Annotated in this window: 108 protein-coding genes and 2 tRNA genes (2 of these 110 cut by a window edge); 46 read left to right on the plus strand and 64 right to left on the minus strand. The window is 35.5% G+C overall.

Going from position 1 to position 115,343, the window contains the following annotated elements; translation table 11 throughout:
- From RTX21_RS03105 to RTX21_RS03130, 6 genes are all read right to left on the minus strand, one after another.
- Nucleotides 1–1,667: the 5' portion of an ABC transporter permease gene (locus RTX21_RS03105; RefSeq protein WP_312765240.1), read on the minus strand. 748 nt of this gene lie to the left of the window's left edge; 1,667 of the gene's 2,415 nt are visible here — the first part of the coding sequence; the start codon lies at nt 1,665–1,667; its stop codon lies beyond the left edge, outside the window.
- A gap of 116 nt (nt 1,668–1,783) precedes the next feature.
- Nucleotides 1,784–2,506 (minus strand): ABC transporter ATP-binding protein, encoded by a 723-nt coding sequence (locus RTX21_RS03110; RefSeq protein WP_312765241.1) that lies wholly within the window; start codon nt 2,504–2,506, stop codon nt 1,784–1,786.
- 14 nt (nt 2,507–2,520) lie between these two features.
- Nucleotides 2,521–3,387, minus strand: a complete 867-nt coding sequence (locus RTX21_RS03115) for a hypothetical protein (protein ID WP_312765242.1) — start codon at nt 3,385–3,387, stop codon at nt 2,521–2,523.
- A 21-nt stretch (nt 3,388–3,408) separates the two neighbouring features.
- A complete protein-coding gene (locus RTX21_RS03120) occupies nt 3,409–4,866 on the minus strand; it encodes a DUF4932 domain-containing protein (protein ID WP_312765243.1) in 1,458 nt (485 codons plus the stop codon).
- 36 nt (nt 4,867–4,902) lie between these two features.
- The gene (locus RTX21_RS03125; RefSeq protein WP_312765244.1) at nt 4,903–5,676 is read right to left on the minus strand and encodes a GIN domain-containing protein; all 774 of its coding nucleotides are present in this window, start codon (nt 5,674–5,676) and stop codon (nt 4,903–4,905) included.
- A gap of 38 nt (nt 5,677–5,714) precedes the next feature.
- Nucleotides 5,715–6,956, minus strand: coding sequence for an efflux RND transporter periplasmic adaptor subunit (locus RTX21_RS03130; protein WP_312765245.1), 1,242 nt, complete (start codon nt 6,954–6,956; stop codon nt 5,715–5,717).
- 330 nt (nt 6,957–7,286) lie between these two features.
- Here RTX21_RS03130 and RTX21_RS03135 point away from each other — a divergent pair, with 330 nt between their 5' ends.
- From RTX21_RS03135 to RTX21_RS03145, 3 genes are all read left to right on the plus strand, one after another.
- Nucleotides 7,287–8,630 carry a sigma-54 dependent transcriptional regulator gene (locus RTX21_RS03135; protein WP_312765246.1) on the plus strand — a complete coding sequence of 448 codons (1,344 nt, stop codon included), beginning with the start codon at nt 7,287–7,289 and terminating at the stop codon, nt 8,628–8,630.
- A 127-nt stretch (nt 8,631–8,757) separates the two neighbouring features.
- Nucleotides 8,758–10,074 (plus strand): ATP-binding protein, encoded by a 1,317-nt coding sequence (locus RTX21_RS03140; RefSeq protein ID WP_312765247.1) that lies wholly within the window; start codon nt 8,758–8,760, stop codon nt 10,072–10,074.
- Nucleotides 10,075–10,282: 208 nt separating this feature from the next.
- Complete coding sequence (locus RTX21_RS03145; protein ID WP_312765248.1) at nt 10,283–11,122, plus strand: restriction endonuclease; 840 nt, start codon at nt 10,283–10,285, stop codon at nt 11,120–11,122.
- Nucleotides 11,123–11,188: 66 nt separating this feature from the next.
- Here the strand turns inward: RTX21_RS03145 and RTX21_RS03150 are convergent, their stop codons facing one another.
- Together RTX21_RS03150 and RTX21_RS03155 are read right to left on the minus strand one after the other, a co-directional pair.
- A complete protein-coding gene (locus RTX21_RS03150) occupies nt 11,189–11,722 on the minus strand; it encodes a DUF4136 domain-containing protein (protein ID WP_312765249.1) in 534 nt (177 codons plus the stop codon).
- 7 nt (nt 11,723–11,729) lie between these two features.
- A complete protein-coding gene (locus tag RTX21_RS03155; protein WP_312765250.1) occupies nt 11,730–11,906 on the minus strand; it encodes a DUF5522 domain-containing protein in 177 nt (58 codons plus the stop codon).
- A gap of 41 nt (nt 11,907–11,947) precedes the next feature.
- Here RTX21_RS03155 and RTX21_RS03160 point away from each other — a divergent pair, with 41 nt between their 5' ends.
- The 4 genes from RTX21_RS03160 (at nt 11,948) to RTX21_RS03175 (ending at nt 16,645) form a co-directional block, all read left to right on the plus strand.
- Nucleotides 11,948–12,274: a hypothetical protein gene (locus RTX21_RS03160; protein ID WP_312765452.1), complete on the plus strand. Its 327-nt coding sequence runs from the start codon at nt 11,948–11,950 to the stop codon at nt 12,272–12,274.
- 136 nt (nt 12,275–12,410) lie between these two features.
- Nucleotides 12,411–14,390 (plus strand): KUP/HAK/KT family potassium transporter, encoded by a 1,980-nt coding sequence (locus tag RTX21_RS03165; protein ID WP_312765251.1) that lies wholly within the window; start codon nt 12,411–12,413, stop codon nt 14,388–14,390.
- Nucleotides 14,391–14,417: 27 nt separating this feature from the next.
- Nucleotides 14,418–14,897 (plus strand): Fur family transcriptional regulator, encoded by a 480-nt coding sequence (locus RTX21_RS03170; protein ID WP_027384794.1) that lies wholly within the window; start codon nt 14,418–14,420, stop codon nt 14,895–14,897.
- Complete coding sequence (locus tag RTX21_RS03175) at nt 14,897–16,645, plus strand: OstA-like protein (protein ID WP_312765252.1); 1,749 nt, start codon at nt 14,897–14,899, stop codon at nt 16,643–16,645. The genes RTX21_RS03170 and RTX21_RS03175 overlap by 1 nt, the downstream gene beginning before the upstream one ends.
- Here RTX21_RS03175 and RTX21_RS03180 read toward each other — a convergent pair.
- Nucleotides 16,635–16,805, minus strand: coding sequence for a hypothetical protein (locus RTX21_RS03180; protein ID WP_312765253.1), 171 nt, complete (start codon nt 16,803–16,805; stop codon nt 16,635–16,637). The two genes, RTX21_RS03175 and RTX21_RS03180, sit on opposite strands and share 11 nt — an antisense overlap.
- A gap of 228 nt (nt 16,806–17,033) precedes the next feature.
- On the opposite strand from RTX21_RS03180, the gene RTX21_RS03185 reads away from it, so the two are divergent.
- The 11 genes from RTX21_RS03185 to hisIE all read left to right on the plus strand — a co-directional run bounded on the left by RTX21_RS03185 (nt 17,034) and on the right by hisIE (nt 27,162).
- A complete protein-coding gene (locus RTX21_RS03185) occupies nt 17,034–18,212 on the plus strand; it encodes an aspartate aminotransferase family protein (RefSeq protein ID WP_312765254.1) in 1,179 nt (392 codons plus the stop codon).
- Nucleotides 18,213–18,655: 443 nt separating this feature from the next.
- Nucleotides 18,656–19,042: an START-like domain-containing protein gene (locus RTX21_RS03190; RefSeq protein ID WP_074236789.1), complete on the plus strand. Its 387-nt coding sequence runs from the start codon at nt 18,656–18,658 to the stop codon at nt 19,040–19,042.
- A gap of 51 nt (nt 19,043–19,093) precedes the next feature.
- Entirely contained in the window at nt 19,094–19,900 is an 807-nt protein-coding gene (locus RTX21_RS03195; protein ID WP_312765255.1) for an aminotransferase class IV, read from the plus strand.
- 229 nt (nt 19,901–20,129) lie between these two features.
- Nucleotides 20,130–20,987, plus strand: coding sequence for an ATP phosphoribosyltransferase (gene hisG / locus RTX21_RS03200; protein WP_312765256.1), 858 nt, complete (start codon nt 20,130–20,132; stop codon nt 20,985–20,987).
- A complete protein-coding gene (gene hisD / locus RTX21_RS03205; protein ID WP_312765454.1) occupies nt 20,987–22,279 on the plus strand; it encodes a histidinol dehydrogenase in 1,293 nt (430 codons plus the stop codon). Before hisG ends, hisD begins: the two co-directional genes overlap by 1 nt.
- The gene (gene hisC / locus RTX21_RS03210; protein ID WP_312765257.1) at nt 22,269–23,303 is read left to right on the plus strand and encodes a histidinol-phosphate transaminase; all 1,035 of its coding nucleotides are present in this window, start codon (nt 22,269–22,271) and stop codon (nt 23,301–23,303) included. The genes hisD and hisC overlap by 11 nt, the downstream gene beginning before the upstream one ends.
- Nucleotides 23,304–23,401: 98 nt before the next feature.
- Entirely contained in the window at nt 23,402–24,535 is a 1,134-nt protein-coding gene (gene hisB / locus RTX21_RS03215) for a bifunctional histidinol-phosphatase/imidazoleglycerol-phosphate dehydratase HisB (protein WP_312765258.1), read from the plus strand.
- Nucleotides 24,532–25,113, plus strand: coding sequence for an imidazole glycerol phosphate synthase subunit HisH (gene hisH / locus RTX21_RS03220; protein ID WP_312765259.1), 582 nt, complete (start codon nt 24,532–24,534; stop codon nt 25,111–25,113). Before hisB ends, hisH begins: the two co-directional genes overlap by 4 nt.
- On the plus strand, nt 25,110–25,826 hold the full coding sequence (gene hisA / locus RTX21_RS03225) for a 1-(5-phosphoribosyl)-5-[(5-phosphoribosylamino)methylideneamino]imidazole-4-carboxamide isomerase (protein ID WP_312765260.1): 717 nt from the start codon (nt 25,110–25,112) through the stop codon (nt 25,824–25,826). Before hisH ends, hisA begins: the two co-directional genes overlap by 4 nt.
- On the plus strand, nt 25,826–26,578 hold the full coding sequence (gene hisF, locus RTX21_RS03230) for an imidazole glycerol phosphate synthase subunit HisF (RefSeq protein ID WP_312765261.1): 753 nt from the start codon (nt 25,826–25,828) through the stop codon (nt 26,576–26,578). The genes hisA and hisF overlap by 1 nt, the downstream gene beginning before the upstream one ends.
- Nucleotides 26,575–27,162 carry a bifunctional phosphoribosyl-AMP cyclohydrolase/phosphoribosyl-ATP diphosphatase HisIE gene (gene hisIE / locus RTX21_RS03235; RefSeq protein WP_312765262.1) on the plus strand — a complete coding sequence of 196 codons (588 nt, stop codon included), beginning with the start codon at nt 26,575–26,577 and terminating at the stop codon, nt 27,160–27,162. Before hisF ends, hisIE begins: the two co-directional genes overlap by 4 nt.
- A 148-nt stretch (nt 27,163–27,310) precedes the next feature.
- On the opposite strand, the gene pdxH is transcribed toward hisIE, so the two are convergent.
- Nucleotides 27,311–27,961, minus strand: coding sequence for a pyridoxamine 5'-phosphate oxidase (gene pdxH, locus RTX21_RS03240; RefSeq protein WP_312765263.1), 651 nt, complete (start codon nt 27,959–27,961; stop codon nt 27,311–27,313).
- Between the two features lie 358 nt (nt 27,962–28,319).
- Here pdxH and RTX21_RS03245 point away from each other — a divergent pair, with 358 nt between their 5' ends.
- Nucleotides 28,320–28,868 carry a YqgE/AlgH family protein gene (locus RTX21_RS03245; RefSeq protein ID WP_312765264.1) on the plus strand — a complete coding sequence of 183 codons (549 nt, stop codon included), beginning with the start codon at nt 28,320–28,322 and terminating at the stop codon, nt 28,866–28,868.
- 28 nt (nt 28,869–28,896) lie between these two features.
- Here RTX21_RS03245 and RTX21_RS03250 read toward each other — a convergent pair whose 3' ends face one another.
- The 8 genes from RTX21_RS03250 to RTX21_RS03285 all read right to left on the minus strand — a co-directional run bounded on the left by RTX21_RS03250 (nt 28,897) and on the right by RTX21_RS03285 (nt 36,762).
- Nucleotides 28,897–29,571: a hypothetical protein gene (locus RTX21_RS03250; protein WP_312765265.1), complete on the minus strand. Its 675-nt coding sequence runs from the start codon at nt 29,569–29,571 to the stop codon at nt 28,897–28,899.
- Between the two features lie 80 nt (nt 29,572–29,651).
- The gene (locus RTX21_RS03255) at nt 29,652–31,049 is read right to left on the minus strand and encodes a RagB/SusD family nutrient uptake outer membrane protein (protein ID WP_312765266.1); all 1,398 of its coding nucleotides are present in this window, start codon (nt 31,047–31,049) and stop codon (nt 29,652–29,654) included.
- A 19-nt stretch (nt 31,050–31,068) separates the two neighbouring features.
- Nucleotides 31,069–33,909, minus strand: a complete 2,841-nt coding sequence (locus tag RTX21_RS03260) for a SusC/RagA family TonB-linked outer membrane protein (protein WP_312765267.1) — start codon at nt 33,907–33,909, stop codon at nt 31,069–31,071.
- A gap of 129 nt (nt 33,910–34,038) precedes the next feature.
- Nucleotides 34,039–34,428: a DUF1398 family protein gene (locus RTX21_RS03265; protein WP_312765268.1), complete on the minus strand. Its 390-nt coding sequence runs from the start codon at nt 34,426–34,428 to the stop codon at nt 34,039–34,041.
- Nucleotides 34,428–35,267: an alpha/beta hydrolase fold domain-containing protein gene (locus RTX21_RS03270; RefSeq protein WP_312765269.1), complete on the minus strand. Its 840-nt coding sequence runs from the start codon at nt 35,265–35,267 to the stop codon at nt 34,428–34,430. The genes RTX21_RS03265 and RTX21_RS03270 overlap by 1 nt, the downstream gene beginning before the upstream one ends.
- 117 nt (nt 35,268–35,384) lie before the next feature.
- Nucleotides 35,385–35,879, minus strand: coding sequence for a Smr/MutS family protein (locus RTX21_RS03275; protein WP_312765270.1), 495 nt, complete (start codon nt 35,877–35,879; stop codon nt 35,385–35,387).
- 66 nt (nt 35,880–35,945) lie between these two features.
- The gene (locus tag RTX21_RS03280) at nt 35,946–36,440 is read right to left on the minus strand and encodes a metallophosphoesterase family protein (protein WP_312765271.1); all 495 of its coding nucleotides are present in this window, start codon (nt 36,438–36,440) and stop codon (nt 35,946–35,948) included.
- Nucleotides 36,441–36,459: 19 nt separating this feature from the next.
- On the minus strand, nt 36,460–36,762 hold the full coding sequence (locus RTX21_RS03285) for a hypothetical protein (RefSeq protein ID WP_312765272.1): 303 nt from the start codon (nt 36,760–36,762) through the stop codon (nt 36,460–36,462).
- 82 nt (nt 36,763–36,844) lie between these two features.
- On the opposite strand from RTX21_RS03285, the gene truA reads away from it, so the two are divergent.
- The 6 genes from truA (at nt 36,845) to RTX21_RS03315 (ending at nt 42,021) form a co-directional block, all read left to right on the plus strand.
- A complete protein-coding gene (truA, locus tag RTX21_RS03290) occupies nt 36,845–37,579 on the plus strand; it encodes a tRNA pseudouridine(38-40) synthase TruA (protein ID WP_312765456.1) in 735 nt (244 codons plus the stop codon).
- A 107-nt stretch (nt 37,580–37,686) separates the two neighbouring features.
- On the plus strand, nt 37,687–38,274 hold the full coding sequence (locus tag RTX21_RS03295) for a Crp/Fnr family transcriptional regulator (protein ID WP_312765273.1): 588 nt from the start codon (nt 37,687–37,689) through the stop codon (nt 38,272–38,274).
- A 423-nt stretch (nt 38,275–38,697) separates the two neighbouring features.
- Nucleotides 38,698–39,465, plus strand: coding sequence for an alpha/beta hydrolase (locus tag RTX21_RS03300; protein WP_312765274.1), 768 nt, complete (start codon nt 38,698–38,700; stop codon nt 39,463–39,465).
- A 209-nt stretch (nt 39,466–39,674) separates the two neighbouring features.
- Entirely contained in the window at nt 39,675–41,423 is a 1,749-nt protein-coding gene (locus tag RTX21_RS03305) for an ABC transporter ATP-binding protein (RefSeq protein ID WP_312765275.1), read from the plus strand.
- Nucleotides 41,424–41,479: 56 nt separating this feature from the next.
- Nucleotides 41,480–41,713 (plus strand): hypothetical protein, encoded by a 234-nt coding sequence (locus RTX21_RS03310; protein WP_312765276.1) that lies wholly within the window; start codon nt 41,480–41,482, stop codon nt 41,711–41,713.
- Nucleotides 41,714–41,715: 2 nt separating this feature from the next.
- Nucleotides 41,716–42,021 (plus strand): type II toxin-antitoxin system RelE/ParE family toxin, encoded by a 306-nt coding sequence (locus RTX21_RS03315; protein WP_312765277.1) that lies wholly within the window; start codon nt 41,716–41,718, stop codon nt 42,019–42,021.
- A gap of 3 nt (nt 42,022–42,024) precedes the next feature.
- On the opposite strand, the gene RTX21_RS03320 is transcribed toward RTX21_RS03315, so the two are convergent.
- From RTX21_RS03320 to RTX21_RS03350, 7 genes are all read right to left on the minus strand, one after another.
- Nucleotides 42,025–42,270: a hypothetical protein gene (locus tag RTX21_RS03320; RefSeq protein WP_312765278.1), complete on the minus strand. Its 246-nt coding sequence runs from the start codon at nt 42,268–42,270 to the stop codon at nt 42,025–42,027.
- 49 nt (nt 42,271–42,319) lie between these two features.
- Nucleotides 42,320–43,141 (minus strand): flavin reductase family protein, encoded by an 822-nt coding sequence (locus RTX21_RS03325; RefSeq protein WP_312765279.1) that lies wholly within the window; start codon nt 43,139–43,141, stop codon nt 42,320–42,322.
- 169 nt (nt 43,142–43,310) lie between these two features.
- Nucleotides 43,311–43,862 (minus strand): class I SAM-dependent methyltransferase, encoded by a 552-nt coding sequence (locus RTX21_RS03330; protein ID WP_312765280.1) that lies wholly within the window; start codon nt 43,860–43,862, stop codon nt 43,311–43,313.
- 19 nt (nt 43,863–43,881) lie between these two features.
- Nucleotides 43,882–45,135, minus strand: a complete 1,254-nt coding sequence (gene fahA, locus RTX21_RS03335) for a fumarylacetoacetase (protein ID WP_312765281.1) — start codon at nt 45,133–45,135, stop codon at nt 43,882–43,884.
- Between the two features lie 83 nt (nt 45,136–45,218).
- A complete protein-coding gene (gene hppD, locus RTX21_RS03340) occupies nt 45,219–46,349 on the minus strand; it encodes a 4-hydroxyphenylpyruvate dioxygenase (RefSeq protein WP_312765282.1) in 1,131 nt (376 codons plus the stop codon).
- A 379-nt stretch (nt 46,350–46,728) separates the two neighbouring features.
- Nucleotides 46,729–47,382 (minus strand): hypothetical protein, encoded by a 654-nt coding sequence (locus RTX21_RS03345; protein ID WP_312765283.1) that lies wholly within the window; start codon nt 47,380–47,382, stop codon nt 46,729–46,731.
- A 214-nt stretch (nt 47,383–47,596) separates the two neighbouring features.
- Nucleotides 47,597–48,868, minus strand: coding sequence for an acetyl-CoA hydrolase/transferase C-terminal domain-containing protein (locus RTX21_RS03350; RefSeq protein WP_312765284.1), 1,272 nt, complete (start codon nt 48,866–48,868; stop codon nt 47,597–47,599).
- A gap of 284 nt (nt 48,869–49,152) precedes the next feature.
- On the opposite strand from RTX21_RS03350, the gene RTX21_RS03355 reads away from it, so the two are divergent.
- On the plus strand, nt 49,153–49,368 hold the full coding sequence (locus tag RTX21_RS03355) for a hypothetical protein (RefSeq protein ID WP_312765285.1): 216 nt from the start codon (nt 49,153–49,155) through the stop codon (nt 49,366–49,368).
- Nucleotides 49,369–49,432: 64 nt separating this feature from the next.
- Here RTX21_RS03355 and RTX21_RS03360 read toward each other — a convergent pair whose 3' ends face one another.
- Complete coding sequence (locus RTX21_RS03360) at nt 49,433–50,584, minus strand: homogentisate 1,2-dioxygenase (protein WP_312765286.1); 1,152 nt, start codon at nt 50,582–50,584, stop codon at nt 49,433–49,435.
- Nucleotides 50,585–50,989: 405 nt separating this feature from the next.
- Here RTX21_RS03360 and RTX21_RS03365 point away from each other — a divergent pair, with 405 nt between their 5' ends.
- Nucleotides 50,990–51,673, plus strand: a complete 684-nt coding sequence (locus tag RTX21_RS03365; protein WP_248875902.1) for a Bax inhibitor-1 family protein — start codon at nt 50,990–50,992, stop codon at nt 51,671–51,673.
- 53 nt (nt 51,674–51,726) lie between these two features.
- On the opposite strand, the gene RTX21_RS03370 is transcribed toward RTX21_RS03365, so the two are convergent.
- From RTX21_RS03370 to RTX21_RS03385, 4 genes are all read right to left on the minus strand, one after another.
- A complete protein-coding gene (locus tag RTX21_RS03370) occupies nt 51,727–52,200 on the minus strand; it encodes a thioredoxin family protein (protein ID WP_312765287.1) in 474 nt (157 codons plus the stop codon).
- A gap of 1 nt (nt 52,201) precedes the next feature.
- Complete coding sequence (locus RTX21_RS03375) at nt 52,202–54,304, minus strand: TonB-dependent receptor domain-containing protein (RefSeq protein ID WP_312765288.1); 2,103 nt, start codon at nt 54,302–54,304, stop codon at nt 52,202–52,204.
- 117 nt (nt 54,305–54,421) lie between these two features.
- Nucleotides 54,422–55,759, minus strand: a complete 1,338-nt coding sequence (murC, locus tag RTX21_RS03380; RefSeq protein WP_312765289.1) for a Mur ligase family protein — start codon at nt 55,757–55,759, stop codon at nt 54,422–54,424.
- 133 nt (nt 55,760–55,892) lie between these two features.
- On the minus strand, nt 55,893–56,300 hold the full coding sequence (locus RTX21_RS03385; protein ID WP_312765290.1) for a hypothetical protein: 408 nt from the start codon (nt 56,298–56,300) through the stop codon (nt 55,893–55,895).
- Between the two features lie 285 nt (nt 56,301–56,585).
- Here RTX21_RS03385 and RTX21_RS03390 point away from each other — a divergent pair, with 285 nt between their 5' ends.
- The 3 genes from RTX21_RS03390 to RTX21_RS03400 all read left to right on the plus strand — a co-directional run bounded on the left by RTX21_RS03390 (nt 56,586) and on the right by RTX21_RS03400 (nt 59,605).
- Complete coding sequence (locus RTX21_RS03390) at nt 56,586–57,560, plus strand: SDR family oxidoreductase (protein ID WP_312765291.1); 975 nt, start codon at nt 56,586–56,588, stop codon at nt 57,558–57,560.
- A gap of 217 nt (nt 57,561–57,777) precedes the next feature.
- The gene (locus RTX21_RS03395) at nt 57,778–58,800 is read left to right on the plus strand and encodes a sulfite exporter TauE/SafE family protein (protein WP_312765292.1); all 1,023 of its coding nucleotides are present in this window, start codon (nt 57,778–57,780) and stop codon (nt 58,798–58,800) included.
- A gap of 19 nt (nt 58,801–58,819) precedes the next feature.
- Nucleotides 58,820–59,605, plus strand: coding sequence for a phosphatase PAP2 family protein (locus RTX21_RS03400; protein ID WP_312765293.1), 786 nt, complete (start codon nt 58,820–58,822; stop codon nt 59,603–59,605).
- A 137-nt stretch (nt 59,606–59,742) separates the two neighbouring features.
- Here RTX21_RS03400 and RTX21_RS03405 read toward each other — a convergent pair.
- The 9 genes from RTX21_RS03405 to RTX21_RS03445 form a co-directional block, all read right to left on the minus strand.
- A tRNA-Cys gene (locus RTX21_RS03405) sits at nt 59,743–59,813 on the minus strand.
- Nucleotides 59,814–59,991: 178 nt separating this feature from the next.
- Nucleotides 59,992–60,360, minus strand: a complete 369-nt coding sequence (locus RTX21_RS03410; RefSeq protein ID WP_312765294.1) for a VanZ family protein — start codon at nt 60,358–60,360, stop codon at nt 59,992–59,994.
- Nucleotides 60,353–60,730 (minus strand): glycine cleavage system protein GcvH, encoded by a 378-nt coding sequence (gene gcvH, locus RTX21_RS03415; RefSeq protein WP_312765295.1) that lies wholly within the window; start codon nt 60,728–60,730, stop codon nt 60,353–60,355. The genes RTX21_RS03410 and gcvH overlap by 8 nt, the downstream gene beginning before the upstream one ends.
- Before the next feature lie 129 nt (nt 60,731–60,859).
- Nucleotides 60,860–67,990 carry a cell surface protein SprA gene (sprA, locus tag RTX21_RS03420; protein WP_312765296.1) on the minus strand — a complete coding sequence of 2,377 codons (7,131 nt, stop codon included), beginning with the start codon at nt 67,988–67,990 and terminating at the stop codon, nt 60,860–60,862.
- Between the two features lie 43 nt (nt 67,991–68,033).
- Nucleotides 68,034–68,618: a Holliday junction branch migration protein RuvA gene (ruvA, locus tag RTX21_RS03425; RefSeq protein WP_312765297.1), complete on the minus strand. Its 585-nt coding sequence runs from the start codon at nt 68,616–68,618 to the stop codon at nt 68,034–68,036.
- 160 nt (nt 68,619–68,778) lie between these two features.
- Nucleotides 68,779–69,156, minus strand: a complete 378-nt coding sequence (locus RTX21_RS03430) for a hypothetical protein (RefSeq protein ID WP_312765298.1) — start codon at nt 69,154–69,156, stop codon at nt 68,779–68,781.
- Between the two features lie 111 nt (nt 69,157–69,267).
- The gene (locus RTX21_RS03435) at nt 69,268–71,550 is read right to left on the minus strand and encodes an NADP-dependent malic enzyme (RefSeq protein WP_312765299.1); all 2,283 of its coding nucleotides are present in this window, start codon (nt 71,548–71,550) and stop codon (nt 69,268–69,270) included.
- Between the two features lie 138 nt (nt 71,551–71,688).
- Nucleotides 71,689–72,549 (minus strand): BadF/BadG/BcrA/BcrD ATPase family protein, encoded by an 861-nt coding sequence (locus RTX21_RS03440; RefSeq protein ID WP_312765300.1) that lies wholly within the window; start codon nt 72,547–72,549, stop codon nt 71,689–71,691.
- Between the two features lie 60 nt (nt 72,550–72,609).
- Nucleotides 72,610–72,858, minus strand: a complete 249-nt coding sequence (locus RTX21_RS03445; RefSeq protein ID WP_312765301.1) for a hypothetical protein — start codon at nt 72,856–72,858, stop codon at nt 72,610–72,612.
- 256 nt (nt 72,859–73,114) lie between these two features.
- On the opposite strand from RTX21_RS03445, the gene RTX21_RS03450 reads away from it, so the two are divergent.
- The 4 genes from RTX21_RS03450 to RTX21_RS03465 all read left to right on the plus strand — a co-directional run bounded on the left by RTX21_RS03450 (nt 73,115) and on the right by RTX21_RS03465 (nt 76,908).
- Nucleotides 73,115–73,573, plus strand: a complete 459-nt coding sequence (locus RTX21_RS03450; RefSeq protein WP_312765302.1) for a GtrA family protein — start codon at nt 73,115–73,117, stop codon at nt 73,571–73,573.
- A gap of 41 nt (nt 73,574–73,614) precedes the next feature.
- A complete protein-coding gene (locus RTX21_RS03455) occupies nt 73,615–74,334 on the plus strand; it encodes a lysophospholipid acyltransferase family protein (protein ID WP_312765303.1) in 720 nt (239 codons plus the stop codon).
- Nucleotides 74,335–74,417: 83 nt separating this feature from the next.
- Nucleotides 74,418–75,866, plus strand: a complete 1,449-nt coding sequence (locus RTX21_RS03460) for an MFS transporter (RefSeq protein ID WP_312765304.1) — start codon at nt 74,418–74,420, stop codon at nt 75,864–75,866.
- The gene (locus tag RTX21_RS03465) at nt 75,856–76,908 is read left to right on the plus strand and encodes a DUF3810 domain-containing protein (RefSeq protein ID WP_312765305.1); all 1,053 of its coding nucleotides are present in this window, start codon (nt 75,856–75,858) and stop codon (nt 76,906–76,908) included. Before RTX21_RS03460 ends, RTX21_RS03465 begins: the two co-directional genes overlap by 11 nt.
- 808 nt (nt 76,909–77,716) lie before the next feature.
- Here the strand turns inward: RTX21_RS03465 and RTX21_RS03470 are convergent.
- The 8 genes from RTX21_RS03470 to RTX21_RS03505 all read right to left on the minus strand — a co-directional run bounded on the left by RTX21_RS03470 (nt 77,717) and on the right by RTX21_RS03505 (nt 91,024).
- The gene (locus tag RTX21_RS03470) at nt 77,717–78,100 is read right to left on the minus strand and encodes a helix-turn-helix domain-containing protein (RefSeq protein WP_312765306.1); all 384 of its coding nucleotides are present in this window, start codon (nt 78,098–78,100) and stop codon (nt 77,717–77,719) included.
- Nucleotides 78,101–78,113: 13 nt separating this feature from the next.
- The gene (locus tag RTX21_RS03475; RefSeq protein WP_312765307.1) at nt 78,114–78,338 is read right to left on the minus strand and encodes a hypothetical protein; all 225 of its coding nucleotides are present in this window, start codon (nt 78,336–78,338) and stop codon (nt 78,114–78,116) included.
- An 84-nt stretch (nt 78,339–78,422) separates the two neighbouring features.
- Nucleotides 78,423–78,653: a hypothetical protein gene (locus tag RTX21_RS03480; protein ID WP_312765308.1), complete on the minus strand. Its 231-nt coding sequence runs from the start codon at nt 78,651–78,653 to the stop codon at nt 78,423–78,425.
- A 102-nt stretch (nt 78,654–78,755) separates the two neighbouring features.
- Nucleotides 78,756–79,196, minus strand: a complete 441-nt coding sequence (locus RTX21_RS03485) for a transposase (RefSeq protein ID WP_312765309.1) — start codon at nt 79,194–79,196, stop codon at nt 78,756–78,758.
- Between the two features lie 134 nt (nt 79,197–79,330).
- The gene (locus RTX21_RS03490; protein ID WP_312765310.1) at nt 79,331–79,789 is read right to left on the minus strand and encodes a hypothetical protein; all 459 of its coding nucleotides are present in this window, start codon (nt 79,787–79,789) and stop codon (nt 79,331–79,333) included.
- Between the two features lie 81 nt (nt 79,790–79,870).
- Nucleotides 79,871–80,398: a hypothetical protein gene (locus tag RTX21_RS03495; RefSeq protein ID WP_312765311.1), complete on the minus strand. Its 528-nt coding sequence runs from the start codon at nt 80,396–80,398 to the stop codon at nt 79,871–79,873.
- A gap of 80 nt (nt 80,399–80,478) precedes the next feature.
- Complete coding sequence (locus RTX21_RS03500; RefSeq protein ID WP_312765312.1) at nt 80,479–89,457, minus strand: GEVED domain-containing protein; 8,979 nt, start codon at nt 89,455–89,457, stop codon at nt 80,479–80,481.
- Nucleotides 89,458–90,532: 1,075 nt separating this feature from the next.
- A complete protein-coding gene (locus tag RTX21_RS03505) occupies nt 90,533–91,024 on the minus strand; it encodes a hypothetical protein (RefSeq protein WP_312765313.1) in 492 nt (163 codons plus the stop codon).
- Nucleotides 91,025–91,091: 67 nt separating this feature from the next.
- On the opposite strand from RTX21_RS03505, the gene RTX21_RS03510 reads away from it, so the two are divergent.
- The 6 genes from RTX21_RS03510 to RTX21_RS03535 all read left to right on the plus strand — a co-directional run bounded on the left by RTX21_RS03510 (nt 91,092) and on the right by RTX21_RS03535 (nt 95,944).
- Complete coding sequence (locus tag RTX21_RS03510; RefSeq protein ID WP_312765314.1) at nt 91,092–91,244, plus strand: hypothetical protein; 153 nt, start codon at nt 91,092–91,094, stop codon at nt 91,242–91,244.
- Between the two features lie 123 nt (nt 91,245–91,367).
- The gene (locus RTX21_RS03515; protein WP_312765315.1) at nt 91,368–92,948 is read left to right on the plus strand and encodes a helix-turn-helix domain-containing protein; all 1,581 of its coding nucleotides are present in this window, start codon (nt 91,368–91,370) and stop codon (nt 92,946–92,948) included.
- Nucleotides 92,949–93,388: 440 nt separating this feature from the next.
- Nucleotides 93,389–94,690 carry a phage integrase SAM-like domain-containing protein gene (locus tag RTX21_RS03520; protein WP_312765316.1) on the plus strand — a complete coding sequence of 434 codons (1,302 nt, stop codon included), beginning with the start codon at nt 93,389–93,391 and terminating at the stop codon, nt 94,688–94,690.
- Nucleotides 94,691–94,759: 69 nt separating this feature from the next.
- Entirely contained in the window at nt 94,760–95,125 is a 366-nt protein-coding gene (locus RTX21_RS03525) for a helix-turn-helix domain-containing protein (RefSeq protein WP_312765317.1), read from the plus strand.
- Nucleotides 95,122–95,532 carry a hypothetical protein gene (locus tag RTX21_RS03530; RefSeq protein WP_312765318.1) on the plus strand — a complete coding sequence of 137 codons (411 nt, stop codon included), beginning with the start codon at nt 95,122–95,124 and terminating at the stop codon, nt 95,530–95,532. Before RTX21_RS03525 ends, RTX21_RS03530 begins: the two co-directional genes overlap by 4 nt.
- Before the next feature lie 10 nt (nt 95,533–95,542).
- Nucleotides 95,543–95,944 (plus strand): hypothetical protein, encoded by a 402-nt coding sequence (locus RTX21_RS03535; RefSeq protein WP_312765319.1) that lies wholly within the window; start codon nt 95,543–95,545, stop codon nt 95,942–95,944.
- A gap of 331 nt (nt 95,945–96,275) precedes the next feature.
- On the opposite strand, the gene RTX21_RS03540 is transcribed toward RTX21_RS03535, so the two are convergent.
- Together RTX21_RS03540 and RTX21_RS03545 are read right to left on the minus strand one after the other, a co-directional pair.
- Nucleotides 96,276–96,680: a hypothetical protein gene (locus RTX21_RS03540; protein ID WP_312765320.1), complete on the minus strand. Its 405-nt coding sequence runs from the start codon at nt 96,678–96,680 to the stop codon at nt 96,276–96,278.
- Nucleotides 96,681–96,699: 19 nt separating this feature from the next.
- Complete coding sequence (locus RTX21_RS03545) at nt 96,700–97,692, minus strand: hypothetical protein (protein ID WP_312765321.1); 993 nt, start codon at nt 97,690–97,692, stop codon at nt 96,700–96,702.
- 541 nt (nt 97,693–98,233) lie between these two features.
- On the opposite strand from RTX21_RS03545, the gene RTX21_RS03550 reads away from it, so the two are divergent.
- The 4 genes from RTX21_RS03550 to RTX21_RS03565 are packed head-to-tail and all read left to right on the plus strand — an operon-like array spanning nt 98,234 to nt 103,583.
- Complete coding sequence (locus tag RTX21_RS03550; RefSeq protein ID WP_312765322.1) at nt 98,234–98,545, plus strand: DUF6150 family protein; 312 nt, start codon at nt 98,234–98,236, stop codon at nt 98,543–98,545.
- A 33-nt stretch (nt 98,546–98,578) separates the two neighbouring features.
- A complete protein-coding gene (locus RTX21_RS03555; RefSeq protein WP_312765323.1) occupies nt 98,579–100,243 on the plus strand; it encodes a hypothetical protein in 1,665 nt (554 codons plus the stop codon).
- Between the two features lie 53 nt (nt 100,244–100,296).
- On the plus strand, nt 100,297–102,147 hold the full coding sequence (locus RTX21_RS03560) for a hypothetical protein (protein ID WP_312765324.1): 1,851 nt from the start codon (nt 100,297–100,299) through the stop codon (nt 102,145–102,147).
- A complete protein-coding gene (locus tag RTX21_RS03565) occupies nt 102,147–103,583 on the plus strand; it encodes a hypothetical protein (RefSeq protein ID WP_312765325.1) in 1,437 nt (478 codons plus the stop codon). Before RTX21_RS03560 ends, RTX21_RS03565 begins: the two co-directional genes overlap by 1 nt.
- A 56-nt stretch (nt 103,584–103,639) precedes the next feature.
- Here the strand turns inward: RTX21_RS03565 and RTX21_RS03570 are convergent, their stop codons facing one another.
- The 8 genes from RTX21_RS03570 to greA all read right to left on the minus strand — a co-directional run bounded on the left by RTX21_RS03570 (nt 103,640) and on the right by greA (nt 110,139).
- Entirely contained in the window at nt 103,640–103,966 is a 327-nt protein-coding gene (locus tag RTX21_RS03570; protein ID WP_312765326.1) for a DUF3892 domain-containing protein, read from the minus strand.
- 257 nt (nt 103,967–104,223) lie between these two features.
- Nucleotides 104,224–104,297, minus strand: a tRNA-Met gene (locus tag RTX21_RS03575).
- 45 nt (nt 104,298–104,342) lie between these two features.
- Nucleotides 104,343–105,623, minus strand: coding sequence for a TlpA disulfide reductase family protein (locus RTX21_RS03580; protein WP_312765327.1), 1,281 nt, complete (start codon nt 105,621–105,623; stop codon nt 104,343–104,345).
- A gap of 56 nt (nt 105,624–105,679) precedes the next feature.
- Nucleotides 105,680–105,904 (minus strand): hypothetical protein, encoded by a 225-nt coding sequence (locus RTX21_RS03585; RefSeq protein ID WP_312765328.1) that lies wholly within the window; start codon nt 105,902–105,904, stop codon nt 105,680–105,682.
- A 12-nt stretch (nt 105,905–105,916) separates the two neighbouring features.
- The gene (locus RTX21_RS03590; protein ID WP_312765329.1) at nt 105,917–107,905 is read right to left on the minus strand and encodes a hypothetical protein; all 1,989 of its coding nucleotides are present in this window, start codon (nt 107,903–107,905) and stop codon (nt 105,917–105,919) included.
- An 85-nt stretch (nt 107,906–107,990) separates the two neighbouring features.
- Nucleotides 107,991–109,169: an ATP-dependent Clp protease ATP-binding subunit ClpX gene (gene clpX / locus RTX21_RS03595; protein WP_312765330.1), complete on the minus strand. Its 1,179-nt coding sequence runs from the start codon at nt 109,167–109,169 to the stop codon at nt 107,991–107,993.
- A gap of 45 nt (nt 109,170–109,214) precedes the next feature.
- On the minus strand, nt 109,215–109,604 hold the full coding sequence (locus RTX21_RS03600) for an HIT family protein (protein WP_312765332.1): 390 nt from the start codon (nt 109,602–109,604) through the stop codon (nt 109,215–109,217).
- Between the two features lie 67 nt (nt 109,605–109,671).
- Nucleotides 109,672–110,139, minus strand: a complete 468-nt coding sequence (gene greA, locus RTX21_RS03605) for a transcription elongation factor GreA (RefSeq protein ID WP_312765333.1) — start codon at nt 110,137–110,139, stop codon at nt 109,672–109,674.
- Between the two features lie 98 nt (nt 110,140–110,237).
- On the opposite strand from greA, the gene RTX21_RS03610 reads away from it, so the two are divergent.
- Nucleotides 110,238–110,684 carry a hypothetical protein gene (locus tag RTX21_RS03610; RefSeq protein ID WP_312765334.1) on the plus strand — a complete coding sequence of 149 codons (447 nt, stop codon included), beginning with the start codon at nt 110,238–110,240 and terminating at the stop codon, nt 110,682–110,684.
- Between the two features lie 3 nt (nt 110,685–110,687).
- The gene (gene dtd / locus RTX21_RS03615) at nt 110,688–111,137 is read left to right on the plus strand and encodes a D-aminoacyl-tRNA deacylase (protein ID WP_312765335.1); all 450 of its coding nucleotides are present in this window, start codon (nt 110,688–110,690) and stop codon (nt 111,135–111,137) included.
- 26 nt (nt 111,138–111,163) lie between these two features.
- Here dtd and RTX21_RS03620 read toward each other — a convergent pair whose 3' ends face one another.
- The 7 genes from RTX21_RS03620 to RTX21_RS03650 all read right to left on the minus strand — a co-directional run.
- Nucleotides 111,164–111,895, minus strand: coding sequence for an SIMPL domain-containing protein (locus tag RTX21_RS03620; RefSeq protein ID WP_312765336.1), 732 nt, complete (start codon nt 111,893–111,895; stop codon nt 111,164–111,166).
- Nucleotides 111,896–111,962: 67 nt separating this feature from the next.
- Entirely contained in the window at nt 111,963–112,469 is a 507-nt protein-coding gene (locus RTX21_RS03625; protein WP_312765338.1) for an RDD family protein, read from the minus strand.
- Nucleotides 112,470–112,494: 25 nt separating this feature from the next.
- Nucleotides 112,495–112,857 carry a dihydroneopterin aldolase gene (gene folB / locus RTX21_RS03630; protein ID WP_312765340.1) on the minus strand — a complete coding sequence of 121 codons (363 nt, stop codon included), beginning with the start codon at nt 112,855–112,857 and terminating at the stop codon, nt 112,495–112,497.
- A 430-nt stretch (nt 112,858–113,287) separates the two neighbouring features.
- On the minus strand, nt 113,288–114,304 hold the full coding sequence (nadA, locus tag RTX21_RS03635) for a quinolinate synthase NadA (RefSeq protein WP_312765342.1): 1,017 nt from the start codon (nt 114,302–114,304) through the stop codon (nt 113,288–113,290).
- Nucleotides 114,305–114,322: 18 nt separating this feature from the next.
- Nucleotides 114,323–114,889 (minus strand): guanylate kinase, encoded by a 567-nt coding sequence (gene gmk, locus RTX21_RS03640; protein WP_312765343.1) that lies wholly within the window; start codon nt 114,887–114,889, stop codon nt 114,323–114,325.
- A gap of 10 nt (nt 114,890–114,899) precedes the next feature.
- On the minus strand, nt 114,900–115,073 hold the full coding sequence (locus tag RTX21_RS03645) for a hypothetical protein (RefSeq protein WP_312765344.1): 174 nt from the start codon (nt 115,071–115,073) through the stop codon (nt 114,900–114,902).
- Between the two features lie 70 nt (nt 115,074–115,143).
- Nucleotides 115,144–115,343 carry the 3' portion of a hypothetical protein gene (locus RTX21_RS03650; protein WP_312765345.1) on the minus strand. Its footprint extends 67 nt past the window's final position, so only the last 200 of its 267 coding nucleotides appear in the window; its start codon lies off the right edge, out of view; the stop codon is at nt 115,144–115,146.

The following is a 115,343-nucleotide window of genomic DNA, read 5'->3' on the forward strand; positions in this document are numbered from 1 at the left end:
ATAGTATCAGAGGCAAGATTGGGGTTCAGCCAACGTCCTTTTTTAAGTTTCACATCCATAAACTGGAGGTAATTATAATCCATAGAACCGTGCTGCGCGAAGATGCTTTTGTCCATATAATCCATATTGGAATTACTGAATCTCCCGCTTCCCGGAACGGCTTCTCCATAAGAGACCTCGGCAACACCTTCGATTTTTATCATCTCATTTTTGATACGCTCATATTTCAGCCAGGGTTTGTCGCTGTTTTCACTGAAATTAATCAGGAAAACTTGCTTTCCGTTGTAACCAAGGTCTTTGTCCATCATATATTTCACCTGATTGTTCACGATCAATCCACCGATGATGAAGAATGATGAGATGATCAGTTGCAAAGTCAAAATCCCGTTTCGTAGCCAAATGCCGTGTTTGCTTCTGGCAAAGTTTCCTTTCAAGGTTTCTATCGCTTTGAAGTTCGCCAGATAAGTTGCCGGAATCAATCCTGAAATCAATGTAACTGCCATAACCATCAAGAATGAATAAAAGTAAATATGCCAGTCATTCATCACGATTTCCTTGTTGTAGAACTTGTTGAAGCTTGGTAAAAGAATTTCCGTTAAAGCCAAAGCCAGAATATATGACGCAAAACAAATCACAAAAGTTTCCAATAAAAATTGAGCGACCAAACTCGATTTCGTACTTCCAATCGCTTTTCTGACTCCAATTTCTTTAGCTCGCTGAGACGCCTGCGCAGTTTTAAGGTTAATGAAATTAATGGCTGATAAAATAACAATCAAAACAGAAAGCGTGAACAGAATCATCATCGTCTTGAAATCTCCAACCCCGAACCAAGAAGCTTTGGCGTGCAGTTTTATCGCATCAATTGGCGTAAACAAACTACCCGTTGGCCCGTACAATTCCAGATATTTTTGAGGTGTAACGCCTGCACCTTGCGCATCCTTTTTTGCTCTGAAAAGAAAAATATCGTTATAAAATTTTTGTTGCAAAGCTTCTGTATCTGTTCCGGGTTTCAGCAAAAAGAAACAGCCGTAATTGAAATTGCCCCACTGGTCTTTATCACCTTTCATCTGTTCATACGGCGAAATGATAAAATCCGGTTTTATCTGGCTGTTCGCTTCCGGCAATTCATAAACAGCGGTAACAACAAAACTTTTATTGTTGATTTTCACAGTTTCTCCTGCAACGTTAGTTTTCCCAAAGAGATTTTTGGCCGCTTTTATGGAAAGTGCCATTACTTTATCACCTTTCAAAGCATCTTTATAACTTCCGGAAACCAATTTGAACGGGAAAAAATTAAAAAAACTTTCTGAAACCGACATTCCTTCTCCCTGATAAACGGTTTTGACTTTCGTGGTCATTTTATAACCCATCCCGGAACCGCTGAACAAAACATAATCCTTAACCTCGGGAATCACTTTCACAGCACGTTCTGCCATTGGATAAGAAATATTGTTTCCGTAGGTATTTTCTGCTTTGTTATGCGTTTGGAAAGCGTAGATGTTGTCCTTTTTCGGGTTCCATCTTTCGTAGGATTCTTCGTCATTCCAATGCATCAGGATGAGCATAAATCCTGTCAATCCAATTGTCAAACCAAACAAATTAATGATGGTCGAAAGCCAGTTCTTTTTATAATTGATGAAGGCAATTTTGAGCCAGTTATGTAACATAATATATAGTTGATAAATGATGAATGATAAATGTTGGAAGTCGGTTGCGGGAAGATGGAAGAACTCTGCAGTGCAAAAACACCCAGCTTCCATCATCCAGCGTCCTTATTTAACAATTATTCGAAGTTTTTTGCGTCTGCTTTTTCAAAGACATCTTTTCTCTGGGAAGAATGTTCTTCGGAGAAAATCTCGCCATCTTTCATATTGACGATTCTGGAAGCGTAACCTGCATCGTAAGAAGAGTGCGTTACCATTGCGATCGTGGAGCCTTCCCTGTGAAGCTCTGCGAGAAGATTCATTACCTCGTTTCCGTTGGAACTGTCCAGATTTCCTGTTGGTTCATCGGCAAGAATTAATTTTGGTCTTGTCACCAAAGCTCTTGCAACCGCTGCTCTTTGTTGCTGACCTCCGGAAAGTTGCTGCGGATAATGTTTTGCTCTGTGGGCGATGTTGATTTTCTCCATTATTTCTTCCACGCGTCTCTTTCTTTCTGAGGAAGGAACGCCGTTGTAAATTAATGGTAATTCGATGTTTTCATAAACCGTGAGTTCATCAATCAGATTAAAATTCTGGAAAATGAAACCGATATTTTTCTTTCTGATGTCTGATTTTTTCTTCTCAGAAGTTCCGATGGTTTCAACCGATTCAAATTGATAAGAACCAGAAGAAGCGCTGTCCAACAATCCCAGAATATTAAGAAAAGTCGATTTTCCACAACCTGAAGGTCCCATTATCGCAACAAATTCGCCTTCTTTGATTTGCAGGCTTACATTGTTAAGCGCATTAGTTTGAACATCTTCAGTTTTATAGACTTTTGAAAGGTTTTGAATGTTTATCATTGTTGTATATTTTTTTAAATTATGATTCCGAATTTTTTATTTTTAAAGTCAATGACTATTGTTTTATCGAGGAAAAAAACATTTCCCATTACTCCGTCGATTCCCTGTTGTTCAAAGGAAAAGTAATCTTCGTCTGTAAACCAAAATTCTTCGGTACTGAATGATGATTTCCCGATGACAACTTCCTTATTGGTTTCTATTGCTTTTACAACTAGGGGATTGTTAAAATTTCTGATATTAAAGTTTTCGATAATTTTAGATGAATCAATTAGGTTTTGAAAATTCTTTTTATAAGACACAATTGGAAAAATACTTGCACCAGTATCATATTGAAAATGATAAACTTTACCATCAATCTCTAAAGGAAGAATGGGTTTGTTATTGATAATTTTGATATCAACAAAATCAATTTTTTTAGTGGTTTTTAATTTTTCGCTTACAGTTATTTTCTTGTTAGGAAAATCGATAATCAGATATTTATTTTGAAATAAATCTGCTCCCACAACGCCGCAAGCTTCTTCCTGCTCAAAGTTCAAAAGTCCATTAAGTTTATAATTTTTTATTTTTAATCCTCCAATACTGAAATTCTGCTTCTCAACAGTGAAAACTTTGTGTCCAGCTGCTTCCATTGCTTCATCTACTTTCTTATTTTTAATAAATTCTGTTTTTTCAAAACATTTATCATAGATCAAAGTTGTATTAGCACCTAAATCAAATTGAAACCTATAAGTTTTGTTCTCAATCGTAAAAGGCACACTCATTGCGATTTTATCAACCAACTTCCCGTTAATAGAGTCTTTTTCCCATTTAAAATCAATACTTTGTCCTTTAACTAAAAGACCTATAATGATTGTGATTAAAAACAATAATCGATTTTGCATTTTAGTTTATTGATTGTTTAATTATTGTTTCCAGTTTTCTATTGTGTAGTTCAGAATTGAATTTTTATCGATAGACAAAGAAACATCTTTACCTTCGTCGATTCCATCAATTTTCGCTTCAGTTTGCCAGCTTCCTTTCGTCAATTTGAATTTCAAATCCGGATATGTTGTGAAAGTAATCTGTCTGGTTGTTTCATTAATTTTGTTAAGTTTAATTTTCTGAGGATCCCAGTTTCCAATGCTTGATTGATTCCCTACGATATAAACATCTCCACTGTTTTCGGGAACATTTACCGTTAAATTCACTTCATATTTTACATTAGATAAACCCAATTTTGTTCTCACTTTTTCGACACTCGTTTCATCCAAAACAGTTAGCAATTCAGGAACGAATTCTTTAAACGATTGATATTTTTTTCTGTTGTTTTCATATACTTCCATTTTCTTTTCAAATTCAGGAATGAGAACAAATGAATAGTCATTCATATGTTGTTTTCGTAAGTTTTCAGCCAGTTTCTGATTGCCATCAGCCAGAGCAATCCGGATTTCACCTGTTCTCACGATATGCTCAGCTACACAAGATGGCCAATAAGAATAACCGTGCATCGCCATCTTGTCAACAAGAGCCTCGGACATCAGATTACTGCTCTTATTAATCCTGTCTTCATATTGCCCCAAATGCTGATTGACAAACGAATGACCGAACTCGTGCGTGATAAGAAAGTTGAGCGTTTCCGGATGATTGAAACCAAATGCTTTATACTCCGTGATATTATTTTTCTTTTCCAACGGAAGATATGGACTGCTTATCATATTGGCAATCTGTCCTTTATCGGACTTAATCATTGGTCCGTTGCCGTGCCAGAAGACCGGAATATTAGGCATAATATCCAATGGATTAATCCAAAATCTGTATGCCAGAAATTTTTCGCCATAATATTGCTCCATTTTAGCCATATAGCCAGCCGGAATATTTTTTCTGACTTCGTTTTTTGCACCTTCTAAAAAACGGTTTTGGTCTTTGAAGAATTTTCCCAGATGTCTTTCAATGTAAAATTCTCTCAACTGCTCTGCGAATTTCTCCACAGCTTCTTTTTTGGCTTTATCATTTTCCTCAACTGGAAAAGCGTAACCTTTTGAAGGAAAAACATTGTGCTTCAATAAAGCCTGATAAGTCAAATCCTGTTGCTGACCGGCAACCTGCAGATAATCCTGCATCGCTTTGATGATTTTCGAATTATCATATTTTTCCATTTCCCTGTTCGCCAAATTGGCCAAAGGCAAATGACCAATATCTGCTTTTCCGTCGATGTAGAAAAGTCTTCCCTGATGCTTCGCTACAAGATATTCAACAATAGAATAAGTCGCAATATTCGGATTGAATTCCACATCCACTTTTGATTGAGATTTCAGATTCACCGCCAATAAAAACATCATCAAAGTCAATATGCTTTTATTAATCATCTTCAATATCTTCATTTTAATCTGAGTTTTCTAAGTTTATAGTTTATTATTTTAAATTGAATCGATTTTCCCACCAGATTTTCTAATCGCCGAAAATTTGATTCCTGACAAGGTTTTGTATTTGATTTTAGCTAAAGAAGTTGCTTCAGCTGTCAATTCCTGAGAAACGCTCAAAGTTACGCTTGATGTTGCAGTTGCATAGACTTTTGCCGTTTTAATCACCACATTTTTCGCATCCAAATTACTTGCGCTGTCTGCGCTTATTTCGGCATTATCAGCAGATCCACTCAGTTTTGCAGTACTTGCTGAACTGATATTAACATAAAGTTTTTTCGAATCAACTTTTCCTGAAAATTCGCCAGCGTTTGTAAGATTGATATAAATATTGTCTGCTTTGGAGTCTACGAAAATTTTCCCAGCAGCTCTGGTTTCGAAAGTTTGAGTGGCATTATTGAAAACACTTTTTACTCTGATATGCGAAGCATTTTCCGCCTCAGCTTTTATCAAATCTTTCATATACACAACCACTTTTGTATCGGCATTCTGAAGCGAAACATTCGGTTTGTATTGGATGTAAAGCGTTTTATTTTTCACTTCAATATTAAGTTCAGAAATATAATTACTCGTCGCAACCGCTTTTTCTTCGTTAGACTTAACAATTTCCACTTCAATCGCCTGAGAAGATTTTACTGCGTTGAAAGAACCCAGATTGAAAGTCTTTGTTTCCACAGAATTTTTATTCGAAAGATCTTGTCCTTTCAAAACCGTCGTCGAGATGAAAAGTCCGATAATCATTGTTATAATTAATAAAAGTAGTTTTTGCATTGTTATAATTGTTTTTTGTTTAATTATCACTCTGGATATTATTTTTGAATATCAAGCATTTCGTACTTCTTAAGTTCAGAATAATCTGATGTAATAACCGATTCGCCTTGTTTCAATCCGGAAACCACTTCATAATACAAAGGATTTTCTCTTCCCAGACTGATGCTTCTTTTCTCAGCTTTGTTATTTTTCACTACGAAAATCCATTTCCCGTTCGTGTCTTTGTAGAAATTCCCTTTCGGAATCATCATACTTTGGGTGTCTGCGGATAATTTCAATTTTACGCCGAACGTCATCCCGATTTTTAAGTTTTCAATTTTCGTATCGATGAAATTCAGTTCTACAGAAAACTGTCCGTCTTTAACTTCCGGAAGAATTTTTGTGATAATCACTTCGTATTCTTTTCCATTGTTGTCAAGCGTTCCTTTGATTCCGTTCGTTAATTTATTGATATAATATTCATCAACTTTCGCAACTAATTTGTATCCACCCATCAGATCGATTTTCCCGATGCTTTCCCCACTTGTCAGATTCTGACCAAGCGAAATATTGAATGACGACAATCTTCCCGAAGCCGGTGACATTATGAGGAAATTATTCTTGTTGGAACGAAGGATATTCAAACTTTTCTCCATTTGATTAATGGAATTATTAATCGCTGCAAACTGAGAATTTCTTGAAACTTTCTCATTAGAAGCTCCTTTTTCTACGATTTGCTTTCTGTCTTTTTGATAATTCAAATTTTGAAGTGCAATATCATAATCGGTTTTCTTTCCGATTTCCGCATCGTACAATCTCTTCTGAAGATTGAAACTTTGCAACGCTGTATTATAATCATTCTGAGACTGCAACAACTCCTTGTCCTGGCTGAATTCCTGATTTTTCAATTCCAGAAGCGAACTTCTCATCTGGCTGATTTGTTGCATAATTCCCGTTTCCTGATTCAGGTAATTGAATTCTGTATTCGGATTGTAAACTCTTGCGATAGGTTGTCCTTTCGTCAACATTTGTCCGTCTTCCGCATAAATTTCTTTCACCGCACCGCCTTCCAAAACGTTTACGAGAGAAGAATTAAGCGATTGCGTCTGGGCAGTTACCATCAACATATCCTCGAATTTTCCGTTCGTCACTTCATCAATCGTGATATCTTCCAATTTTACATTATATGTTTTTTTCTGGTTTAAGAAATACCAACCGAAAAGTGAAACTGCAACAGCTGATGCAATGATGATTAATATTAATTTCAGTTTAGATTTCTTTTTTACTATTTTCGTATCCATAATTGACGATAAGTTATTTATCTACAGACTATTACACAATGCAGATGCCAGAAATTTATAATCTTGTAACGCTCTGTAAATGTGATTAAACATTAATTTATTAATTTTAAAACTGTTCATTATCGGACACTTTTTGTGCGGAAACGGACAGATAAATTATAAATGACGAATTATAATTGATAAATGATTTTTATTTTAATAAATAAAATATAACACAACGTTTGTCATTCCGTAGGAATCTCTACAAAACCATTATGAAAATGTAGATTTAGATTCCTACGGAATGACAAAAAGAATGTAAAACTGAAAATAAAATTTACATCGAAAAAAATGCGAAAAAAAGAAGCTCATATTTTAATTGTGGATGATGACGAGGATATTTTGTTTTCGGCGAGAGTCTGGCTCAAAAAGTTTTTTACGGAAGTTAGTTGTCTCAGTCAGCCCAAAAATATTCTGAAATTTTTATCCGAACAGCAAGTGGACACGGTTCTTTTGGATATGAATTTTCGGAAAGGTTTTGAAAACGGACAGGACGGTTTGTATTGGATGCAAGAAATCAAAACTTTGGAACCACAACTTCCGATTATTCTGATGACCGCTTATGGCGAAGTGGAATTGGCTGTTGAAGCGTTGAAAAATGGTGCATCCGATTTTATTTTAAAACCCTGGAATAACGAAAAACTGTACGCTTCTGTGAATCTCGCTGTCGATATTTCCCGTAAAAACAAAAAACTGAACCAGTGGGAAAATGTCAGCGTAAAAACCAATCAATACCAATTGGAAACTAAATCTCCTTCGATGCAGGAAGTGATGGATCAGATTGAAAGGGTTTCTGCAACCGATGCGAATGTTTTGCTCTTAGGAGAAAACGGAACCGGAAAATATGTCTTGGCAGAACATATTCACGAGTTATCGCAACGGAAACATCAACCTTTTGTTCATATCGATTTGGGAAGTCTTTCGGAAAATCTTTTTGAGTCTGAATTATTTGGTTACAAAAAAGGTGCTTTTACAGATGCACATCAGGATTATGCTGGAAAAATCGAGAATGCTGAAAATGGAACAGTTTTCCTTGACGAGATCGGGAATCTTCCGCTTCATCTTCAGACCAAATTATTAAGTTTAATTCAAAATAGAAAATTATCAAGGATTGGAGAAAGTAAAGAACGATTATTGGATGTGAGATTCATTTTTGCAACCAATGAAAATCTTAAGAAAGCCGTTGCAGAAAACCGTTTCCGAAAAGATTTATATTACAGAATCAATACGGTTGAGTTGAATATTCCAAGTCTGAGAGAACGTTTAGAAGATATTCCGACTTTGGCGGATTATTTTTTGGATAAATACAAGCAGAAGTATCACAAACCGGATTTAGTTTTAAATGACGCTTTAATTTCCGAATTAACGCATTATTCTTGGCCCGGAAACATTCGTGAACTCGATCATTGCATCGAAAGAAGCGTTATTCTTTCCAACGAGAAAAACCTTAAATTGCTGATGCCTCAAGATGAAGAATCGGAAAACGTCATCGTGAATCTGAACATCGAAGAAATGGAAGAAATCCTGATAAAAAAAGCCTTGAAAAAACATCGTGGAAATATTTCTTTAGCAGCGGAAGATTTGGGATTATCGAGAGCAGCATTGTACAGAAGAATGGAGAAATTTGAATTGTGATTTGATTTTTGGTTGATAGGTTTTGAACACTTCGACTTCGCTCAGTGTGACAATTCTAATACAAAACGCTTAATTTTTAACAATTTCAGTCTAAGAGGATTCGAAGACTATATTTTGAAAAACAAAAATGAATAAACAACAAATATTCTTGATTATATTTATTCTGTTGGCGATTGTCAGCGGAATTTTTGCATTCGATTTTTATTCTCAAAACAAATGGATTAATTGCACTTTGTTTTCGTTGGTAAGTTTGGTCTGCATTATTTTGGCGCAGACTTCGGCGTTGTCATATATTCAGAAAACTGAAAAATTGCTTTTGGCAATTCAGAAAAAAGATTTTTCATTGTTTCCAAAAATGGAAGAAAATAGTTTGGTCGATAATACAGTGAAATTGTATTATCAAAGCAAAGAAGAACATTTGTCATTATCATCTTACAAACTTTTGTATGAGGAAATTCTGAATCAACTGGAAATAGGTTTGATGATTTTGTCAATGAAAAATGATGATTGGGAAGTTTTTTATGTGAATCCTGTTTTTCTGGAAATTCTTGAAATTCCGAAATATAATTCTTGGGGATTGTACGAATCCAAAGCATCGGAATTTTATAAAATTATAGAGCAAACGAATTACGAAAATTCGCAGGAATTTTTTGACATTTCAATTAATGAAAACACGAAACAATCATTTTCATTAAGAACAAAAAAAGTTCAGAATGTGAAAAACCGGTTTTGCATCATCAGTCTGGAATCGGTTCAGAAAATCATCGAGCAAAAGGAAAAACTGGCTTGGAACAACCTGATGAAAGTGATTTCGCACGAACTTCTGAATACGTTGACGCCTGTCAACAGCTTAATTCAAAACTTAGAGTATATTGCCAATCAGGAAATTATTGAAAAAGAAGACCAACAAGATATGAAGGAAAGTCTGATGATTATCAATTCAAAATCAAAACAATTATTGAATTTTGTCGATGATTACCGACAAGTTGCTGAACTTCCGAAACCGGTTTTCAAAACAATTTCACTAAAGAATATTGTAGAATCAGCTCTCAATTTCCTGAAACCGGAATTTGAAAAAAATCATATTAAGATTAGCAATTCATTAGAAAATCAAACCATTTTGGCTGACCAAAAAATGATTGAAAGATGTCTGATCAATCTTTATCTCAACGCAATTTACGCTGTTTCTGATAATGTTGAAAGAACGATTAAAACAGAAATCAAAACTCAAAACAAACGAATTATTTTAAGTGTGGAAGATAATGGAATTGGAATCTCGAAAGAAATTCAGGATAAGATTTTTCTTCCGTTTTTCACGACGAGAAGCAACGGTTCCGGAATTGGTTTAACGCTCAGCAAAAGCGTTATCGAAGCACATAAAGGATATCTGAATTATAAACCTTTGGAACAGGGAAGCCGGTTTGAGATTTGGTTTTTGGAATAAAGAATACATAAGAATAAAGAGCAAAGAAAAAAGACTTTCGATTCGAAAAATATTTTATCGCAAAGGCACAAAAATTATTAGATTCAAAGTTTAGAAGTCGCAAAGTTATTATCTTCGATGAAAAAGTAGAATTGGAAACTTTGCGACTTTTATTAATCATTAAAATAAAAAAAACTAGCGCCTTTGCGATAAAAAAATTGACACAATTATGAAAATCAAAAACAACGCTGGCGAAACGGTAGAATTTGAAATCTCAAAACTGGAAAACTCACTTCGGAATTCGGGAGCAGGCGAACAATCTGTGAAAAGGGTTTTGGAAACAGTTTTACCAAAATGTTTTGAAGGAATCACAACCGGCGAACTTTACAAAATGGCGTTTGAAGAACTGAAAAAAATCTCGAATTCAGTCGCTGCAAGATACAGTTTGAAAAAAGCTTTGCTAGAATTGGGACCTGCGGGATTTTATTTCGAGCAATGGATTGCCAGAGTGTTTCAAAATATAGGCTACGAAACTGAAACTGGACAATTGATAAAAGGCCATTCGGTGACACACGAAGCGGATGTCATTGCCAAAAAAGACGATAAAACTTATTGGGTAGAATGCAAATTCCGGAATGCGGAAGACACGAAAATCTCTGTCACAACGCCAATGTATGTTTTGTCGAGAATCAAAGATATTTCTGACATTCAGTACAATCTTTTCGGAACCAAAACCGAATTCACCGACGGTTGGCTCATTACGAATACTTATTTCACGAAGGATTCGATTGCTTTTTCGGAATATTATGGATTGAGATTGTTGTCTTGGGATTTCCCGAAAAATAAATCGATTAAAAACTTGGTCGACCAAAATGCACTTTATCCAATCACTTGCCTCACAACATTGGACGGAAAACAAAAGCAGAAATTGCTGGAGAAAAAATGTGTTTTGGTAAAAGAATTATTCAATAATCAGAATCTATTGAATGTTTTAGAACTTAATCAAGAAAGAAAATCAGAGGTCTTGAAAGAAGCGAAAGAATTGATGAAAACGAAAATATCAGAATAAAAAAACCGCAGAATATTCTGCGGTTTTATCTTTTGTCTATCAGTCTAGTATCTATTTAACCAAAAACTATTTTCCTTTTTGTGGCGGATAATTAGCCATTATTTCAGCCACAACTTGTGGAATTTGTTTTTGCTTTGATTTTGGCGAATCTACAGAAATCCCACTTCCAGCACCTTGCCAAACCAATTTTTGAGTTTTAGCATCGATGATGTCAATCACAATCGTTCCGCTGTTATAGTTGTTGGTCCAGGTATTTCCCATACCAAAGCCGCCACCCCAGCCCCAAGGTCTTCCCCAGCCGAAACCACCTCCATAAGAAGTCGTAATGTCCTGAACTTTTTTGTGAGACGCCTTTACATTAATAATCAAATCCGGATTCTGAGCAGATGTCAGCCCTTTTGACTGGACTTGCTTTGATAATTCGTTCAAAACTCTGTCTTTATCAAGGTCGTTCATTTTCAAGTCATCTGTTCTTAGCAAATAAGTCTTGTAATTAGCAAAATTTGCAGTTGCAGAATAATCAGATTTTACTTGGAAAGGGCTACAAGAAGTGATTCCTAAAGAAACTGCTGCTAGTAATATGAAGAAATATTTTTTCATTTTATTTTTAATTTTTAGGTTTTTTAATAAAAGTATCCGTTTTTTTATCATAACCATAAGGACAATGTTTGCATCCGCTTTTACAGCAATAGCCACGTTTCAAATGGAATTTTTCTGTAAAAACCTTATAACCTTGCTCGTTATAATAAAAGTCTTCATTCTCTTTGATGTCGTTTAGTTTCATAAGTTAAAAAACTATACCAAAATTTTTATCTTTGAGTGATGATAATTATTAACTGTCAAAGATTACTCAAAAATACTAAAATTTCGGGGATTACATTGTTTCCGTTCATATTGCTGAGAAAAAAAGAATACAGGCAAAACACAACCCTTATCAATCATGAGAAGATCCATATCCGTCAACAATTGGAATTGTTGATTATTCCATTTTATATTTGGTACCTGTCAGAATATTACATCAAATATTTGAAGTATAAAAATCCACATCTTGCTTACCGGAACATCAGCTTTGAAAGAGAGGCTTATGACAACGATCAAAACCTAAACTATCTCAAAAAAAGAAAACTCTGGAGCTTTTTAAAATACCTCTAAGTTCAATGTCATAAACGATTGGGAATACTAATTCCTTAGGTCTTCTTTCATCCAATATTACATTTTCGTGAAAAAAATTTCTAAGAATAGAAAATAATCTAAATTTGCAGAATTATTTTTTCAACATATCGCAATTATGTCGCAAGATAGCAGTGGTCATTTTGACCTCAAAAAACTTTCCTGGGTTGGCGTTCTGGTCTCTTTGGGAATCGTTTTCGGAGATATCGGAACTTCTCCGCTTTACGTGATGAAAGCCATTATCAATGCAGGAAAGGCCGGCGGGATCATCTCCGAGGAATATATAGAAGGTGCGCTGTCTTGCATCATCTGGACACTGACTTTACAAACGACAATCAAATATGTTATTATTGCGCTAAGAGCTGATAACAAAGGCGAAGGTGGTATTCTATCACTTTATTCACTTGTCAAAAGGTTCAAGAAAAAGTGGCTCTACATTATTGCCATCATCGGAGCCGCTGCTTTGGTGGCGGACAGCATTATCACGCCGTCCCTTACAGTGATGTCCGCCATTGAAGGTCTGGAACTCGTTATGCATAAGCCACCTGTTGTTCCTATCACATTGGCAATTTTGGTAATTATTTTTGTGGTTCAGCAATTTGGAACCAGCTTTATCGGGAAATTTTTCGGGCCGGTAATGGTACTTTGGTTCTTGGTTTTGGGAGGTTTTGGCCTTGTTCATTTAGTTGAGCATCCAATGATCCTAAAAGCTTTTAATCCTTATTATGCCATAAAATTGATCTACAACTCTCCTAGTGCCATTGTAATCCTTGGCGCGGTATTTCTTTGTACAACAGGAGCAGAAGCATTATATTCCGATCTTGGGCATTGTGGTATCAAGAATATCCGAGTGAGCTGGATTTTCGTGAAAGCTATGTTGATACTCAATTATCTTGGCCAGGGTGCATGGCTGTTGAGCAACTATCACGAAGTATTCCGTGGTAAAAATCCGTTCTTCGGAATTATGCCGGAATGGTTTATTATTCCGGGTGTTGTAATTGCGACAGCGGCGGCTATCATTGCGAGCCAGGCGGTAATAACAGGAGCGTTCACGATGTTTTCCGAAGCAATGTCCCTCAATTTCTGGCCTAATCAGGAAATCGAATATCCTTCCGGAATAAAAGGCCAAATGTACATCCCGAAAATCAATTGGGGAATTCTTCTTTTGTGTTTTGTTGTTGTGATCTATTTTAAAGAATCCGGAAGAATGGAAGCGGCCTATGGACTTTCCATTACCGTGACAATGTTGATGACCACCATCCTTCTGGTGTTCTGGTTTTTGAAAACGAGAACAAACAAACTCTGGATCGCACTTTTTGCATTGGTTTATATAGTGATAGAAGGTGGATTTTTCAGTGCCAATATTATTAAATTTTTCGAAGGTGGCTGGATGTCCGTTCTCTTGGCAGGATTTATCGGAATCTGTATGTACGCCTGGTATAATGGGCGACTTATCAAAACAACGTTCATCAAATTTGTAAAGCTTCAAAAGTATGTTTCTACAATAAAAGATATGAAGCTGGATGAAACGATTCCTAAATATGCGACAAACCTTGCCTTCATAAGTCGAGCAAAACGCGATGATGAAGTAGAATCGAAGATCATCTATTCGATCATCCGTGCACAGCCCAAAAGAGCGGATCATTATTTTATTTTGAATATTGTCAACCAGGAAGACCCATACAGTTTCAAATATCACGTAGAGGAGATCCTGCCGGGAACGATTTACAAAATAAGTTTCTTGCTGGGATTCAAAAGAGACAGGAGGATCAATGATTATTTCCAACAGATCCTGAACGAAATGATGGAAGAAGGAACAATCCCGTCAAGAAGTTCACATCCGTCTTTGAGGGCGCATAACATTCCGCCAGATCTGAAATTCGTAATTATTGATAATGTTTACATCAACGACTTTTTGTTAACTATCCGAGACAAGATCATTCTTAATATTTATAATTTTGTTAAAAAACTAGGAAGCAACGACTTCACGGCTTATGGTGTTGCAAGTCACAATGTTGTTGTAGAATCTGCTCCATTGCTGGACCAAAAAATTAAAATAGAGAAAATAGAAAAAGTGGAAAATCATCATCACGACTAATCCCAAAAAAATCGCTATTTTTGTATTATGGATACGAAACAAAAAGAGTTGAATATCGCAACTATAAAAGACGTCCTTAGACAATATCTGATGGATAAAGGCTTCCGTAATACGCCTGAGAGATACACTATTCTTGAGGAGATCTACAACATGGAGCATCACTTCAATGTGGATGACCTTTATCTGCTGATGATGCAGAAAAAATATCATGTAAGCAAGGCGACGATCTATAATACCATCGAGATCTTCCTGGATGCAGGCTTGATCAGAAAGCACCAATTCGGAGAGAAAACATTGAGCACATCTTCTTACGAAAAGTCATATTTTGATAAGCAGCATGACCATTTGGTCATTTACAAAGCAGATTCTGACAAAGAAATCGAGGAAATTATTGAGTTTTGTGACCCAAGGATCCAGGGAATCAAAGACTCTATTGAAAAAGCATTTGGCGTAAGTATTGATACGCACTCTTTGTACTTTTACGGACACAAGAAGTCTGAAAATTAATGAAGAAATCTTTTTTTGTAGTTCTACTCCTAATTATTGTTAGAATATTTTCGCAGGTCACACCACCAACCACAGATCAAGGTTTGGTAAAAGACCCTTTTTTCAAAAATCAAAATACTCAAACACAACCTTCTAAAAAAGTAAAACACATACATTCGGATACTTTCGGTGTAAAAGCCGATGAATATGAAGGTAACAAAGTTTTTTCAGGAAATGTTCAATTTGAACATCAAGGTTCCGTTTTATCGGCAGATAAAGTCATTTACTATGAGAAAGAAAATTTTCTGAAGGCCATCGGAAATGTAGTTCTTACAACTGCCGACGGAAACCGGATCACTGCTGAAGAAATGGAATACGATGGCAATACGGAACGTGGAATTGCCCGTAGAAATGTAGTTCTTACAGACCCGAAACAAACCATCAAAACCGAAACGCTCTATTACGATAAAATCCCTAATACAGCTTATTTCAATACTGGTGGAACGATTTATAGTAATGATGGAAGTGTGATGTACACTAAATCGGCGACCTATTATCTCAATACAAAAATGATTGATTTCATTGGGCGTTCTAATATTGAGACTGATAAATACACTATCGTAAGCGATAATATCAAGACCAATCAAAACACAGGCGTTTCAGATTTTACTGGACCAACAACCATTAGAAGTAAGGAGAATTACGCCAACTATGTCTATACAGAACTTGGAACTCATAATTCCAAAACAGGCGAATCTTTCCTTAACAAAAATTCCAGAATCCATAATAATGGAAAAATCCTGACAGGGGACAAATTATACTTCAACAGAAATACGGGTTTCGGAAAAGGCACAGGCAATGTAATGCTGGACGACCCTCAGCAAAAACGCTATATCAAAGGTGGTTACGGAGAAATCTATGAAAAGAAAGATTCCGCAATGGTTACGGATAAACCTTATGCTGTTAAGATTCTCAGTAAAGATTCTGCCTATTTTTCTGCAGAGAAATTCATCACCTTTCAAAGACCAGATTCCGCCAATTCTTTGAAGAAAAAAAGCTATATGCGTGCATTCAGGAAAGTAAGAATTTTCAAGACCGATATGCAAGGGCGAGCAGATTCTTTAAGTTTTAACGAGACTGATGGCGAGATGCATCTGATGAGAAAACCAATACTCTGGATGGGCGTTAAACAAGTTACAGGAGACGAAATACGTGTTTATAGCAATCCTGAGAAAGAAATCACAGATTCCATCAGGGTTTTGGGCAATGCCTTCGCCATCAGCAAAGCAGACTCATTAAATATGAAAGATGAGTTCAATCAGATCAAAAGCAAGAACATGATCGTCTATCTTAAAGATAATGCAATTGATGTAGCAAAAGCTGTTGGTAACGCACAAGCTATTACATATGCCGATGATGAGAATAAAAAAACACACGAGATCACAAGAATTGGGGTTGCCCTTTCCACCTGTGGCGAGATCGTGGCAGAGTTTTTAGAACGTCGCTTGGAAGTTGTTGATTGTAATATCGGAGCAAATACCGACACTTATCCGATGAGCAAAATTGCAAAATCTGAGCGTTTCTTCAAAGATTTCAATTGGAATACCAAAGACCGACCGCAGAAATGGCGTGATATCTTTCTCGATACTCCGGATTACCCGGAAATTGTTTACGAATCGGACAACTCTTTATTTGATAGAGCTGAAGCAGAACGTAAAAAGCTCGAAGAGAAAAACAAGCCGAAAACGCCGATCAGAGTCAAGAAATAGTTTTCCAATACAAATCCTCGAGTTTATAATAGGATTTGCCATTTCCATTATTGAATTCAGTGTTTCCATCAATGGATTTATCATTTCCACTATTGGATTTGCCACCTCCATCATAGGATTCGCCGTTTCCTTTATTGTTTTTGGCATTTCCATTAATCATTTTAGCATAATTTAAATTGTTTTTGCCATCATCAACATCATTTATGGTAAAATGACTATTGTTTTCGCTATCATGAATATACTTTTTGGCGAAATGAATATTGTTTTCATCATCGCAATACTTGTTTTCTTAAAATTGCCGAACTTTGCAAGAGTTTAGAAGCTCAAATAGCATCAAACAAATAATTGTTTTTTTTCTAAAATCTAATTTCTAACATTTACTTAAAATATGAAACAAGATTTCTTTAAATACCAAGCTCAGACAACACCTTATGCAGCAGGTTTCGAAGTGGAAAAAGCAGAAGGAAGCTATATCTACGGAAAAGACGGAAGAGCTTATCTGGATTTTGTAGCAGGAGTTTCCGCCAATACTTTGGGACATTCTCATCCAAAAGTGGTGAATGCTATCAAAGAACAAGCGGACAAATATCTTCATGTGATGGTTTACGGCGAATATGCCCAGGAAAAACCAGTGGAACTCTGCAAACTTTTAGCAGAAGCCACACCTGAACCTTTGGAAGTGACATATCTTGTTAATTCCGGCGCAGAAGCAATCGACGGAAGTTTGAAATTAGCCAAACGATATACAGGAAGAGAAGAAATCATCGCATTCAAAGAGGCGTATCACGGCAATACACACGGTGCGCTGTCTGTAGCTGGGAATGAATTTCATAAAAGAGAATTTCGTCCGCTATTGCCGATGGTCAGTTTCATTGAGTTTAATAACGAAAGTAATTTTGATAAAATCACAGAGAAAACCGCTTGTGTGATTGTAGAAACCATTCAAGGTGCTGCGGGCTTTATAATGCCAAAAGACAATTATTTCATCAATCTGAAAAAACGATGCGAGGAAGTTGGCGCATTGCTGATTCTTGATGAGATTCAGCCGGGGTTTGGAAGAACCGGAAAATTGTTTGCATTTGAACATTTTGGGATTGTCCCTGATATTCTCGTTATGGGAAAAGGAATGGGCGGCGGTGTTCCTGTTGGTGCTTTTATGAGTTCGAAAGAAATTATGACAAGTCTCTCACATTCGCCGAAGTTGGGACATATTACAACTTTTGGGGGAAATCCTTTGATTGCAGCTGCTTCTCACGCTACTTTGAAAGAAGTTCTGGAAAGCGGACTGATGAATGAAACGGATAAGAAAGAAAAACTTTTCAGAGAACTACTCGTTCATCCAAAAATCAGGAATGTGAACGGAAAAGGATTAATGCTGGCTGTGAATCTAGGTTCTCCAGAATATACTTTGAAAGTCGCTTCAAAATGTATGGAAAAAGGTCTGATTGTTTTCTGGCAACTGTACAGAAACGAATATCTCAGAATCTCTCCTCCACTCACACTTTCGGAAGACGAAGTCCGAAAAGGCTGCGCGATTATTCTGGAAGCTTTGAATGAAATGGAATAATTTTTTTGAACACGAAGAGCACAAAGATTTTTTGACAGCTAAATGTTTTAAATTCACAAAGGCGCCTCGCTTATAGAAGATTTAATATACACTTTGTCATTCCATAGTAATCTAAATAGCTGAGATTCCTACGGAATGACAAATTTCATTTTTAGGATAACTTTTGTTTCAATGTCAAATCTGCAGCCCGACTTGAGCGGAAATCCTTTTTACGCAACGTAGTGGAGTGAAAAGATTGACTACGTCGAACCACTTCGTTAGGTTTGGGAGCGGAAGGCGGATTAAGCTGCCCTAATAATTATAAAAATTAGTATTCATCAACTGTATCCAATCAGCTAATAAAAATCATACATTATTTCTATAAAAAATTTGTATTTCCATAGACATTTTGATTTGGAAATAAGAAATTAATTTATATATTGCGCCACAATTAGAATTAGAATATGGCGAAAACGAAAGTGCAGTATGAATACAATATGCATTGTCTCTCGGAGATATTGTATGAGTATTTGGCAAGTGCAGAAGGATTATCAGAATGGTTTGCAGACGACGTTGTAGAGCGTGGTGACGATTTCTTTTTCAGTTGGGGCGGTGGTCCTGCTGAGAGAGCGACGCTCATCCGTTATAAGCCAGAAAGTTTTGTGAGATTCCGTTGGGAAGAGGACGAAGGAACGAAATATTTCTTCGAGCTTTCTATCGTTATTGATGAGATTACAGACGACCTTTCTCTTAACATCACAGATTTTTGCGAAGATGGCGACGAAGAGGAAAACAAACTCTATTGGGAAAACCTGATAGAAAATCTACAGATAAAATTAGGCGCCGCTTAATATAAATGGATGAACGATTTTTTATCGTTCATTATTTTTTTGTACACAACAATGCAGAAGATAGTTTATACACAAGACAATTTACAATTGCTGAACCGTTCTTTTCTTTTTGGAGATTCGGTTTGGGTTTCATTTTTCATACGAAACGGAAATCTCATCATGTCAGAAGAATCTTATTTTTTCCTGATGGCATCGATGAGAAAAATGAGGTTGAATATCCCTTTAACTTATACATTAGAATTCTTTCAGGAACTTTTCCAGAGAGAAGTTTTGGACAAAGGCATCCAGAACGGAATTGTCCAACTGATGACCTACAGAATCCAAGACGAAAAACCTTTATCAAAATCGGAAACTGCTTTCTTTTTTGAAATTGAGGAGTCTGAAGATATCCTGAATATCAAAGGCAATATCGAATTGGATTTGATTAAGGAAATCAATGTGAATGCTAATCTTTTGAGCAATATTCGAGTTCATTCTGCTGAGAATATTTACGCCGAAATCTATGCGAAAGAAAATGATTTGGATGATGTTATTCTGCTGAATCCGAACAAGAAAATCGCCAGAAGTATCTTCGGAAATCTTTTATTTCTTCAAGACAACGTGATTAAAATTCCAAAGCAGACAGAAGGTGCATACATTTCGCCTTTGATGGAAAACTTTGTCACTTTTGTTCACAAAAATAAATTGACAGAAATAGAAGAAGCAGAAATCATTGCTTTCGAATCTCAAAAAGCCGAAGAAATCTTGAGAATCTCCGACGAAAAAGGTGTTCATTCGGTTTCAAAAATTAGAAATAAAACTTTTGAAAACACGAGATTTTCAGAAATGATTACTCAATGGAAAGATAGTTTTCAGTAATTTTTTCCATAACATCAGAATTATTTAAAAATAATTTCTACATTTGTCCCAACAAAAAACAAAAAATGTCTATACAATTTATGCATCATCACCATCATTTTCACGTTCAGGCGGGAAGGTAATGGTATGTCATAACTTCTAAATATTATTAACCGTCTGAGTAATCAGACGGTTTTTTGTTTCTCAATTTTCCTTGTTGTTTACTCAGACTTTATCTATAAAATCAAAAATGAGTAAACTAAAATTAGCCATTCAAAAAAATGGAAGACTAAGCGAAAAGTCTCTGAAACTTCTGGAAGAATGTGGCATCAAAATCTCCAACGGAACCAGAAAACTGAAAGCTGTTTCTTCTAACTTTCCTTTAGAAATTTTATTTCTTCGTGATGATGATATTCCGCAATATGTTGAGCAAGGCGTTGCTGATATTGGAATGATCGGACTTAATGAAGTTTTAGAACAAAAGAAAAATATTGACCTTGTTCAGAAATTAGGATTTGCTCAGTGCAGATTGTCTTTAGCAATTCCGAAAGAAGAAAATTATAACGGAATCCAATATTTCGAAAATAAAAAAGTAGCAACTTCTTATCCTGAGATTCTTTCAAATTATTTTCAAGAAAATAACATCAATGCTCAAATCGAAAAAATCGGAGGAAGCGTAGAAATCGCACCTGGAATCGGACTTTCTGATGGAATTTTCGACATCATCAGCACTGGCTCTACTCTACTCACGAATGGTTTGAAGGAAGTAGAAACGGTTTTGGAAAGCGAAGCAGTTTTGATTTCTAATAACAATTTGTCTAATGAAAATCAAGAAATTCTAAAGAAACTATTATTCAGAATTAATGCGGTAAAAGAAGCTTCTGAAAGCAAATATATTCTATTGAATGCACCAAATGAAAATCTCGAAAAAATCATCAATCTTTTACCTGGAATGAAATCGCCAACTGTACTTCCTCTCGCAGAAAATGGATGGTCATCCATTCATTCAGTCATCAAAGAAGATAAATTTTGGGATGTGATTGAGAATTTGAAAAATGAAGGAGCACAAGGAATTTTAGTATTAGAAATTGAAAAAATGATATTATGATGAAGCAGTACAAATATCCACAATTTTCCGAATGGAAATCGCTTTGTGAAAGACCTTTGCAAAATCAAAAAAATCTTGAAAGTCAAGTTAAACAAGTTTTTTCTGAAGTTGAAAAAAACGGAGATAAAGCTTTGAAATTCTACACAGAAAAATTTGATGGCGTTGTTTTAGATGATTTCAAAGTTTCAGAATCTGAAATACTTGAAGCCAAAAAATTAGTTTCTGACGAATTAAAATCAGCTATCAAAATGGCGTCCGAAAACATCAGAAAATTTCACAGTTCTCAAGCAGAGGAGAAAAAAATAATCGAGACAATCGAAGGTGTTTTCTGCTGGCGAGAAAGCCGCGCAATTGAGAATATCGGGATTTATATTCCCGGAGGAACTGCGCCATTGTTTTCTACGGTTTTGATGTTGGGAATTCCTGCCAATATTGCAGGTTGTCAAAACATTGCACTTTGTTCGCCTCCTGATATAAATGGAAAAATCAATCCCGCAATTTTGTTTACTGCAAACCTAATTGGAATTAAAAATATTTTCAAAATTGGAGGAAGTCAAGCGATTGGAGGTTTGACTTTTGGAACAGAAACGATTCCAAAAGTTGACAAGATTTTTGGTCCAGGAAATCAATATGTGACTTTTGCAAAACAATTGGCTCTTAATTACAATGTTGCCATCGATATTCCCGCTGGTCCAAGTGAAGTTTTAGTAATTGCTGATGAAACTTCCGTTCCTGAATTTGTTGCATCAGATTTACTTTCACAAGCCGAACATGGAACCGATTCTCAAGTAATTCTATTGAGTAATTCAGAAAAAAACATTGATGGAATTAATATCGAAATTGAGAAACAACTTGCAGAATTACCTCGAAAAGAAATTGCCAAAATTGCTTTACAAAACAGCAAATCCATTTTGTTAAGTTCTATCGATGAAGCGATTGAGTTCTCAAATTATTATGCGCCGGAACATTTGATTTTGGCGATTGAAGATGCAGAAAGTTTCACGAGTCAAATTACCAATGCAGGTTCCGTTTTCTTAGGAAATTACAGTCCGGAAAGTGCAGGTGATTATGCTTCCGGAACCAATCATACTTTGCCGACAAACGGTTTTGCAAAAAATTGCAGCGGTGTTTCTCTGGATAGTTTTGTGAAGAAAATCACGTTTCAGAATATCACAAAAACTGGAATTAAAAACTTAGGAAAAACTATTGAGTTAATGGCGGAAGCTGAAGAATTAATCGCTCACAAAAACGCTGTTTCAATCCGATTAAAATCTTTAGAAAATGACAATTGATATACAAAACTTAGTCAGAAAAAATATTCTGAATCTCAAACCCTATTCTTCCGCAAGAGACGAGTTCAAAGGTAAGAACGGAATTTTTCTGGATGCGAACGAAAATCCTTTCGGAGAACTGAACCGTTATCCAGACCCTTACCAAAGAAAAATAAAAGAAAAACTAAGTGAGCTCAATCAAATTCCTACAGAAAATATTTTCTTGGGAAATGGAAGCGATGAAGTGATTGACTTGGCTTTCAGGATATTCTGCGAACCAAAAAAGGATAAAGTTTTGACATTTTCGCCGACTTATGGAATGTATGAAGTTTCTGCGAATATCAACGATGTGGAATTAACAACTCTTGATCTGGACAGGAATTTTCAAATTGATTTGGAAACTTTAAAACATTATTTTGAAGATGAAAATCTTAAAATCATCTTCATTTGTTCGCCAAATAACCCGACAGGAAACTCCATTAAGAATATAGAATATATTCTTGAAAATTTCAACGGAATTGTCTTTGTTGATGAAGCTTACATCGATTTCAGTCCGGCAGAAAGTTTCAGAAATCAAATCAAAAACTATCCGAATCTCATCGTAAGTCAAACATTCAGCAAAGCTTGGGGAATGGCTTCTGTGAGAGTTGGAATTGCTTACGCTTCCGAGGAAATCATCAAATTCTATAATAAAGTAAAACCGCCTTATAACATCAGTCAGCTTAATCAAGATGCGATTCTAAACACACTTAATGATGAAAATATCAATCTGGTTTCAGAAAATATCAAAATCATTCTGGAAGAGAAAAAACGCTTAATTCAAAACTTGGAAAAACTGGATTTGGTAAAAAAAATTTTTCCCTCTGATACCAATTTTATTTTGATTGAAGTAGATAACGCTGATGAAATTTATCAAAAATTAGTGGAAGAAAATGTTATTGTTAGAAACCGAAATCCAGTCATCAAAAACTGTCTGAGAATAACAATCGGTTCTCCTGATGAAAATGAAAAATTAATACAAGCTCTTCAAAATATTGATAATTAAAACAGACACTTCGACTACGCTCAGTGTGACACCGCTCATCAAACGTTGTCAGGCTGAGGCTCTCGAAGCCAAATAAAATAAAAAGTCCATTAAAAAAAATGAAAAAATTACTATTTATAGACCGCGATGGAACTCTGGTTCTTGAGCCAGAAGATTATCAGGTTGATTCGTTTCAAAAGCTGAAATTTTATCCAAAAATTTTCACTTACCTTTCAAAAATCGCCAACGAGTTGGATTATGAATTGGTGATGGTTACGAATCAGGACGGTTTGGGGACAGATTCTCATCCGGAAGAAAATTTTTGGAAGATTCAGAATTTTATTATCGAAACTTTTGAAAGTGAGGGTGTGAAATTCGAAGACATTTTCATTGATAAAACCTTCGCCAGAGACAATGCGCCAACCAGAAAACCGAATACAGTATTGCTGACAAAATATTTTGATAAAGATATTTACGATTTAGAAAATTCTTTCGTGATTGGTGACCGAATGACGGATGTAAAATTGGGAAAGAACCTTAATTCAAAAGCTATTTTCATTAATAATGATGAGAATTTGGGAGCTGATGAGATTTTAGAAAATGATGATTTGGAAAACGTTATTGTACTGAAAACAACTTCGTGGAAAGCGATTTATGAATTCCTGAAACTCGAAAACAGAACTTCGGAAATCATCAGAAATACCAACGAAACGAAAATCAACATCAATCTGAATCTTGACGGAACAGGGAAATCGAACATCGATACGGGAATTGCGTTCTTCGACCATATGCTTGACCAGATTGCGAAACACGGACAAATGGATTTGGAAATCAAGGTCGATGGCGATTTGGAAGTGGATGAGCATCACACGATTGAAGACACCGGAATTGCACTTGGTGAAGCTTTTCATCAAGCTTTAGGAAATAAATTGGGAATCGAACGTTACGCTTTTGTTTTACCGATGGACGATTGTCTGGCTCAAGTCGCTCTGGATTTTGGCGGCCGTAATTGGATGGTTTGGAATGCAGATTTCAAGCGTGAAATGATTGGAAAAATGCCGACCGAAATGTTCTTTCATTTCTTCAAATCATTTTCAGATGCAGCAAAAGCGAACTTAAATATCAAAGCGGAAGGCGACAACGAGCATCACAAAATTGAATCGATTTTTAAAGCTTTTGCAAAGTGTTTGAAATCTGCCGTAAAACGAGATTCGGAAAAAATGATTTTACCATCAACAAAAGGAATGTTATGAAAACAGTGATTATAGATTACAAAGCCGGAAACGTTCAAAGCCTTCTGTTTGCAATAGAAAGATTGGGATTTTTAGCAAAACTCACAAATAATCCGGATGAGATTTTCAAAGCTGACAAAGTGATTTTCCCGGGTGTTGGCGAAGCGTCTTTCGCAATGAATTCTTTAAAAGAAACTGGTTTGGATTTGCTAATTCCAGAACTCAAACAACCAATTTTGGGAATCTGTCTCGGGATGCAATTACTCTGCAAAGATTCGGTAGAAAGTAACACAAAAGCATTAGGAATTTTCGATGTTTCGGTGAAGAAATTCCCAGATTCAGTTTTGGTTCCGCAGATTGGATGGAATCAGATTTATGATTTGAAATCGGATTTGTTCAAAAATGTTCCTGAGCAGAGTTATATGTATCTCGTTCACAGTTATTATGCTGAGAAAAATGAAAATACAATTGCAATAACGGATTACTCCGAAGCTTATAGCACGGCTTTGCAAAAAGATAATTTTTTTGGAGTGCAGTTTCATCCAGAAAAAAGCGGTGTTTTCGGAAGTAAAATATTAGAAAATTTTTTAAAATTATGAGAATTATTCCAGCAATAGATATTATCAACGGAGAATGTGTCCGGCTTTCCAAAGGCGATTACAATCAGAAAACAATTTATAATTCTAATGTTTTAGAAGTTGCTAAAAACTTTGAAGACAACGGAATCCAATTTCTTCATTTAGTTGATTTGGACGGCGCCAAACAAAACCGAATCATTAATTATAAAATCTTAGAGGAAATTTCTTCAAAGACATCTTTAATTATAGATTTTGGAGGCGGTTTAAAATCCGAAGAAGATATTAAAATCGCTTTTGAAAGTGGCGCAAAACAAGTGACCTTAGGAAGTATTGCTGTCAAAAATCCTGAATTATTTTTAGAAACTTTAGGAAAATATGGTTCAGAAAAAATTATTTTAGGGGCTGATGCTAAAAAAGAAAAAATCGCAGTTTCAGGCTGGTTGGAAGAAAGTGAAATGAATATTTATGATTTCATCAAAGAAAAAACACAAACTGGAATCCAATATGTGATTTCAACTGACATCAATAAAGACGGAATGCTGGAAGGTCCATCTTTTGAACGTTACAAAAAAATAACTGATGAGAATCCAACTATAAAACTGATTGCTTCAGGCGGAATTACTTCTACTAACGATTTAGTTCAGCTAAAATCTTTGGGCTGTGAAGGCGCAATTATCGGCAAAGCCTTGTACGAAAACAGGATTTCTCTTAACGATTTAAAACCATTTTTATAATGTTGGCAAAAAGAATCATCCCTTGTCTCGATATCAAAAACGGTAAAACGATAAAAGGAGTCAATTTTCTGGATTTGAAAGAAGTTGGAAATCCTGTGGAAATGGCAATCAAATATTCTAACCAAGGCACAGACGAATTGGTTTTTCTTGATATTTCTGCAACCGAAGAAAGACGAAAAACTTTGATTCCATTGGTGAGAGAAATTGCAAAACATATTAATATTCCGTTTACCGTTGGCGGTGGAATCAATGCTTTGGAAAATGTGGAAGAACTTCTAAAAAACGGAGCCGACAAAATCACGATTAATTCGGCTGCGATTTCCAATCCCAATCTGATAACCGAAGTTGCCAAACGTTTTGGTTCGCAATGTATAGTTGTGGCAATTGATACCAAATTAGTTGAAAATCAAAATAAAGTTTTTAGTAACGGTGGAAAAATCGAAACCGAAAAAAAATTATTTCCCTGGGCAAAAGAAGTCGAAAATCTTGGAGCTGGCGAAATTCTTTTAACATCAATGAATACCGACGGAACGAAATCTGGATTTGCGATTGACATTACGAAACAACTTTCGGAACTTGTGAATATTCCAGTAATTGCTTCAGGTGGTGCAGGAACAATGGAGCATTTTGAAGACGTTTTTACAGAAACTAAGGCAACCGGAGCTTTGGCAGCAAGTATTTTTCACTTTAATGAAATCGAAATTCCAGAACTTAAAAATTATCTCAAATCCAAAAACTTACCAATAAGATGACCATACAATTTGATAAAAATACAGGCTTAGTTCCCGTGATTATTCAGGATTATCTCAATCTGAAAGTTCTGATGCTGGGTTATATGAATCAGGACGCTTTTGACAAAACTTTGCAGGAAAAACGCATAACTTTCTTTTCTCGTTCCAAAAGCAGACTATGGACAAAAGGTGAAACATCGGGTAATTTTCTGGAGTTAATGGATTGGAAATTGGATTGCGACAATGATACGATTCTAATCAAAGCAAAACCTCTCGGACCAACGTGTCATAAAGGAACGACAACTTGTTTTGCAGAAGAAAATGAGAAAGGATTTTTGTATGAATTACAGCAAACCATTTCTGATAAGATTGACACTAATGATGAAAATTCTTACACTAATATTTTGTATAAAAAAGGTATCAACAAAGTAACGCAAAAAGTCGGCGAAGAAGCTGTAGAATTAGTCATCGAAGCGAAAGATAACAACGATGAATTATTTTTAAATGAATCTGCAGATTTGCTTTATCATTATTTGATTTTGCTAAAAGCGAAAGGTTTTACGATTGAAGATGTTGAAAGAATTTTGAAATTCAGAAGTAAATAGAATCTCTATAAAAATTCAAATTGAAAACAATCCAATAACAATAAAATTTGTCATTCCGTAAGAATCATAACGAAGTGATTCGACAAAGTCAATCTTACAGCTTAGATTCCTTCGGAATCACAAAAATGTGTTTTTAGTTTTTTTGAAATCAAGGTGCTAATCTGGAAATTTTCCAATCAAAATCTTCTGTCAAAGTATATAAAATCCTATCGTGCAGACGGTTGGGTCTGCCTTGCCAAAACTCGATTTCGTAGGGTTTTGCGATGTAACCGCCCCAATTTTCCGGTCTTGGGATTTGTTTGTTTTCATATTCGGTTTCTAAATCTTTGAGTTTGTTCTCTAGGAAATTCCGGTCTGGAATCTCTTGACTTTGTGGGGAAACCACTGCTCCAAGCTGACTTCCTTTTGGACGGGAATGAAAATAGCCGTCGCTCAGATTTTCTGCAATTCTCTCAACATTGGCTTTGATAATAATTTGTCTTTCCAGACTTGCCCAGAAAAAATGAAGACAGGCTTTCTGAGTTTTCTCCAGCGATTGTCCTTTTCGGCTTTCATAATTGGTATAAAAAATAAAACCCTCCCAGTTGTATGACTTCAGCAAAACCATTCTTGTTCTTGGACATCCATCGTCTTCGACCGTAGAAATTGCCATTGCGTTGGCTTCGGAGACTTGTGGATTTTCTTCGGCTTCCAGAAACCAATTGCGGAATTGCTCGATTGGATTTTCTTTGATTTCGGCTTCGATGAGTTGAGATTTTTCGTAAACTTTTCTTTTATCGTGGAGGTTTTCGTTGTTCATTTTATGATTGAGATATTTTAATATTGAATCTTAAACGCAAAGTTCGCAAAGATTTTTTTGATTTTAGGAGCCGCAAAGACGCTTCGCTCATCAATGAAAAACTAAATTAAATGTTAACGTTGGATTCTTTGACAAATTTTTCTTTTTTGCGAAGCGTGCCCGACCTGAGTGGAGCTCTTTTTCTGTTATTGCGAGGATTGAAATGTTCTATTGATGACAAAAGGTTTTTCGCAATGACAGAAAAAAGCGGGAACGGAGGGCGGAAATAGTAGCCCAAAATATTCAATCCAACATAATTTTAACTTAATTTTCGCTTTAATTACTTTTTCAAAAAAATATTTTTTTATAGATTTGATAGATGAATTACTCTTACAAAGGTAAAATTTTAATCTCAACGCCTGATATTTCGGGGGACATTTTTTCGCGCTCGGTGGTGCTGATTATTGAGCATAATGAGAACGGCGCTTTTGGGTTGATTTTGAATAAAAAGAACCGAAATATGAGTTCCCGATTGCTGAATATTTTCAGATTTCCTGTGGATTTGTATGAAGGCGGACCGGTGGAAAATGATAAGGTTTATTTCATTCTGAAAGGTCAAAAAATCACGGAACAATTTTCGGAAATCAATGATGAATTCTACATTACGGAGGATATTGACTCTGTGGTTTCGTCGATTTTGGATGGTTCTACAAGTATCAATGACATCAAGGTTTTTTCAGGATATTCGGGTTGGTCGGCGATGCAGTTGGAAAGTGAAATCCAGCGGAAAATGTGGACGATTGTGGATGTTTACAATCTGGATTACACGCTTCCGAATGACCAGAATCTTTGGAAAAATATTATGCAAAATCTTGGTGGCGAGTTTCTTCTTTGGGCCAATGCGCCGGAGGATGTTTCTTTGAATTAAAAACAGGTTGTTGAGCATGTTTTTTTTATTAATTATTGAGATAACCAATAATCTTTTTAAGGTCTTCTTCTTTAGAGAAAGAAAGTTTGTTATATTTTATAAACTTGTCAAATTCAGTTTTATTTAGAGAAAAATCATTTGTAAATTCTTTCTGATTTTTTGGCAATTTAGAAAAAGTGTTATCTTTTTTAATCAAGTACACATCTTTTTGTTTTGCATAATAATCATTGGCGTCTTTGCTGTATGCATTGGGGCTTTTTTCACCTTTTAAAAGTTCAATTTTTTCTTTTTTAAACAAGGAATATTTTGGATTTTCAACCAATAGAACTAAATATCCAAATCTATTTTTGTTATCATAAGAGTAATTGAGACACTGATAAGTTTTTTTAAGCGTAGGAAAATCGATTTTTAATCCTTCTTCCTTATTAGTGAAATAAACATCTTCTCCCTCTTTGAATTCCATCTCATCGTCGTAGGCATTATATCTTAGGTTTTGTACATTTTTGCTATAACCCTCTATGATTACTTTAGTAAAATCTTTGCCATTAATATATGGTGTCCCATCTATTGTATGCTCTTTTGTAGAAGGCCTGTTCCCTCTCATAAAAAAATTACCTGTTGAAAAAGAGATATTTTCATTTCCAACTTGAGCAAATATTGCATCTGCCACTAGTAAAAAAGCGATTAAAATAATTTTATTCATTGTTTTAAAGTTTTTAAAAACTAAAAAAATTAGAAAGCCACTAATAGTGGCTTTCTTTTTGAAAAATTTGATTTGATATGTTAATTGTCATATCCTGGGTTAGGTAGAACTAGCGTTCCAGCAATATCCGTTTCCGTTCTTGGGATTGGAAATGCATTGAGATTTTGGTCTGTAGACGCAACAGTTGGCCTTGGAACAGCATCTCCCCATCTTCTCAAATCCCACTGACGAAGACCTTCTCCAAGTAATTCTTTCATTCTTTCCATTTTAAGTAAAGGCATATTTACTACAGTAGCAGCCTCTAAACCTCTATTAGTAAGAATTTGGTTGTAATAGGCAAGAGCTTTTTCAGGGTCTCCTCCATTTAATTCAGCTTCAATACCATTTAACAGAATTTCTTCATAACGTAGGATTTTGATATTATCAGCACCAACGGTATTAGTATATTTACCTGTACCATTATTATTTGACAGATATCGTATTGCATTCGCACCCGTACCAGAAACAGTGATTAAACTTCTTCTAATATCTGCTGTAGCATAAGAATTATATGCTGATGCAGAAACCACAATATTTGCATATCCCGCAGAATTAAGTCTTTGTCTATAAGATCCTGTAGAAAGTGACGCATTAATACCTACCGCCAATTCAAAAATAGAATTAGGGGCAGCTCCATTCATTAAAAACTGGAAAGAAGTCTGATGCAATCCCGCAGGAATAACAGAATATTTACCTACTAAATCATTTGTTAAAGATCTAACTTTAGCATAATCGCCTTTATACAAATAATATCTTGACATCATACCTTTAAGCGCATTTACTGTTAAGTCCGCCTTAGTATTCGAATAAGAAGTTCCTGAGGTCATCAGCTGAAGTGCTTTTGTGAAATCTGCATCAATTTGAGCTTCTGTCTCAGCAATAGTTGCCCTTGGCATCAAAGCCTTTGGATCAAATTTAAGAGGTAAAACAATCCCTAAAGTACCATTTGGAATATATTTTTGTCCATAGATTCTGAAAGCATCGAAAAAAGCAATTGCTCTCAAACCATAGGCCTGACCTTGCGCAAATGTTGCAGTAGCTTTGTCTGCAGTTGTTCCCTGAATTGCATTTAGGTCAGAGTTAATAACAATATTTGCTTTTCCAACTACTTCATATATCCTGTTATACGTATCTCTTGCATAAGGATCATTGGATACTTGTGTATAATTATAAACATTCGTGTAATATCCCCCTTGTAAAGTACTATACATCTCATCTGATCTAATTTCCGCATACGCAAGAAAATCAGCACCATAATATTGTGTATTACGCATAGATACATATGCACCTCTTACAAAAGATTGCATCTCTTGAGTCGATGTTAAAGGAGACTGTGTTACTTCCTGATAAAACTCTCTTTCTACAAAATCATCAGAACAAGATACCAATCCGGCTCCAATAAATGCTGCAAAAATTCCTGTTTTTATTATTTTATTCATTTTGTTCAATTTATTCATTTTAAAAACTAAGGTTAACACCAAATAGGTAAGATTTTAAGATTGGTAATGCTAGGTTGGTATAACCAGATACATTAACTTCAGGATCAAATTTAAGTCTATCATCAAATCTGTGAGTCCAAGCATTATTTGCCATTACATAAACCTGCACAGAATTAAGACCGCTTCCATTAAGGAAAGAACCATTAAAGGTATATCCTATTCTAGCATTACTTAATCTGATGAAATCCGAATCATACAAAAATCTTGTTGAAGCAGCATTTGATCTTTTATTCCCTCCTGCTAAGGGTTTAGGGTTATTTGCATTGGTATTGGTTGGAGTCCAATAATCCCCAATAACATCACCATAGCCTGGATATGTAGCCGTGTATTGACCATCACTCCAAGTATAAGCAGCCCAATCATCATATATTTTACCTCCAAACCCGTAAGTAAATAGAAGGTCTAATGAAAATCCTTTATAAGATAAACTTGTATTCGCTCCTCCGAAAAGAGTACTTAAGAAAGAACCTTGTGTCGCCTGCTGAGCTGTATTATAATCGTTGGTTGTTTCGCCTCCTACTCCATTTACATACCATAGCGGGTCTCCATTCGCAGCATCAACTCCTGCCCATTTTCTAAGATAGAATGTACGAACACCTTCTCCTACTCTCAAAGTCGTTGTACCTGTATTAACAGTTCCTCCATACAGTTCTGTAACTTCATTATGCAATGTCGACAAATTACCTCCGATACTCCAACTAAAATCTCCCTTGAAAACATCCGCATTTACGGAAAATTCAAACCCTCTATTGACCAATGTTCCAATATTATCAACCATTACCCCATAAGTATATGTTCCTGTGGCTTCGTTATAGATAACTCCTCCCTGAGAAGGAGAAAGCGGTACATTGTATATCAAATTTTTTGTTTTCTTGTTATAATATTCTGCTGTTAATTTAATTCGGTCATTGAACAAACCAACATCTAATCCAACATTTAAAGGGTTTACAGTTTCCCAACTTAAGTTTGGATTATCAACATTATAATATTGTGCAGCTGCAGTATCATTATAGTTTAAATTATAGGCAAACAATGCATAAGGGTTAGCAGTAATCTGATTACCTAGTTTTCCATAAGAACCTCTAAACTTTAGCATTGATATGGCATCAATGTCTTTTAGGAAATTAATCCTTGCCAAGTCTACCCCTAAACCAGCAGACCAAAAGTCACCTGCCTTTTTACCTGGCATAAACTGAGACAAAATATCTCTTCTGTAAGAACCATCTACTAAAATTAACTTATCATAATCATAATGACCAGTTATCGCATAACCATTTCTGGAATTGATAAACTGTCTACCAGCATAGCCATAAGGCACAACAAAATTAGATAGAGTTTCTAAAGATGGGCTACCAACTGTGATACCAGTTGCAGATAAAAACTTTCTGTCTGATTTATATGCTTCTTGAATCAAGGATGCTCCTATATTATGTAAACCAAATTTTTTGCTATAATCTAATATATTCTGAACATTAAAGTTAAAATATCTGTTAACAGACGTTCTCTGATATCCACCATAATTGAATCCATCGCCGTGAATTGGGTTCCAATATCTATCCTCTTCTACACTAATATATTCGGGAGAGAAAACAAATCTATATGTTAGATTATCTAGAATTTTGTATTCTGCATTCAAATTTGCAAAAGCTCTTAACGTTCCTGCTTGATCATAATTGTTTTCTAATAAATAACCCGGGTTGAATTGGTTATTACTTAATCTTGCAGTTGCAGGGTTCCAATACCAAGATCCATCCGGATTTCTTGCCGGATCTGTTGGTCTATTAAAATATTGAGCTAAAATTGGGTTAGAAAAAGCTCCCCCCTCTGATAATGTACGAGTCTTACCATGAGAAATCTGAAAATCTGAACTAATTTTCAATTTATCAGTAGCCTGATAAGACAGTTTTGTAGTATATGATAATCTTTTGAAGAATGAGTTTCTTATAATACTATTTTGATCAAACATATTTACAGAAGCATAATAAGTAAATTTATCGTTACCTCCTGACATACTTAAATCAGCATTTTGTTGGTAGCCATCTTTTCTCACAATATCTTGCCAATCTGTACTATAAGGTGAACTAAAAATACTTGCATAAGTAGCTCCTGCAGCTCCACCTGCAATTTGTTCAATAGTATAATTAGGATTTGTTGCACCATTATTCAGCATATCTCTCAAATACTCTTTATACTCCTGACCTGTAAAAGCCCTGTGGTTACTTACAGCTTGTTGATTGAATCCAGTATTATATGATAAATTGAATTTTGCCTTTCCTTTTTTTCCAGACTTTGTAGTAATTACAATAACTCCAGCTCCAGCATCTGCACCATAAACAGCAGTTGAGACAGCATCTTTTAAGACAGTTACACTCTCAACATCATCAGGATTCATATTTGCCAAAATATTAGCCGTCGTATTTGCGGTAGTTAAATCACCACTCGCAACTCTCACTCCATCAACAATATAAATTGGGCTATTAACTCCATTAATAGAGGAAACTCCTCTAACACGAACATTGGCAAAACCTCCTGGCTGACCAGATGCCGCTCCTACTTGAACCCCCGTTACCCTTCCTTGCAACATCTTATCAACAGAAGCAACTGGTACATCGTCAATTGATTTTGCTGTCATTGTACTTATTGATCCTGTAACTTCTTGAATGGTTTTTTTCTGACCAAATCCAACAATAACAACTTCTTCTATATTAGCTGTATTAACAGTATCAGTTTTCTGAGCTAATAAAGCTTGTCCTGTAAAAAACAAAACTCCAGCACTCAGAATTTTAAGTTTAACATTCATAAAATTTCTTATTTAAAATTAACAACTATGGGCAAAAGTGTTAATTTTTTTTAAGAAAAAATGATGTCTAATCACATTATAATGGAACTTTAATCCTATTTTAATGTTGCTTTTAATTAAATATTGAAACTAAATCGGGATTTGTTCTTCAAAAATGACTGTTCCGCTTTCTGTATAATAAGTACAGGTCTTGGCATCGATATCGACAATCCATTTGTAAACTCCGCTGTCTGCACAGTCTTTGCAGAACTGGAAAAAATCTGTTCCGCCTTGCTGATGATTTCGTAAATCGGCTAAAAATTTTTCAGGATTTGGAATCCCGTAAATCAATAATGGCGCATATTGCTGCGGTGCAGACACTTTGTAATCATCACTTCCGAGATAATTAGTTGAACCGTCTTCTACGAAAGTCTCAAGACTTTTGACGCCCAATTCTCTGATTGTTTTTGCAAATTGCGGAAATCCTTTTCCGCTTTCCACGTTGGAATGCGCTTCTTTTATTTGTGCGAGTGTAAACATTATTGTAAATTTTTCTGTGTTTTTATTGTTTTTGTTAATTCATTGATTTCCTTTAATAACAACGGAAAGCCTGGTTTTGCCATTGCAACATGGTCGAACCCGTCTTCTTCTAATAATTTAGTTGAAGGATGATTGACTAATTTCAACATTCTTGCCAAATAGGCATTTTCCTCGTAGCGGCCGAGTAATTCCAATTCTCTGTCGCCGGTAATCAAAACAATCGGTGGCGCATCTTTTCTGACGTGAAAAACTGGTGCATATTGATCAATCGTTGGTCGTAATTCCCCAATCCCTTGTTCTTTTCGGATTTGAAAATGTGTGATAGCTTGTCCGCTGAATGGAATCAGTCCGGCAATCTGGTTGGCATCGATTTTATATTTCTGAAGATACTTTTTGTCCAGCGTAATCATCATCGCCAGATAACCTCCCGCCGAATGTCCGGACTGGAAAATCAAGTTCTTATTTCCGCCGTATTTTTCGATATTTTCAAAAACCCAAGCGGTTGCAGCTGCTGCATCTTCTATATAAGCCGGCGCTTTTACTTTCGGTGCCAAACGATATTCTACACTTACAACAGCAATATTTTCGTTGAGCAATTCTTTTGGCAATTCGTTATTTCCGCCTGTTAATCCGCCACCGTGAAACCAAATAACGGTTGGAAAATTTTTGACATTGGTTGGATAATAGAAATTCAGTTTGCATTGGGAATTAATATAAGTATCGGTTTTACTGATTTTTTCAGGATAATAAGAGATGTTGCTTTCGGTTTTATATTCTGTCTGACCAAAACTGAATGCAAACACTAAAATTAAAATAAGACTGAATGGTTTTCTGAACATAATTTTATTTTTTTTAATTTAAACGCAAAGTCCCCAAGGATTTTTTGCTCAATTCAATTTATTAAAGTTACACAAAGTCGTAAAACTTATCAATGTAAGACGATGTAATCTTTAATTTTATAAAAATTTGACTTCGACATTTCCGGATTGATGATAGAAAAAGCCATCGCTGTCATATTCGACATTAGTGAGGCCTTCCAAAACTTCATAAACCATTTTCTGCAAAACGCCGTCGCCGATACCGTGGATGATTTGTAAGGTCTTGATTTTATTCTTTCTGCAAAAATCAATGATTTCCAATAATTTTTCTCTCTGAATCATCAATCTTTCAAAAGCATCATAATCAGAAGGATTTTTGACCAGAAAATTAAAATGCAAATCCAGTTTCAATGGCGCTTTGTTATGTTTTTTCGAAACAACTTTTGAAGTTTCTTTTTTTCTTATAACTGGAGAATTTTCGTACAAATCGGAATCAATGATTGTTAATTTATCCTTAGAAAAATTATAAGTAAAGCCGTGTTCGTCTTCAATCTTCACCTGATTGGCAATAATTGTCAGAACCTTTCCACGAAGATTTTCATCAATGACAGAAACTAAATCTCCAATTTTCATATTAATTTTATTAACCACCCCGTCAAAATTTTCCAAATTTTGCCACCCCTCCAAAGGAGGGGAATTTTATTTTGCGCCAAGTTCAATGATTTCCAAATCTTTGATTTCATCTTTATGAATCGTGAAACGCATCATTGTTCTTACTTTGTGCCAGCCTGATTTCCCACAAGCACCAGGATTAAGATGAAGCAGATTATTCTTTTTATCAAACATTGCTTTCAAGATATGAGAATGGCCGGAAATAAATAATTTCGGTTTCTTCTCAGCAATTTCTTTTTTCGCCAATGGTGAATATCGTTCAGGATAACCTCCGATATGAATCATCAAAACATCAACTTCTTCACATTGGAAACTCAAAACTTCCGGGAAAATCGTCCTGATTTTAGCTTCGTCAATATTACCATAAACACCTCGAATTGGTTTTATTTTTTCTAATTCTTCAATCACAGTCATATTTCCAAAATCGCCACAATGCCAAACTTCATCAGCGTCTTTCGCGTAATCAAGAATTCGGTCATCGATATAAGAATGAGTGTCTGATAAAAGAAGAATACGTTTCATTTTAAAATTAAATTAATGATTAAAGCTGAAAGGAAATTCCATATTTTGAAAAATACCAAATTGCCACAGCAACTGAAATGCCTAGTAGTAGCAAAATTATCATAATCCAAAAAGCCAAAGTTTTAATTCCTTTTTTGTACAAAATTACAAATGTAGTCTGCAATCCAATGAAAAGAATCAGCAGAACGACCACATTCACAAAAATTTGAGTTTCCGTCAATTTCTGACTAAAAAGAAAAACCGAAACCAAAACGAAGATGATGGCCATTAGTTTGATAAATTCAGAAGGATTGGAAAGTTTGTTGGTTTTAAGTGGTTTCATTTTTCAGGATTTTTAGAATCACGAAATTACGAATTAAGATTTTCTTTATAATTAAAAAAAAATCATGAAATTTGCCCTTGAAATGAGATATTTTATAGAGTTTTCTTACAATGGTTCTGTGTATTTTGGTTATCAGATTCAGCCCAATCAGATTTCTGTTCAGGAAGAATTGGAAAAAGCATTGTCAACCATTCTCCGAGAACCTATCAAAACGACTGGCGCGGGAAGAACCGACACTGGCGTGCACGCCAAAAAAATGTTTGCCCATTTTGAAACCGAGCAAAAGTTTGATGAGAACTTAGTTCACAAACTCAATTCATTTTTGTCAGAAAATATCGCCGTTAAAAGGATTTTTAAAGTTCCTGCTGATTTGCACGCTAGATTTAATGCGACTTACAGGACTTACGAATATTATATTTCTCTTGAAAAAAATCCTTTTTCGAAGGATTCTTCCTGGCAATATTGGCGTCAAAAACCGTTGAATATCGACCTGATGAATGAAGCCTGTAAAATCCTTTTTGAATATGATGATTTTACAAGTTTCGCCAAACTGCACACTGATAACAAAACCAATATCTGTAAAATCTACAAAGCCGAATGGGAGCAAATTGGAAACCAATTGAAATTCACAATTTCTGCTGACCGATTCCTGAGAAATATGGTGCGAGCAATTGTCGGAACAATGGTTGAAGTGGGAAGCGGAAAAATCACGCCAAACGATTTGCGAAAAATCATTGAAGACAAGTACCGAAATTCAGCTGGTGTTTCCGCACCTGCACAAGGTCTTTTCCTGGTAGATGTTGGCTATGAGTTTTAGTGTTTGAGAGTCGGAGAGTTTGAGAGTTTTTTATTGAGAATTAAAATTATTTTTATAAATTTAACTGATTGATTATAAAATAAATACCATTTTAAAATCTCAAACTAATGACCGAAATAGAAAAACTAGGTTTCGCTTTGCAACAATTTGCCGGACTTTCGGAAGATGATTTTAAGATGTCTTCGGATTTTTGGTTTGTTAAGAATTACAAAAAAGGTGAATTTTATAATCTTCGAGGGACAGTTTGTACTTATTTTGGATTCATTGTCGAAGGCGTTTTCCGCTCTTATACAATTGACGAAAAAGCAGGTGAAGAAAAGAACGTTTATCTCTATTCTGCCAACGGATTCGTGGTTTCTTTCAAGAGTTTTATCAATCAGATTCCTTGTGATTATTTTACGCAGGCGATGACGGATGCTTCCATTATTTATATTCGTTATACGGATTTGCTTTCGTTGTATCAAAAGTCGCATCAATGGGAAAAATTTGGACGACTCTTGGCTCAGGAAGCTTTCAATGTGACAATGAGTAGAATCGAAGGTTTTCTTTTGAAATCGCCAGAAGAACGTTATCTAGACCTCATCAAACAACATCCTGATATTTTCAATAATGTTCCTTTGTATCACATTTCGTCTTACTTGGGAATTCAAGGTCCGTCTCTTAGTCGGATTAGGAAAAGGCTTTCGGGGAAATAATTTAATTTTTGGGCAGCTTTATCCGCCTTCCACTCCCGCTTTTTTCTCAAAAAAAGAAAAAAGCGGGAGTGGAAGGCGGGCTGCAGATTTCAATACAAATCACAAGTCAGCATAAAGCCAGTTTGTCAATCCGTAAGAAACCTGACGAAATAGTTCGACGAAGTCAATCTAAACTGTTGAGATTCCTACGGAATGACAAACACTATGTTTTAATTTCAGAAAATAATATACTTCATAAATATTTATTTTTCAAAAAGATACGATTTTAACTTGGGTTAAAGTTTTCCTCGTTCAATCTTCTGACCTTTGTATCAGAATTTAAACAAATAAATATTATGAAATCGCTATTGACAAAGTTTCTAGAAATTAACATTAACGAAATGGCGATTGCATAACACACATTAAACAATTAAACATCTTGTTATGAAAACAAAAACAATCGTATTGATTCACGGATTATTCGTCAATAATACAAGCTGGAAAGAGTGGAAAACTTATTTCGAAAATCAAGGTTACACTGTTCACACACCTTCCAATCCAGGGCATGCAGGAAATCCTGTCGAATTAAAAAGAAACATTCCTTCCGAACTAAGAACTGTGAACTTTGAACAGACTTTGAATAATCTTGTAAAATTCATTGATACGCTTCCAGAAAAACCGATTGTTGTAGGTCATTCTTTCGGTGGATTACTGGTTCAGAAATTGATTGAGCTGGACAAAGCTGTTGCAGGAGTAAGTATAGACGGTGCTCCTCCCAAAAATGTAATGGCACCTTTGTCAACTATAAAAATCGTTTGGCCGGTTTTCAATTTCTTCAAAGGAAACAGTCCTTATCTTGGAACAAAAGACTGGTATCACCGTGCATTTTTCAATAATTATTCCAGAGAAGAAAGTGACAAATTGTACGAAACCGTTGCCACTCCGGAAAGTAGAAGATTGGTGAGAGACCCACTTTTGAAGTCAATAGGCAATATTGATTTTAAGAAAGCTCACAATCCACTATTATTCATCGGAGGTGCCAATGATGCTATTTTCCCAGCTGACTTTACTGCAAAAATTGCCAATTCTTACAAAGACAAAAACAGTATTCTGGATTTGAAAATCTTTGAAGGAAGAAGTCATTTCATTTGTGGCGAAAAAGGTTGGGAAGAAGTAGCTGAATATGTTTTGAATTGGATCGAAAAGCAATAAATCTTATTCCATTCTGTCTATTAATAAATTTAGTTAATGGTCGACGTTTCAATTTTTAAAGTCTTATTTTTGCAAAGATTTTTTTCGATTCTGAAAAACATCCGGAATTCTAAGAATAAAATGAAACACCTCTTTACCAAATTTTCTTTTAATTATACTCGTATGATTAAAGGTGTTCCATCTGACCTTAGAAAAATTAATAGAAACAGATGAAACAACAAAATACCTGGGACATTGTAAAACGATTATTTTTAATCGGGATGAAATTTAGGTCGTGGTTTATTTTCACACTGATCATCTCCATTTTTCTTGCAATTGTTTCTACTTACAGACCGATTCTTACTAAGAATGTTGTCGATATAGACATTGTTCAGCTAAAGGATAAAGCGCAGCTGATGAAGCACATCTATCTTCTGATTGGATTGGTAGTTGCAGAAACTATTTTGAACTTTTTCTTGGTTTATTTCTCGAATTTTATTTCGCAAAATGTGATTAGGGACATTAGGGAAAGGCTTTATCATAAATTAATTTATTTCCGGACTGCCTTCTTTGATAAAACTCCGATTGGGAGCCTGGTAACGAGAGCAGTTGGCGACGTAGAAACCATTGCGACAGTTTATACCGATGGATTTTTGATGGTCTTCGGAGACATTCTGAGAATTGTGATGGTTCTTTTTGCGATGTTTCAGGTGGATACCCACCTGAGTATGATTTCGTTAGCAATTCTTCCACTAATGGTTATCATTACAAGAGCTTTTCAAAAAAGACTGAAAGTTGCGTTTGGTTTGGAAAGAAGCTGGACATCCACACAGAATAGCTTTGTGCAGGAACGTTTGGCAGGAATGCCTTTGATACAGGTTTTTAATAGAGAAGAAGCAGAGTTTTCGAAATTTGATAAAATTAATATCGAACTGAAAAAAGCCTTATTGAGAACCGTTTTCATCTTCTCATTATTCTTTCCTGTCGTTGAATTGATTTCGTCATTGTTCATTGGATTCATTTTATTTTATGGTGGATTTATCAAATCTACGCCAGGAGTTATTATTGCTTTCATTCAGTTTATCAATATGTTGATTCGTCCGTTGAGGCAGATTGCAGATAGATTCAATAATATCCAGAGAGGAATTGTCGGTGCAGAACGTGTTCTCGGCGTGATGGACGAAGACCAAGCGATGCCAAATAACGGTACCGTTGCCAAAGACCATTTTGATGGAAAAATTGAGTTTGCGAAAGTTCATTTTGCTTACGATGACAAACAGGAAGTTCTGAAAGGCATTGATTTCACAGTAAATCCTGGCGAAACTGTCGCTATTGTCGGCGCGACCGGAGCCGGAAAATCGACAATTATCAGTTTGATTACAAGATTGTATGACATCAATTCCGGAAAGATAATGCTGGACGATGTGGATATCAGAGATTATGAATTGTATAACCTGAGAAGTCATATTGGTGTTGTGCTTCAGGACGTTTTTCTTTTCCACGGCAGTATTTTTGAAAACCTGACTTTGGGTGATGAGGATATTACACTCGAAAATATCAAAAAAGCGGCGAAAGAAATTGAGGTTGATGAATTTATTGAAAGATTGCCCAACGGTTATGATTATGTGGTTAGCGAAAGAGGTTCTTCTATTTCGTTGGGACAAAGACAATTGTTATCATTCTTGAGAGCTTATCTGTCTGACCCGAAAATCCTGATTCTTGATGAAGCCACTTCTTCTATCGACCACGAAAGTGAGAAACTCATCCAGAGAGCAACTGAAAAAATCACGAAAAACAGAACTTCAATCATCATTGCGCACAGGCTTTCCACCATCGAAAAAGCTGACAAAATCATCGTAATGGACCACGGACTGATTGTGGAAGAAGGAACGCATCAGGAACTTTTGGCTAAGAATGGTTATTATTCTGTGCTTTATAAGGCTCAGGTTGTGAGCGAGGATGGAGAGAAGACGATTTAATTAATTTCAAATTTGATTAAGAATAAATTTGTAATTTTGATTAAAACATATTGAAAATGAATATCGAAACGAGAAAAATAGAATTTGTTCAGGCTTTTCTAAATCTTCAAAGTGAGGAGTTGATTTCTCAGTTCGAAAAACTTTTGAAAAAAGCCAAACAATCTGAAAAAGAGTTGAAGCCTTTTACGATTGAGGAACTTAACGAAAGAATCGCCAAATCTGAAGAAGATTTTGAAAATGGAAGATTCAAAACTCAAGAAGAGTTGGAGAAAATTTCTTCAAACTGGTAGTAATGAAAATCATTTGGACAGATTTTGCAATTCAAAATCTTAAAGATATTTTTGATTATTATTCTAAAAATGCCAATAAAAAAATTGCACATAAAATCCGCAAACAAATTTTGGGTTCTACAAAACAATTGATTCAAAATCCTGAATCAGGGCAAACTGAATTGAATCTTGAAAAATTAAATCAAAAATATAGATATCTGGTTACAGGAAATTATAAAGTGATTTATAAGTTTGTAAAAGATGAAATCAGAATCGTGGACATTTTCGACACTCGCCAAAATCCATTAAAAATTGAACGGGAAAAATAATTGCTAATCCTTGATAATCTTATACCTGAAACTTATTAATCCCGAGGTCAGTATCAGACAAATAATAATGATGATTTTGAGGCTTTTAATCCATAAACAAAGGTCTCTGCCAGTAACGATAGAAATACATTCTTTTGAACTTCCGGTTTCATATTTCAAGCTGACTTGAGTATTGATAATTCCAATCACAGATACCAAAATAACCAAAATCAGAAGACTGATGATGGTATTATACATCGTTTTTCTCATAGTTTATTAGGTTAGTTTTTGGTTTATAAGTTTTAGTTTTAATTCATTCTCAAAGTTTTAAAATTTCCCAGGCTTTTTCGATTTCATTGTTTTTTAAAAACTTTTGTGCCAATAAATGTACATCTTTTTCCGAAGAAAAACTTCCAATCGGTAAAATTTCTATGTTCGCTAACATTCCAAGGTCATTACCTGTAAAAACATCACTTCTTTTGATTGCCTCGGGAAGTTTGTCGTAACCAATTCCTTTTGTAACAAGCGGTTTAGGGACTTCGAAGATATTATTTTCATTGTTTCTGGAATAGAAATTACTTCCCAATCTTGCAACCAAATCCAATTGCTTCTGGTCAAGATTTCCAGCGTCATCCAGATATTTTTCATTGATATGAATTTTGACAATTTCTGCAATCACAAGATTTCCCGAACCGCCAAGATTTCCAAGCGACTTAATCTCCAAAACTTTACATTCGAAATTAACCGGAGATTCTTCAATCAAAGGTGGTTTTACGATGTCTGCTGATTTCATTGTCAAACCTGACTTAATGAACTCATTCACGCCGTCTTCATATTCTGTACTAGCCAAAGAAACCTGTTGTACCATATCGAAATTGACATTGCCGATAACCAATTCCGGGACTTCTTTCAGGTTTTCCAACGTATGTTTTGTCGTATTATCGCGAACTCTTCTGGAAGGCGAAATAATCACCACCGGCGGAACTGTGCTGAACATATTGAAAAAACTGAAAGGCGAAAGATTGATTTCTCCTTTGTTGTTAATCGTGCTTGCCAAAGCAATCGGCCTCGGCGCAATGGCTGTTTGCATTATTTGTTGCAATTGCATTGCAGGAATATCGGAAGGGATGATTATTTTCATTGTTTTGTTTTTGTAACCACAAGGAACACAAAGTTTTCACAAAGTTTTCACAAAGTTCTCTAATTTGTGAACCTTGTGGAAATCTTTGTGTCTTTGTGGTAAAGATTCTTTTTAGCAATAATTATCGTGTGAACCTCAGTTTCAGTTTCACTTCTTTCAAAATTAACTTTCAAATTTGAAAATCCGCGAATCCTACTTTTTTCAATTTCAACTGAATATCTTCAAGCAAATGGAAATTAAAAAATAATTGATGACCTGTGCTACTCGTTTGAAATTTTGAATCTTCGGAATTTCCTTCCACAAAACTCAGATAAAAGAGACCATTATCTTTCAGAAGATTATTAATATCTGAAATAAACTTATCTAATTCTTTTTCATTAATATATGGAAGACAAAATCCACTGATAATGGCATCGAATTTATCTTTAAATCTATCAATATCCCGACAATCCATTACTTCGAATTTTCCATTTGGAACGTTCTTTTTAGCCAATTCAATCATCTTTTCAGAATAATCAATTCCAAAAATATGAGCATCAGGAATTTTATTAGAAATATATTTTGAAATATTAGCAGGACCACAGCCAATTTCTAAAATTGAAGGAAAATTGGCCTTTATATTATTGCAAAACAAATCATACGAATCATCATAAATATTGAGATTCATAAATTTTTCTTCATACTGGTTGGCAACTTGACTCCAAAATTCCGAAGGTTCCATATTTTCTAATTCAGAATTATTAAAATGGAATCGCTGGTAAAATTTTTCCGCTCACTTCACCAAATCCAACTCGGATTCCGTCTTTTTCTGACCAAGCTTTCATTGTAATCGTATCTCCGTCTTCTATGAATTTTCTCTCAATTCCATCCTTGAGTTGCAAAGGTTTTGTTCCTCTCCAAGTCAATTCCAACATAGAACCGTAGGATTTTTCATCTTCGCCTGAAATTGTTCCACTGGCGTAAACATCGCCAACTTCTACATTACAACCATTCACGGTATGATGCGCCAATTGCTGGAACATATTCCAATACATAAATTTGTAATTGCTTTCGGAAATCAAATTTTCTTCAGAATTTTCTGGCTTCAGATAAACCTGAAGATTGATGTCGTAATTTTTATCGCCTTCGAATTTCAAATAGTCTAAAACTCCCGGTTCTTGCTTTGGAGATTCAGTTTTAAATGATTTTAAAGCTTCCAAAGTGACAATCCAAGGGGAAATAGACGAACCGAAATTCTTTCCTAAAAATGGACCTAGCGGAACATATTCCCAACTTTGAATATCTCTTGCAGACCAATCGTTGAAAATCATCATTCCAAAAATTGCATCTTCTGCTTCTGCAACAGAAATCCTTTCTCCCAAATCTGTATTTTTATTCACGACAAAAGCCATTTCCAATTCGAAATCGAGTTGTTTCGATGCACTGAAAATCGGCTTATCAGCATCAATTGGTTTGATTTGTCCGCAAGGTCTTGTGATGTCAATTCCGGATAAAACGATGGACGAGGCGCGACCGTGATAACCCACCGGCAAATGTTTCCAGTTTGGCAACAACGCATTTGCTGGGTCGCGGAACATCATTCCGACGTTGGTTGCGTGCTGAATGCTGCTGTAAAAATCTGTGTAATTCGGGATGTGCAAAGGCATCATCATTTGGATTTCATCCAGATTATAGAAACATTCCTCCAAAGCTCTTTCGTCTTTCGACAGCAAAGAATCTTCCAGCAACAATTCCTGAATCCTTTCACGAACTTTATTAGTAATTGGTTTTCCCAATTCTATAAACTCGTTGATCGTGTAGCCTTCGAAAACATTTTCTTCAAAGCCTTTGATATCTTCAAAATAACCAAGGTCGAATAATGTTGCCAAATCGATAACGATATCGCCAATTCTTGTAGCACAAGTAATAAATTCTTTGTTGAAAACACAAACTCCAAATGGAATATTATGAATTGAAAAATCGGAATTTGAAGGATAATTGATGAAGGATTTCATTTTTTGAATTTAGAATTAGATTAAAAAATTAAAGCATTAAAAATAATGCTTTAATTGTAAAAATATAAGAAAATAATTTGGGTTTAAAGATTTCCGCGTCTCTCCTGCTCTCTTTCCAAAGCTTCGAAAAGTGCTTTGAAATTTCCAGCTCCGAAACTCTGAGCACCGTGTCTCTCAATGATTTCGTAGAACAAAGTTGGTCTGTCTTCAACAGGTTTTGTGAAAATCTGAAGCAAGTAACCTTCTTCATCACAATCCACAAGGATACCCAGATTCTGAAGTTTTTTGATGTCTTCATCAATATTTCCCACTCGCTCCGGAATCATTTCATAATATGCTTCTGGTGGCGGTGAAAGGAATTCTACACCTCTATTTTTAAGTTCTGTGACAGTTTTTACAATGTCCTTGGTAGCAACTGCAATATGCTGAACGCCTTCGCCTTCGTAGAAATCCAGATATTCTTCTACCTGAGATTTTTTTTGACCTTCTGCCGGTTCGTTGATTGGAAATTTGGCATAACCATTTCCGTTGGACATTACTTTTGACATCAATGCAGAATATTCTGTATTGATTTGCTTATCATCAAAAGAAAGAATATTCACAAAGCCCATTACTTTTTCGTACCATTCCACCGTCGGAATCATTCTGTCCCAGCCGACATTTCCTACACAATGGTCAACGTATAACAATCCAACATCTGAAGGATTATAGTCGCTTTCCCATTTTTCGTAGCCTGGCATAAAAAGTCCATTATAATTTTTACGTTCTATGAACATATGAACGGTTTCGCCGTAGGTGTAAATTCCAGACATTCTCACTTCCCCGAATTCATCGGTCAAAGTCTGAGGCTCTAAATAAGGTTTTCCACCACGTTTAGTCGTTTCTTCAAAAGCTTTGTAGGCATCATCCACCCAAAGCGCAAGAATCTTAACACCATCACCGTGCTTTTTCTGATGTTGGCAAATTGGAGAATCTGACTTGAGACCGGAAGTTAAGACCAATCTAATCTTTCCTTGTTGCAAAACATAAGACGCTCTGTCTCTGACACCAGTTTCCGGGCCTGCATATGCAACAGACTGGAAACCGAACGCAGTTTTGTAAAAATGTGCGGCTTGCTTGGCATTTCCGACATAAAATTCTATAAAATCTGTTCCGTTGATTGGGAGAAAATTCTCGGCTTGTGCGATTTTCTCGGCAAAAGTGAGTGTTGACATTTTACTTTTTTACTTTATTATCTGTTTGCCAAGATAACATTTTTTCAGAAACAAACTAACAATTGTTAGTTTTATTCAATATGAAAAATAAGGATTAAATTTTTTAATTAATTACACAAATAATTAGAAAACAATCAAATGAAATAAAATGTAACCGATTACACACTCTATAGATGACAAAATTTATTGAAAAAAAATAAATATAAATCAATAAAAATTGATTTAGGTTAATTTCTGAATAACAAAATAACATTTTATATAAAAATAACACAATATGTATTTTTAAGTACATTTAAGTTTATTTTCATCGATTTACTATTATTATCTTTGCTAAAGAATTGTCAAGATTCTAAAAACACAAATAACGAAAAAAGCCGTATTAATACGGCTTTTTGTATATTACATTATTTAACAATCCAGAATTCGGGTTATAATTATCCCAAATCCTCCAGACATTGTCTTTATTTTTTATAAAATAGATTTGAGTATTAAGCTCATTAACTATATATTCCTCATCAGAATTTTCCACTACAAAGACAAGATTCCAAAACTCTTGCGTTTTTACAACAATCTTATCCGATTCTTCCGAGAGAACATCCAAATCAAAAATTTCAAAATTGGAACGGTTATTTTTTGTATATAATTTCAAATTCCTATCACAAAGCTCAGAACTATAATTCCTGATTCTCTCTATAAAAGGTGCTTCCGGGAAAATAAGATCATCAAAAATCTCGATTCTAGATTCTGGGAAACTTTTGAAAAACTCAAAGTTCGTATGACAATATCTATAAACAATATCGGTTGTAAACTCTTTGCTGAAAGCGTTTTCGTTATAAAGGTCATTCTCTTTGACATTCATGACATAGGCGTTCAGATCTCTGAATCCTAAAAATATACAGATCTTATCCAAAGTTTTAAGAAAACGCAAATCGTTATGTGTCTTATAATCATAATCACTCTCAAAAAATCTTTGTAAAGTAATATGGGAGATACTTGTTCCTAATTCAAACTTTTTCTTATGTTGCAATTCCATCCTTTTCGATAGATCTTCTTTTATAATTTCCGAAAGAATAACATAGTGACTCCTCTTCCATGGATCTATATTTCCGAGAATAGAATTTTTAACAACAGAATGCTCTCTGATCTCTTCTTTTATTAAATTATAAATCGATTTCAAACCCTCAAAATTTTCATGCTATCTCAAATGTACGATAAATAGTATGAAATTTAAAAGATTGTTTAATTTTTTATTTGAACCTTTCGAATGCGGCTTTGTCGAGCATTTCTCTGTCATCCGGATGAGAAATTTCTATCAAAGCTTTTGCACGTTGACGAAGATTTTTCCCATAAAGATAGGCTGTTCCAAATTCCGTAACGACATAATGAATGTGGCCTCTAGTTGTTACAACGCCTGCTCCTTGCTTTAAAAACGGAACAATTCTCGGAACATCTTTTTTAGTTCGGGATGATAATGCCATAATAGGTTTTCCACCTTCACTCAATGCTGCGCCACGCATAAAATCCATCTGTCCACCAATCCCGCTAAACTGCATCGTTCCGATAGAGTCTGCACAAACTTGCCCTGTCAAATCTATTTCAATAGCAGAATTGATGGCATGGACTTTTTTGTTTTTCATAATATTGATCGGGAAATTAACGTGCTGAACGTCCATAAAAGCAATTGCCGGATTGTCATCTACAAAATCATACAATTTTCTGGTTCCGAAACAAAAACTGGTAATCGTTCTGTTGGTATGCGTTCCTTTATATTTATTATTAACAATATCATTCAGGATCAAATCTACAACACCATCACTCAGCATCTCGGTATGGATTCCCAAATCTTTGTGATTATTAAGGCATTTCAAAACAGCATCGGGAATAGTTCCGATTCCCATTTGGAGTGTCGCTTTGTCATCAATCAATTCTGCAACGTGTCTTCCGATCAACATCTCTTCCGCTCCTACTTTTGCTCCATAATCGATGGTTAGAAGTTCTTCTTCGCTCCAAACCAATTTCTCGATTCTACTGATGTGAATCATTCCGTCGCCATGCGTTCTTGGCATTTTGGGATTGACAATCGCAATGATCTTTTTGGCTGTATCAATGGCGCTTCTGGCCACATCAACCGAAGTTCCCAAAGTACAATAACCATGACCATCTGGTGGAGAGACAGTGATCATTGCGACATCGATTGGTAAGATCTCGTTCTTGAAAAGAATCGGAATTTCGCTTAGGAAAATTGGAACATAATCTCCGTTTTCGCCATTCACAGCATTACGAACCGGTGCTGATGTAAATAATGAGTTGATGTAAAAACTATCTTTATATTCTGGTTTTGCAATTTCAACATTTCCTTGTTGTGTGATGGAAACCATTTCCACATCTTTTAAACGGGAAGATTGCTTTGCCAATTCATCATAGAAAATATTAGGTGTACAAGCACTTCCGTGACCAAAAATCCTGTCACCACTTTTAATTATTGAAACCGCTTCTTCTGGGCTAACGTAATTGACCATAGGTTCTATTGTTTCTTCAAAATTAATCAATACTGTAAATATAAAAGATGAGCGTTATCAGTTTGGGGAAAAGTCATTGTTTCTTTCTATCAATTTTCAAGTCACTCATTTTTAAACATTTGAATAAAATAATTAAAAATAATTTGAAAAGTTAAAATAAATTTTATTTACTTTGTAATTCAAAGTTCTTTATAATTTAAATTAAATATTATGATTACAAAAAGCCAAACAAACATTGTTTTATTTTCTATTCCGGTAGTTTTATTGAGTATCCGATCATAGCAATGCAGTTTTCCAAAAGCTGGAATTGGTCGCCCCTGGATTTTGTTGCAGCCGGAGTTATACTCTTCGGAACAGCATTTATCATTAAAATCATTTTAGAAAAGTCTAAAACCTTAAAAATCAGGTCGATATTGATTTTAATTACTCTTGCGCTTCTAATTTTGGTTTGGACAGAATTGGCTGTTGGGATCTTTGGAAGTCCGTTTGCGGGAAGTTGATGATTTAATATTTAAACTAAATTAAAAAAGCTAACATTTCCGTTAGCTTTTATTGTTTTTTAGATTATTCCAACCAACTTATTTTATAACTTGGGTCTTCTACTTTTATCGCTTCTTCCGTTAGCTTCAAAGGTCGGAACGGGTCAACCATTACTGCATATTCCTCAGTGAATTTTTTACCGATACTTCTTTCCATTGCGCCTGGATGCGGACCGTGAACAATTCCACCTGGGTGAAGAGAAAAATCCATCAAATCGACGTGATTTCTGCTCATAAAATCGCCTTCTGTGTAAAACAAAACCTCATCAGAATCGATGTTGGAATGATTGTAAGGTGCAGGAATCGCTTGCGGATGATAATCATACATCCGTGCACAGAATGAACAAACTACAAAGTTATGTGCTTCAAAATTCTGATGAACCGGAGGCGGTTGATGAACTCTTCCCGTAATTGGTTCAAAATTTTTGATATTGAATTTATATGGATAAAAATAACCGTCCCAACCAACAACATCAAATGGATGCGTTGCGTAAATGAAATCCGTTATCTGATTTTCTTTTTTGACTTTGATAAGAAAATCTCCTTTTTCATTTTTTGGCTCTACAAATGTTGGCGGAATAATATCTCTCTCACAAAAAGGTGAATGTTCCAACAATTGACCAAACTCATTGCGATAACGTTTTGGTGTGTAAATCGGCGAATGTGCTTCTATGAAAAAGAAAACATTTTGTTCGGTTTCTACTTCTAATTGATAAATCGTTCCTCTTGGAATAATGAGATAATCACCAACAGAAAACTCAATATTTCCGAGCATTGTTTTCAGAATTCCTTTTCCTTCGTGAACAAAAAGTAATTCGTCGCATTCTGCATTTTTATAGAAATAATCGGTCGATTTTCTTGGTTTTGCCAAACCCATTTTCAAATCATTGTTTAGCATCAGAACTTTTCGGCTTTCCAAAAAATCGTCTTCAGCAGTCACTTTTGCACCTTTTATCATTCTTGGCGTTACGTTTTTCTCGATCGCAATTTTTGGCGTCACATCTTTTGCTTCTCCGATTGATTTGATTTGAGTCGGGCGATGTGTATGATAAAGCAAAGATGCAATGCCGTGAAAACCTTCTGTTCCAAAGAGTTGTTCGTAATAGAATTGGTCATCTTCTGACTTGAAAATCGTATGTCTTTTTTGAGGAACTTTCCCCAGCTGAACGTATCTCATTTTATTAGATTTGGCTTTTCTCAAATGTAATATTTTTTTCTGATACTATGATTTGAACACAAAGTGCGCAAAGATTTTTTTTCATTATGGAAAATATTTTAGGGTTCGCAAAGGCGCTTCGCTCAGCTAAAGTTTGTTTGTTGTTATGAGGAATCTCAGCAATTTAGATTCCTGTGGAATGACAAAATTGTGTTTTTATAGCTGCTGTTGTTTGGATGTTGAATGCCCTAGCCCTGATGGTAGCGGCATCCTTTTTTGTCATTGCGATTGTAAGATTACTTCACTTCGTTCGACAAAAAAGATACAGCGGACAGCAGGTTCCCGGCTCCTAAAAATAATTATGAAATCCTTAAGATTCGTTTTTAATAGAAAATGTTATCTTTGAGAATATTAAAATTAGTACAGATGAATGATTCATTAATGGTTTCTCAGTTGTCAGAAATCGAAAGAGCAGAATTTTACAGGAAAACATATATGCACGTTGCAGTTGCGATTTTGGCGTTTGGAGCCGTGGAATATTTGTTATTGCAAACGATTCCGTTGGAGACGATTTTGTCCTTGATGACGGGAAAATATATTTGGCTTGCAGTGATTGGGATTTTTTGGATGGTGTCTATGCTGGCAACAAAATTATCCTTCTCTGTGTCCAAAAACACGCAATATCTAGGATTGGGATTGTTTGTTTTGATAGAAGCCGTGATTTTCTTGCCAATGTTGGGAATCGCAAGTTTGTATGCGCCACAGATCATCACACAAGCGGCTTTGGTAACACTTTTTATGTTCGCCGGATTAACAGCAACAGTGTTTTTCACCAATAAAGATTTTTCTTTCCTGAGAAATATTATCGTCATTGGTGGTTTTGTAGCACTAGGCGTTATCGTTGTGGGTGCTATTTTCGGATTCAATTTGGGACTTTGGTTCTCTCTGGCGATGGTTGGATTGGCGAGCGCGAGTATTCTTTACGAGACTTACAACATCAAAAATGTTTACACAAAAGGACAATATGTAGGCGCAGCTTTGCAAATGTTCTCATCTATAATGCTTTTGTTCTGGTATATTTTGAGAATATTCTTGAGCAGAAGAGATTAAGTTTTAATCAATATCAATTATTATAGAAGTGTCCGAGATTATTTGGGCACTTTTTATTTTTCAATTTTATTGAGAATATCCAGAAGTTCCGAAGATCTTAGATAGCCATTATATTGAAAAATGATTTCATTCTGAGGATTTAAAATAATTAAACTTGGATATGTTGTTTTATCTTGTGTCAAAGTTTCTGCCAGTTCGTGGATTCCTGTATTGGTGCCTGTTGGTTTGTAATGAAATATTTTTCCAGCGAAATTAATATTCCGTTTTTCTTCTGCATTGAAGTTGATGAAATAGAAATTTTGGTTAATAGCTTCGATAACTTTTTGATTTTTGAAAGTCGTATTTTCCATTGCTTTGCAGTAGTCGCACCAATCGGTTTTAATGAAAATTATATCATTTTGATTATGCGATTTTTGTAAATTTTCTAATTCTTCAAATTGATGATTCTTAATCTGCGAAAAGCAAATTCCGGAAAGCAGAACACTTCCCAGAATTGCTGATTTAAATATGACATCACAAAATTTCATCTTAATTAAAATTAAATCTAATTCCCAAAAAACCACGGATTCCTTGATTTGGCGCGTAAACATAGGATGGGTCAAAAGTCAATGCGTAAGGATTATCTGGCGTTGCAACAACCTGACCATTTCCATTATAAACAACATTGTTATCAAACGGATCATTTGACCTTGCGATAATAAAAGGATTTCCTTTGTTCGGAGTCCAATTGAGCAAGTTTTTTACACCTGCATAAATTTCAAATTTCTTGAAACCATCATACGTAAATTGAATATTCTGAATGCTCCACCAAGGCGACATCGGTTTTCTAGGGTCAAGTTCTCCCAACAAAGGCAAACGCATCGGACCATAGATATTTCCCGTGTAATCAACAGATAAATTCCAAGGTTTGATTTTATAAGAAACCGTCCAAGTTCCAGTGAATTTTTCGGTCAGCATTTGTTGTTCTGTAATTCCGTTTTCGGTAATTGTATTCTCCATCAAAGTTCCACCGAGAATGAATTTTAAACCATTGGTGAAAGTCAAATCTGCATTCAGGCTGAGACCTTTGCTCACGGCATGACCGTCCAGATTATCATAGATGATTTTATTCGCATCCGTTTCGTAATCCGGAACAATTCTGTTGGTGAAATAAGTATAAAAAGCAGAAGCTTCCAATCCCACAAAGCTTCCTGAATCAAAGTAGATTTTCTTGACAAAATTCAGATTGGCGTTATAAGATTTTTCGGGTTTTAAATCGTTAAGAATAATCACATCTCTTGCACCAGTCAAAGCGGCGTGGTCTTCTGTGAAAAGATTGACAACCCGGAAACCTGTCCCAGCATTGAACCTTAAAATATTATTATCGTTAACAGACCATTTGTAAGCCAATCTCGGTGTAAAAATATTCCCGTGAATATTATTATGGTCATATCTGAAACCCAACAAAAGCTTGTGTTTCTCTGCCAATGTAATCTCATCCTGAATAAAAATACCGGGAAGCCAGGTCTTCTGGGCTTCTAAATTTGTCGCTGGTGTGTTGTCATCATAATAAGTATATCTCAAAGCAGTTCCAGCCAACAAATCGTGATTGCCCAGCTTCTTGTCCCAAGTCAGTTGTCCAAAAGATATTTTCTGATTGGCGATGTAAGAGACCGTTCCATAGCGGCTGTCCTGATCATGATTGATCAATGAAAACGCAAAGAACATTTTTTCATTCACAGGAAGTTGATAATTACCTAAGATCTCCGCCCGGTTGGTGTAGATACTTTCGCCATAGATTTGGTCACCACCCCGGAAAGATCTGTTCCACCGGATGTCGCCGCCCCAACGGTCTTCATACATATAGCGTCCGGCAATTGTGAATAGTCGATTTTCTTTTCTTTCAAAATTCCATTTTTGGAAAACGGAAATTCGGTTTTGTAAAGTGACATCTGTGAAATTATCGTGGTTGTTATCGATTTTATTCTGGAAATTAAAATAATTGATTCCTGTCAAAACACTCGTTTTTTTCCCTGCATTGAATTTGAAACCCAAATCCACATTGTATTCTCCCCAGGTCGTCGACATCAAATCTACCGTTGCTAATGGTGCATTTTGAGGTTTCTTTGTAATGATATTAATGAGCCCGCCAACAGCCTCGCTTCCATAGAGAGAAGAAGCGGGACCTTTTACAATTTCGATTCTTTCTACCAGCGAATTTGGAATCCCGGAAAGTCCATAGACTGTTCCCAATGAACTCACAATCGGCATCCCATCAATCAAAACCATTGTATAGGGACCTTCCAAACCATTGATATGGATATCGCCCGTGTTACAAATATTACAGTTGAGCTGAGGACGAACACCATTGATATTTTGCAAAGCATCAAAAATACTCGGCGTTGGGTTTTTTCTGAAAAATTTTGGTGTGTAAATTTCTACGGGAACTGGGCTTTCCAAACGATTCACTTCTTTCATGGTTCCGGAAATTACCACTTCATCTATGTTTGACGTTTTATGTTGTTTTTCTTCAATACTAATGCTATCAACCTTTTGAATATTGACAGTGTCAGTTTTCATCTCCTGAGATTTAATAAAAACAGAACCTGTCAAAAGGAAGACAAAACCGAATAAAGAATATTTCACAATCATAAAACAAATATTTTCATTGACAAATATATAAATGTTAGACTAACCTAACAAACAAATTAGTCAAAATTAAATCCTCTTGATTTTCTCAAGAGGATCTTTTGTTATTGGATTGATTTTTTATTTAGTCAAATCAACACCTCCGAAATTACCGGAACTCATCATTACAAATGCACCTTTGGTTTTATCAAGATTTTCCCAATAAGTATGCAAATCTTCTGCATTGGTAAAGACTTTCAGATTTTCGTTTTTGAATTTTTCTTTGATCAATTCTGGAGAAATCGGATCCATTCTTTTGATCTTCAACGCATCTTCCGAATAGAAAACTATTGCATTATCCAAACCATCCATTGCGTGGTCATACTGTTCCAGGAAAACCGGATTCAGGCTGGAATAAGTATGCAATTCCAAGAAACCAAAAGTTTCAGTCTTTGAAAATTGTTCTGCAAAAGCGGAAACCGTAGCCTTTACTTTGCTTGGTGCATGTGCAAAATCTTTGTAAAGCAAACCGCCATCAGCCCGTTCAACTTTCTCCAGACGTTTCGATGCACCTTTGAAACTCATTATAGCTTCATAAAATTCCTCTTCCATAATTCCCAATTGCGAACAGATGAATCTTGCGCCTTCCATATTCAGCAAATTGTGTTTTCCGAAGACTGATAACGGAATGTCTCCCATATCGGTTTTCAGGTTTACAATTCCATTAACGATTTCGTAATCTGGCGTTTTGTAGGGGATTTTTCTGAAATAATTTTCGGCACTTTCTACTACTTTTACCACTTCCATATCCTCAACATTATAAACCAAAACTCCTCCCGGTGTAATACTTGCCACAAATTTTCTAAACTGATCAACGTAATCATCAAAAGTTTTGAAAACATTAATATGGTCCCAGGCAATTCCAGAAATCAAAGCGATATTGGGTTGATACAATAAAAACTTAGAACGCAGATCAATTGGCGAAGACAGATATTCGTCGCCTTCGAGAATCATAAAATCATTATCATTCGTGATTTTCACCATACAATCAAAGCCTTCTAATTGTGCACCAACCATGTAGTCGATGTCTTTCTGATGAAAATTCAAAACATGAAGAATCATTGACGTAATTGTTGTTTTCCCATGAGAACCACCAATTACAACTCTCGTTTTCTCTTTGGATTGTTCGTAGAGAAACTCCGGATAAGAATAGATCTTCAATCCCAATTCTTTAGCCTTTGCTAATTCCGGATTATCTGCGTGAGCGTGCATTCCAAGGATTACAGCATCAATATCCGAAGTTAGTTTTTCGGGAAACCAACCTAACTCTGCAGGAAGAATTCCTTTTCTTTCCAATCGAGATCTTGAAGGTTCAAAAATAGCATCATCGGAACCAGTTACCTGATAGCCTTTATCTTTGAGTGCAATGGCAAGATTGTGCATCGCAGAACCACCAATGGCAATAAAATGGGTTTTCAATTCTAAACAATTTTACACAAAAGTAAGGAGTTTTCTTTGAAAGATGTTAGAAATTAGAAGTAAGAAATTAGATTTCCATCATTAATCATAAAATAAAAACCCTGATTTTTACAAATCAGGGTTTCGAGAATATTTATGATAGAGTAGTTTGTACTTGTTGAAAATTGGGCTCTATTTTGAGTTCCTCGCCAGTCAATGTAAAGTAGATATTCTGAAGCTGATGAAGATGATTGCATTTGATATAATTTCCAAAAAACAAGAAGCCCTCTAATATTTTGCTGGAATCCAGATCAAAATCGTATCGACAACAATTCGGTAAATCAAATCTGATTCTACTTTTCGAACGGTACGCTTCTTTAAATCCCAATTTTGAAAACCATTCGACAGTCAGAGCAATTGGCTTCAGTCTCCTATAATCTACAGCGGTGTCCTGATCGATCTTTACAAGAACACTCTCTTGGCTGCTTTCCATTCCAATGATTGGTACAATAGAGTCTCCATACATCATCAAGTTATTCAATCTAAGTTCTGTGGCTTCCATATTTATTATGTTATTTTGTTGTGAGTTATGTAAATGATACTTACAAAACGTTTGCCAAGCTGATGTTAAATCAATAATAAAATTACATTATGATTGAAAATGTTATTGCTTCACATTCAAGCTATCGCCGTGAGGTCTCTGTATGCTTTCCGTGACCTTTCTGTATTATAGCCCTATTACGAAAAATATAATATTTTGATTTTATAATAATATTAATGATAAAAATAAATTGAAGATTTGGTGGTATGTTCTTTGAATTAGATTGAATTCCAAAATCAAAATATTATGAAATTACACAATCTAAATAATAGAACCGTAGTTATAACAGGTGCATCCAGCGGAGTTGGTTTGGCAGCTGCAGAACTGTTTGCCCAAGAAGGCTGTAATCTTGTATTAGCAGCGCGTGGAAAAGACGCTTTGGAAAAAGCAGTTCAAACTTGTCAAAGTTTGGGAGCCTCTGCAATTGCTATCCCAACCGATGTTTCAGATTTTAAAGAAGTTGAAAAACTAGCAGAAGAAGCTTTGAAAGTAACAGGAACTATTGATTTTTGGGTCAATAATGCAGGCGTTATGGCGACTGGGAAATATGAGGAAACACCGATCGAGGTCATCGACCAGGTCATCAAAACCAATCTCCTCGGCTATTTGCACGGTGCAAGAGCAATTTTACCCATTTTCAAAAAACAGACCCACGGGATTCTCATCAATAATATTTCCATTGGGGGATGGATGCCGGCACCTTATGGGACTGCTTATTCAGCATCAAAATATGGGATTCGCGGAATGACCGAATGTCTGCAAGGCGAGGTTTCTGATGAGCCGGATATTCACGTTTGTGCTTTGTATCCAAGCATTCAGAAATCTACAGGTAATATGCACTCGGCAAAATACTCAGGTTTAGATTTTAAAATTCCTCCAACTGCCTCTGACCCGAAGATATTAGCAACGGCAATGGTAGAAATGGCAAAAAACCCAAAGAAAAGTAAGTTTACAGATCTCTCTTCTCTAATGATGAAAGGAATGTATAGTCTGTTTCCAAGACCAATCATCAATGCAACTTCAGCAGGCTTACGTTTGTTAATGAAAGAAGACAGCGAAACGGATACCGACGGCAATGTTCTGACGCCTTCCAAAAACCCGATGCGAATCTATGGGCAAACGATGCTAAGTCCTTCTAAAAAACAAAAAAACCTTATATTGACAGGTTTAGGCATCGCAGCACTTGTCTTTTTATCCAGACAACTTAAACCAAAAGCATAAAATCAATCGATGACCTCGACCAAAAGAATCAATGCTTGTCTGAATTGAAATCAAAATCAAAAATTGGTTTCTGAAACGATTCCTTATCATAAGACTGCCAGTGAAAGATTCAAAAATGGAAAAATGAAAGCACAATAGCTTTCTTCAAAATATCTTCTAAATCAGGTTGCACCTTTGTCAAATAAAATTGATGGTGTAACCTTTTTTATTACTAAAAATGATTGTTGAAGTTATTTTATTGTTCTTCTGGACCATTTTTGCATTCTGGCTGAGCGCCATTTGCGGAGGCGGAGCAAGTCTCATTTTAATTCCAATCCTGAATCTGTTGTTACCGACTTCTTTTGTTCCATTTTCTCTTACAGTTGGGACATTCACAAGTTCGGTATCACGAATTGCTGTTTTCAAAAAACACATCAACTGGAAGATTTTCTTTTGGTTTGTCCCGTTTTCGATTCCTGCGGTTTTAATTGGTGCTTGCCTCATCAAATACATCAATCCGAATTATCTTCAATTGGTTGTTGCATTTTTCCTTATTGCCAATATTCCTCAACTTTTCAAAAAAGTAAAGAACGACGAAACTGATGAAAAAGTTTCCCCGAAATACATTTTAGCGATCATCGGTTTTCTGACAGGATTTGTTTCCGGAATTACAGGTGCAATCGGACTTTTGTTTAATCGATTTTACTTGAAATTCGGATTAAAAAAAGAAGAGATTGTGGCAACCCGCGCCGCAAATGAAGTTTTCCTGCATCTTATCAAATTGGTGATCTATATTTCGCTCGGACTTTATTCCAATATGGCTTTATGGCTCGGATCAGCGATTGCCGTTGCAACTATCATTTCATCTTATACTGTGAAATATATCCTTCCTTTTCTCAGTGAAAATCTCTTCAGAAAAATTGGCTACTGCGCAATGGTCGTTGCAGGAATTACTCTATTGATAGGAACATCTGATAAAATCATCCAACAAGATAAATTAGGTATTACTATTGTCAAAAGCGAATCTATTATTTCGTGGCGGTCGACTAATCTTGTAATTGAATTTGCCTTTGATGACGGCTTGGAAATTGAAAGACCAATTCATCCTGAAGAATTGCCTCATCATCTTAAAACCAAATACGATTCTCTGAAAAATCATTATGATGTCATTCATCTGGAAAAGGTTTTTACATTTCGAAATGAACCTTCCTATGAATTCTATTGTTACAAAGACAAACAGCTTACCAAATTTGAAAGTTAATCTAATTCAGAATGAATTTATGAAACTAATATTCTCGAGCTTATTAATTATTTTATTAAGTTCTCAAAACGTTTTTGCCCAGGACAGCTTATCCGTCAAAAACAATTTAACAGACAGCATTTCTACTCCTGAATTGCATATGGATAGCACTCATCAATTCAGTTATAAAAAACTGATCATCCCTGCTGCATTTATAACTTATGGTGTCGCAACTTTGAAATTTGATAAATTGAAACAACTCAATTTCTCCACAAGAACCGAGATCAACGAACATCAGCCTGACCACATACGGCTTGACAATTACACGCAATTTGCTCCTGCTGCTCTGGTTTATGGACTGAATGCTTTTGGAGTGGAGGGAAAACATAATTTCCGGGACCGAAGCATCATTTACGGCACATCATTGTTATTGGCATCCGCGGTTGTAATGCCTACAAAACATTTGGCAAAAGAAGAAAGACCCGACCAGTCGAATAATTTATCATTTCCTTCCGGTCATACCGCTTTTGCGTTTGCATCAGCACAATTCATGTACCGAGAATATAAGGACACCAATTTCTGGTTGGGAGTTTCCGGTTATTCTTTGGCGGTTTTCACGGGCGTTTACAGAATGTTGAATGATAAGCATTGGTTCAGTGACGTGGTTGCAGGTGCAGGAATCGGTATTTTATCTACGGAAGCTTCTTACTGGCTGTACCCCAAAATTAATAAGTTGTTGACTGGAAAAAATAAGAACTCTTCTACGATGATCATGCCTTTCTACCAGAATAAAACCGCAGGAATTGGACTCGTGAAAAATTTCTAAAACCAATATTGGCAAAATACTTGCTTCTAAAAATACAAGTAGGGGGATGCTTCGTTGGTCTTCCTACTTTTTTTGCATACATATTAAAACAAAAAACCCTAAAACACTATTAGTAAGTGAATTAGGATTTACAAGTGAGGTGCCTAGCGGATTCGAACCGCTGTAGATGGTGTTGCAGACCACTGCCTAGCCACTCGGCCAAAGCACCGTTTTATTGGTTTGCAAATTTAGTGTTTTTTTTTAGATTTCAAATTTTAATCTTCTTTTTTATTGGAATTTTTCAGATTATTTAGGCTTTAAAAATCAGAAAAGTCATTTTAAATAAATTTATTATTTGTAAAAGCCAGGAATGACTGATAAAATTATTGAAATTCAAAAGAGGATTTCTAAATTCTGTTACAAAATTTTTCATATTTGCCATACACATAATATGAGAGTAATAAGCCCAATGTATCTGCGACAGCATCCAAAATTTCCAAAGACCTTCCCCATTTCATAACATCCTGCAAAATCTCGGTAAGAAGCCCATAAGATACTAAAATGAGCAAGAAAACAAGAAGTTTTGCTCCAGGGAAGCGCAATCGAAAGAAAAACCCTAAAAGAAAAAATATTGAGAAATGAATAAGTTTATCTATATGTCTGAACATAAAGGTGTATTCTTTGTTCTCGATGCCCGGACGCAACAGCATATAAGTAAGAAATGCCCAATAAATGGGCAATATGATCTTACTATATTTCTTTAATAGATTATCCAACAACCTCTTGATATTCTTCTGCTGATAATAATGTAGACAAATCTGCTGAGTCGGCTACTTTAAGTTTTATAATCCATCCTTTTCCGTAAGGATCTGTGTTCAGCAACTCTGGCTGATCTTCCAGATCTGCATTAATTTCCAAAACTGTTCCGGCTACTGGGAGATAAAGATCAGAAACCGTCTTGACAGCTTCTACACTTCCGAATACGTCGCCTTCGTTCAGATCTTCATCAACGGTATCAACATCTACGAAAACGATGTCTCCCAATTCTCCCTGGGCATAATCTGTGATCCCGATTGTTGCAATGTCGCCTTCTACCTTGATCCACTCATGATCTTTGGTGTACTTTAGTTCTGCTGGTGTGTTCATTTTTATTGATTAGGTTTTCGCAAATTTAATTATATAATTAGGATATGACAATAGAATCAAAATAAATTACAAAAAAAGAGTGAACTGGTTGTCCACTCTTTTTTAATATTAAAATCAAGGCTCTTAATTTTAGTTTCCAGCCCCACCGAATGTCAGTGTAGCTGTTATACCTGCTCTAAGCGTAGATAATGGGAATGCTGTCGATATCTTGTACTTGGTCATCATCTGATCGTAGAAGAATTTCAGGTTCAGATTTTGTGACATGTTATAATCCGCAGATAACTTGAGGCTGAATATCTTTTGTCCACCTGTTACCTGAGAATCATCTATCAAGATATTCGTGATCGTTGTCTTACTATCTCTGATCGACAGGTCGGCCCTCATATTAAGGTCACTCTTGATATCTCTAGCCTTACCTTTATAATTAAGGCGGATCTTAAGATCTTTCAGTATATATCCGTAACCAACTACAAATTCATTTCCTAATTCTTCTGTAAGTGTTGTATTTACCAAACCTAACAAGTAAGTTCTATCTCTGTTATAATTGAAACGGAACTGCATGTTATTTCTCATCGTCACATCGAAACCGATCAATGGTGAGAACGACTCCACATAACCAACTTGCGTAAATGTGTAAGGATTATATCTGTTCCCATTAGAATCATAAGCGCTATTTGGATCTCTCAAGTCTCTATTAAAATAATCTACGCTGGATTGTATCCCGGACATTGTAGATGTAGAAACATAAGAATGAGAGATATCAAACTTAGAGAATTTGCTATTGATAATCGGCAGATTTCTAAGTCCCGAATAAACTAATTTCCAGTTTGGCAACGGAATCCCTGCTTTTGTAGGATTGCCCATTCTTTTAGGTGATTTACCTTCAATTGCTGCTTGGAAAGCCGGAATCAAAACATATGCATTACTTCTGGAGTATCCGGCAGTATAACCTTCCGTATCCCTTATCTCGCCATATTGTTGAGAAATGGCCAAGGCATTATCTTTTATAGCCTGATAAATAGCTGCCCCATCTTTGAAAGCCGTATTGAAAGTCCAAGCCGTATTGGAATAAGTGATCATCTCTGTTGCGAATGCATCTCTATATCCCCGATAATTGCCTTCCACAATATTGAACCCATTCTGAATATAATTCCTATTATAAGTTTGTAAGACATTGAAGTCTATTCTCAGATCGTTGGCAGGCATCACTTGCAAATTACCGGTGAATGATCTGGTATTTAGTTCAGAATAAGCATCCGTCATCAGTGTGGAATTTGACATCCAACCATTTTCTATTACAGTCCTTCTGATATCTGCCTGAGAACCTAACAAGAATCCAATCGTAGGGCCTCCCAATGTCTGTCCATAACCATAGAAGTTAGGAGCAGATAACAGACCTGGCAATACTGTTCCGTTGTTCTCTGTATAATTAAAATCCAATTGTTTGAAAGACGTCAACGCATAAGCAATTGCCTGAATTGGAGTCAGCTTATTCTTGAATTTATAATTCTTGAACTTGAATCTGCTATTCTTCTTGGTAAATGCCGTGTTGTAAACATTGCCGAGAGAATCTATCTCCTGACGGCGTTTTTGCATCGTCTGGTTGATTTTCTTGAAATAATTGAACTTCGTGAAGAATTTAGGAATATCAAATGTAGAAGTGGCAATAATAGCATTTGTATTCTGTGATAAGTTTCCTAGATTTTCTATTTCGTTTTGCTCATTCACAAAATTCCTTACTGCAGTAGACCTTGCAGACCAGTTATACTGGAACTGGTAACTCAATTCTGCATTCACAAAATCCAGATATGGGAAATACTCGAAAGGCAATCTGTAATTAAGCTGTACTCTGTGATTATACAATACAGGTCTTCCCGCTCTGAAAGGGTTCTCAAAAATCGAACGATTATCCATATCATTCACATCAATATTGTCATTCAAAGTTCTGGTTTCAGAATTGATCTCCATCTTCAAGGATTTCGTAAAGTTGAAACCTAAGCTATATTGCCATCCAAAATAGAAAGTTCTGTTCTTGATAGCTTCAAAGCTCGACCTCGTATCTCCGGAAAGTAATGCATCTACATTTCTATACTCTAATTCATTGTAATTCCTGTCCAGAATAGTTCTGAAAGACAATCTTGTAGGAACCGGATTGAAGTTGAACTCCTTCACCCATCTCAGATACTTGTAAGATTTGGCAGTATCACTGATCATTTTGTTGAAAGGCTTCAGAACATATGGCTTGAAAGTATAATTATACTCCAAAGTCCCTTTCAGATATTGTTTATAGTTACGAACGGTATAAATATCGCGATAGAAATCATCGTTGTAGATAGCAGTCAAGTTCAGGTTTTCTACATCATAGAACTTCGCTTTTTTATCCGGATTCATTCTTTCCTTTCTCATGTTCACAACACCGATACTTCTCTGTTGTGTATATGTACGCACCACTTTTTTCAGTTCTGCCTCGTTAGGCGCTTTCTTCAATTCAACATCATTGTCCAATGGATTATATTTTGGATCTGTGATAGTTTGCGTGTAAGAATAGTTCACCGGAATCTTCATACCCGCTTTTTCCGGTAAGAACTTATCTACATTCACAGTTGTATTGATACTGAAAGCAGAATTCTCATCCTGAGCCCTTTCAGAAGGTTTTGAATCAATGGCTCCAAATCCGATCGATGCATAAGAAGCATTCGCATTGACCATTGCAAAGTCTCCAAGATTGAAGTTCAAACTTGCATTAGCAGCATAACCGCCTTTGTTCTCTATCTCGGAAAGACGAATCTCATTGACCCAAAGAATTAGATCTTTAGCAGTTGTACTATTATTTCTAACCCCAATCATGATTGTTGTTACATTACCAATACTTGGGCGACCTTTTACATAGATTTTTTTGTTATCCACAGCATAATCTGTAAAATCATATCTTTCAGCCAATTTAATATTTGAGGTTCCATTTCTCAATAACTCATCTCTTTTTAACTTGGCATTTACAAAGTTTTCTATTTCCAGATCAACTGTATTGGCATCAGGCCAGATATCCAAAGGAGATGTCGCATTTTGTGCAGTATAGGTAAGAGAAGATTCATACTCATAATAGTTATCCGTAGCATCACTTCCGAAACGGATAAAGAATTTTGCATCAGGATCTATTCTATTATTATTGGTTTCTTTTTGATTTTCCGCGTGTACAAATAATGCCAATTTTTTGTAACGACGCATATCCAAACTGGTATTCTTGAAAACACCTCTTGCTGCATTTTTCAGGTTTGTAGCCTTCATATAAAGAGAAGATTCGTTCTGTCTTTGTGCGCCTGCATTTCCACTCAATACTTGTCTATCGATTCCCGGAGGTAGAACATAAGGCGGTGCTCCCAAAGCATTTTCTTCCAAGTTTACACTTCCAACATCAAAATTAGCATTCTGATCTGTCGCTCCGCTGTTTCCTTCCTGATCATTACCAACCTCCGTGCTAAATATTTTGTTGGTATATTTTCTCCAATCTGATCTCACAAGGTCAAAAGAACCAAATCTAAGTGTAGAAGTCTGCTCAAAACCTTTCAGCATTAATCTTGCAAATCTCACATTATTAAGAACATTGGCGTCCGAGTCCTTAACAATTGGATTGTTGGCACCACTTTCTACACCATCATAATTTGCTACAGGAATTCTGAATAAATACCATTTTACTTTGCCAGCCTGTCCATTCTCGAATTTTACATCCACTTCTTTTATATCGACGATTTTGTTATTATCCAAAGTCATCTGGGCAGGAGAAAGATCAATCGTATATTGGTTGTAATTTTCCGTCTGATCCAAGTTATAATCTCTGTTAAGGTCTTCCGCATCTGGAGTCTGTGTTGCCACTTCCAAAGTATTGGCAGCAGAGTTACCTTCTGGTCCACGGAAATACTTGTAACGCTCCGTTAAAGATGAAGCCAAATCACCTTGGAATTTATCTGACATATAGAACACAAAATTATCAGAAGCAGGATCTAACTCATTGGTAACAGGATTCACAAAGTCAACCCCGAATTTTTCCTGTTCCTGAACTCCATTCAGACCGTCATAACCAAGATCCTGTTGTGCTCTTTCTTCCCCCTCTGTAGAGAAAGCATAAAGAATAGGAAGCTGATTAGGCTGTGTCCCCCATTTTGTAGAAGTTGTGGAGGATGCAGTGCTAGTAGTTGGCAAACCATTCTCATATTGTAATCTTCCATCTTTTAGGACATCTTCAGATACATTTCCTAATTGTAACAATAGCTTCGGATCACCTGAGATATTGCCATCTGCATTAGGGTCCTGCAACCAAAACTCTACATAATCGATATTGGAAGTTACGAAGTTGGTCACAGAAATTGGTCTCATCAATCCAGCCCATCTTTGTGTCGGCAATTCTGCATTTGTATTCAAATTATACGGACCTCTTTGGTCAGGATAATAAGTGATATCAAATGTATTAAGAAGTGTTTGCTCTCCTGCAACATAATCTCTATTATTATAGATCTCCTGCATCTGTACTCTTCGGGAAGAATAGTTTGATAATGTCTGAGCATTGATTCCATTTGGTGCTCTACCTCCAACGCCATAGAATCTTGGATCGATGGTATACCAAGACAATAATCCTCTACCATCACCTGATCTTAGATCATCATTATTCACCGTTTGAGGGAAAACAGGATCATTGATATTTTTTTCAGGACGGGACGCCAAACTCCACATTGCAGGTTCTTTCAATGAGATTTTGGAAGTGGTCTGTTCGAAATCATCAATATAAGACTGGTCATTGATTCCTTTACTTTGTCCCGGAATCAGGTATGCTCCTTCCGCTTTGAAATTAAGGTTAGAAGGTGCTTCCGTATTGATAAAAGGAATCTTATCTGTTAATCTTGTCAGGAATGGCAGCTCATTATTGTACATCATATTGAAACCAGCCATCGTGTTGCTTACAGCTTCCTGTCCATAATTCACTTTTTGTGTGAGTGGTCTTTCAGTATAATTAACAACCGTTGCACCCAATGTAAAATGTTCATTGAATTTTCTTTCCAAATTCAGTCCCCAGAAGCTTTTTCTTTGGGTATTGAAGGTCAATTGATTTTCAAGTGAAATGTTGATCGCCTGTCCGGACTGCTTAACCGTTTCATTGATGATATTGACTGTTCCCAGCATATAATCCACTGTATAATCTACACCTTCCACAAGCTGAGTACCATTGGCCGTTACTTTTACAGAACCTTGTGGAACGTTGATCGCTCCTAGGGAAATCCCTTGTCCTTGTGTTCCTTTATATCGTCCTTCTAATGTATATCGTTGTGCTAAATTACTTTGTTTTGCGGTTTCCTTTAATTTAGAATATAGGTCAGTATAAATATAGTTTTTGGTATTGTCACTTTTTAAGATCTTTTCCAGGTAAGAACCAAAAGGCTGAACCTTGGTAAAAATAACTTTCCCGTTTTCCGCATCAACCGTAGTTCCGTTCACAAAGTCAAATATACCGTCTCCGGTTCTTCCGTTCTTATCGGTTTGCAGGTCATTATTGGCATTCAATCTATCCCAGTTAAATACTCTTAGCAGATTTTCCTGATCAAATTTTGTATAGTCAACACCATTAACATTATCATTATAAGTTGCACCAGCCAAATAATTGACCTTACCCGCAGAGACCGGATCTTTGAAATAAACATTCAGCAAGAAATCCTGGGAGTTGAGCTGGCTGGTGTTAAGAGAATAGATATTCTTCATCATCAGCTGCCACATAGGAGAAGTTGGTTTTACCGCAATATTGGATTTCAGTAATTTGGTAAGAAGCACTGCGTTTTCTTCTGAGAATTCCCCTACTTTATAAACTGTGTTTCCTCCATTGATCGTATAGGAGAATGACACTGCTAGAAATTGATTGTCATTTAATCTTTGGTTTAATGAAATATATCCTAATTGCGGATTGAATTTGTATTCAGAAGAAGTCAACCTTCTAGCTTTTGCGTTGGTAATAAATTGCTCTCCAGATGTGTATGGCTCATTTGAACCTTGGGAATTAGGGAAAGACCTTCCATTCAATGTATTATATGCAGAAGTAACTTCTCTTGTTGTTCCCAATGCAGAAGTAATCTGGCTGTATAAGTTCCCATTAGTATTACTTGGCGCTACACCATCTTGATCACCAAGATCCCTAAGTCCAACAATTGGTTTCTGAGTTTCCAGATTAGCACCTCCCTGATCCAGCATCCAAACTTCTAGTCTTGTGATGGCAATCTTAGAATCGATCAAAGGATAGTTGGCAAGAGCATCATCATATCTATCAAGGAAATATTTATCCAGAAAGTAGTGCTGATTATCTTCATAATCGTAAGCGTTAACCTTGAAGGTACTCATAGTTCCACCACCTTGCGCCACAATAGTTTTAGCTTCACCCTGCTGTTGTGAAAACACCAAAGTTCCCGTTGTTTTACCCAACTGGAACTCGGTCTTAAGTCCAAATAAAGATTGTGAGCCTCTGATCAAACTTGTAGAAAGTGGCATACTGATGTTACCAACCTCTACTCTTTTGATAATCTTATCTTCCGGATCTTGTCCTTTTTCATTCAGACCTTTGGATTGGAGGTCTTTCCAGGAACCTTTTGCCTGCCAGACCATATTCATACGATTCTCAAAAGCAAATCCACTTTGTGTATCGTAATTGGCCTTCAACTGAAGATTTTCACCTACTTTTCCCGTGATTCCCAATTGAATCCTTTGCTGGATATTAATTGCAAAACTAGTTCTATTTTGAGGAAGGATCAGTGGATTATCTATCTTTTGGTAAAGTCCGCCCAGATCGAATGAAGCATAACCTTGTGGTATCAATTCTATCTTGTTGCCACCAAAGATGTTCTCGAACATTTTGCTTTTGATGGTGACTGCAGGTATCAACCCTTTTTTCTTGGCATCTGTCTGGTCTTTTCTTCTGGAGAGGTCATTCAGCAAAGACTTTTCTTCGTAATAAGAGCGAAGATTGTTCTGCATGGTGTAGTTTTTGTATTCTTCGAAAGTCATGGCGATAGGCGCGCCCACAACCGTATTCCCTACTTTAGGATACAGATAGTACATACCTGTCCCAATATCGTAGAAAGCATCATAACGAATGGGATCTGCAAGATTAAATTCCTGCCGACCAGTTATAAGACTATCTGCTGGTTTTTCCTGTGCAAAAATGTTGGTAAAACCTACAAAAATTAAAAATAAAAAGGTTAATTTATTAAGGTAGATATTTTTCTTCACTTATATTTTTTTTAAGAAACTGATGATACATGGCCATCAATTGTTAAATGTTCTTTAAAATCTCTTTTACTAATTCTTCCACCGAAACATTCGGGCTTTGCTTAAGAATCCTATCCGCAATCTTCTCGCTCATCCTCTTGGCGATACCCAAAACTTCTAATGCAGATAACGCCTCATTCTTGATTTTATTGTTCGCAAAATCAGAAAGTTTTTCCTCGGAATTACCGAATTGCCCTACCTTATCACGCAAATCCACAATAATTCTTTCCGCGGTCTTAGCCCCTATTCCTTTTACCTTTTGGATAAGAGCACTGTTGCCTGAAAGTATAGCGTTTGAAGCATCGGAAAGACTGAGCGAAGATAATAATATTAGTGCAGAAACCGGCCCGACGCCGTTAACACTTATTAACAGGTTGAACATTTCTTTCTCTTCCTTGGTATAAAAACCAAAAAGCAAATGAGCATCTTCACGAATAATCTGCTGAATGTATAATAAGACATCGGAGTTTAGTTTCAGGTTTTGGGATGTTTGCAGACTGATGCCTACATAATATCCAATCCCGTTAACATCAATCACAGCAAATGTTGGCGTTAACTCCTGAACAACTCCTTTTAATGAATAAATCATCGAATTAATAAAAAATTAGGGTTTTGCGAAGATATAAATTAACTTAAAAACAAAAGCCATTTTAAAACGTTAAAATGGCTTTTCAATACTCTTTTTGCGATTTCCTTATTTCATTTTTATCAACTTTAGGAAGTTTTAGAACAATTCGTAAGCCTTATAATTAATTTGAGTCAAATTTTTCAATATGAATCTTCAACTCATTATAAATCTTCTCCGCTTCTTCGTCACCTTCTTTGGCAAGTTTTTTTACATTTTCATAGAAAGCCAGGGATTTTCTGTGTAGACTTTCTCCCAAAATCAACTGCATATCACTGAAGGTTTCATACAATCGCTTCAACTTTGTTTGGAGATTTGCGAGCAATTCTAAATCTGCGGAAGTCTTTTCTGATTTATTTTTCAATTTCTCTACAAATTCAGAAATAACATTTAAGCTTTCTTTTATTTGTTGATGAGCTCCTGGAGGCATACTTCTAATTGCTTCGAGATTTTTTTCAAATTTCTCTTCAAACTCTTTTGTAAACTTGTCATCAAAATTCATATTTGTGTTTTTTAGAAGATAAATTTAGAAATTTTATTAAATACTCAAATAAAAAATAAGAGCCATTCTGAAAATCAGAATGACTCTTTTAAAATTTATATTGAAATTAATCTATTTCTTATCTTTCGTTTGCGCATCCAAAACAGCAATTGTTGCCAGATTCACAATTTCGTCCACACTAGACCTCATTTGGAGAACGTGAACAGGTTGGTCCAATCCCATCAGAATCGGTCCGATGGTTTGAGCCGCTTTCATTCCTCTGATAATTTTGTAGGATAAATTTGCGCTTTCAAGATTTGGGAAGACCAAAACGTTGGCCGGATTCGTTCCTAATTTTGAGAAAGGGTAATCTGCTAAGTAATCACTATTCAAAGCAAAATCCGGCTGGATCTCTCCATCTACTACCATTTTCGGATATTTCTCATGAAGAATTTTTACAGCTGCTGCCACTTTTTTGGAAGTATCTGCCTTTGCCGAGAAATTTTCAAATCCCAGCATTGCAACTCTTGGTTCTATTGCAAAAGACTTAACCGTAAATTCTGCCATTCTTGCGATCTCTACCAGATCTTCCGCAGTTGGATTCTTGTTGATGGAAGTGTCTGCAAAGAACAATGGTTTCTTTTCCGTCAAAATCATCATCATTGCTGCAACCTTGTTCACGCCCTGTTTTTTAGGAACGATTTCCAATATAGGCTTCAGAACGGACGAATAACTTTTGGAAAAACCAACGATCAAAGCATCCGTATCGCCGTGCTCCAGCATCAATGGTCCGAAATAGTCACGTTGTCTAACGTATCTTTTCGCCTTATATTCGTTGATTCCTTTTCTGTTGCGCTTGTCCCAAAGTATTTTTCTATATTTTTTTCTCGTTTCCTTGTTTTCGTCATCATTCGGGTCAATGATTGGGATATCCAGCGTAATTCCAAATTCCTCCATTCTTTCTTTGATAAGCCTTTTGCTTCCCAACAAACTCGGATAGGCAATCCCTTCTTCCTGTAGGATCTGTGCTGCTTTCAGAATGTTATATTCCTCACCGTTACCAAGCGTTACCCTTTTTGGGTTCGCTTTTGCACGGTTTTGCATCATTCTTACAAGTTTCTCATCTCTTCCCATTCTGTCGAGAAGCTGATTCTCATAAGCTTCGAAATCCTCAATTGGTTTTCTGGCAATCCCACTTTCCATAGCTGCTTTTGCAACCGCAATAGAAACTTTGGTGATCAATCTGTTATCAAATGGTTTTGGGATAAAATATTCTTTCCCGAAAGTGATATTGGTTACATTATAGGCCAGTTTTACCATTTCCGGAACCGGTTCCTTTGCAATTTCCGCCAATGCATGTACCGCGGCAAGCTTCATCGCCTCATTGATCCCGGTTGCCTGAACATCCAACGCACCTCTGAATATGTAAGGAAAACCAAGAACATTGTTCACCTGGTTCGGGTAATCACTTCTTCCCGTTGCCATCATAACATCTGGCCTTGTCGCCAATGCCAGATCATAACTGATTTCCGGGTCTGGATTTGCCAAAGCGAAAACGATTGGATTTTCTTTCATGGAAAGCAACATCTCGGCAGACATCACATTTCCTTTTGACAAACCGATGAAAATATCAGAACCTTTGACGGCATCTTCCAATGTATCGATATCAGTTTGAGCGATAAAGTCTAATTTCTCCGGCGTCAGGTTTTCTCTTCTTTGATTGATGACCCCTTTGCTGTCACACATCAAAATATTTTTTGGATCAAGGCCAAGCGAAATGTACAATTTAGCACAGGCAACTGCAGCTGCACCAGCACCATTGATAACCATTTTCACTTCCCCGATTTTCTTACCTGCGATTTCCAAAGCATTGATCAAAGCAGCTGCAGAAATAATCGCTGTTCCGTGCTGGTCATCGTGCATCAAAGGAATGTCCAATTCCTCTTTCAGTCTTTGTTCGATGTAGAAAGCTTCTGGCGCTTTGATATCTTCCAAGTTGATTCCACCGAAAGTTGGTGCGATTGCTTTTACCGTTTCGATGAATTTGTCCGGGTCTTTTTCGTTGATCTCGATATCAAAAACATTGATTCCTGCGAAAATCTTGAAAAGCAAACCTTTTCCCTCCATTACAGGCTTTGAAGCTTCAGGACCGATATCGCCTAAACCTAAAACTGCAGTTCCGTTGGATATAACGGCGACCAAATTACCTTTGGAAGTATATTCGTAAACGCTTTGCGGGTCATCGTGAATTGCCATACAAGGTACAGCAACACCCGGCGAATAGGCCAAAGACAAATCTCTCTGTGAAGAATGCGGTTTGGAAGGTATCACCTCGATTTTACCTTTCGGTTGCATACGGTGGTAGTCTAACGCGGCTTTATCAAAAGCGTTTTGGTCTCTTGAATTTTTTGACATTTTTAATTTCTTTTGCGTACACCTTATATTATATATAGATGTACTGGTTTTTATTTAATAAACCTCATAGTTTTTGAAGGTCTATGAGGTTTATTCTATGTGAAAAATACGAGAATTAACTCCAATATTACTGCAAAGTTAAAGCTTTGGAATGATATAGTCACGATGATAATTCACCAGACTTTCTATCGGGCGCTGAACAACGGTTCCGATCTTGAAGTGAAAATCCGAAGCTGCAGCTCTTAAAGAATCCTCAAAAAAATAGGCAATTGAACCGATGAAATTGATCTCACTTTCACGGCATTCTTCGTACGGCATCACCTGAAACTCAAGGAAATTCTTGAGTTCTTTGTAAATAAAATTCTGAAAATACGGATGCGTTTTTCTGTCCACAATGAACCTCGTAAAATCTGCCATATAAGCATTCGCTCTCGGATTGTGATACATATTTTTGAGCAGATCATCAATATTCAACTGATAAATCTCAGTAAATTGCTGATGCAGATCAGGCGGTAATTTCTTCATAAAATAATGACGAACCAACTGCTTTCCGAGCGCACTCCCACTTCCTTCATCGCCAATGAGAAATCCTAAAGAAGGCAATTCCGTTTTTACATTTTCGCCATCGAAATAGCAAGCGTTGGAACCCGTTCCGAGAATGCAGACAATTGCCGGAACGCCTCTGTAAGCCGAATAGGCCGCCGCCAAAAGATCTTCTTTCACTTGAATCTGAGCGTTGCTGAAAACCTTCTGGATCTCTCTTTCGACAATCAGTTTATTTTCTGGCGTGCCGCAACCTGAACCATAGAAGAAGATGTTTTCCAGATAGTCTTTGAATTTGGTAAGAGCCTGATTTTTTTCTATTTCAACTGTAATCAGTTCTGGTTTTATGATATTCGGATTGAATCCAACGGTTTCCGTCTTCAGAACTTCTGTACCGTCGTTTTCCAGAATAACCCAATCGCATTTGGTAGAACCGCCGTCAACAATGGCAATCATATAATATATTATTTAGAATGCTAAAATAATATTTTTTCGGGTAGAAATAATGAGAATTTGTTATTGATTGTCTTCCACAAGCCAATCCTGAATTTCATCTTCCAGATAAGAAGCCTGTAGTTTGATGGCATTAATGAAATCGTCGGGAATACTTTCTGTAGAATCACTGCTTTCTAGATTCCAAAGTTCATCGGACATCAATTCATATTCTGAATAGATTCTTTTGAAACGTGAATTGCTTTTTTCCAATGCCTCAATTTTGTCTTGCTGAGGCAGAAATTTTCTGTAAGGTCTGTTAGAGTTTTTCATTTTACATTAATTATTTAGTGATTGTGGTGACTTGACAAGAGATGAAAAAATTTCCCGACCAAACATAGTCAGGATTTGATTACATCATCGATTGATATTAACATTTTCACAATTTATTAACTATATAATAATTAATCTTTCAGACAAATCGCAAAAATCATTAACACTTAATAAAAGTAAAAATATTTCTGAGACAAAAAAATTATTTAACTATTATTTTAAAACATTTAACAAATCATATACATTTGCAAAAGCAATGAAACAATTAATTCTCCGTCATAAGCAGGTTTTGTTCTTCATCATCGCTGGTGGGCTCAGTGCGATTATAGAAATCGGCACCTTCAAAATCTTAAGTGTATATCTTCCAAAAGTCTTCGCCTGGGAATATGATCTGTCCGGAATTAAATATCCGTTTAGTAATATCCTGTCCACAAGCTGCGGAATCATCACCAATTATTTTCTGAGCATCTGGTTTGTTTTTGAAAGAGGGAAACATTCCAAGAGAAAAGAATTTGCTTATTTTATTTCGGTTTCTGTTGTTTCCACATTCATCAGTTTGTTTTTGTTTCAGATCTTGTATCATTTTGTTTTCAAAGATGCCATCGATCTGGGAATCTATGTTCTTTCGCAAGAAATGATGAGCAAGATTACCTCTATCCTGATTGTGTCTCTTCTTAATTATTCTATAAAGAAAAAAGTGATTTTTAACGGATAAAAAAGCTATTTTTGATTTGAGTTAAATTTTATGAAATATTAATGAGAACAATTCTGGTCTATGCGTGGCGATTTTGGATGGTAATTTTGGGAACCGTTCTTACATTGATCTTCTTTCTTCCTGTTTATATTTTATCTTTTCGAAAAGAACATTATAAATATTGTTACTTCTTCATCCGGCTTTGGGCTATAGGAATGTTCTATGGAATGGGTTTCCGCTATAAAAAGATTCTCAAGACCACGAAAAAAATCGACAAAAATCAGCCTTACGTTATCATTTCCAACCACACTTCTATTATGGATGTGATGTTGCCCTGTATCCTTTTTCCTAATCATCCGCTTTGTTATGTCGGAAAAAAGGAAATCGAGAAAATCCCGATTTTCGGAACCGTTTACAAAAGAGTTTGTGTGATGGTCGATAGGAAAAGTGCCAGAAGCCGTGCCGATGTTTACAGAAGATGCGCCGAAAGAATGCAGGACGGACAAAGTGTTGTGATTTTTCCTGAAGGTGGCGTTCCCGATGACACTAGCATGATTCTTGACCAATTCAAAGATGGCGCTTTTATTTTGGCGACTAAACATCAATTTCCAATTGCGGTTTTCACTTTCCGAGGTTTGAAGGAGATGTTTCCTTTCGATAATAAAAAAGGTTATCCCGGAACAGTGAAAGTTTTTTTCAATGATATTTTGACACCAGACTTATCATTAAAACAGCTAAAAGAAAAAGCATTTGAAGAAATTCAATTGTCTCTAATTGAGTAATTAAAATAATTATTCTACAAATAAGACTTTTTACTTACATTTGTTTTTAAATATTAACCTAACATTAACAATAAAATTAAATAATGGAAACACAAAAAACCAATTGGGCGCAGTTTATCCCGCTTGTTACCGTTTTCTTTTTCTGGGGATTTGTTGCAGCGAGTAACGATATCCTGATTCCAGTTTTCAAAAAAGCATTCGATTTGACACAAGGTCAAAGTCAGCTTGTATCAGTCGCTTTTTATATCGCTTATACAGTTGGCTCAATCATTTATATGCTGATTTCACTAGCCATTCGTAAAGATCTGGTCAATAAAATCGGTTATAAAAACGGTTTAGCTTTAGGGCTTTTAATTTCCGCAATAGGAACATTATTGTTTTATCCTGCTGCAAATCTGCATTCGTTTCCATTAATGCTTTCCGGATTGTTCATTGTAGCTTTGGGATTTTCTTTACAGCAAACAGTTGCCAATCCACTCGCAATTGCATTAGGACCTGTAAAAACGGGTTCTCAAAGATTAACTTTAGCAGGAGGAATCAACAATCTCGGAACTACGATTGGTCCATTGATCGTAAGTTTTGCTATCTTCGGTTCAGCTGCTTCTGAGAATACAGAAATGAGCATCGAAAGTGTAAAAATTCCTTATTTGGTTTTAGGTGTTGCATTCTTAGCTGTTGCTATTTTGCTTAAATTATCATCTTTGCCAGAACATCCAGACACTATCGAAGAATCTGTAAAAGATGAAGGAGCTGTAAGAAGTTCAGCTTTGAAATATCCACAGTTATTATTGGGAATGCTGGCGATTTTCATCTATGTTGGTGTAGAAGTTTCTACAGCAAGTAATTTACCTGCTTATATGGAATCTATTGTGAATTCTGAAACTGGCGTTCTTTATACTTTACAAGAAATCTCTCCTTACATTTCTCTTTATTGGGCAAGTTTGATGATTGGTCGTTGGACAGGAGCTGTTGAAGCTTTTACAGATAATATGAGTTTGCAAAAAGTATTGAGATTCTTAGCACCTTATTTAGCTTTCGGAGTTTTCCTTTTGGTTAATGCTATTGCAAAACACGATTTGACGCCTTTCTACGTTTATGGATTAATTATCCTAATATTGATTGCTGCTGATATGGCGAGTAAGGGTAACCCTGCAAGAATGCTATTGATATTCTCAGCTCTAGGAATTGTTGCTACGGGAATTGGTATGTTTACAGATGGCATTATCAGCATTTATGCTTTCACAAGTGTTGGATTGTTCTGTAGTACGCTTTGGCCTTGTATCTTTACACTAGCAGTAAGCGGACTTGGAAGACACACCAGCCAAGGAAGTAGCTTCCTGATCATGATGATCATGGGAGGTGGAATTGTAAGCTGGCTGCAAGGATTTGTTTCTGAAAGTATTGGCATACAAAACAGTTATATTGTTGGAGTCTTATGTTTTGCTTATCTTGCATTCTATGCTTGGAGAGTCAGCGGAATACTGAAAAGCCAAGGTATTAGTTTTGATAAAAAAATATCCGGTGGACACTAAAAAAAATATCTTTATTAAAAATAAACTTTGGGCAATCATTTTGGTTGCCCAATTTTCGTTATTCTATATCCTATCGAAGTTTGAATTTGCTATTCAGTTCTTTTCTGATTTATTTGAATGGAAAAAGAATGTTCACGTAAGGCTATTTTCCGGCTTCGAACTTTCTGTTGGAGATTTGACCTATACCATTGTAGTTCTATTCTTTATCTACTCAATAATTGGATTATTTAGACACCAAAAAAGGATTCATATAAAAAAGATTCTAATATTCCTAAATACATTTTATTTCATATATCAGTGTTTTTGGGGAATGCTTTACTTCCAAACACCAATTATTGAAAAATTAGAAAAGAAAGATTATAATAATAATGACCTCAAAACATTAACTTTAAAATACCTTGCATTATGTAAACAGACTAGAGAAAAGACTTCTGAAGATAAAGATGGAGTTTTTAGAGTTAAAAATCTTAACGAAATAAAGCTTGAAATCTTAAGACAACAACACTTTATACCAAAAGATATCAATTCTAAAAAAAGTATTAATATTTTATCAGTAAAACCGAGCCTATTCAACTCATTGATGGACTATACTGGTATTTTAGGATATTATAACCCATTTACTGCAGAATCACAATTCAATCCAAATATCCCCTCAACTCAGTTACCATTTACGCTCGCTCACGAGATGTCTCATCAGCTTGGTTACGCAAGAGAGCAGGAAGCCAGCTTTATTGCTTATCTATGCTCGAAAAACTCCAATAATACAGATTTGCAATATAGTTACCAATTATATGTTTTAAAGAGTTTATTAAGAAACTTATCAAAGACCGATATTGCTTTTGTTAAACATACAATTGATCAATTCTCTGTTAAGATGAAACGAGATAGAAACGATGAAATACAATTCTATAGGGAGAATGAAGGATTGATTAGTGATCTATTTGGCGTAACAAATGATCTGTTTTTAAAATCCAATCAACAAGATGGTCAAATCAGCTACTCCTATTTTATCAATCTATTAATAAGATACGAACTAAGATAAAAAAAGAATCGTACTAAAAGTACGATTCTAAAAACACAAATGATGAAAAAAAATTTATTGCTTCTGAGTGATTGTCTCAAAAGCGATGTAAAAATACAATATTTGATTTTAACATCCAAATGTTTTTAGAAATTTATTTTAAAAAAAAATAAAAACCACTAATAATCAAAAGATTAAAAATTCAATAAAATATCAATGATTGTTTCTAAAAGAAGCAAAACTCATTAATTAAATATAAAAGAACAAAAAAATCTTTCCTGATTAAAAGAAAACAGTTTTGTAATAAGAAAGTTGGAAATTAGATTTGCAATCTCCATCTTATGAATTTCCTTTTTAAAAATATCCATATAATAATTTTTTCATCACTTGTTCAAATCAAAGCAAAATTGAATACATTAGTTACTATTAAATTTTAATTTTCTTTAAATACTTGTGGAACTTTCGGCAATTCTGCTAAATCCAGCTCTAATTGTGTATTGCATTATCGCAGGAAACACCAACAGTAAAAGATCCGTAGGCAAGGAAATCCAATTAAGCTTTACCTTTCTTTTCTTTTTACTTTTTTTATTGAGCTATGGAGGTCGGATGTAGATAAAAGATGACTTCGCCTTCCAAAGGTTTGTTTTTATCTAAGGAACAGATCATCAAATGAATATTGAAAAATGTAGAAACCAACAGAGAATCGGTTACTGTAGCCAACAGTTGCCTTCCGTTACTTATTAGTTTTCCTCCTCATTTTCCTTTTTGCAAGAAAAGTTTTTACAAAAGTCGTGACGAAATTTGGAATATTATCCAGAAATGACTTTGGCTATTTTATTGATATTATACTTTTTCTTTCTTTTAATGGTTTTTGTTCTTGGTCGGATGTGACTAGAAATATTTTCTTCCATTTGGTTACTGTATTTCTGCTTAACTTAAAATGTTGTGCAAGCTCGGTATTGTTCAGGTTGTAATTTTTTTGATGGTCCAGTATTTTTAGAATCGCAGATGTGTCATATGATCGATGCTTTTGATTGAAGGTTTCCGTTGCCCGGTCAGAGAGACCGAATATTTTGTTATTAAGTTCGATGATATCTAGCACGGATAGTTGTTTTTTGTTCAGCAAAGCTTTGCATGCCTCTTTTTTTTCGGGGTGCTTTTTATTGATGATATCGTTATAGATACGATGGTAGTCGGGGGTTGGTCTTTCCATTTTTACTTATTTTTTATAATATGCCGATATAATAATCTGTTACTGTTCCTTTGTAATAGAACAGGTGCAGTTTCCGCTCAAACAGACCGAAAAAGTATCTTTTAAGAATATAGATGTTTTCTTCAGGGGTTATATGATCGGGTATTCTCCCCAATAGTTCTTCTATTTCTTTTTCCGATCTTCCAATCAGCATATCCTCATCTAGCTGTAATTCTTTGAATGATCTTGGCGTGTCCATTTTTTGTAATTGTTTACCCTTGTAAGTTTAGTATATTAACATGTATTGAAATCTGTTTGTCAGGTCATAAATCTAAATGAGATATTATTTATGACCCCTAGCTTTTCCAAATACACATTCTATATGTTGTAGACTTACCATATTATTTTCAAACTCCAGGGATAGTATTGTTTTCATTCCCCACCATGTTCTGCTTAATTCATATTGCTGTATATCATCAGAATAAAGACTTAGTAGACCTTCACCCAATTCTTTTCTTACTTCTTCTCTTCTCCTACCAAGAAACGAGATATTATAGATTTTTTTCCTTACCATATATTTTAATGATTTGAACTAAAGTTTCTCATGCGGTCTTACAATGTTTTTGCTGTTTTCAACATCCGAAATTGATCGGGAATAACTCCAATATTGTGTTTGTCATTTCCTAGTGTTGTATTTGCTGATCCATTTGTATAGTGTAGTTTTTGGAATCTTGTATTCTTCTATTACCTGATGTTTTGTCTTCTCACCGTTCTCTATCATTTCCATGATAAAATCTATCACTTCCCTGGTGTATACATTTTTCCTGAACTGTGGCAGTATGGATTTTTTCTGCTTTGGTGTATCATTGTAATTCGTATTTGCTGGCGGGGCATACAAGATCAGGTGTTGAGAATAGACCCTGAAAAAATCATAGTCCAGTAATTTGCTCCATTTTAATAAAATATCAGTGGTCAATTCTTTTTGCCGGAACATCTGTTCTATCTCGTCATTATTGCACTTGAAAAAATTGGTGATGCGCTGTATCTCTATTTCAAGTTCTGCAACCCTTTGTTGTATCAATGAGCCAATATGTATGTTTTTAAAATGATCTCTCATGTATATTTTATTTATTTTCTACTATATTTCTTCATTATTATGACAGAAAAGGAGAGATTTTATCTCCAGCTGGGTATGCCGAAAAATGTGACAATACCCAGTAGTAGATATGATCAATTAGCAATCAGAATGTCTCATGGTTTCCAAAAGCTCCATACTGTTCCGTTATAAACAGCCAATTGTTTTTTTGTGGTATCGTAAACCATCATTCCAGCGCTTGGTTTAATAATGTTGAGATGCGGACTTGCAACTTTAGGCAGAATCATGGCCTTGTCTATATCTGTCAGTACTAGAATGCCATTTGTTGTATCTGTTGCTCCATTGACTCCTATGGCTGTTTTAGCGGTCATCTTTTCATCTTTTGAGGTTTGGATGGAAAGATCTGCCGTTCCTGTGGCATCAACGCTAAGATCAAACCAGCTGCCGTTTTTCAAGTATTTTACCTTATTGTCTGTCGTGTCGAAAATTATGGTGCCGTCCTCCGTTATATCGTTCTTACTTTCCACATAGGGTAGAAGAAGACCTCTGTTCTCAGTTTCTGCAAACTCTAGGGAAACAGCGGTGTTGGATACATTCTGTTTTCCTATTGCCACCTGAGATTTTATCGCAATGGCAGAAAAAACTATAAGTGTTATTATTATTTTTTTCATTGTTGTACTATTATTTAATTAACCTTAATGATAATCATCATCAGAGAACGTTATTAGGTTAGGGTCTGTAAATCTCACGGACAGATTGTTTTTTGAAGTGGCATCAAGCATTTTATCACTTGGAACATCAAAGCTCAATGTATCTCCACTCTTTAGCTGTATCTGAAAATAATATATTCCTTCCTGCGAAATAGCTCCCTTTTCAGACTGAAAAGCTTCCTTATTATTCAGATGAATGGAATATTGCAATTGTTGTTCTTTTTCCACTCCTTTGTTAATTTCTGAGGATAGGCTTATTCTATATATACCATCTTTTTTCACGGTAATTTCATTGTTATTCAGGGTAATTTCATTTTTATTGTCGCCCTCAATATTTAGATTTGAAAAGATAAACTGTCTTTTCGATTCCGATTCCTCATATCCAGTACCTTCAATAGAATATACCGGATTTTTATCTATCGACCCTTCAATTGTCTGAGAATAAGCCAGACCAGAAAGCATTACCAGAAAGAACAGACCAATTTTTTTTGTTTGTATCGTTATTTTTTTCATTATATAAAATTTAAATTAAAAGCTTTGGGCAAAAGCAACAGAAAAAAACTGTTGCTTTTTGCTTATGGCTCAAATTATTATTAATCGGGACAAGCCTGAGTACTGATACAATGCCACGCCGGCACAGTATCTCCTTCCTTAATTGTATACATTTTAAGACATTTGTTTGTAATGTCATATACCATCATTCCTTCAACAAAATTGTCAGAAGGGATACCTATTGGTACATCCATAGTTGCAGGATCATTGTCCGTATCTGAGAAAGCAACTCTGTTTACCACAAAACCTTTGGTTTTGGATTCCAATGCAATCCATGCTCCCTTGCGAACCATTGGCCAGTTGTCTGAATCATCCATTCCTGCTCTGCTAAGAGAAGTGATCCCTACTTTAGTATCCAGAGTATCCCCTCCTGTTGTTGCTTCTGGTTTGTAGCAGAAGTCCTGACATGCAGCCGGAGCCCAATCTACATAATAGTCTTCTACTTCTCCATCCGGTGCAGCTAAGAAACTACGCTCATCCGCCGGAGTAGCAATATCATCTACAAACTGCTTTGTCGTTAAACGTAAACGTACAAAACTTCTTACAACTTCAGTTCCACATACGGCAGGATTATCCGGCCATGTAAGATCTATTGTCTGTTGTGTTGCCGAAGAGAGTACAGGTACCTCTATTGCCTCTCCCGGTTCAAAAATACCGTTATAGTTCCAGTCAATAAAGCCATACAGGTATGCCGTGCTTCCTGTATTATTGGTAAGTGGTATACTTAATGTATAGGTTGAACCTGCTGTTTTTACAGGTAAAAATGCTTCAAGCCTTTCTGGCTGCGCAGGTATTTCAGGTCTACTTTCATCTATATCAGGCGTAGCAGGATTATCAGGTATAGCTGGTTGAGCTGGTTGAGCTGGTATATAATGTGTCGCATTTAATGCATCTTCATCATCAGGGAATCCAGTAGTGTCATCTCCGAAAGCATCGTTGCCACTTCCTGTAACCGTAAATTGCGGTCCATTTTCAGCATCCGGAGGCACTATTCCTAAAAATAGTTTGTTGTCTTCCGGTATGTATGAAATTTCATGGCTGGCTTTATCCTCCAGATTATATCTATCATCCAGATCTCCATAATCAAGCAACTTGTTACCACATACCTGCCCAATTGCTGGGGTTTTGGTAAAGTTATATTCTGTAGGTGTTCCTGTACAACCTCCACATCCATCACTTCCATCTATTGTATGCCCTACATAACCAAAACGGTCACTACCTGCTTGTACAGCTATGGATATATGTCCACCTGCTTCTACATAGGTCATGTCTCCCGAAAGCATTGCTGTACCGGTACCACTAGTTACTGCTGTCAGTATCTGTGTGTTTGTAGGATTTACCACCCCACTTCTGGAACCTGAATTAGAGCCCGTGCTATAGATTCTTTTTTCATCGGTAATCACACTGAACAATGTTCCGTAAGTATTATCGTGATTACTTGCAGAGATCCATTTAACAGGTCTTATAGCCTTTGTGACATCCGTTTGATTCCCTGCGGCGTTTGGCTCTTCATTCATAAAATTGATGGTACGCCAAATTCTAGAATCATTGGTATTTCCTAAACCTAACTCTCCACTAGCATTGTTTCCTAAAACAAAAACCTTTCCGGCACTGTCTCTTAAGAAATATGATGTAGAAGGAGTATTAGTATTAGCAATATCCTGCTGTTTTACAGGAAGACTGATGCCGGTAGGAGTTGTCATCTTGGTTGCATAACTTTTGTTGGATTGATTTTGTCCATCACCCAAAAATACATTCCTACCCCATGTGTAAAACTCGTTTCCATTTGTTGCTATGGCAGATCCTCCTGCTGAGCGAACATCTTTCATTCCGGTAAGCGGTGTTCCGGCATCTGTCATTACCTGATGCCATCCGGTAGCAACCGTATTTCCATCTCCTTGTACATCGCTTCCTACTGTATTGGAATATACCCAAATCTCTCCTGTTTTAGTCAGAAGTATCAATGAGCCTAGATAAGACGAAGAACTACCTGCATCCATAAACTGGATGTTTGCAGGACCAACTCCGGTAGGTAATGCCACCTGGTGGAAACCTGTACCTCCAGGAAATACTACAGGAGAACCTGGAGTAGCATTAACATTTCCTTGTCCCCATACATACAATCCCGCAGATGAAAGCAACATATATTGGTGATTCCATGCGTTAGACGCACCTGTAAGCAACAAAGGAACTCCGGCATAATTATATCCGTTGGTTGGGGTCACTTTTATTGGAGTCATCTGATCGGCACCATTTGCGGCTGCACTATTTCCAAAAACAAGAAACTCGGAATTACGTAATTTAACGATTGTACCATGGAATAGGGCTTGCAAAGGATCCAAAACGCCTAAACGGTCATCATCATTAGTACAATCTATTGTCGTATTGTCGTTCGGCACTGCTGGCAGATAATAATCTTCTACTTCACCGTTTTGCGGTATCGTACCATACGCTCCCGTAGTGAGCCCGTCTCCTATGGAACGTTCGTCCACATTATCCGTACTGGTATTATCCGTAAGCACAGCATTGGTAAGGCGTACTCTCATATAAGTATAGTTTGCCGTACTTGTATAAGTAGGCATAGCCCAACTTAATTTGCCAACGTAATCTCCTGCATTTGCTGGAATCGCAGTAGAAGTATATTCATTAGATGTGAATCGTCCATTTCCATCCAAATCAATCCATGCATGCAATGTTGCTGCAGTGGCAAGATTGTTTCTGACGTTAATCAATGCAGCATATTCTGCCCCTGAATAAAGCGTAGGCAATGGAACGGTATTATCGATACCATCTTCATCCAAACCGTCACCATTGGTACCGGTATTATCCGAACCGCCTGTTACACTTTGGGGCCCATTCTCAAGATCAATCGTGGCTCCTATAATAAGATCTTCAACTTGTCTGTGACGTGCAGGAACAGAAGCTCCTATGAAGTTATCTTCAAAATACAAAGGAACATCACCATAATCAAGCTGTGTGGTCATAGGGATGATGTGATCTTCCACTTCACCATTATAGATAACAGGTGCTGTAGCATGATATTCACCAGTATTTAATCCGTCAGCTAAGGCTCTTTCGTCTACCAAAGCACCAAGGGGTGCTGTATTATAATCCGTAAGAGTTCCCTCAGATAAACGTAAACGTAGCTTTAGATTGTCAGGGGTTCCTGCAATTATATTCTGTCCCGCTGTCCAGTTAAGGGTGACATATCCTTGGGTTGAAGCAGTAGGTACGGATACGGTTGCAACTTCTGTATTTTGGAAACGACCATCGTTATTGAAGTCGACCCATCCGTAAAGTGTTTTAGCTACCCCCGTATTATTGTATGTTTTTACACGTACAGAATAAGCGTAACCTCCGCCTGCATACATTGGGGAGATTTCTACCCCATCTTCATCATCTGTTCCATTATTATCATCCCCGATTGCTGTTGCTGAGGTTTGTTTACTTCCCTCAGAATCCGGAGCAGCATTTCCAATATACAATGCACTGCTGACAGCTTGTCTAGCTGGAGCAATAACCCCATTTCTGCTGGTATCATAGCTGTCTGCTGCGTCACCATAGTCATAAGTGGTGGCTACAGGTAATCTATAATCTTCCACTTCACCACCAAAGGCAGTCCCATATACGCCCGTAGTAAGTCCATCTCCTATGGAACGTTCATCCAGTAAAGCATTTGTATTATTGGCTAATGTACCTTCTGAAATACGAAGACGCATATACACGTTGGTTGCTCCTACAGGAATAGTTGCAGTTGTTGTAGTATTCCAAGTCAGCTGAACTTTCTGTTGTACAGCAGAACTAGGCACAGACACTGTGGCAACTTCAGATGATTCAAAATAACCATCGTTATCAAAATCAATCCATCCGTATAGAGTTTTAGCGGATCCTGAATTATTGAAAACTTCCACATCAGAATAATAGGCGGTACCTTTGTACACCGGCATTACTGTGGTAATACCATCTTCATCTGTTCCATCTCCATTGGTTCCATTATTATCTGCACCTTCTGCTACTGTGTTTGCGGCAGATTCTATATCTATTGTTGCCCCAAGTCTCAATACGTTAGATAATGACTGTCTTGGTTCTACATTTACGCCTGCCTGATTTCTGGAATAAACTGATGGGGCATCTCCATAATCATACACATTACTTACAATATTGAATTGATAATCTTCTATTTCCCCCAGAGCGGTGCTTCCACCGTAACTACGTGTATCTGTAGCAGGAGAATTAGCAAAAGTACCAAGATTAGTAGAAGAAAGTCTTAACCTCACATACGTTTTTCCTGTTGCGAGTACAGCAGGAGAAGCTGTGGTAACAGTATTTGGCCAAGTTAATGTCAACTGACCGGCTACACCCGCTGCAACAGATCCAGAGATTGTAGCAGCTTCGTTACCATTAAATACTCCGTCACCGTTAAAATCAATCCATCCGTACAAATACTTGGTTCCCGTTGTTTTTGTAGTTACTGGAACACTCAGCGTAAACTGGCTTCCGCTTGTAATGGTCAGGGGTGCAGAGAATGCATCTTCATCCGCTCCGTCACCATTAGTCCCGTTATTATCCGCTCCTGCAGCTACGCTTTGAGGAGCAAACTCATAATCAACATCGACTCCTATGTATAAGTCTGGTTCGGCACCATTAGAATGGAAAGCAGGGTTACCATTTTCATAGGAAGCAGGTACATCTCCAAAATCGCGAACCACTTGCAACTGATAGTCTTCAACTTCACCAAGAGCTACGTACCCGTACATTCCTGTAGCCAATCCATCACCGATAGCATATTCGTCTACCACGCCCGAATTAGCACCAGTAGTCAAATCTCCCAGAGTCACCCCACCTTCTGCCTGCATCAACCTTGTCCTCATATATACTTTGTTTGTTGAGGTAGAAATAAGAGCAGTTTGCGCTGCAGTAAAAGATATTGGTTGTGCATATCCTCCGACGGGAACAGACAAAGTTTGCCTTTCGCCTGCCTCGAATCTTCCATTGTTATTGAAATCAATCCAAACCATCAATGTGGCATTAGCACCTGTGTAATTCTTTACTCCTAAGGTATATGTATTGATCGCACCCGGATTAATGTACAAAGGACCTGTGATACCATCTTCGTCAGAACCATCTCCGTTAGGACTATTATTATCATTTGGATTGGTTACAGAAGCAGGACCAGATTCGTAATCCCAAGTTGTTCCCAGATATAAATTTTGTGAGCTAAAATTTCTAGCAGGCTTGAAATTGACTGGATCAACTGTTCCATCTTTATCCATCTCATAGCTTACCGGAGCATCTCCAAAATCATAAATGTTATTACCCACTGTAAAGCGGTAATCTTCTACTTCTCCAAAGCTTGGCAAGGTGTACACACCTGTACTTGCTCCGTCTCCTATAGAACGTTCATCAATATCTGCAGTCCCGGTGTTATCTGCACCTGCAGTCTGGCTAAGTCTTACCCTAACATACAGATTGGTTACCCCTGCCGGGATCAAGCTGGTCTGTGCACCTCTGAACCAGAAATTCACCGTGCTAGCTCCCGTAGATGTAGTCTGATATCCATTAGTTGTAGCTGTAGAAGTAGCATAAGCTGCTTCAGAAGTCTGGAATTTACCATCATTATTAAAGTCGATCCATGCAATGGCATTGGATGCTGCTGGTGCATTGATATTTGTAAAAAAGTTGAAAGGCGCTCCTCTGGTAATGGTGGCAACACCTGTTCCGTCTTCATCTTGACCGTCACCATTGGATCCATTGTTATCAGTACCTGGAGCAACATTTTGTGCTGCTTGCTCTGCGTCTACAATTGTGCCGATAGTGTATAATGGATTTACCCTATGTCTTGCAGGAACAAAAGCAGTTGCACTATTCGTATCATAACTTACGGGCGCATCTCCGAAATCATACAGGCCAACCGGCAATTGATAATCTTCGACCTCTCCAAAAGAAGTTGTAAGAGCATTAGCTGCATTATTTGCTGCTGTAGCTCCGTTTCCAACACTTCTTTCATCTATTAATCCACTATTCGTACCTGAGCTAAAATCTAGCAAATTAAGATTTGACAATCTCAATCTTAGGTAAATCTTTGTAGTTCCAGATACAATGGTTGCAGTTTGAACAGCCGTCCATGTAAGGGTGGAAAGCTGCTCGCCAACACCTGTTACACTTCCTGTTGCAACTTCTCCGGCTTGAAAACGTCCGTCACCGTTCAAATCCAACCATCCGTACAAATATTTGCTTCCCGCTAGTGTACTTGGAATATTTACAGGAACGTCGATGCTGTATGCAACACCCGGGCTTACACTTGTAAGCGTTGTAAGACCATCTTCATCGACACCATCTCCGTTTGTTCCATTATTGTCTGCTCCTGTAGCTACACTGTTTGGCGCATTTTCTTCATCTATAAATTTTCCTATCGTAAATCCTGAAATAGCAGCGTGCAATGCAGGCAAAGCAACCCCATCCTTGTCATTCTCAAAGGTAGCAGGCACATCTCCATAATCGAAGTCATTATTTAGCTCTATCTGGTAATCCTCTACTTCACCGTTAACTGGATTTGGATGATTTGCCGTATTAGTATTTGATGCAGCACCGTTTCCGATACTTCTCTCATCCATATCTGTAGCACCAGTTCCATTCGTAAAATCAATTAAGATTCTGTCAGACAACCTCACCCTCATATAGAGCTTAGATGCTCCCGCAACAATTGTTGTAGTTTGAACAGCCGTCCATGTGAGTGTTAATGTGCTGCTTCCTACGGCACTTGTCGAAGCCGTTGCAAATTCACCAGCTTCAAATTTACCATTGTTATTAAAATCGATCCAACCATAAAGATATTTTGTGGATCCACCCGGATTGGTTACTGGTACGCTTAGAATATAAGGTACTCCGCTTTTGATCTTATTTGCTGAAGTATTGATAGCATCCTCATCAGACCCATCTCCGTTTGTCCCGTTGTTGTCTGCTCCTACAGCAACGCTATATGGTGCTTGCTCTACGTCTGGAGCAACACTCCCCAACATAAATCCTGTAAGTGCCATATGCACAGCTGGTAAAACTACACCATCTTTTGAGGTATCATAAGATATTGGTGTATCTCCCATATCAAACAGCCCTACCGAAAGTTGATAATCTTCAACCTCTCCAAAAGCAGTAGTAAGAGCATTAGTGGCATCACCAGCTGATACAGCGCCATTCCCTACGCTTCTTTCATCTATCGTAGCACCTCCGCTCGCAACGGCAGTAAAATCAAATAAGCTTAAATTGGAAAGTCTCAATCTCAGATAGATCTTCGTTGTTCCAGATGCAATGGTTGCAGTTTGGGCAGCAGTCCAGCTAAGAGTTACATTTGTTGCGGTTACCGCTGTAGTGGTTGCTGATGCAACCTCTGCTAACTGAAAACGCCCATCACCATTCAAATCCAACCATCCATATAGATATTTGGTTCCTGTAAGTGTACTTGGTATATTTACAGGAACGGTAGTGCTGTATATAACACCAGGCGTTACACTTGTAAGTGCTGTAATGCCATCTTCATCTGCGCCGTCTCCGTTTGTGCCATTATTATCTCCTCCCGTAGCCACACTTTGAGGTACTGTTTCCGTATCCAGGAGTTTTCCCATGTTGAACCCTGAAAGTGGAGAATGGACGGCAGGTAAAGCATTTCCATCTTTATCATTTTCAAACGAGGATGGTACATCTCCATAATCAAAAGCGTTGGCCACGGTTATTTGATAATCTTCAACTTCGCCAAACGGAGTATTCGGAGCGTCTGCTGTATTGCCTGGTGACAGAGCACCATTTCCTATACTTCTTTCGTCGATTGTAACATCTGTAGCATCGATTAAAGATAATGATGACAGCCTTAATCTTACATAAAGTTTAGTAGCTCCTGCTACAATAGTTGATGTTTGTGTCGATGTCCAGCTAAGGGTCTGGGTAGTGTTTCCTGTAGTGCTGAATGAGGTAACAACGCTAGGGGCTTCTCCTGACTGAAATTTACCATCATTATTAAAATCGATCCAGCCATAGAGATATCTTGTCGCCGTAGCCGGATTGTTTACTGGTACACTTAAAGTGTAGGGAACGCCTTTTCTGATTTCATTCGCAGAGACGATAACAGCATCCTCGTCTATACCATCTCCGTTGGTTCCGTTATTGTCAGCTCCCGATGAAACATTTTGAGGAGCAAGTTCCAGATCGGGAATCGTACTTCCTAATGACAATCCGGACAATAGTGAATGTGCCGCAGGAACAAAAACTCCATCTTTTGTATTATCGTAACTTACCGGATTATCGCCATAATCATAAACTGCTGAATTGAGACCTCCCCATGTTGTTGATACTATGATTCCATCAATATCTAAGGTAGGGGCATTTGCGGCTACTCCCTGAAAAAGCTGAATGGCCGAAAAAGACGTAGAATCCCCTAAAGTACCCGTGTGTGATATATCTCCTGTTGTGGGCTCTGATATACCTGAAGGATTTACATACAGTTTAACAATATCATTGGCAGTGCCTGTTACTTGTTCATATTTTAAAACAATTCTGATATTATTATTAAAAGGTCTTATGGCTGATTCATATTCTACGGTTCCCGTTCCGGCAGAAGTGGTTCTCAATACACCAAAACTAAATCCTGTCCCATTGGAACGGATATAAAGCCTGGCGATAGAAGTTGTCCCACTCCCTAGAGCAAAGAAGTAGTCTCCTGTTGCTTGGGCTGCTGAAACATTGACCATAGCACTAGCGTATATTACTGATGTGCTTGCATTTAAGGTCGTGGATGTAAAATTTCGATAAACATCTTGTCCTGTATTTGTTAAGGATACTTTGTTTCCAATATTGTTGGCAATAGTACCAGGGTATGACAAATTTCCATTAGATATTATGACATTGGGTGTACCTGTTGCTGTTTGTATCCAATTGGTGCTCGTAAGCTGAGCTCCTGAAGTATAGTTAAAACTCTCGGTCAGCAAGGGCGATTGGGCCGTGACATTTGAGAGAGCACAAATAGTCATCATTGCGACCCATGCTAACCGAAAGTTACATGTCCGAAAAAAAATGATTTTTGATTTCATAAAATTGAGTATTTATGATTAAATAATAGGGTAAAGCTTAAAAGCTTTTATTGATGAGTTAAATGAACATTTATAACTCATTAGCATTGTATAGATAGAGTGTAATGACTGATTTTCCTAATAAGTAGTTTGTTTTACTGCTTATCACATTTGCTTCAAAAACGATATCTTTTAATGAACATCTAATAATTATGTAACTGAATTATAATGAGTCTAATAAATCTCAAGTGTTTTTGAATGTTATGAAAACTACAATGTCAATGCACATCGATCATGATTTTTGTATTGTTTAAATCTTTTGTGATGAGGTGGAGATATTACAGGAATAGAAACCTGTTTATATTGGGCTATAGCGATTTACCAAAAGCAATGTGCTGTAGCTCACCAACCTTCTGCAAGTTATTTTAATCTCACATTCCTTATGATTACAGGTAAATATGCGAAAAGTGTTTTTTTCATCTTAGTGAATTTTTTAGTATTTAATTTGTGTTCTTTTGAAGGGATTCCGGATGGTTTCTTTCATCCTCAGGTCTTTCTGAGCGGGTATTTTTTTGTCTTGTGTCCTTTTCTGTGGGGAGGGCAAATAAAAAGTGTGGACCTTTTTGTTATCAAGTCGAAAGGTATCCCCATACCCGAACACTTTGATATACAAAAGTCCACACCATCCGGTGTGATCTCTGTATATTTCTCAAGTGTTCCGAAGAATTGGGGATTTTTCGACTAGAAATGATACAAATCACTATTTTATTTTACTTACATAAGCATGCCTGCATATTTTAGCTCATCTGTTGTGTTTTTTGTGTTTTTTTGATTTATGGTGATTCTTCCGGTTCTAAGTCCATTTTTCTGGTAGAGAACCGCAATTTTCATGTTGAGAACCGGAAATTTGAGGTTGTACAACCTCAAATTTGTCGTTGTGAACTCTATTTTTTAAGTTCAGAACCGTAATTTTATAGTTTCGGACCTAAAATTTCAGGTCTGGTGACCGCATTTTCGGAGTCTGGGACCTAAAACTGGTTTATTCTGTAGTTGCGGTAGCATCTCCGGAGTCCTTGCTGCCTGTCCTTCCAAAAAATTGTTTGATTTCCTGTACCTTGGTGTGGAATCCTGTGCTCCCAGAATCATTACGATATACAGAATATTGATAATCTATAAGGGAGGCCTGATAATTGTCCCAATCGTGGAGAATCTTGGCATTTTCCAATCCTCTGCTCAGTTCGGCAAGGCTATTGGTAATCGATTCCAGAAAGTTGCGGCTTTTATAATCTTTGCTGAACTCTTCCCAGTCTACTTCCGGACTGGAAAGCTGCGGATCAATATTCCTGTAATCATTTACTTTGTTTACAAGTAGCTTGTTCTGCTCATTGATGCTGCCATACTGCTGGCGTTCTTCCGGCGTAAGGCTGGCAAGTTTTCCCGTCAGGGCGGTGTGAAGGTTTTGTAAAGCATCGGTAGCTGCCGCTATTTCTTCTTGAGAAAAATGTCGGGTTTCAAAATTTAAAAAAGGCATACAATTGTGTTTTTGAAGGGTTAATAATTTATGATAATGATTGGTGTGTCTTTGCCTTTCCCTGAAAGTGGAAATGCCATTAAATTTTTGCAATATTAAAAGTATCGTATCTACAAGGAAAGAAATAGATGAGATGATTTCTGATATCATCTCAATGTTGATCTCTTTTTACAGAAATCCTCTCATCGAAAATATTGCAATGATGATAAATGATGTATAAAATATTGTTTATCAGCACAATAAATAGCTGTAAATTTGTTAACATTTCTGAATAGCTAACAAAATATTTTGTCATGTCCGATAAATTAACATTTACTTTGCGCCTTTCTAAACACACACACAGATGAAAAAAATTCTGCTAATATTAGTGTACATGATATTCGGATATTCTCTTGCGCAGACCAATGAGCGGCTTGTTACAAAGCGGGATATCGATAAGCAATTGGAGGAGGCAAGAGCTTTATCCGTCAATGACCCGAAAAGGTCCATAGAACTTTCTGAAAATATATACCGCCTTTCTAAAAGTATCAACTACAAGACCGGAATATTGGAAAGTACTACAATCCTGATGACCCAATATTATGACGGCGGAAATTTTAAAAAGGTCATAGACCTCAGCAAGGAAGAAGAGGAACTTGCTATAACTATGAAAGATAATGAGACATTGTCACATACATACATGCTCAGGGGGCTGTCGTATACAGAACTGGGTTTCAATGATGAGAGTCTGAAAGAGTTTAAAAAATCGCTTGACATCGCAGAAAAGATAACTATAGGGAATCCCAGGAATTACCAGAAAGCACTAGTATATAACGGACTCGCAAGATATTATGCCCATATCAATGCACCTGTGGACTCTGTGATGTATTACCAGAGAAAAAGTCTGGAAATGGCGAGCCAAATGGATGACAAAAAGGAATATATCCGTAAAAAATATCACACTTTAGCTTTGGCTTACATCAATCTGGGAAAAAGCAGCAGTGTGACATCGCGTTTTAAAGATGCAGAGTCCTATTTCTCAAAAGCATTGGAAATCTGTCGGAACAAAAATTATCAAATAAAAAAGGGATTGGAAATCACTGTCCTTAATGAATTTGCATGGCTGTACCATGATCAGAAAAAGTATGATAAGACCCTCCTGTATTCCAGACAGGCAGAGAAACTGGAAAAAGGATCCAGCACCCCGTACATCCGCAGGGACATCTATGAAGTATTTTTCAAGTCCTATGTGGAGCAGGGGAACAGGGAGGCCTCCAAAAAATATATGGACCTCTACACCAAGCTGAATGACAGCCTAGTGAATGCAGAAAAGAAAACGATCAATATCCCTGTAAAATATATAGCGGAAAAACAAGAGAAGACCTACAGGTCCAATGTCCAGACCATTCTTCTGATAAGTACGGCATTTGTGATCTTATTTTTGATATCCGGTCTATTGTACATGAAAAGAAACAAAAGAAGATCGCGGGAAAAATATGAGGCTATCATTCATACGCTGAAAGAGCAAAAGGAAAAAGACGAGCCTATAGAAGCTCCCATTGACAAGCCCTTGGGTATTACGGATGATACGATCAATGCCATATTGCTAAAGCTCCAGAAGTTTGAAAGTTCCCAAAAATTCCTGCGCAAGGATATGAACCTGACCTATCTTTCCAATTCCCTGGGCACCAATACCAGATATCTCTCCGAGATCATCAAACAATATAAGGGTAAAAACTTCAGCAATTACATAAACGGGCTCCGAATCCAGTATATCATAGAAATGCTCTACAATGTTCCGCAATACAGAGAGTACAAGATAAGCTATCTTGCCGAGGTCTCCGGTTTCGCTTCCAGAGAGGTCTTTGCGGTGACCTTTAAAAAAGAGACCGGCTTCACGCCTTCTTATTTTATCAATAAGCTAAGATTAGAAAAAGAATCTTAAGAGCAAGAGAGTGATGAATTAGCAACATCTCTGCTAACCCAAGGTTAACAACTTCTCCTGATGAAAATAAATGCAGCATTCCATTGATTAGTACAGACGACATTCAGGAGTTGGAGTAGGGATTTTCAATACTCATCAATTCTGCTACCCTTTCGGAACAAGGAAACATAACGCCCAGAATAACAGGCATAAAAAAACTCTCTTGAGGAAGAGAGTTAAATCACTGAAAAATCAGCCCATTATTTGTAGCGAAGACGGGACTAGCCATATCTTTATCATAGTTTTTCTAAATTATTCAACATATACTTAAAAATCCTTTATTTAAAGCATTTTCAAGACTGTAAAAATCAAATTAAGAAAAGTTAGATAAATTAAAACACAGATAAATGTCGGGATTATGTCGGGATTTGTTTAAATTTGATATTATATACTACATAAGGATGGCAAATATTAAACTCTCCTGCATCAAAAAGGGAAACCCCTCAAACCTCAACATACGATTCTATCACGGTAGAACTATTGATTGTAATGCTCAATCCCATATTCTTATAAATCCTAACGACTGGAGTGAAAAGATGCAAAAATTCAAACCTAATACCGTCATAAGTATTAAAAATGAATACAATCCTTTAATTGAGGGTTTAAAGGATGAGATATTGAGGAGATTTAATATTGATTTCAGTAAAGGAGATGTAATTAACTCAAAATGGCTGTCAAAGGTTGTCGAGGAGTTTTATAAAAGACCGGAAGGAATTGAAGACCATAGAATATTCTTTGCTCCATTTATAGAAGATTTCGCAAAAGAATCAGAAACAAGAGTTAATCCAAAAACGGGAAAGATAATATCATTCCGTACTATACAAAAATACCGAACAATAAAAAAGGAAATCGAATCTTTTGAAGAAACAAAAAAGATTCGATTAAAAATCACGGACATTAACCTAAAATTCCATAGAGAATTTACTTCTTATCTGAAATCAAGCAGAAAACTATCTAATACTACTATAGAAAAAAATATTTCTACTATAAAAGGTATTGTACTGGAGGCAAAAGAACAGAAATTAGAAATCAATCCAGAGGTTGAAAGCAAAAAATTTACTTTTACTCGGGATGAACCAATAGACACCTATCTAAACCCTGCTGAAATTAAACTCATCTACAATTTAGACCTATCAGGTAATGAAAGATTAAACAATGTAAGAGACTTGTTTATAATAGGTCTATGGACAGGTTTAAGAATATCAGACTTAAAAAGAATTAACCAATTTTTATTTACAACTGACACTATTGTAATTTCAGAAACTGAAAAAACTGGTACAACCGTTTCAATTCCCATTCATCCATATGTAAAGGAAATACTAATAAGAAGAAACTATCAGCTTCCAACTATCATTTCGGAACAAAAATTCAATATATATGTAAAAGAAGTTTGTAAAGAGGCAAAAATCAATGAAATAATTTTAGGCAATATTAAAGACCCGAAAACCAATAGAAAAGTTAAAGGTTTTTACCCCAAATTCCTACTCATTACGAGCCATACAGCACGAAGAAGTTTCGCCACTAATCTATATGGAAGAAAAGATATATCAGATAACACAATTATGGCAATTACAGGACATAAAAGTCACTCTCAGTTTATGAAATATATAAAAACAACGGATAAAGAAAAGATTGAGCAAGTAGCAAAACTCTGGGAAGACGAACTTAAAAACTCGAAACCAATATTAAAACAAGTTAATTAAAAAAAACAAAAAAATATTTGGCAATTAGATATAAACCCACTAATTTTGATAAAACAAAGTACATCTTAAATGTTGACACTACAACTGTCAGTATCTGATACTAAGTATATCAGAGCTGAAATCAAGCAGATTGTAGTGGATGTTTTAGAAGAACTACTATTGAAGAAGCCGGATAACCCTTTCTATGGTCTATCCATCGTAACACCTGACGAACTACCAAAAAACAATCTACTACTGGAGAGTAAGGAAAATAATTTCCTTACTAGAAAAGAGGTTAGCGAAATGTTAAAAGTTTCATTAGCAACTCTTAGTAATTGGCAAAAATCTAACGTTCTTATTCCCCTTAAAATCGGAAAAAGAGTCCTTTACAAAATAGAGGATGTGAAAGAAAGATTGCAAAAACAAGAATCTAACTCTAAAAATTCAATAATATGAGTGAGATTCGAGTTCAGTATTGCGAGTATTCGCTAAATAAGAAATCCGACAATATCTATGATTTGGTTGGGAACAAGAAAAGAACTGATATTCACTTTATCAGGGTGGAATTACCCAAAGAAGAATTTTTAAAAAATCAGCGGGCAAAATATGTAATTCAAAGTTTCAAGGGAAAGGAAAAAATCTTGTTTACGGGTCTTATCCCATTAGGACAAAATTTCTATTATGGAGATAATGTTCACTCTAATGGAAAGAAGGATTTAATCATTGTCTTTTATAACAAGAGAAGAAAATCCAATTTACAAGTATTCACTTTTAAAAATCGTAACCCTCGAAACAAAATCAATTTCATCAATATGTTCTTTGAACACATGATTAGGATGGAACTATTGTTACACACTTTTTAACCAAAGAAAAATGAACAATCAAAACCCGAAAAAATCCGGGCGAAAACCCGGGTCAAGGAACAGTATCAGACAAGACCTTAGAAAGGAATTAACTGAAATCTTTATGGTGCAGTTTACAAAAGAAGTAAGAAACTTTCCAGTAATGGACTATGAGAAAAGGATGAGGTTATTAATAGGTATATTACCCTATATTCTTCCTAAAGGAAACCTTACTCAAGGAGAAAGTGAGATACAGAGTTTTATCTTTGAAAAGGTATGTCCAGAGTTTAGGAAACTGAGTTCTTACCTTAATGTAATTCCTAGTGAGAAAAAAGCATCAATTTTGTTAAGTTTTATCAAAAATCTGAATTTGACTTCTTCTCAACAGAATCAAGTCTCAACCCTTATTAATAAAAGGAATAATAGACCATAAGGGATGCAGAGAAGTTGATTTTATCATTATTATTTTAAGGCTACTTGTAAAAGTAGCCTATTTTTATAACTAACTGAAAATCAATACCAACAACATAGAAGAGTGCCCAAAACATCGAAAAACAGACACTCTTAAGAAACAGAACTAGGATAGACCTCTATTTTTGCTAAAAAAAATATTCCCCAGTTCATAGTTAAATTTTAATCTCAACTAAATTAAACCCCACCCTTTAAATTTATTTTCAAAAAATAAGTACCAAACTAGGGTAAATACCTATTGCTAAAAAATTTCGGAAATTCAATAGTTAATATTTAATGCGCTGGAGATTAAATTATAGTTTCCCGTTTACGAAATCTCTTAAATCCATTTCTATAAGAGTAAATCCCATTTGCCAAATCGGATTAGATTCCCAGCTATTACTACTTAGGTTTTCATAAGATTTTTCAATAGTCTTTATCCAAAGCCCTAACTGTTTAACATCTTTGTCTGCTGGAGATTTTGTATTTATTAACGTGTATTCTTTTTTAGCACTTTCAATATTCTTTTTCAAAATTGGCAAAATAGAGTTTCTTTCTTTTTGCATATCCTCAGCATTTTTCAAATAATTCAAATCATAACAGATATTCCATAAATGATTTGTTGCCTTTAGATATTCTTTGCTAGACGAAACCTGAGAAAATAATGATGTGGTTACGGATGAAATAAGAATGAGCAATAAAGTAATTGTTGTTTTCATTTGATTGTTATATTTTAAATTAAAATTTTGATACTGAAAGTATGTTCCCATTTAAGTCAGCCTTAGCAGTTACACCATTTAAGACAGTTGCTCCAAAGGCATTCTTACCTCTAAATGACATCTGAACTATAATATAGTCTCCTTTATCTTTGTAAGTAGTATTAACGTGTTCAAAACTTGAAGGGTCATTCATAGCACTTTTCACTAATCGTTTTAGTTCCCTATGAGAACCATCCCAAGCTGAAAACTGAACTTTTATTTGTCGTTTTCTATCAGCCAACGCCTCGTTAATTTTTTGCTGACCGGAATCAGGAATGATAACAACTTTTGTCTTTAAGAGATTGTATTTATTGTTGAAATTTTGTTTTAATAAACTATCATACTCTTTCTGATATATTTCCCGATTCATTTCAGCAGAACTCTGCCAGTTACCAGTTGAAGCAATTTTTATTAATTCAAACTTAATCGTATCCCCTGATTTAGATACTGAACTGTTTTTAAAATAATCTCCCTGCCAATCCTTCACAATCTTTTCAGACCATTTAGTTTGGAAATCTTTAAGAGTTTGTATTTCTTCTGGAGTTAATTTATTTGGCTCAACTTCCTTCTTATTAGATTCTGCAATTTCTTTTTGCCTTTTCTCTAATTCTACACTGTCAATTTTAGGTTTTAATATTGCAATTTTTGCAAGAGCATCTTTGTAATGCACATCATCTGGTTTTACCATTCTGAGAAAATAATCTGCATTTTTGTAATCTTTTTTATTATAACTATCTATTCCTTCTTTATAATTATCAATAAAAAAAGTAGTATAAATTAAAGCTGGAATGTATAGAATCATAAAGGAAGAGGGAATAATATAAAGTACTTTTTTCCAAGTAGCTGTTTTACGTTTTACCATTCCATAAATACCTAGAGGAGGTAACAAAAAGAAAAGTACAATTAACAAAAATTTGTTATCATACCATTGTTTAGAATTTGTTTGTTGAGGTTGTAAATTTTCAGTTTCCATATATAAATTAGTTTTCAAATCTAAATTGAATACTAAAACAATCTGTACGGAAAACCGTATTTACTGAAAATAAAAACAGCGTATCCATATCACACTGCAAGAAGAGGCTCGGCAAAGCCATAACACAACAGAGGAACGAATACGCCTTACGGGCGTACTAATTAATCCGTCTTGTTGTGTATTTTGAAATTTTGCCGATTTCTTCTTACAAGACTATTTTAGTACGAATATTATTTTACCAAATCAATGGTACATATTTCTACCACAAATATAATATTTAATTTCACTCAAATTAAATAACTCAAACCACATCAACACTTTTTTAGCAGTAGCTCAAAATTTCCGAATTTTTCGCCGGGCAATTTTCCCAAAATCACAGTTAAAAATTTTTAATCTTATAAAAATTAAATCCAGACTTTTTTCTTATGTTTTTCAAGTAGCTCTTATTAACTAGATTTCCGCCGGGCGAATTTCTGAAAATCACAGTAATTTTAATTTGCTGGAGATTAAGTATATTTGATTATACCAAAACTTATAACTTTTGAAAATTATCTACTTTCTCCTATTCTTTTTTGTAAGTCTAAAAATTTCGGCGCAGAAAGTTTATTACACGACTTTTAAAGCTGATGCGGATTTAGTCGTCTTCATAACCAAAAACAAATCCGATGCTGATTTTATTGTAAAGAAAGTACAATACAACAATGAGGTAAAACCGGGATTCTGGAAAGAAGTAATACAAAAAAGAGATGCAGATTTAATTGTTTACATATCCAGACAGAATATAACGAACATTAAGAAAGTGTATTTTACGAAATTTGGAGATGAGGTTAAGACTTTAATTTTACCATATTGACACAAAAAATTATACAATTATTACTTTTAACTGATGCCTGTATATTTTACCCCCAATGGAAGATTAATTGCTTGGTATGATGAAACAGCAATTAATAAATTTAGACCTTTATTATCTGCCGAATTAATTGAAAAATTTGGACAAGGAAGTTACAATGAGGAAGAAATAAAAAATATTCTTTTCTTTTCATTAGAATGGTTTCAAAGTAATTTTTTGAAAGTACTGAATACACAAATAGATTCGGCATTTTACCTAGGATTATTTTTACTACACGATTTTTCTTGTCTATTTCATTCCGAAAATCCAAATTATTCTCCGATAAAGCAAATGAGAAATCAAGATTTTGCTGTTTACAGAAGAGTTTTGAAGCTGTGCCTTGAGCAAGCGTGTGATTTGAAACTAAAATCTGGTAAAATAGGAAGTAAAGAATACCTTAAGGAGAAAGAACCTATTATAGATGAATTACTTTATTTAGGTGATTTTATGTTTGCAATATCAAATCTTTTAGCTGAACAACATCTAGTTGAAGATTGCATTGATTTAAAATTTACGGAGGAAGATTTATTTTATTTTGACCACAAACATCATTATGAGTTTATAATAAATGAATTTGGGAAAATACATCCCGAACATTTAAAAGAAGCTGTAGTGGCTGGAAACCATATTCAAGAATTTAAAGATGCATTTAAAAATTGTTTTAAAACAGATTTTGATAATATTCCGGCAATCATAGAAGAAATTCATAAGTCATTAGAAGCAGGAAAATATAGTTTTATTGAATGGAAATATTTCGCCATAAATTTAGAACACTTCTTTAAAGTTCCTCTCGAAATTGGTAATAAAATATTTGCAGGACTGACATTAACCAGATTAAATAAAATGTCCATCAACGAAGAAATATATAAACCTCATAATCTAAACAAATATCTTTATAGACCTATACTAGTATGGAATGTTGATGGAAATGACTATGCTGTTATCAGTCCCGAATCTTTTATTGAAAGTATGGTCTCATTATCAACAAATGCATTTGGGTGGAAAAAATATCCTATGGAATGGAAATGCCCGTGTTTTGAAGATTATATAAAGTCTCTATACACAAAAAATGATAAAATACTAGAAAATGCTATAGAAAAAATTTTAAAAAATAACAATATCATTTTCGAGAGGAATATAAAAAATTTAAAGAAATGGAATAATCAAAATATTAATATTGATAACTCAGATTGTGGCGAATTAGATTTTATTTTTATTCTGAATGATAAAATATTTATAGCGGATAGTAAACACCTAATCAGTCGTTATGATATGAATAATTATAAAAACGATTATGCCTACTTTGAAACTAACAAAAATAATTACAATAAAACAATGAAAAGAAAACTTGATTTTTTATCAAGAAATAAAACTTTATTGGAAGAACATTTTCAAGTAATTCTAAATAGTCATTCATATAAATTACCCGAAATAAATTTAGAAGGTATTTTTATAGTTAACACACCAACTTTTATAATGTATAACAATACTTTTAGAATCTATACAATAAAATGGTTTAGGGAATTAATTGAAAATACTTTTCAAGATAAATCTTTTACATTTATGATTGATGAAGAAAGTCAACAAAGGATAATTAATATTGGATATCCATATTTTAGAAAACCAGAATACAAAATTTTTGATTTTGACATTGAAGAATAAACCCTAATCTAATATACATAACCATCACTCTAACAAATAAAACTTAAATGTAAATGGCGATAACTTTAACCTACAAAATATATAATTTTCCTGATAACTTTGAAGAGGTTCATAAAGAACATTTTGATAAGATTATTTCTATATTAGACGAGGCTAATTTATTAAGTCAAAATATTTCCGAAATTATTATTACTGATAAAATTGATGACGAAATTAATTCATACTGCTCAGAAAGAAAATTCCCCGTTCAATTAACTAAATCAAGAGAATATAAAGCAATCAGTAAAATTGTTGATTTTGGCAAAACCAAAAAAATATTCTTTGATGCTACGGTAGTAAATTTATTAAACAAATATTCTACTCAAATATTTATTGAACAGGCAATAGAAGTTTTCGCAGAAGATATTTTAAATAAAACTTATGCAAGAGAATCATTTTACTCAGTTACCACTTCATTAACTGAACTTACAGAAATATTCCTAACTCAATGGCTGAAAATGGCAATCTCAAATATATTGAGGAGTCGTCTCAGTTATGAGAGACAGATTATACATACAACTGTTAAAATTTATATTGACACTTTTAAAAGGAATATAAAGAAATTGCATTACACGTATCAAAAAAATCAAAGTCTTGATGATTTCTGGCTAGAAACAACAAAAGAATTAGATAGATTAGTCAGAAGATGTCTTGAAGTTAGATTTGACAATGGAGATTTTAAAGATTTACAGGAATTTCAAAATATTATTCCAGAAATCTTAGATAAAATTGAAGTTCAAAAAGAGAACTATTTAGACGACAAAGAAATTGAAGTAAAAGATTTAGTTAAATCAATTTCAGAACTTTTAAAAATTTGTCTCATCAATGTTGAGCATAATTCTAACTTAAAAAGTAACTCTATCAAAATCATTGATTCACCTAAAAAGTTATTTAAAAATAATTTAATAGATACTGAAACTAGAATTGTTGCCTTTATTGATATTTTGGGATTCTCAGCCATAATTGAAGAGTACGATTCTGATGAAACTTCCAATCTGCTAAATGAACTTCACGACACCTTAGAACAAGCAATAAAAATTTCTATAGAAAATGTTTTAGACCAAAAAGTTAAAACCGACTTGCAAGAATATTTAGAATACAGGATGTTTTCAGATTGCATTTGTATTTCTCTACCATATATTGAATTTGGAAATGATTTCCATCAACAATTTCATTCTTTGGCATTTGTCGTAAAATCTTACCAAATTGCTATGATGCAAAAAGGTTTTTTTGTTAGAGGGGGAATTTCAATTGGAAGCTATTTTTCAGATAAAAATATGATTTTCTCTGGAGGATTAGTAAAAGCATATAAACTTGAAACCAAAGTGGTCAACCCAATTATTGCGGTTGACAAATCTATCTTAGAAAGGTTATCAATAAATTATCTACAGAATATAGAAGGTCTTTTTTATGAGAACCTATTTATCTATTCAAATGACCACCCAGATATTATATTTGTTAATTCTCTTGATATATTGGATAATTCGGTTAAACACATTGATTATATACAAAATGTTTTATCCGAACTAATTAATGAAAATGAAACGGAAGATAATGACGAAATAGGAAGATTAGGTAATAGTCTTTTGCAATTAACAAAATCATTTACTGAGCCTCTATACAATCAATTAAAAAATAATTTAACTGATGAAACTATAGAAGCTACAAAGAATCTAATGTTAGGGTTCGTTAAAGATGCAATTAATAAACATTCTTATTTATTGGAAAATAACACTGAAAATGAGGAGTTTGTAAAAGCAATGGAAAAAGTTATATTAAAGTATAGATTTCTTGAAAATTGGATTTTATGGACAATGAAAAGGAATGAAAATTTCTCCTTCTATCAATTTAAATTGAGAAATTAATGATAAAGAGAAGTAAAAAATATAAAATATTTTTCAATCAATCGGCTATTAACCAAATTGAAACATTGGAAAACAATATCCATAAAGGAAATATTGATTCTAAAAATGACTTATTCCGGAATTTAACTAAAATCCAATTGAAAAGCTCATCAAAAAACTATACAATAGAAATTCCAGATATTACACGTAGTTTTTTTGATATTGGATTTAACTTAAAAAATCTATTATTCTCAAACAATGAGATTTCACTTAAACTTGATATGTTTACTTCAAAATATTCAAATGGAAATATCTATGGAGATGTATATAGAATAAGAAGCACTACTTTTAAATCAAATTTAAAAAAATACTATAAATTAATTATTCCCCTTAATGAAAAAAAAATCGATTTCCTTTATCAACTAAGTAGATATGGATATGCAATTGAAAATGATAATAATATCTCAATAAATGCTACATCGTTCAACATTGGTAATGAAAACTTTTTCATTATAATCGAGAAAAAAGATGATAAAAGTTATCTAATTATACATTCAGACATAAGACAAATCTATAATGACTTTAGTAAAAAATGTCATAGCATACTTATATGTCTCGGCTATATTACTGGACATTATATTTCAGACAAGGGTTATTATTTTACTTACAATACAAAAAAAATGGATGTTTTCACATCCTATCTATGTAGAACATTGAGAGATGGAATGAAAAACTTTTGGCAACCAATTAATTCTAATGCATATTCTTGGGTAGATTCAAGAAATCCTAAAAGAGCTGAAAAAATTTATAAAAAATATAACCTTAGAACTTTAAATAAAAGTGAGTTTTCAAAACTATGTAGTTTATGTATTGAAAACGACGACTTTTTAAGTGTATTATTTCTAATATTGGAATCAAATGATGCAAGTCTAGTATTCCGTCCCGGAGGATACTCTATTGCATTAGAAACATTATCAAATATAATCTCTAGTAAATCTAAAATTAGACAAAAACCTATCACATCCAAAGAAGATTGTAAGAAATTCCAAAATGATTTATACGCAGTTCTTGATAAATATAAAGATTTTGATTCTTTTAAAGATATAGAAACTTTAAAAGGGAAGATTGAATATATAAATCAGATGACTAATCAAGAAAAATTAACAGCTCCTTTCAAAGAGTTGGGAATTAATATAAGTAAGGAAGATTTAGAAGTTGTAAAATCAAGAAATGCATTTCTTCACGGAAGAGTACCAGACTTTAGAAATCTTGGTAAGAATCGAACAATCGAAGAAAAAGATGCCGACCTTTATTACGCATCAGCTAAACTTTATACTTTGTTAAATTTATTAATTCTTAAATATATAGGATATGATAGCTATGTCCTTAATTTTTCAAAACTGCACGAACAAAAAACGAAATATCCTATCAAGGAAGACTATTATAGAATTGTTTAATAAAATATTTGACTTTAAAATAATAACCCTAAATAAGCAATCTAGGGTTATTTATTTTAACGAAAAATAAAACCATAATTTATCAAATGTGACAAATTATCCTTTTCAGTACTATCTGCCTCTGTTCGAAGGTATAATGGTTCTCCTTCGATAACATGAACATCTGCTCCAGATAACCACGACGACGTTGAATAATTCCATAAATATGTTTTAGCACTATTACCTTTTAGTAATAGCAAATCTACAGCATCGTCTTTTTCAACTTTTTTCGCATATCCAAGTGTAAAAGAGCCGTCACTATTTTTTGTTCTCTCGTGAATAGCATAATGCGTAATCACTCCATCTTTGTTTTTCCAAATTCCAGTAATCCTAAATTCTGACATGATATTAATTTTAATTTGTTGATTATATTAACACAAACAATATACCTTGTCACATAAATTATTAAAAAAAATTATAAATAGTAAATTTATATGATTAATAAAAGAATAGACTAAAAAAGGACAATAGACAATTTGTCAGAATCCTTTAGATATAAGTCAATCAGTCATATTATTAGAAAATCGGGATTATGTCGGGATTTTTCAAAATAAAAAATCCGTAAAATGTTTTAAATCAACATAATACGGATTGTTATAAGTAGCGAAGACGGGAATTGAACCCGTGACCTCAGGGTTATGAATCCTGCGCTCTAACCAACTGAGCTACCTCGCCATTTTTGTGGTGCAAATATAAGGATATTTTGCATTTCCACAAATTTTAATTCAATTTTAAATAATCAATTACATCCCCTACATGATTAGGTTTGCTAAGGATTATGTTATTAGCATCTAAAATAAAATAAGTCGGGGTTGCGACAATATTGTAAGTATCTCCATATGAGCTATACCAGCCCTTCCCTTCAGAATCACTCACCCAAGGATATACATTTGCTTTGCTCTTGAATTCGTTCAAATTGTTATCTAAGGATAAGCCTACGATCTCTATATTTTGAGCCTTCATTTTGTCATATTTTTCCAAAAGCTTTGGCAATTCCGCTTCGCAATGTGAACAAGTAGATGACCAGAAAACCACAATCTTTTTAGAAGCCTTTATATCATATAGTGATTTAGCATTTGTATGGATTGGGTTCACAAAAGTATTGTTAGGAAACTTAGCACCCAGCTCAATATTTTTGTTCGATTGAATTGTAGATGCAAGACGATCATTGATGGTACATTTCAAATTATTGGCCTCAGTAAGATACTTATCCTTTAACTTATCCATATTGTATGTACTGAAGATATCGATCAGCTCAGAAAGTATAGTTTGCCCCCTAGGTGTTTCCAAATTGACAGCCTCTAATAATTTGTCTACATTTCCCTCAACATTGGATTTGGAAACATTAAGAAAATTGATCAGTGATGGTTTTAGTATTGTTGATGTCTCAAGGTACTCCCCGGATTTTGAATAGAAATTAATAAAATCCTCGGGTTTAAAAGCTGAAGCCTTTTCCTGGACAGAATATTTTTGGTTATTATGGTAATATTCCAAGAAAGGGTGGGTACTATACAATGAAACATCATTTTTAGAAAGTAGCCCAATCTCAGTCTCTAGAGATTTATAAAAACTCTCATTAGGTTTGTAATAATCTTTGATCTGTATAAGTGCTGGTAAAATTAATTCTTGTTTTTTCTGAAGTTCAACTTCATTACTAAAGAGTTGATTTACTTTATCCTCGAAAACAACATCAGAAATTTTATTTTTAGAATCCAGTTCAATCTTAAACTTTATGTCAGCATTTTCTGATACCATATTAACGGAAGAGTTGGACTTTTGAAAAAAAACTCTCATCATTCCGACATATTTTTTATCAACTTTGAAATTTGCGGTATTTCCTGCTATTTTAGCCTTAGAATATAATATTTCTTTAGAACCATTAAAACCATATAAGTAAGCATCTGAATCAGACAAATAGGATGGAATATCAACCTTCACATTAAACTGAGCAAATATGTTTGCAGATAACATAATACTACTCGTTATCAATAATTTTTTCATAATGTAAAAATAAAAAAAACTCACTTAATAAGTGAGTTTTATATCGTAAAAATAAATTATTGCAATAATCTTTTTTTTGATTTTAGGGCAACAACTACAATCATTAAAACTGCTGCCAAAAACAAAATAAAAGTATAACCATCTATAGGAGAAGCAGGATATGCTCCAATCCCACCAGATTCTGGATTTTCCGGAGGTGGCGGTACAGATTGCGCAAAGCTTAAAATACCTATCAAGATAAATACTAAGCTATATGCTTTTTTAAATATTGAATCCATCATATAATCTTGTGTTTAATTTAGAATTTTTTTGATTACAACTTCTCCATTCTCAGAAGTGGCCTTAATAACAAAAGTAGATTTTGCTTGGTAATTAAGAGGCACAACATAATCATAGCTCGTTGAAATATTCTGTTGTTTATTTAACAATTGACCTGCAGAAGAGTAAACTTCAACGGTTGCATTCTTCCAATCTTTAGCAAATCTAACAACCCATTGTGCATCTTTTTTAGCAATAATAGTTTGTGAACTAGTAAAACTATCCGTACCCAAAGTTATATTTGAGGGTTTCTCATAATATAGACCTAGAGTCTGAGCTCCATTCATAGAAAGGCTTTCCCCGTCTACAATTTTTATAATTTGATTTTGGGCATCTTTGATATAGAAGCTATTCCCGTTGGACAATCCATCTTCAACCCTTTCTCCCTTTTCGTACAATTCAAACTTTAATTGGTAGGGCTGATCTGTATAATTTATATAAAGAGGAATTTCTTTTGTTTTAAAAGTTATCTCATTAGCCTCATTAATATATAATTTATCAGTATAAGCAGCATCTTCGCCACCAGCTAACTTCTCCTCTTTCGTATAGATTTTCTTATTATCACTATATGCTTGCAAAGTTGTGGACGTAGGGCCGTATCCTGTAAAAGCAGAAGGAGATACTGCATAGTAAGTTCTATCCAACTCCATGCCGTTCAAGTCATACATTACAACCGCGACTTGTTTTACAATCTTATCCGATGGAATATCATCTGTAGTTTCTGATGTTTTGGCAGCAGTAACAGAATAGTCAATCCCATCAGCTCTAGACGTTTGCTTGAAACGTCTGGTCTTATTAAAATTCAAGAAAGGAGTAGTAGAAGCATCCGCAAGCTTTACCATGAACGCACCCATAGGCTTTATAATCCTATTACCAACATCCCCTGCTTGAAAGGCTCCATTTGAAGTTTTCATTACTAGAATTGTTCCCGGGTAGGTTGTTCCATTCTGAGCGGTCCAGTCTACATTATTATCTCCATAATAAGCTACACCTTCTAATTTAGATATGAAATTATCATCACTACCTGTTTCAGAATCTATTCCAATATATTTAAGGTCAATATTGGTAAGAAAGGGATTTGCTAATTGATAAAGATTTTTAGCATAATCAGCAGGCCAGCCTGCTCCTTTGTTTCTGAAAGGATCATCAAGATATGAATAATACTTCTCACCAAAAGTATTAGAAGCATTACCATTAGTTCCAAAACTACCGCTGTAAGCTCCAGATAATGCAAAATTCACATTATTAATTCCACCTCCTATAACATCAGAGGCAGGAGTTCCTTTAAAAATCTTTTTGTCTGATTTAGGAAATTGCCAGAAATAAGTAGCATCCGACTTTCTCCTAGGCAATATATAATAAGTCATGGGACTTATAAATGCAGGATTTGGTGTACCTGTTGAATAATAGGCTGTACCGTTATACGCAATCTGATCAAAACGAGCTCTCGCGTTGTTCCACCAAAAAGCTGAGTTTGGAGCAAATCTACCAGTCGAGTTGTTAGTCGTATTGGTAACATTTAGATTCCCATCCCCAAATGCCTCGACCAAATCTGGAATCCTAAAATTATAAAATGGCAATCCCATCTGTTGAGATCCCGTAGTACCATTCATATAATCCGCCAAATATTCCTTGTTGACCTTACCTGATATCTTTCCTTGTGGGATACCAGTGATGTACAACTGTCCATAGCTGGAAGTAGTAGCTAATTTAAGATTGAAATTTGACGTTGCTTCAATATTTATCAAATCATCAGTGGTTGCTCCAGTAGAAACACCCTTGATCATGATATTACCTGAGTTATTTACAACAGAGGTACCTGCAGCTTGCAATCCTCCTCCGTTATACACTAAAGTCTGTGGCTGAATAGTTACCAAGGCCGCATTACCGACGTAGGTAAGCACTTGAGATGAAGCAACAACATAAAAAAACATTGATTGCAGAATAAATATTTTTTTTATCATCGTGTTAATTTTTATTTGTGTGTTTATCTGGCAAAGATATTAATTTTTTGATTATTTGAAAATAATATCTTAACATTTAAAGAATTTATAATATTGAGTCTATCTTAACATATTGCTCATTTTCTATATTGAACATATAATCTTCTAAAATTTTCTCTGTCGTCCCTCTCAACCCTCTCGCTCCAAGTCCTTTATTCATGGTATCTTCCACTATTTCATCAATTGCCTGCTCACTGAATTCGAGAGTCACATTATCCATTTTGAATAATTCTGTAAATTGATTGACAATAGAATTTTTTGGCTCCTTCATAATCCTCACAAGTGTCTCTTTTGTCAATTTTTCGAGATAAGTGATGATTGGAAATCTTCCCAAAAGCTCTGGAATCAATCCAAAACTCTTTAAATCTATCGCATTGATCTGACTAAGGATATAATCCTCCTCCTCTACTTTGTTCAATTTTTCAGCAGAAAAACCGATAGCCTGCTTATTAAGTCTTCTTTCAATGATTTCTTTCATCCCGTCAAAAGCTCCTCCGGCAATGAAGAGGATATTTTGCGTATTGACCTGGATATATTTCTGATCCGGATGCTTACGTCCTCCTTGAGGTGGGACATTTACGATACTGCCTTCCAAAAGTTTCAAAAGGCCTTGCTGAACACCTTCTCCAGAAACATCTCTTGTAATACTCGGGTTATCAGATTTTCTCGCAATTTTATCGATCTCATCTATAAAAACAATTCCTTTTTCTGCTTTCTCTACATCATAATCTGCAACCATCAATAATCTTGAGAGAATACTTTCTACATCCTCTCCCACATAACCAGCCTCTGTAAGAATTGTAGCATCTACTATGCAAAAAGGAACATTCAGCTGTTTTGCAATTGTTTTTGCCAGCAGGGTTTTTCCTGTTCCGGTTTCACCAATCATGATGATGTTTGACTTTTCTATCTCTACTTCGCGGTTCTCATTTTGTGCATGTAATAACCTTTTATAATGATTATAAACCGCTATTGATAATTGTTTCTTGGCTTGATCCTGCCCTATTACATATTCATCCAGGAAAGTTTTTATTTCTCTAGGTTTTTTAAGTTCTTCCAGAGATTCTGCCATAGAAGCTGAGTCAGAAGTTTTATTGACACTATCTTTTACAATAGAGTGTGCTTGTTCTATACAATTTTCACATATAAAGCCATTTTGCCCGGAGATCAGAATTTGTACTTCATCTTTTTTTCTCCCACAAAATGAACATTGATTTGGATTCATAATTTTCTTAAGTTCTAAAATTAAAAAAGAAGTTCTAGACTTCTTTTATGCTTTTGTTATGGATTCTTGAATTTCTTTGTATTCTTCGGGTGTGAATATCAACCTGACATTTTTAAAGTTAAGGTCATCCATACTATTAAGTGGTATCAAATGAATATGAGCGTGTGGCACTTCAAGACCTACAACAGCCACTCCCACTCTTTTGCAAGGAATAGCTTTTTTGATCTGCTTGGCAATATCTTGAGTAAAAGCCCAAAGTTCTTTATAATCTTCCGAATCCAGATCGAAAATCAAATCGGTTTCTTTTTTGGGAACAACAAGAGTATGACCTTTCACCAATGGCATTGCATCTAGAAAAGCAATATGCTTATCATCTTCAGCAATTTTGTAGCTAGCGATCTCCCCGCTGATGATCTTTGAAAATATACTGCTCATAATATTATTAATTAATGTTGATTTTTAATTTTCAGCAATTATTGAACCAGCATTAATGATCTGTTTCTTATAATGAAATTTCTAAAACCTCAAAAGACAGTTTATTACCATTTGGCAAAACAATATCAGCTGTTTCCCCGACAACCTTACCCAAAAGACCTTTAGCAATAGGAGTATTTACAGAGATTTTCCCAGTTTTGATATCACTCTCGTTATCTGGCACCAAAGTGAATTTCTGTTCTCCTTTTGTAGCATTATTTTTAAGTCTGACAGTTGTAAGAATAGATACTTTGCTGAGATCCAATTGAGCCACATCAATAATCTTTGAGTTGGCTATAATGTCCTTCAGCTTAGAGATCCTCATCTCCAACATTCCCTGAGCCTCTTTTGCGGCATCATATTCTGCATTTTCAGAAAGGTCACCCTTGTCTCTTGCTTCAGCAATTTGCTGTGTTATTTTTGGTCTTTCGTTGGTTTCTAATTGTTCCAGTTCGGCTTTCATTTTGTCCAAACCTTCTTTGGTCACGTAGTTCATAACAATAAAATTTATCGTTTGTATAAAAAAATAATCCGACCTTTGCCGGATACTATTTTGTCTCGAATTGAGTTTACAAATATATAATTTATTTTGAAATGAAACCCAAAAAATTAGCATTCCTATTTACATCATTTTTGATAATCAGTTCTTTAAGCATTATAAATTCTTGCAGAGAAAGAGATGACACAGTTAGCTGTTTTCCAGATTCTGTAATATCTGTACAATTAAATCTAAGCCTACCCCAATATTATGAACTACAAACTGTAGGAGGCTGGAAATATATAGACGAACAGCAATCTGGTACTCGAGGACTGATCGTCGTAAGAACAACTAGTGGTTTCAAAGTATATGATAGAAATGCACCACATCTTTGTCCTGACAATGATACGACTTTGGAAGTCAAAAATGGAACCGCAGTTTATTGCCCGAAAGATGGTGCAGAATGGATACTAATCACAGGACAACCTTCTAAAGTAGCTAAGACAGCCCCTAAAACTTACGGATACAATTATGTGAACAATATACTTTCTATTTATAATTAACATATGAGAGTAGTAATACAGCGGGTTTCCGAAGCCAGAGTAAAAGTAGATGATAAAATTGTCGGAGAAATCAAGCAAGGATTAATGCTTTTGATTGGTGTTGATAAAACCGATGAACAGTCCGATGCAGATTGGCTTGTCAAGAAAATCCTGGATGTACGGGTTTTCTCTGATGACGAAGGAAAAATGAATCACTCTGTGAAGGATATTAATGGCGAAATCCTTTGCATTAGTCAATTTACATTGATCTCTGATTATAAAAAAGGCAATCGACCTTCTTACATCAAAGCGGCAAAACCTGACAAAGCCATTCCGTTATTTGAACATTTCAAAGATGAAATAAAAAAATCCGGATTGAAGACCGAAAGCGGAATCTTCGGAGCAGATATGAAAGTTTCATTAGTCAACGATGGACCTGTCACATTAGTTTTTGACAGCAAGACAAAATTATAAAGGAGCAAATTTTTGCTCCTTTATTTTTAATCGACTTCATATTCAAGTTTTATGGTAATGCTTGCTTCTTTATCCTTGGAAGTTGTGTTGTAAGTCCCTCCATAAGAATAATCTTCGTTGGAGTTAGGAGCAGTAATTTGGATGACTCCCATTGTCGCTTTTTTCAAATTCCCGAGACTACTTCCAGCATTTTCGGCAATTTTCTCTGCACGTTCTTTGGCATCTTTGGTTGCGTTGGCAATCATTTCTTGCTTTACATCAGATAGTTTTGTATAGAAATATTGAGGTGAAGAAGAAGTAAATTCGATTCCGCGGTTGATAATTTCTGTTATGTTTCTGGAGATATTTTCAATCTTGGCTACTTCTTTTGATTTTATAGAAACACTCTGAGTCAGATTATATCCAGAGAATTCTCCTTGTTGATAATTCCCATTGGAATCCGTATAATTCCTGAATTGTTTCTGAATATCTACAGCAGAAAAAACCATTTCGTTTTCTTTCACACCTTTCGATTTCAAATATTGAGAAATCACCTGTCGGTCAATTGCTAATGCATCATAAGCAGATTTCAACTCAAAACTATTTTTGGAAAAGCTTCCAGACCAAGAAATCAAGTCCGAAGTAAAAGTTTTGGAACCGAGTCCCGTGACAGAAACCGTGTTTTCTGATTTGTTCCTGTTTTTGACAGCGCTACCAAGCAAAGCAGCAGCAATAATAAAACCTAAAGCAGCAATTCCTACTGCAATATAATTCTTCATAAAATTTTGTATTTGAGTTGTTTGTATCAAACTTGATACCAAATTTTAAGATTTCATTAACATAATTCTAAGATGCAATCTGTCCAATATCTTCAATAGAATTTTCTCTTTCTACTGCTTCCAGATAAGCTTTCCTCTTAACCACTTTGGTATCGCTCCAGCTGTCGTGCCAACCATTACTACCAAAAAATGAAAGTGCATCAAACGGAACAATCCTACTAAAATTTCTTTTCAGGAAATCGTTTCCTGTTGGCAAACCACCGTTTTCATTCACGACCATTGTACCCGTAATCAGTTTTCCAAGACTTCGTCCTTTTGAAATCATCTCTGTAAGATACATAAAGAGCGCATAGAAGAAAGCAGTGACCAATCTATCTAAAAAAGAATTTATACCAGCCACCTTGTCGGCAACAGTTAGATAATCAATTCCTGAAACAAAGGAATAAATAAACATCATCATTGCGTAAAATAGAATAACAAGCAGGTAAGTGAAAAAATAGTCAATGAGAAAATTTACAAATCGTAACAATTTCTCTGCCTGATTTCTATCTACAATTCTAGAGTTGTTTTTCATAGGTTTTAGTTTTAATTATTTTTTATTACTTAATTTCTTTTTCAAATTCCAAACTCACGCCTTTCATTTCGCCCGGCATTGGCGGAACTGTTTTGGTTAATCTGATTTTGATAAATGTAATCTTCGGAAACAGATTTTCAATTTTATTGATAATTCTTCCAATCACGTGTTCCAAAAGTTCAGAACGGATTGCCATTTCCTTATGGATTATTGCACTGACCTCAGCATAATTGATGGTATCTTCAAGATTATCAGTTTGTGACGCTTTTTCTAAATCAGCGTGTAATTCTGCATTGATGACGTAATGATTTCCAATGATGGCTTCTTCTGATAAAACACCGTGATAGGCGTAGATTTTTATATCTTCTAAAATGATTTTTGATTTCATGGTTTAAAAATAGAAAAATATTTTGAACGCAAAGTCCGCAAAGATTCTTTTATCAAAATTGAAAACATTTTTAAGTTCGCAAAGGCGTAAAACTTAGTGAAGAAATGAATCTAAACATACTTTTGTCATTCCGTAGGAATCTCAGCAGTCTAGATTCCTACGGAATGACAATATTGTGGTAATTGAAATGTTTAAATTTTGTGGAAGTTTTCTTTCGTGCGAAGCTGCAATAGGGATAGTAGTGGAAATCCTTTTTTGCTTGGACTTCCCGAACTTTTGACTGAAAAATGGTGATGCAAAAAAGATTGCAACGGATAGCCCGCCCCGAGCTTGTGCCCTTCGAGAACCTCAGGGTGACACGTGATAGCGAGGGGATTGCCAAAATAATTTCACAAAAAAACCTCATCTGGAAAGACAAGGTTTTTAAATTTTATTTGATGCTTTTGGAAAGTTCCAGCATTGCTTCGATCGGCTTGAGTGCTTTCAGGCGAATATCCTCATTCATCGTGATTTCCGGAAGTTCATACTTCATACACAGATAGAGCTTTTCCAGCGTGTTTCTCTTCATAAAGAAACATTCTGAGCAATTGCAACTTTCGTCGAAAACCAAAGCCGGAATCAAAGATTTGTGTGGCGCACGTTTTCTCATCTCGTGAAGAATCCCTTCTTCTGTCGCAATGATAAATTCCTGACAATCATCTTGTTCTACATAATTGAGAAGTGCTGAAGTTGAACCGATGAAATGTGCCAATTCTAAAACCGGCGTTTCGCTTTCGGGATGCGCAATCAGTTTTGCGTTGGGATGATCAGCCAATTGTTGCGCAATTCGTTCCATGGAAAACGCTTCGTGCACGATGCAACTTCCGTCCCAAAGAATCATATCCCGACCTGTTTTCTTGCTAAGATATCTTCCCAAATTTTTATCCGGAGCAAAAATAATCGGTCGGTCTTTAGGTAATGCCTCGATGATCTGTTCTGCGTTGGAGCTTGTTACGATGATGTCGGAAGCAGCTTTGGTTTCCGCATTACAGTTGATGTAAGTCGCCACAAGCGCATCCGGATATTGCTCACGCATCTTGTTGAGACCTTCCGCGGAACAACCGTCTGCCAAAGAGCAACCAGCCAACGTATCGGGAAGAACTACTTTTTTTGTAGGGTTAAGGATTTTCGCAGCTTCTGCCATAAAGTGAACGCCGCAAAAGGCAATCATATCGGCATCGGTTTCCTTCGCCTGTCTCGCCAATTGCAAAGAATCGCCAAGGAAATCAGCGATATCCTGAATCGGACCTGGCTGATAATAATGCGCCAGAATCACCGCATTTTTTTCTTTTTTAAGGTCGAGAATTGCTTTTACAAGGTCATCACCTGTAGGAATCGCAAACTCCTTGAGGTCAAGAAAACCTTTTACAGGCATATTATTGATTGCAACGTCTAATGTATTTTCCATTACAAATGTTTCAGATTTTTATTCGTTGATAAAGTTATTGATTATTTTCTCGACTTCTGCTTTTGCATCGTCCAAATCGATATTAACAATAATCTTATCGAAGTGTTTTTGATAAGTCATTTCCTCGCCTGCTTTTTCCACTCTGGTTTTGATAGTTTCCGCACAGTCGGTATTTCTTTTTATCAATCTCTGTTCCAACTCGGCAATGCTTGGTGGCATTACAAAAATTGACAAAGCTTTGTCTCCGAAAATCTCTTTCAGTCGGATTCCGCCTTTGACATCGACATCGAAAATCACGACTTTTCCTTCTTTCCAGATTCTTTCTACTTCGGATTTCAGCGTTCCGTAATATTTATCGGTGTAAACTTCCTCGAATTCCACAAATCCATCTTCTGAGATTTTGGTTCGGAATTCTTCTGGTGTCAAAAAATAATAATCCTGACCGTTCCTTTCTTCACCTCTCGGTTGTCTTGTAGTTGCAGAAATTGAAAAACTGAGTTGCGGAATAACGGAAAGTCCGTGCTTGACCAAGGTTGTTTTTCCACTTCCGGACGGCGCGGAGAATATGATAACTTTTTCTTTCAAAATTTGATTTTTAAAATTCTATATTAAACTCTTTTCTGATGTATTTTAGAATATCTACGAAATCTTGGAGTTCATCAATCTGTGGATAATGTTTCAAATAAGATTCCGGATTGCTATAATCAAATTCATTTTTCTGTTTTCCGGATTGATATTTAACTAAATAACCAGTTCCATCTAAAACCATAATTGAATTTGTGATTGCAAAGACCCAATCTTTTTCTTCATTGTCATATTCAACTTTTCTCTTCTCTTTTTTATATTGAAAATATTCCTCTTTTGAAAGAAATTCTATATTTATTTAAGGCTCGAAGATTTAAAAATAATTCTTCTATAGATTTTTGAGGTTTTAGAATCGTTATTTTTGGTTTTATTAATTCAAATTTATCTTTGCTGAGTTCTTTTGGTAAAAAACATTGAATCAATTCTGATTTCCAAATTTTATCTTCTTTATAAA

The organism is Epilithonimonas sp. (assembly GCF_032054305.1).
GTDB lineage: Bacteria > Bacteroidota > Bacteroidia > Flavobacteriales > Weeksellaceae > Epilithonimonas.

Coding starts and splice junctions, on each gene's coding strand:
- RTX21_RS03475 (WP_312765307.1), bottom strand. CDS start 78,338: ATGGACACGCCAAGATCATTCAAAGAATTACAGCTAGATGAGGATATG.
- RTX21_RS03265 (WP_312765268.1), bottom strand. CDS start 34,428: ATGTTTACACTCGCACAAATAAAAGAAGCGCATTCCAACGTGGAAAGC.
- RTX21_RS03600 (WP_312765332.1), bottom strand. CDS start 109,604: ATGAGCAGTATATTTTCAAAGATCATCAGCGGGGAGATCGCTAGCTAC.
- RTX21_RS03330 (WP_312765280.1), bottom strand. CDS start 43,862: ATGGAACCTTCGGAATTTTGGAGTCAAGTTGCCAACCAGTATGAAGAA.
- RTX21_RS03280 (WP_312765271.1), bottom strand. CDS start 36,440: ATGAAACGTATTCTTCTTTTATCAGACACTCATTCTTATATCGATGAC.
- RTX21_RS03450 (WP_312765302.1), top strand. CDS start 73,115: ATGAAACAATTAATTCTCCGTCATAAGCAGGTTTTGTTCTTCATCATC.
- RTX21_RS03155 (WP_312765250.1), bottom strand. CDS start 11,906: ATGAAACTAAACGACATCAAAGAGAATGAAGACTTTTATTATAACGAG.
- hisB (WP_312765258.1), top strand. CDS start 23,402: ATGAAAAAATTACTATTTATAGACCGCGATGGAACTCTGGTTCTTGAG.
- RTX21_RS03620 (WP_312765336.1), bottom strand. CDS start 111,895: ATGAAGAATTATATTGCAGTAGGAATTGCTGCTTTAGGTTTTATTATT.
- RTX21_RS03195 (WP_312765255.1), top strand. CDS start 19,094: ATGCAGAAGATAGTTTATACACAAGACAATTTACAATTGCTGAACCGT.
- RTX21_RS03555 (WP_312765323.1), top strand. CDS start 98,579: ATGCCTGTATATTTTACCCCCAATGGAAGATTAATTGCTTGGTATGAT.
- RTX21_RS03445 (WP_312765301.1), bottom strand. CDS start 72,858: ATGAAAAACTCTAACAGACCTTACAGAAAATTTCTGCCTCAGCAAGAC.
- pdxH (WP_312765263.1), bottom strand. CDS start 27,961: ATGAACAACGAAAACCTCCACGATAAAAGAAAAGTTTACGAAAAATCT.
- RTX21_RS03585 (WP_312765328.1), bottom strand. CDS start 105,904: ATGATGGATTCAATATTTAAAAAAGCATATAGCTTAGTATTTATCTTG.
- RTX21_RS03500 (WP_312765312.1), bottom strand. CDS start 89,457: ATGATGACTATTTGTGCTCTCTCAAATGTCACGGCCCAATCGCCCTTG.
- RTX21_RS03455 (WP_312765303.1), top strand. CDS start 73,615: ATGAGAACAATTCTGGTCTATGCGTGGCGATTTTGGATGGTAATTTTG.
- RTX21_RS03480 (WP_312765308.1), bottom strand. CDS start 78,653: ATGGTAAGGAAAAAAATCTATAATATCTCGTTTCTTGGTAGGAGAAGA.
- RTX21_RS03350 (WP_312765284.1), bottom strand. CDS start 48,868: ATGGTCAATTACGTTAGCCCAGAAGAAGCGGTTTCAATAATTAAAAGT.
- RTX21_RS03130 (WP_312765245.1), bottom strand. CDS start 6,956: ATGGATACGAAAATAGTAAAAAAGAAATCTAAACTGAAATTAATATTA.
- RTX21_RS03625 (WP_312765338.1), bottom strand. CDS start 112,469: ATGAAAAACAACTCTAGAATTGTAGATAGAAATCAGGCAGAGAAATTG.
- RTX21_RS03305 (WP_312765275.1), top strand. CDS start 39,675: ATGAAACAACAAAATACCTGGGACATTGTAAAACGATTATTTTTAATC.
- gcvH (WP_312765295.1), bottom strand. CDS start 60,730: ATGAACACACCAGCAGAACTAAAGTACACCAAAGATCATGAGTGGATC.
- RTX21_RS03355 (WP_312765285.1), top strand. CDS start 49,153: ATGCAGTTTTCCAAAAGCTGGAATTGGTCGCCCCTGGATTTTGTTGCA.
- RTX21_RS03345 (WP_312765283.1), bottom strand. CDS start 47,382: ATGGAATTGCAACATAAGAAAAAGTTTGAATTAGGAACAAGTATCTCC.
- hisF (WP_312765261.1), top strand. CDS start 25,826: ATGTTGGCAAAAAGAATCATCCCTTGTCTCGATATCAAAAACGGTAAA.
- RTX21_RS03400 (WP_312765293.1), top strand. CDS start 58,820: ATGAAACTAATATTCTCGAGCTTATTAATTATTTTATTAAGTTCTCAA.
- RTX21_RS03495 (WP_312765311.1), bottom strand. CDS start 80,398: ATGAAAAAAATAACGATACAAACAAAAAAAATTGGTCTGTTCTTTCTG.
- RTX21_RS03320 (WP_312765278.1), bottom strand. CDS start 42,270: ATGAGAAAAACGATGTATAATACCATCATCAGTCTTCTGATTTTGGTT.
- RTX21_RS03580 (WP_312765327.1), bottom strand. CDS start 105,623: ATGAAAAAATTATTGATAACGAGTAGTATTATGTTATCTGCAAACATA.
- RTX21_RS03270 (WP_312765269.1), bottom strand. CDS start 35,267: ATGTTCAGAAAACCATTCAGTCTTATTTTAATTTTAGTGTTTGCATTC.
- hisG (WP_312765256.1), top strand. CDS start 20,130: ATGAGTAAACTAAAATTAGCCATTCAAAAAAATGGAAGACTAAGCGAA.
- RTX21_RS03440 (WP_312765300.1), bottom strand. CDS start 72,549: ATGATTGCCATTGTTGACGGCGGTTCTACCAAATGCGATTGGGTTATT.
- RTX21_RS03115 (WP_312765242.1), bottom strand. CDS start 3,387: ATGCAAAATCGATTATTGTTTTTAATCACAATCATTATAGGTCTTTTA.
- RTX21_RS03120 (WP_312765243.1), bottom strand. CDS start 4,866: ATGAAGATATTGAAGATGATTAATAAAAGCATATTGACTTTGATGATG.
- RTX21_RS03295 (WP_312765273.1), top strand. CDS start 37,687: ATGACCGAAATAGAAAAACTAGGTTTCGCTTTGCAACAATTTGCCGGA.
- RTX21_RS03310 (WP_312765276.1), top strand. CDS start 41,480: ATGAATATCGAAACGAGAAAAATAGAATTTGTTCAGGCTTTTCTAAAT.
- RTX21_RS03315 (WP_312765277.1), top strand. CDS start 41,716: ATGAAAATCATTTGGACAGATTTTGCAATTCAAAATCTTAAAGATATT.
- RTX21_RS03300 (WP_312765274.1), top strand. CDS start 38,698: ATGAAAACAAAAACAATCGTATTGATTCACGGATTATTCGTCAATAAT.
- RTX21_RS03180 (WP_312765253.1), bottom strand. CDS start 16,805: ATGATTAATGGAAATGCCAAAAACAATAAAGGAAACGGCGAATCCTAT.
- RTX21_RS03275 (WP_312765270.1), bottom strand. CDS start 35,879: ATGAAAATTGGAGATTTAGTTTCTGTCATTGATGAAAATCTTCGTGGA.
- RTX21_RS03150 (WP_312765249.1), bottom strand. CDS start 11,722: ATGAAAAAATATTTCTTCATATTACTAGCAGCAGTTTCTTTAGGAATC.
- RTX21_RS03165 (WP_312765251.1), top strand. CDS start 12,411: ATGTCGCAAGATAGCAGTGGTCATTTTGACCTCAAAAAACTTTCCTGG.
- RTX21_RS03525 (WP_312765317.1), top strand. CDS start 94,760: ATGTTGACACTACAACTGTCAGTATCTGATACTAAGTATATCAGAGCT.
- RTX21_RS03535 (WP_312765319.1), top strand. CDS start 95,543: ATGAACAATCAAAACCCGAAAAAATCCGGGCGAAAACCCGGGTCAAGG.
- hisIE (WP_312765262.1), top strand. CDS start 26,575: ATGACCATACAATTTGATAAAAATACAGGCTTAGTTCCCGTGATTATT.
- RTX21_RS03170 (WP_027384794.1), top strand. CDS start 14,418: ATGGATACGAAACAAAAAGAGTTGAATATCGCAACTATAAAAGACGTC.
- RTX21_RS03515 (WP_312765315.1), top strand. CDS start 91,368: ATGAAAAAAATTCTGCTAATATTAGTGTACATGATATTCGGATATTCT.
- RTX21_RS03125 (WP_312765244.1), bottom strand. CDS start 5,676: ATGCAAAAACTACTTTTATTAATTATAACAATGATTATCGGACTTTTC.
- RTX21_RS03560 (WP_312765324.1), top strand. CDS start 100,297: ATGGCGATAACTTTAACCTACAAAATATATAATTTTCCTGATAACTTT.
- RTX21_RS03140 (WP_312765247.1), top strand. CDS start 8,758: ATGAATAAACAACAAATATTCTTGATTATATTTATTCTGTTGGCGATT.
- folB (WP_312765340.1), bottom strand. CDS start 112,857: ATGAAATCAAAAATCATTTTAGAAGATATAAAAATCTACGCCTATCAC.
- RTX21_RS03250 (WP_312765265.1), bottom strand. CDS start 29,571: ATGAATAAAATTATTTTAATCGCTTTTTTACTAGTGGCAGATGCAATA.
- ruvA (WP_312765297.1), bottom strand. CDS start 68,618: ATGATTTATTCATTAAAAGGAGTTGTTCAGGAGTTAACGCCAACATTT.
- RTX21_RS03255 (WP_312765266.1), bottom strand. CDS start 31,049: ATGAATAAAATAATAAAAACAGGAATTTTTGCAGCATTTATTGGAGCC.
- RTX21_RS03365 (WP_248875902.1), top strand. CDS start 50,990: ATGAATGATTCATTAATGGTTTCTCAGTTGTCAGAAATCGAAAGAGCA.
- RTX21_RS03570 (WP_312765326.1), bottom strand. CDS start 103,966: ATGTCAGAATTTAGGATTACTGGAATTTGGAAAAACAAAGATGGAGTG.
- RTX21_RS03545 (WP_312765321.1), bottom strand. CDS start 97,692: ATGGAAACTGAAAATTTACAACCTCAACAAACAAATTCTAAACAATGG.
- RTX21_RS03175 (WP_312765252.1), top strand. CDS start 14,897: ATGAAGAAATCTTTTTTTGTAGTTCTACTCCTAATTATTGTTAGAATA.
- hppD (WP_312765282.1), bottom strand. CDS start 46,349: ATGTCAACACTCACTTTTGCCGAGAAAATCGCACAAGCCGAGAATTTT.
- RTX21_RS03610 (WP_312765334.1), top strand. CDS start 110,238: ATGAAACCCAAAAAATTAGCATTCCTATTTACATCATTTTTGATAATC.
- RTX21_RS03590 (WP_312765329.1), bottom strand. CDS start 107,905: ATGATAAAAAAAATATTTATTCTGCAATCAATGTTTTTTTATGTTGTT.
- RTX21_RS03135 (WP_312765246.1), top strand. CDS start 7,287: ATGCGAAAAAAAGAAGCTCATATTTTAATTGTGGATGATGACGAGGAT.
- RTX21_RS03260 (WP_312765267.1), bottom strand. CDS start 33,909: ATGAATGTTAAACTTAAAATTCTGAGTGCTGGAGTTTTGTTTTTTACA.
- RTX21_RS03245 (WP_312765264.1), top strand. CDS start 28,320: ATGAATTACTCTTACAAAGGTAAAATTTTAATCTCAACGCCTGATATT.
- RTX21_RS03385 (WP_312765290.1), bottom strand. CDS start 56,300: ATGGAAGCCACAGAACTTAGATTGAATAACTTGATGATGTATGGAGAC.
- hisA (WP_312765260.1), top strand. CDS start 25,110: ATGAGAATTATTCCAGCAATAGATATTATCAACGGAGAATGTGTCCGG.
- RTX21_RS03530 (WP_312765318.1), top strand. CDS start 95,122: ATGAGTGAGATTCGAGTTCAGTATTGCGAGTATTCGCTAAATAAGAAA.
- RTX21_RS03390 (WP_312765291.1), top strand. CDS start 56,586: ATGAAATTACACAATCTAAATAATAGAACCGTAGTTATAACAGGTGCA.
- RTX21_RS03190 (WP_074236789.1), top strand. CDS start 18,656: ATGGCGAAAACGAAAGTGCAGTATGAATACAATATGCATTGTCTCTCG.
- RTX21_RS03460 (WP_312765304.1), top strand. CDS start 74,418: ATGGAAACACAAAAAACCAATTGGGCGCAGTTTATCCCGCTTGTTACC.
- RTX21_RS03110 (WP_312765241.1), bottom strand. CDS start 2,506: ATGATAAACATTCAAAACCTTTCAAAAGTCTATAAAACTGAAGATGTT.
- RTX21_RS03145 (WP_312765248.1), top strand. CDS start 10,283: ATGAAAATCAAAAACAACGCTGGCGAAACGGTAGAATTTGAAATCTCA.
- RTX21_RS03285 (WP_312765272.1), bottom strand. CDS start 36,762: ATGAAACCACTTAAAACCAACAAACTTTCCAATCCTTCTGAATTTATC.
- hisD (WP_312765454.1), top strand. CDS start 20,987: ATGAAGCAGTACAAATATCCACAATTTTCCGAATGGAAATCGCTTTGT.
- RTX21_RS03565 (WP_312765325.1), top strand. CDS start 102,147: ATGATAAAGAGAAGTAAAAAATATAAAATATTTTTCAATCAATCGGCT.
- RTX21_RS03435 (WP_312765299.1), bottom strand. CDS start 71,550: ATGTCAAAAAATTCAAGAGACCAAAACGCTTTTGATAAAGCCGCGTTA.
- clpX (WP_312765330.1), bottom strand. CDS start 109,169: ATGAATCCAAATCAATGTTCATTTTGTGGGAGAAAAAAAGATGAAGTA.
- RTX21_RS03470 (WP_312765306.1), bottom strand. CDS start 78,100: ATGGAAAGACCAACCCCCGACTACCATCGTATCTATAACGATATCATC.
- RTX21_RS03430 (WP_312765298.1), bottom strand. CDS start 69,156: ATGAATTTTGATGACAAGTTTACAAAAGAGTTTGAAGAGAAATTTGAA.
- dtd (WP_312765335.1), top strand. CDS start 110,688: ATGAGAGTAGTAATACAGCGGGTTTCCGAAGCCAGAGTAAAAGTAGAT.
- fahA (WP_312765281.1), bottom strand. CDS start 45,135: ATGAAATCCTTCATCAATTATCCTTCAAATTCCGATTTTTCAATTCAT.
- RTX21_RS03520 (WP_312765316.1), top strand. CDS start 93,389: ATGGCAAATATTAAACTCTCCTGCATCAAAAAGGGAAACCCCTCAAAC.
- RTX21_RS03395 (WP_312765292.1), top strand. CDS start 57,778: ATGATTGTTGAAGTTATTTTATTGTTCTTCTGGACCATTTTTGCATTC.
- RTX21_RS03360 (WP_312765286.1), bottom strand. CDS start 50,584: ATGAGATACGTTCAGCTGGGGAAAGTTCCTCAAAAAAGACATACGATT.
- RTX21_RS03325 (WP_312765279.1), bottom strand. CDS start 43,141: ATGAAAATAATCATCCCTTCCGATATTCCTGCAATGCAATTGCAACAA.
- RTX21_RS03645 (WP_312765344.1), bottom strand. CDS start 115,073: ATGGTTTTAGATGGAACTGGTTATTTAGTTAAATATCAATCCGGAAAA.
- RTX21_RS03505 (WP_312765313.1), bottom strand. CDS start 91,024: ATGCCTTTTTTAAATTTTGAAACCCGACATTTTTCTCAAGAAGAAATA.
- RTX21_RS03375 (WP_312765288.1), bottom strand. CDS start 54,304: ATGATTGTGAAATATTCTTTATTCGGTTTTGTCTTCCTTTTGACAGGT.
- RTX21_RS03370 (WP_312765287.1), bottom strand. CDS start 52,200: ATGAAATTTTGTGATGTCATATTTAAATCAGCAATTCTGGGAAGTGTT.
- RTX21_RS03185 (WP_312765254.1), top strand. CDS start 17,034: ATGAAACAAGATTTCTTTAAATACCAAGCTCAGACAACACCTTATGCA.
- truA (WP_312765456.1), top strand. CDS start 36,845: ATGAGATATTTTATAGAGTTTTCTTACAATGGTTCTGTGTATTTTGGT.
- greA (WP_312765333.1), bottom strand. CDS start 110,139: ATGAACTACGTGACCAAAGAAGGTTTGGACAAAATGAAAGCCGAACTG.
- RTX21_RS03485 (WP_312765309.1), bottom strand. CDS start 79,196: ATGAGAGATCATTTTAAAAACATACATATTGGCTCATTGATACAACAA.
- hisC (WP_312765257.1), top strand. CDS start 22,269: ATGACAATTGATATACAAAACTTAGTCAGAAAAAATATTCTGAATCTC.
- RTX21_RS03540 (WP_312765320.1), bottom strand. CDS start 96,680: ATGAAAACAACAATTACTTTATTGCTCATTCTTATTTCATCCGTAACC.
- hisH (WP_312765259.1), top strand. CDS start 24,532: ATGAAAACAGTGATTATAGATTACAAAGCCGGAAACGTTCAAAGCCTT.
- nadA (WP_312765342.1), bottom strand. CDS start 114,304: ATGGAAAATACATTAGACGTTGCAATCAATAATATGCCTGTAAAAGGT.